Consider the following 115,343-nt stretch of genomic DNA (forward strand, 5'->3'; position numbering starts at 1 on the left):
CAGCACTTTATTTTAAAGAAACTTTGGGTGAGCATCAGCATTTAATCCGTTACTTAGAAGGACGCAACCCACTTGCCGAGCAATTCCAGTTTGCACAGCTAAGAGGTGCTGAAGCATTGATTCCTTTTGTTGCCAAAGAGAATGATGTATTTATTCAGAGTAATGGTAAGGATTGGGAAGTAACAGTGCCTAAGGGACAATACTTCGCAATGGGTGATAACCGTGATCAAAGTGCAGATAGTCGTTTTTGGGGCTTTGTACCTGAAGCGAATCTAACAGGTCGTGCTTTTTATGTATGGATGCATAAAGAACCTGGTTTTAATCTTCCAAGTTTCAACCGAAATGGTAAGATTGACTAATAAAAATATATAGGAAATAGACAGATGCGTAAATCTCAACAAGGGACTTCGTATATTGCAATTTTATTTGGGGTGGTTTTATTTGCAGTTGCTGTGAAAGCAGCAATTGCGATTTGGCCAGCGTACTGGGATGACAAACTGATTAATACTCAGATTGAGGGGCTATTAAAAGATAGTCCTGCAAATATTACACCGAGTAAGTTTGAATCTCAGATGGATCAACGTTTTGATATGAACGGGATTCGTGATCTACATTTTAAAGATATTGCGCAAGTGACTTATAAAGACGATCTTGTGGTGATGAAGAAGTATGAAATCCGTAAGCCTTTCATGCTGAATATCAGTTTAGTGATGACCTTTGAGAAGACTTTTGACCAAAAATCTGCAAAACAAGCTCAATGATACACGGCTGCAAGGGCGAATAGGTCACCAGTTTAAACAGTTTGAATTGTTAAAACTGGCTTTGACCCATCGCTCGGTCAGCCATAAACATAATTATGAACGCCTAGAATTTCTAGGCGATGCATTATTAGGGATGATCGTTGCAAATTATTTATACAATGCCTATCCCCTGGAAAATGAAGGTCGCTTAACACGTATGCGTGCGACGTTGGTTCGACAGGAGGCATTGGGGAAAATTGCAAATGACTTGCAATTAAGTCGGTCATTAATTTTAAGCACAGGCGAGTTAAAATCTGGTGGACATCACCGTGAATCGATTTTGGCTGATACCGTTGAAGCAATCATTGGTGCTATTTATTTAGACAGTAATGATCTCAACTTGCTAGAGCGCATTGTGTTAAAATGGTATGAACCATATCTTGATCATATCGAACCGACAGATCAACTGAAAGACCCGAAATCACGTTTGCAAGAGTATTTACAAGCACGTAAAAAACCTCTCCCAGTTTACGAGGTTGTAGATATTCAGGGTGATGCCCCGAATCAACATTTCAAAGTGGAATGTGATGTAGCGGGATTGCCAAAAATTATAGGCGAGGGCTCAAGTCGTCGTTTTGCCGAACAAACGGCAGCGGCAGAGATTTTAAAATTATTGGAGCAATAACCTGATGTCTCATTCAGAAGAAAATAAGCCAGAAGCAACTGAACAGCAAGATGGCAATAATGTAGTTGATCAATTTTTTAGTTCTCAAGGAACCACAATTCCTTCAGATTTCAAAAGCGGTTTTGTTGCAATCGTTGGCCGTCCAAACGTGGGCAAGTCAACTTTGATGAACCACATCTTGGGTCAAAAACTATCGATTACTTCACGTAAGCCACAAACCACACGTCATAAGATCGTGGGGATTGATTCACGTGAGAAATCGCAGGCTGTATTCGTAGATACCCCTGGGATGCATAAAAAAGAAGTACGCGCCATCAATAAGATGATGAACCGTGCTGCACATTCAGCATTGCGTGATGTGAATCTAGTTTTATTTGTGGTTGATGCACAAAAGTGGACTCAAAACGATGAATTGGTTTTGGAAAAACTTAAAAATGCAGATATGCCTGTGATCCTAGTGATCAATAAACTAGATACTTTTGAAAATAAAAATGAAGCTTTACCGCTGATTCGAGAGCGTGCCAAGTTAATGAATTTTGCTGAAATTGTTCCAGTTTCAGCATTGCGCGGTGCAAACCTAGATCATTTGCGTGACACGATTGAAAAATATCTGCCGTATCAACCACCTTTATATTCATTAGATCAGATAACCGATCGTTCTGAGCGTTTCCTTGCGAGTGAAATCATTCGTGAGAAAATCATGCGTCAGTTGGGTGAAGAGCTTCCGTATGATTTAACTGTTCAGATTGAATCATTTAAAACAGAAGAAGCAACTGTAAATGAAAAAACAGGTCGCTTAAAGCCACCATGTACTTATATTGATGCAACGATTTTTGTGGAGCGCCAAGGTCAAAAGGCGATTGTGATTGGTGACAAAGGTGCGAAGCTGAAAAGTATTGGTATGGATGCACGTGCAGACATGGAAAAAATGTTTGAGCAAAAAATCATGCTAACACTTTGGGTGAAAGTCAAAGGTGGTTGGTCTGATGATGAGCGTGCATTGAAAAGCTTGGGTTATAGCGATATTTAACTGTCTTGCAATATGGATAGAGGTATGAAAACAACAATCCGTGTACTCGCAATTGTGACGTGTGTTTTTATGTTGCAGGGCTGTATTCATAAGCTTGTGACTGTACCTGTGAAAGTTGCTTATAAGACCACCAAAGGTGTTGTTAAAGGAACGGCTGCGGTTGTTGGTGCAGTCATTCCTGATGGCGATGATGATGAAAAGGATGAGAAAAAGAAGGACTAGTATCGTTCTATGATGCGTAATGAAGTCCTACATGGCTATTTGATTCATCATCGTAAATATCGCGAGAAAAGCCATATTGTGCATTTATATACACAAGAATATGGTCGAGTGGATGGGATTCTAAGACAAATCCCACCACCTCAATATCAGCCAATTCGTCTACAAGCGACAGGCAAATCAGAACTTAAAAATTTCACTAAACTCGAAATTCTGAATCAACCTGTGTTTTTTCATGGGGATGCTTTTTTTGCTGGCTTTTATTTAAATGAAATTCTATTGCGCTTATGTCCATTAGAAGAAGCCATGCCGCAAACCTTTGAACAATATCAATTGATATTATTACAATTGCAACAACTCGCCTCACATGAGCAAGCGGCATTATTTCTGAGACAAATTTTACGTCAATTTGAACATGCTTTACTGCAAGAGCTGGGTTATGCAATTGACTTTTCAATTGACGCTAATCAACAAGAAGTTCAAGCACTTCAGCATTATTTGTTTCAGCTGAATGATGGTTTTTTACCAGTCACGCAAGCCTCACGTTCAACTCTTTCAGGCACGTTAATTGGCTCAATGAAAGGTTATGAAGATGGACAGGATTTTTCTCCCGAACAGTTGCAATTATTAGGTAAACTATACCGTCAAATGATTAGCTCTTTGCTGGGTGATCGACCGCTGAAAAGCCGTCAACTCTGGATTCAAAATACGCAAACTTGATCTTCTCGATGCATTAATGGTGCAAATAGAAAGATAAACAATAGGATATTTTTATGGCTGCAATCTTAGGTGTAAACATTGATCATGTTGCAACGTTAAGACAAGCACGTGGTACAACTTACCCTGATCCAGTTCAGGCTGCTTTGGTCTGTGAACAAGCGGGTGCAGAGGGGATTACTTTGCATTTGCGTGAAGATCGCCGCCATATACAAGATGATGATGTGCGTCGTATGCGTCCATTGTTGAAAACACGAATGAATTTGGAATTGGCGGTAACTGATGAAATGGTTGCGTTTGCTAAAGAGGTTCAACCTCAGCATGTTTGTTTTGTACCTGAGCGTCGTCAAGAAGTGACCACGGAAGGTGGATTGGATGTGGTTGGGCATTTTGAAAAAGTCAAAGCTGCTACTGAAGCGCTGAAAGCAATTGGCAGTGATGTATCTCTGTTTATTGATGCAGATTTAGCCCAAATTGATGCAGCGGTGGCGTGTGGTGCACCAACGATTGAGATTCATACAGGTGCATATGCTGATGCTGAAACTGATGCGCAACAGCAAGCTGAATTAGCCCGTATTATCAAAGGTGCTGAATATGCCGCGGCAAAAGGTTTGGTTGTGAACGCTGGGCATGGTTTGAATCTAGATAATGTTGCAGCGATTGCAGCAATTCCACAAATTCATGAATTAAACATCGGGCATTCAATTATTGCCGATAGCGTATTCGTGGGTTTGGCTCAAGCAGTAACAGATATGAAAGCAGCAATTCAGGCTGCTGCGAGATAAGTTGATGAGTAGCGTAAATTATGATGAGTTAATGCAACCTGTAATCGAGTTTTTAGGTTGTACGACTCCTCAGGCATGGTTGGATGAAGCTATTAATAATCTGGACATCTTAATGCAAGATCATGCCAACTGTGAGAAAAAAGCGGCGAGTACCGCCATGAACTTAATGTTTCGCTATAGTTTCTTTACGGACCTACAAGTGAAATTGGCGCAATTGGTACGTGAAGAAATGCTGCATTATGAGCAGGTTTTGGAGTTCATGAACAAACGCGGCCAAGAGTGGAAGGGTTTGAGTGCAGGGCGCTATGCAGGTGGATTACGTAAAGAAATCCGTACCTATGAGCCTGAGGCTCTGATTGATGTGATGATTATTGGTGCATTTGTCGAAGCACGCTCGTGTGAACGTTTTTATGCGCTAGCACCGATTGTAGACGATGAGCTGGGGCGTTACTACCGCTACTTGCTTAAGTCTGAATCTCGTCATTTTGAGGACTATCTGGCTTTAGCGTTGGATGTTGCAAAAACAGCGAAACTCAAAGATCCAGAAGAAACTATCCAGCAACGCATTGAGCATATTCGTGAAGTGGAAAAAAATCTGATCTTAAGTCCAGATGATACGTTTCGCTTTCATAGTGGTGTGCCAGCAAAAGTTACTGCGTAATTGAGATTGCTTTTCATAAAAAGACTTCTATATTTTAGAGGTCTTTTTTATTAGGTTCGGTTTTGGCAACAATAAAAAAAGCCCCGATCAATGATCAGGGCTTTTTAGAATCTTGGCTCTCCCACCTGGGCTCGAACCAGGGACCTGCGGATTAACAGTCCGTCGCTCTACCGACTGAGCTATGGGAGAATAGTAGATTGGCTCTCCAACCTGGGCTCGAACCAGGGACCTGCGGATTAACAGTCCGTCGCTCTACCGACTGAGCTATTGGAGAATCTGATGCGCATTTTAGGCATGAAAAGCAGATGCGTCAACAATAATAGTAAATAAAATTAATCGTTTGCTTGATTAATAATCTTTTTGGTACATAGATAAGAAAATCTGTACAAAAAATACTTAATTTACTTAAAAATTAATCAGTTATTGTGCAGATCCTTAAATTTAGCAAGTGCCTCAATTCGATACTGAATCAGCATTTCACCAATTTCAGGACCAGTCACATGTTCAGGTAAATCCTGTGCACGAATATTTCTGACAATTTGCATTGCATCTAACATGAATTGTGCTTGTGGATATGGGCGTTGCTCTAAGCCTAAACGACCTTTAGCATCACACTCACAAGCTTGTACAAAGGCTTGTACCTTTTCTGGACGGCGAAGTACATCTAAGCGTTGCAAAAGGCGCCATAGAGTGCCAGGTTTTAGATTTTTCACTTGATGGCATTTTAAATGCTCTTTGCAAACGATCAATGCCAGACTTTTTAAATGTGTAGGTACTTTTAAACGATCACAGAGATCTGTCACAGGCTTTATACCACGTTCTTCATGCATGATATGGCGTGGCAGTTCATCTACAGGGGTGAGTGCCTTGCCAAGATCATGCACAAGCACAGCAAAACGCACATCAAGCGCATATTTAGCTAAACAGGCTTGTTTGAGTGCCATGAGGGTGTGAATACCACAATCAATCTCAGGATGATATTCAGGGCGTTGTGGGACACCAAATAGCGCATCAATCTCAGGAAATAAGATTTTTAAGGCATCACATTCTTTAAGTGTTTCAAAGTAAACATCTGCATGATCTTCTAGCAATGCACGAGAGGTCTCTTTCCAGACGCGTTCAGGAGTTAATGCATCAAGCTCACCTGATTGGGCAATTTTTTGCATTAATTGTAGTGTTTCATCTGCTATTTTAAAGCCGTAGCTTGCATAACGAGCTGCAAAACGAGCTACACGGAGTACGCGTAGAGGGTCTTCGGTAAATGCATCAGATACATGGCGTAGAATTTTTTGATCTAAATCTTGTTGCCCACCATAGGGGTCATAAACAGTACCTGCATCATCCATCGCCATTGCATTAATGGTTAAATCACGACGAATCAGATCTTCTTCTAATTTCACTGTGGTATCGGTAAAAAATTGAAAACCGTGATAACCGACACCAGATTTACGCTCTGTACGAGCAAGTGCGTACTCTTCTTTTGTTTTTGGATGTAAAAATACAGGAAAATCTTTACCAACAGGTTGATAACCTTCAGCCAATAGTTGCTCGGGCGTTGCTCCAACCACCACATAATCTTTTTCGTGATAGGGATGGCCGAGTAAATGATCTCGAACTGCACCGCCTACTAAATAAACTTGCATGAAAAAACCTCTATTCTTCACACAATCATGCTACAGAATAGAGGTTTTCTCAAGCGTTAAGCGAAGCTTTTCAATAAAAGCAGGGCTTGAGTGAACTTAGTTTTGACCTTGCTGAATTTCGGCAACCGTTAATGCTGTCATATTCACCAAACGACGAGTTGTCGCTGTAGGTGTAAGAATATGAACAGGTTTTGCAGCACCCAATAAAATAGGACCTATGGTCACATTATTACCAGAAGTTGCTTTTAACAAATTGAATGAAATATTGGCTGAATCTAGGTTCGGCATAATCAACAAGTTAGCTGAACCTTTGAAGCGTGAGTTCGGGAATGCAAAATGACGAATATTTTCATCTAATGCTGCATCACCATGCATTTCACCCTCAACTTCTAACTCAGGTGCCTGTTCTGAAAGTAGACGATAAACTTCGCGCATTTTTTGAGCGCTTGCATCCGTTTGGTCGCTACCGAAGCTTGAGTGAGAAAGCAGAGCCACGCGTGGTGTAATACCGAAACGGCGCACTTCTTCAGCCGCTAAAATGGTCATTTCAGCCAGTTGAGCCGCTGTTGGATTGGTATTTACATAAGTATCAGCAATAAATAAATTGCGATCTTCAAGCATCAATGCATTTAGCGTAAAGAACGTGCTGCGACCTTCTTTTAAGCCAATTACGTTTTTGACGAAATCTAAGTGAATGTCATAGCTTGAGTAAGTACCACACAACATACCATCAGCTTTGCCAAATTTAACCAACATTGCCGCGATAAGTGTAGAACGGCGACGTGCTTCACGTTGCGCATATTCAACCGTCACACCTTTGCGTTGCATGATTTGATGGTATTCTTTCCAAAAATCATCGTACGAAGGATTCTTCTCCTGATCGACGATTTCAATGTTCACACCATGTTGCAAGCGTAAACCTAACTTTCTGATATTGTCTTCAATCACGGCAGTACGACCAATCAGAATTGGTTTCGCTAAGCCTTCATCTACCACAATCTGAACAGCACGTAATACACGTTGATCTTCACCTTCAGCATACGCGATACGTTTTGGATCTGTTTTCGCTTGTGAGAAGATTGGTTTCATCAAGAATGCTGAGTTATAAACAAACTCAGAAAGACGTTGACGATATGCAGAAAAATCCTCAATCGGGCGTGTTGCTACGCCAGAGTCCATTGCAGCTTTCGCTACGGCAGGCGCGATTTCTAAAATCAAACGTTGATCAAGTGGGCGAGGGATTAAATAGTCACGACCAAATGAAGCTGATTTTTCACCATAGGTTGCAGCATCTGCTTCAACATGTGCCATGCGTGCAATTGCATGTACACAAGCAATCTTCATTTCTTCATTAATGGTGGTCGCACCAACATCCAATGCACCACGGAAGATGTAAGGGAAGCAAAGTGCGTTGTTCACTTGGTTTGGATAGTCTGAACGTCCTGTTGCCATGATTGCATCTGGACGAACTTCGTGTGCATGTTCAGGTAAAATCTCAGGATCTGGGTTTGCAAGTGCAAAAATAATTGGATTTTCAGCCATTTCCTTAACCATTTCTTTGGTTAAGATACCTGCTGCTGAAAGACCCAAGAACATGTCTGCGCCAGCCATCACTTCATGCAATTGTGTTGCTTGAATGTCTTGCACATAACGTTTTTTCGATTCATCCAATCCTTCACGTGAAGTAGTGAGTAGACCACGTGAGTCAGCAACAACGATATTGGCTTTATTGACACCTAAAGCACAAAGTAAGTCTAAGCATGAAAGTGCTGCTGCACCTGCACCAGACGCTACAATTTTAATTTCATCAATTTTTTTATTCACCAGTTGCAAGGCATTGAGCAATGCTGAACCGACGATAATACTGGTCCCATGTTGGTCATCATGGAACACAGGAATTTTCATACGTTCGCGAAGTTTCTTCTCGATGTAGAAACATTCTGGTGCTTTGATATCTTCTAAGTTGATGCCACCAAAAGTCGGCTCTAGTGCAGCAACGATATCAACGATCTTGTCTGGATCATTTTCATCAATTTCGATATCAAATACATCAACACCAGCGAACTTTTTGAACAGAACGCCTTTACCTTCCATCACGGGTTTAGACGCGAGTGGACCAATATTTCCCAAACCAAGCACGGCTGTACCATTACTCACGACAGCAACCAGATTACCGCGCGCTGTATATTTTGCAGCGGCAGAAGGGTCACGTTCGATTTCCAAACATGGCGCAGCAACACCAGGTGAGTAGGCAAGCGCTAAATCTCGTTGGTTAACGAGCTGCTTGCTAGGTGTCACACTGATTTTTCCTGGGGTTGGAAATTCATGGTAATACAAAGCGGCTTGTTTTAAAGATTGATCGTCCATCTGAGTCTCATTTGTTCCGATAATAATCAGACATCTAGCTGTCTAATTACGATATTAAGATAAGTGCACAAGAATATAGCACTAGTTCATGCTTTCGCACAGTCAAAAAAGCTTATTTTCACTGAACCACATGCATATTGACAGTTGCTATTCAGTGAAAAATAAACAGTAAAAAAGGTTAAAATTCACGTTTAAATGGAATATCTTGCGGTTGACTGCTGCTTTTGTTTTTGCAGGTATTCTGTTGCATGAGTTGATGTCAGCGGTTGTGAAAATAAGTAACCCTGTAATATGTCGCAATTTTGTCGTTTTAAATACTCATATTGCTGTTCTGTCTCAACACCTTCAGCCACAACTTTTAAGCCAATGGTTTTGCCCATGGCAATCATGGCATTAACGATCGCATCTTGTTTTGCATTACCAATTTTCGAGATAAAAGCACGATCAATTTTTAAAATGTCAATTGGATATTCGGTGAGGTAAGCAAGAGAAGAGTAGCCTGTACCGAAGTCATCCAGTGCGATCGAAATCTGGCGTTCTTTAATGGCATTCAACACCGTTTTGACACTGTCGGTATTTTCGATAAAGGCAGATTCAGTAATTTCCAATTCCAGATTTTTGCCTGAGATCTCGTAAGTATTTAATACAGCATCAATATCATGCAACAGTTGGCCGCGTAAAATTTGCTGTGCCACGATGTTGACTGCGATATTGATATTGTTAAAACCAAGTTTTTGCCATGTTTGCAGTTGCTTTGCCGCTTCATGCAAAACTAGTTGTCCAATATCAGAAATCAGGCTGGTACTTTCCGCTAAAGGAATGAAAATGTTTGGCATGATCAGCCCCTTGGTTGGATGCTTCCAACGGATTAGGGCTTCAAAACCATTAATTTGATGATTATGCGCATTAATCTTTGGCTGATAGTATACAACTAGCTCGTTATTCTGAATGGCTTTTCTCAGATCGAGCTCTAAATCTGTATATTTGGCAACAAAATTTGCTCTTTCATTGGAATAGTAGCGAATGGTATTCCCACCTAAGCGTTTGGCCTCAGTCAGTGCTTGTTCAGCATGAGTATTTAAGTTGTCAACTTGGCGTCCATGTTCTGGATATATAGCGACACCAATCGAAATACTGACGAAGTATTCTTGATCTGCAAGGTAAAATGGTTTGCTAAAGGCTTCAACGATATTATTGCACAGTTGATGAATCGGTGGATGTAGTGGCGAAATTTCATAGATAATCGCAAAATCATCAGCGCTTAAGTGTGCGACCAATAAGGCATCAATATTACTAATGCGCAGACGTTGTGCCACTTGTTTCAACAGCTCATTACCTGCTTGATTGCTAATAATTTCATTCAGGGCACGGAAACGGTCTATATTTAAACGAATGACAGCTAAATGTTGGATCGATGCTTCATTGACTAAATACTGGTGCAATTGCTGCTGATAATAAAACCGGTTGGGTAGATCGGTAAGCGTATCGTAATTGGTCAGATAAGAAAGGCGTTGCTCTTGATGTTTACGTTCGGTTTGATCTGAAACAATCCCAATATAATTGATAACACGCTCTTGTTCATCTTTCACAGCATTGATATGAATCCATAAAAAACAAGATTTTTCAGAACTATAGGTTTCTTGAAATTCACCTTCATATTCCTGTTCTTCACGTAGGGTATCGAGAATCGATAAATGAAAATTATGATGATGTTGCTTATTTTGCTTGGTAATTTCAAATAACTGTTTATCGATGATGGCCTGTTTATCCATTCCTGTCAGCTGTTCATATTTAGGATTGACTTCAACATAGTTAAAGTTTTCATCTAAAATAAAAATACCTTCTGAGGCTTGCTCAAATACGCTGGCAGCAAGTTTTAAGCGCTCTTGATCTTTCTTTTCCTGATTAATATCGCGATGGATACCTACCATGCGTAAAGGGGTGTCATCTTTTGGATCTCTTAAAATTACCTGTCCAACATCGTGAATCCAAGTCCATTCACCATTATGGCGTTTAATTCTAAATGTTTCTTCGTAACGTTTGGTTTGACCACATAAATGATTATATAAGGTATTTTTTACTCGTTCGATATCATCAGGATGAATGATTTTATGCAACAGAGTGTAATGGTTTTCAGAATGGCGGGTAACGGCCTGACTATGTGCATTGGTCACACCAACGGTATGATTTTCAAGATTCCAGTCCCAAGGGCGGATACCAGCAGTTTCGTGAGCAAAGCTTAAGTTTTGACGATGCTCTTCTAAGCTTTCATTCATTTGTGTGAGATCAAACGTACGCTCACGAACTTTTTGTTCCAACAGGTGGTTGTTGAATTGTAGTTGCGCTTCAATATCTTTGGACTTATTTACTTCGCGTTGTAGTTGCTGACACAGTTCTTCAGTCCATTGGTTATGCTGCTCAGCCACGTCAATCAGTTGTTTATTTTTATCTAAAACCAAGGCCAAGCGTTTATGAATTTTATAGGTCACTTGCGCGCAGAGTACGGTGGCAAAAAATGAGGAATAATAAGCCAGATAGAACAGGGTATGGTCGTGGTCTCGATGCAAAAGCTGTGAGATGATTAAGGGGGCAATACTTGGGATAAAAAATAAGAAAAAGTAGCGAATATGTTGGGTTAAAAACGTCAGTGCAATGATATGGGAAGCAGTGAGCAATAAAGCCGTGAGGGTTAGCACATGCGACCCAATCAAATGCGGGATATCGACTGACAAATAATGATTGATGACAATGGTATTTACCCCAATCAGCAAGCCAGTAAAGAAACAGATCAGTTGGAAAATGATATTGGTCTGGTTGCTATAACGAACTGAGGAATAACGTTTTAATAAGAAATGACAAATACAGGTAAAACTGAACAAAAGGATGAGGGTGATACTCATCCATGTTGTAAAAATGTTGGATTCAAAAGAGTAAAAAATACCAAATAGCGCATAATCTAACAGACAAATACAAAATACGCTTAAGACGAATAAACGTACGTGATTTGGATAATCAATTTGGTCTGTATAGATAAACTGTGGCAAATTTTTGTCCTGAACCCCTAACATACAAAGAATAATCCTTTTAATTTTTTATCTATATTCACAGTCTTTGTTTTTTTGTAAACAGACGGAGCTTAATTTAAATTAGCGCTAAACATCACAGAAAGCAATGCCAAGTACTTAGCTCAATGAGAAGTGATAATTTAAAATTGACAAGGCAACGACAGGAGCGGTTTCAGTTCTTAAAACACGATCACCAATGCACCAGTTTTTAAATTGATGTTGATTAGCCAAGTGAATCTCAGCTTCACTCAAGCCACCTTCTGGGCCAATCAATAGTGCAATATCTGGTGAACTGTCGAGTAAGACATTGTCTTGGTCTTTGTTTGGAGCCAGTACAAAGCGCGAATGTGGTAATTCGGAATTCAGCCATTCAGTTAAGCTGATTGGTGGCAAAACTTGAGGAACACGGTTCATGCCACATTGCTCACAAGCGGCTATGGCGACTGATTGCCAATGATCTATTTTCTTCTGATCACGATCGTACTTTAAACGCATTTCACAACGTTCACTGGTGAGCAGTTGAATGCTCGCCACTCCCAATTCAGTGGCTTTCTGAATCGCATAATCCATGCGATCACCTTTACTCATCACCTGACCCAACACAACACGGAATGGTGCGGTACGATCGGCTGGATCAAACTGGTCTACAGAAACAAAGGCATTTTTCTTGTTGATTTCTATCAGGGTAACGACATATTCACCACCTTTTCCATTGAAAAAGATGGCTTGTTCTTGCTCTTTTGCACGCAGTACACGGACCCAATGGTGAAATACCGATTCAGTTAATTCAATGGTATTGCCAGTGTTTAATTCAGTTTCGATATAAAAACGATTCATGCTTGGGTCGTGCTCGTACAAATTAGTTTAAACCAAGATCGACAACAAGTTGTCGAGTCGGTTCGGTTTGGTTCATTGAATAAAAGTGTAGGGTAGGTGCACCACCAACAATCAAGCGTTCGCAAAGTTTTACAATCACTTCGTGACCAAATGCTTTGATACTTGCACTGTCATCGCCATACGCTGCGAGTTGCTTACGGATCCAACGTGGAATTTCTGCACCTGTACCATCTGCAAAGCGGATCAAGTTGCTTGCATTGGTGATCGGCATAATACCTGGTGCAACTGGAATATTCACGCCAGCTTTGGCAATGCGCTCAATAAAGTAGAAATAAGCATCTGGATTGAAGAAAAATTGAGTAATGCCTGCATTCGCGCCTGCATTTACTTTTTCAACAAAACGTTGAATGTCACCATCAAAAGTCTCAGCTTGAGGATGCATTTCAGGATATGCGGCAACTTCAATGTGGAAGTGATCGCCTGAATGCTCACGAATAAAGCGGACTAAGTCCTGTGCATAAGGCAGCTCACCTAGGCCGACCTGACCTGAAGGCAAATCGCCACGTAAAGCGACAATACGATCAATCCCTTGAGATTTATATAAATCTAAGAGTTCAGCAATACGTGCTTTGTCATCACCAATACATGAGAGGTGAGGCGCAACTGGTGTACCTTTGCCGTTAAAGTCACTAATCGCAGCTAAAGTACGTTCACGTGTCGAACCACCCGCACCATAGGTAATCGAGAAAAATTCTGGATTTAATAATTGTAATTCTTGATGAACAAGTTTTAATTTTTCCGCGCCCGCATCTGTTTTAGGTGGGAAAAATTCAAAAGAAATAGGAACACGCTTTGTCATTTCAAATCCTTTTTAAAATCGCTTGGAAATTTTAGAAAAAAGGGCAGTCCGTAAAACGTCTGCCCTGATTTTCTTAATATTTATAAGCGTCAGATTTGAACGGACCTTCAACAGGAACGCCAAGGTAATCTGCTTGTACTTGCGTTAATTGGGTTAATACACCGCCAAAACCAAGAACCATTGCAGCAGCTACTTCCTCATCTAATTTCTTAGGAAGTACTTCTACACGAATTGCAGCTTGTTTTTGCTCAGCAGGTAAGTCAGCAAATTTTTCAGCAAATAAATGCATTTGACCTAAGACTTGGTTTGCAAATGAACCATCCATCACACGTGAAGGGTGACCTGTTGCATTACCTAAGTTCACTAAGCGACCTTCAGAAAGAAGAATTAAGTAGTTGTTTTCATCTTCTGAACGATACACTTGGTGGACTTGAGGCTTCACTTCAACCCACTTATAACCACGGAGGTATGCAGTGTCGATTTCTGTATCGAAGTGACCGATGTTACACACTACAGCACCCGCTTTTAAGCTATCTAACATTGCAGAGTCACACACATGGTAGTTACCAGTTGTGGTCACAACAAGATCAGTATTGCCCAATAAGTCTTGGTTAATGTCTTCTTTTTTGCCAGTTTGTACGCCATTTTTATATGGAGATACAACTTCATATCCATCCATACATGCTTGCATTGCACAAATTGGATCAACTTCAGTTACACGAACGATCATGCCTTCTTGACGTAAAGACTGCGCAGAACCTTTACCTACGTCACCATAACCGATTACAAGTGCACGACGACCAGAAAGTAACATGTCAGTCGCACGTTTGATGGCATCGTTTAATGAGTGACGGCAACCGTATTTATTGTCATTTTTTGATTTCGTGATTGAATCATTCACGTTGATCGCTGGTACTTTAAGCGAACCATCTTTCCACATTTCTAATAGGCGTTGTACACCTGTAGTAGTTTCTTCAGTAATACCGTGGATACGCTCTAAAAGTGCAGGGTATTTGTCATGAACAAGTGCAGTTAAGTCGCCGCCATCGTCCAAGATCATGTTGGCATCCCAAGGCTGACCATTGACATTGATCTGCTGCTCTAAACACCATACATATTCTTCTTCAGTTTCACCTTTCCAAGCGAATACAGGAACACCGCTTGCAGCAATGGCAGCAGCAGCATGGTCTTGAGTAGAGAAGATGTTGCAAGAGGTCCAACGTACTTCTGCGCCAAGCTCAACCAATGTTTCAATAAGAACAGCTGTTTGGATTGTCATGTGAATACAACCCAAAATTTTAGCACCAGCAAGTGGTTTAGCAGCTGAATAACGCTTACGTAAGCCGATCAAAGCTGGCATTTCTGCTTCAGCAAGTTTGATCTCTTTACGACCGTAGTCAGCAAGGGAAATATCAGCAACTTTATAATCTGTAAATGAAGCATTCACCGCGTTCATCAGGATCTCCTAGAAAAAATAGTATGGATCATTCTGTTCGCGGATGCCGTTGTTGGTTAAAACGAATGTCTAACCGATCGTCGAGCCTGGCAAATTGATCTTTAGTGCCGATCAATTGTCGCAGCATCCCTCGACTGGGCATAATGATACTTGGAAATTGAGTTGGTTCCAATGAAAATTTGTACGAAATGGTTAGAAAATGAGGGATTAAATAGAAGGGGAGAAATGTTTAAATATTGATTCTTAGCAATCAGGATTCCAAATCCCTTTGAAACCCTGAACGATCAGAAAATTTGTCATTATGCTTTTAAATGATCTTCGAATTCTTCGCCAAGCTGCATTGCTAAAGCATTACCAGATAAGTCACATGTGACTAGACCATATTCTTTTTTAAAGCTGAATGTAAAACCACGGTTATCTGTCAGATTTTTAACTGAATAGCCTAATTTTTCTAACCAAATACGGAAAGCCAATACGTTTTTTGCTTTAACAACTCTGTTTTTCATGACAGATCTCCTTGTGAACATGTAAATATTAATAAGGGTCGGTTAAATTTTTTTAAAGGGGGATTGCATAGATTTATTTTTCCACATGTAAGTAATGTAAATTTAGCGTAATTTTTATAGAGAGAAACTTATCTGCTGTTTGTTTATATTTTTGATTTTGTTTGATTATTTAATTCTGATATTTTAAAAAATAAACTCCTTTTTTTTATAAATGGCGCAGGATAAATGTAAAAAATAATTTCATTTTCCACTTTTAACAAAAATGGAAAATGAATCGTTTAAATTTAATGCGTTTATTTAGAACTGGTCTTTCAAACTGCGGATACGTGCAAAATCTTCAGCACTTTCTGTACGTAAAAAGGGGTTGGTTTCAAGTTCTAATTCAATGGTACTTGGCAGGGTGATTTGATCTGCTGCTCTTAGAGCTTTGACCTGCTCTAACCGCTGCTGTAATGCCATATTGTCTGGTTCAACGGTGAGGGCAAATTCTGCATTGGCAAGGGTATATTCATGCGTGCAATATACTTTAGTTTGAATAGGTAAGGCAGCCAGTCGATTTAAAGAGTGATACATTTGTTCGGCAGTGCCTTCAAACAATCGACCACAGCCCATTGCAAATAAGGTGTCACCACTAAACAGCGTCTCTAGTTTTTCAATGAAATAAGTAATATGCCCTAGGGTGTGACCTGGCGTCGCAATAATTTCAACGTTTAGATCATTGAAATGAAAGTGATCATCATTTTGTAATGGGTTGGAGATCAGGGAAATTTTACTCAATTCATCGCGTGGACCGTAGACCATTATATTCTGATCGGCGAGTAAACCTTCAACTCCACCTGTATGATCTTTATGCCAATGGGTCAACCAAATTTGCTTCAGTTGCAATTGGTGTTGCTGGCAAAACTCAATGACTAAGCTGGCTTCTGTTGGATCGATCGCAACAACTTCTTGTGTATCTGTATCTTCCAATAACCAAATATAGTTTTTTAAGGCATTTTTTACGTCAATTGCATGAATCTTATAATGCATAGCCGAATCCTAAATCTTTGTTTCATGTGGTTATTGCGGATTGGGTACTCATAGTGAGTGCCTGTTTCTAGTGTAAGTGTAAATGCAATCTAGTGCAAAAGTCGTGTTGATTAGGAGCGCGGCTTAATGACTTTTTAGGGCATATTTTGACAGCAAAGTTCAGTCGATATCTTTATCGTTGACAAGTACCATATTTTCAATGAAGATGAAGTGAATATTAGATAAGTTAATGATTTATATTCATCTTTATTTATATAGAAACACTTAATTAAAGCTAAACAATATCAATAATTAGATTTAATAAGAGAAATACAGATTCTTTGCAATGGGTGATAAGTGATAAATCAGAAGAATAAGAGAGGGAATTATGTCTGAAATGATCGATCATGAAGTGGTCATTATTTTTAAAAAATATTTATATCCACTCTCTGCCAAGCTTACTGAAATGTTGAATGAGCATTTTAGCCATCAAACTGAAAGACGGGGCTGTGGCTATACGCAAGCGACACGTGTTATTGCGGAGTTTATTTCTCAAGTTCGAGATCCAGTTGGGTTTCAGGATTTACGCATTTTTGAAGAATATGAAACCAAAGCTTTACGTAATATTCTTAATCAAAGCTCATCTTATGGCTTAGAGTTAGAGACGTGGCGAAATTTAGATATCAATTTAGACGTTCAAAAGTGCTTGCAGCGTTTAAATCCAGAAGAGAGCTTTGCGCAGAGCTTACAGCAGCAAGTCGATTTTCAAGCCACACTCAGAAACATTCATCAATATACCCAACTCGAAGAAAGCAAATTGATTTGCCAGTTACTGACTGACATTATCCTGCCTCAAGATGCAAGAAGTCTTGAAATGATTGAGTGTCAGGCCTTAGAGGAAAAACCTAAAGTCGGTTCTTGTCCGATGGCTGAGAAATTCTTTTTGCGTATTGCACATCATCGTTTATTAAGGCAGGGCGAAATCAATATTTTTGTCGATACACAGCAGCAACCAATCATGATGGAAAAACTGAACATGGGGGATAATCATTCCTGTATCAGTCTGGTGCCTTTGATGATGAATGGGGTGCGTTTACCTGCGGGTAGTTTATTTTCAGCCAGTTATGACATTGAGCAACTCGCTAAGCATAAAAATAAGCAATATAAAGGCTACGTGATTCCAAGTGCTGAGATGAATGGCTTTTGGTTTTTACGCTTGACCACTTTGGCCGTGTCTCCTGAAAATCGTGCACGTGCCTTTGGTTATCATTTTAAACAACAGATCGATAATGGATTATTTAGACCTGATACAACCGAATTGAGCCAACTCATGGATATTGCCCAAGATCAAATTTATGTAGGACATCCATGCTAAAAGCTTGTTACTCTCCACGCTATTATGCGCAAACGCATACCAATAGTATGGAAAAACTGACTGCTGTCGCGGATGTGTTACGTGCTCAGCAGATGGTTGAACTGATAGACCCTGGTAGTATTGATGTTGAACTGTTAAAGAAATTACACAATCCACAGTATGTTGAAGCATTTTTGTCAGGACAGTCTGCATTTGCAACGATACAAGGGTTTAAGCCGTGGAATGAACAGCTTCGTGATGCAATTCTGGCAGTACAGGCAGGGCAATTGGTCGGGGCGGAAATTGCCTTGAAAGAAGGTATTGCTGCCAATATTGCCCAAGGCTTTCATCATGCCAGTTATGAATCCGGTGCTGCCTATTGTACGTTCAATGGCTTGGCCTTGGTGGCAAAGCAATATCCAGAAAAACGGATCTTTGTTTTGGATTGTGATCAGCATGGCGGTGATGGGACTGCGATTTTCACCAATCGTATGACTAATTTGCTGAACTTTGGGATTTTTGGCATTCGTTTCGGTTGTAAGGCTGGTGATCGCAGTCTGACGCGTTATATTCATCCCAAACAAGGCAATTTTGATTTATATCGTGAGGCGATTTTTGAAGCTTTTCAATATGCCTCCCGTTGGGAGACGGATCTGATGATTTATCAGGCGGGGATGGACTGCCATCAGCATGATAAATATGGTTCAAAGTGGTTTAGCACTGAATTGTTATTCGAGCGTGATCGCATTGTCTTTGAAATGGCCAAGAAAATGAAAATCCCAATGTTGTTTGTGTTGGCAGGTGGCTATCAAGTACTGGATGATTTGGTACCTTTGCATGTAAATACCTTTAAGGCAGCGAATGAAATCTATTTTCCCTAGTAAAAGAGCAAGACATAAAAAAACGCTCAATTGAGCGTTTTTTATGAAGCAGTTGATTAGCGTAATTTAGCCAACCAATCGCCTAGCATTTGCACGAACTGCACCAGTAGCAATAACACGATCACGGTTAAAATCACCACACTGGTGTCAAAACGTTGGTAACCATAAGAAATCGCCAAGTCACCAATACCACCCGCACCAACAGCACCCGCCATCGCTGTCGCACCGATGAGCGAGATCGTACCTGTGGTTAAATTCAGAATCAGAGAGCTACGTGCTTCAGGGATAATAAATTTAAAGATAATTTGCCAAGGCGAAGCACCCATTGCCTGAGCGGATTCGACAATGCCTTCATTCACTTCAAGTAACGAAGTTTCAATTAAACGACCTAAATATGGGCCGACATAAATGGTTAAGGGTACAATCGCTGCCCATGTTCCAATTGATGTACCTACCAATATTTTGGTTAATGGGATCACAGCAATTAAAAGGATAATGAAGGGAAGGGAGCGTAAGGCATTTACAATCGGATTGAGAAAATAATAAATCGCACGATTTTGTAAGATACCACCTGTACGGGTAACCACTAAGGTAATGCCTTGGATTAAGCCCCAAATGCAGCCAAATAGCAAAGAGAAGAACACCATTTGAAAGGTTTCTTGTAGCGCTGTAACAAACTGGTCAATTGAAAGCGAGCTATGCCAAAATGGTGCTGTGACTTGAGTCAGCCATTGTACAATTAAATCTCTCATTGGCTAACCACTCCAGACTGTTCAACTTTCACACCTTGAAGCTCAAGGAACTTTACCGTTTCTTGGATCATAAGCGGGTCGCCCAGCAGTTGGATAAACATTTGTCCAATCACTGTGCCATTAATTTCGGTCATGTTGGCAAATAGGATATTTAAACTGATATCAAACTGCTTAATCGCTGCCTGAATCACAGTTTCTTGTGCCGATGTACCCAAAAACTGCAGGCTATAAATACTATTATGGTGTTTGTGCTCAAGATTATTCAGAATATTGATCGGCAACTGCTGTTGCAAAACGGTTTGAATAAAGGTTTTAGTGGTTGGGTGTTGAGGCTGACTAAAAATATCTAATGTTGGGCCTGTTTCAATCACATGACCGGCTTCCATCACCGCAACATAATCACAAACGGATTCAATCACATCCATTTCATGGGTCACCATCACAATGGTGATATTTTGTTCTTGGTTAATCTTTTTTAATAAAGCCAAAACTGATTTGGTGGTTTGTGGATCAAGTGCTGAGGTGGCTTCATCGCAGAGTAAGATCTTTGGATGATTTGCCAATGCACGAGCAATCCCGACACGTTGTTTTTGCCCGCCTGAAAGTTCGTCAGGGTAGGCATCTTTTTTATGTTTTAAATCAATAAAATCTAAGAGTTCAACTAGTCGTTTTTCACGCTCAGCTTTGCTATGACCTAATAGCTTAAGTGGCATTTCAATATTTTCAGACACAGTTTTGGTTTGAAGTAAATTGAAGTGCTGAAAGATCATGCCGATATTTGCACGTTCTTGACGAAGTGTGCGTGCATCCATTGCAGTAAAGTCTTTTTGATTAATGATGACTTGTCCCTGAGTTGGGCGCTCAAGTAAATTAATCAAACGGATAAGTGTACTTTTACCTGCACCACTATAGCCGATAATGCCAAAGATACTACCGTCAGGGATCTCTAAATTGATCTGATCCAACGCATTGATCGTTTGACCTTTCAACTGATAGTGTTTCGAAATGTTTTTAAATTGGATCATGTTCGTCAATACTATGGCAGAAAAGAAAAAACAGGCAAAATCACTTTGCCTGTTTTATTTGAGGGTATTATATTACGAATTCGCTTCAGTGAGGTAGCTCGTTGGTTTGTTTACGTCAACTTTAGTACCTGCAAAATGTTCTTGAACATATTGCTTGACTGCTTCAGTGTGGTAAAGCGCGCCAACCTTTTGTAACACAGGATCATCTTTACGAGATTCAGCCGTTGCCAAAACGTTTACATTTAACTTGGTACTTTGGTCGATTGGCTCATAGAAAACCGCATCTTTAAGTACGTTTAAACCGCCTTCCATCGCAAGTGTATTACCCAATAAAATCGCATCAACTTCGTCTTTAACACGAACTGCCGTTGCCATTTGAATTGGTTTGATCACGATTTTCTTGCTGTTTTCGATAATGTCAGCAGGGGTGCCTTTCACAGGATCAAAGTCAGCTTTTAACTTGATCAAGCCAGCACTTTGTAAAAGTAATAAAGCACGTGATTCGTTTGCACCATCATTTGGAATGGCAATAGTTGCACCTTCAGCAAACTCTTCAACCTTTTTCACTTTACTTGAGTAGATCCCCATAGGCTCTAAATAAGTGGTTGAAACAGGTGCAATCTTGTCTTTATTTGCAGCATTGAATGCAACAAGGTAAGCATAAGATTGGAATGCATTCAAATCGACTTCTTTATTTGCTGCAGCGGTATTCATTGCAACATAATCAGTGAAGTTTTTAATTTCAAGTTTAACGCCAGCAGCTTTGGTTTCAGGCAAAGTTGCAATATAACGCCAGATATCAGCATCTGAACCAGTAGAAGCAATTACAACAGTTTGTAATGCAGCAGCATCACCTTTTTGTTCGGTCGATGCAGTATCAGGTTGTTTACTGCATGCCGCAAGTAATACAACAGATACACTTAAAAAAAGACTAATCAGCTTTTTCATGTATAAATCCTAATCGGAATAATGTCGAGAAAATCAGCATTTCTCTAGCATTAATGATTGCAATAGGTTTGTATGTTGTAAATTGGCATCGGCCTCAAACAATCATGTCAATTATTCTTGAAGTTTGAACTAGAGTCCTTTCCACAACACTAGAAAAATGAATGAATATTCATGTGCCCACTCTGTATGCCAGAAATGAAAAAAAATGAATAACACACCCTATTTTCTAATCAAATTTGGATTTAGCTGCAATTTGTTTTGTTAGATTAAATATTCTAATCATTTGAAAATAATGAAAAAGAATATGAAGTTAACATAAAAACAACATCTAAAATTGCGGCAATCATATCAACAATTGAGTATGGGTTATAGGGGGAAGGATTGTACTATTGCGTATAAGAGACTGATTATTTGAAGAAAATTATGTTCCAAGTAAATATAAATGGATGATAGTTTTATGAATTTTTCAAAATATATAAAAATATGCATCAATTAAATAATAAATATATATTTTTCTGAATTTTATATTTAAATAATGAATATAGAAGTTGAATTTATGCTATTTAAGGAATAAAAAAGCCTTCCGAAGAAGGCTTTTTGATGTGAAGTCGCTTATTCAGCTTTTTCACGTGCAATAGCACGGTAACCGATATCACTACGGTATTGCATCCCCGTAAATGTGACTTGGCCACAAACTTCTAAGGCATTGATTTGTGCTTCAAGCACAGTATCACCCAATGCAGTCACACAAAGTACGCGACCACCAGCAGTAATGACATGACCATCTGCGCTCATTGCCGTGCCTGCATGGAAAATCTTGGTGTCTTCTGGAGATTGACCAAGACCTGAAATCACGTCACCTTTACGAACTGTTTCAGGATACCCGCCAGCGGCAAGCACGATGCCGATAGATTTGCGCTCATCCCATTCAGCTTCGCTTGGTAAGTTACCTGCAATACCTGCTTCCACTAAATCCACCAAAGATGATTTTAAGCGCATCATGATTGGTTGAGTTTCAGGATCGCCAAAGCGGCAGTTGAACTCGATCACACGTGGTTGACCTTGCTCATCAATCATCAAGCCAGCATATAAGAAGCCAGTATAAACATGACCATCTGCTGCCATACCATCAACAGTCGGGCGCATCACTTCATTCATGACACGTTCAAATACTTCGGCAGTTACCACAGGAGCAGGAGAGTAAGCACCCATACCACCCGTGTTTGGACCTTGATCACCTTCGAAGATACGTTTATGGTCTTGTGAAGTTGCCATTGGCAAGATGTTATTACCATCAATCATACAGATAAAGCTGGCTTCTTCACCCGCTAGGAACTGTTCGATGACAACACGTGAACCAGCATCGCCAAACTTATTACCTGCAAGCATATCGTCAATTGCAGCAAAAGCTTCTTCGTTGCTCATTGCAACGATTACACCTTTACCAGCAGCTAGACCATCTGCTTTGATCACGATGGGCGCACCGTGGTGTTCAATATAGGCTTTAGCAGCATCAACTTCTGTAAATACATCATAAAAAGCTGTTGGGATGTTATGACGTTTTAAGAAGTGCTTGGCAAATGCTTTAGAGCCTTCAAGCTGCGCAGCGTACTGGGTTGGTCCCCAGATTTTTAGACCTGCTTCACGTGCAGCATCCACCACACCATTCACTAATGGCGCTTCTGGACCCACAATGACCAGAGCAACATCATTTGCCTTAGCAAATTCAATAATGGCTGGATTGTCTAAAATATCGAGCTCAATATTTTTACACTTGTCTTCTGTTGCTGTCCCTGCATTACCCGGTGCAACGAATACTTGAGTGACTTTTGCATCTTGTGCGATTTTCCATGCAAGTGCATGTTCACGGCCACCGCTACCCAAAACTAAAATATTCATTATTAAGTTATTTCCTTTTTCCGTATTTAAGAATATACCTGTTCAGAATAAAAAAGTCCCCCAGAATCTCCCTCAAACCCCGCTTTGAGAAAGAGGGATACATGCTTTTTAGTTTGAGTGAAAAAGTAAGTCCCCCTTCTTATAAAGGGGGATTTAGGGGGATTTGCGTTAGAGACTCAAATCATTTAATGACGGAAGTGACGCATACCTGTGAATACCATAGCGATGCCAGCTTCATCAGCCGCAGCAATGGTTTCTTCATCGCGCATAGAACCACCCGGTTGGATAATGCACTTGATACCAGCTTTGGCCGCATTATCAATACCGTCACGGAATGGGAAGAATGCATCAGAGGCCATGACTGCGCCTTCAACGATTAAGCCAGCATGTTCAGCTTTAATTGCTGCAATACGTGCTGAGTTGACGCGGCTCATTTGACCTGCACCTACACCAATGGTTTGACGGTTTTTGGCATAGACAATTGCATTTGATTTCACATATTTTGCAACTTTCCATGCAAAAATAAGGTCATCAATTTCTTGCTCAGTTGGTGCGCGTTTGGTCACAACTTTAAGATCATCTTTGGTGATCATGCCTAAGTCTTGGTCTTGAACCAATAAGCCGCCATTCACGCGCTTATAGTCAAGTTGTGCTGCACGAGCATCGATTGCTGGAAGCTCACCGCACACGAGCACACGGACATTCTTTTTCGCGCCAGTGATTTCAAGTACACCATCCGCGATGCTCGGTGCAATAATCACTTCAACGAATTGACGATCTACAATCGCTTGCGCAGTTGCTGTATCTAATTCGCGGTTGAATGCAATGATGCCACCGAAGGCAGATTCAGGATCGGTTGCATACGCAAGATCATAAGCAGCTTTAATGCCATCAAGTGAAACCGCAACACCACATGGGTTGGCATGTTTAACGATGACACAGGCAGGTTTTGCAAATGATTTCACGCATTCAAGTGCTGCATCGGTATCCGCAATATTGTTATAAGATAATTCTTTACCTTGTAATTGCTTCGCAGTTGAAACCGACGCTTCTTTTGCGTTTGCTTCAACATAGAAAGCTGCGTTTTGATGAGGGTTTTCACCATAACGTAAATCTTGTGCTTTATTCAGTTGGGTATTGAAAGTACGCGGGAATAAATCAGCCTCGCCTTCAGTTTTACCAACACGTGCGCCTAAATAAGATGCAATCATGCCATCGTATTGTGCAGTGTGCTCATATGCTTTTACAGCTAAGTCGAAACGTGTTTCATAAGACAAGCTACCATTGGCTTTTAATTCAGCCACAACGGTATCGTAGTCAGATGCATTTACAATAATACCCACAGAGGCATGGTTCTTTGCAGCGGCACGAACCATCGTCGGACCACCGATGTCGATATTCTCGATTGCATCTGCAAGTGAACAGTTTGGTTTTGCTACTGTTGCTGCAAATGGATACAGGTTTACAATCACCAGATCAATCGGATCGATGTTGTGTTCTTGCATCACTGCTTCGTCCAGACCACGACGAGCTAAGATGCCTCCATGAATTTTTGGGTGTAGTGTTTTTACACGACCATCCATCATTTCAGGAAAACCTGTATGTTCAGAAACTTCTACTACGGCGATATTGTTGTCTTTAAGCAACTTATATGTACCGCCCGTAGATAAAATTTCTACCCCTAGAGCTGCAAGATTTTGAGCAAATTCAACGATTCCAGTTTTGTCTGAAACAGAGATTAAAGCACGTTTGATAGTCATGATTTTAGTCAACAGTTTGAAGTCTACAGATTAAAAATAAAAGGCAAAAAAAATGCCCACGAGAACGTGAGCATTTTATCAATTATTCACTCATTAAACCGTGAGCTTTTAATTTTTTGCGTAAAGTTCCGCGGTTAAGGCCTAAAATCTCAGCAGCACGTGTTTGATTACCGCGAGTATATTCTAAGACCACAGATAAAAGAGGTTTCTCCATTTCTGCTAAAACCATGTCATAAACTTGAGATGGTTGCTCACCTTGCAATTGTGCAAAATAATGACGAACTGCGCGATCTACATGGATGCGAAGAGCGACATCAGATTGAGCCGTAAAAATAGGAGATTTGCTATTCATGCGTGTTAATCCGAAAAATCAAAATATCACTTGGGTAAAGTGATATAAATGTGGTCTAAAATTAGTGAGTCCTGTTTTAGATCCTAAAACAGTGACTCTAAAACAAAAGGACTATTAGCTTGCCACAAATCCTCGAGTTGTGTAAAAAATAAGCGTAACAATAGTTAAATATTTGTTACCGCCTACTTTTAAAAACAAAAAAACCAACAATGCGCTTATTGGATAGAAGCACAGTTCGTTTAACGATTTTATTGTCTATAAATTACGAGGAGTAAGTGGGTCAAGCATTCGTGGCGCGTATCATACCACTGTCAGCGAAAAAGTGAGCAAATTAACTGCACTTTTTTTTGTTTTTTTGTCACTTTTTTGAGCTTTTAGGGCTGTACAAATTCTAAACTATAGTCATTGAAGCTATTTTTGCTTTTTGGAAGGGTAAATTCGAAGCGAAATGGGCTGTTCGATGGAATGCGTTGAATAGTTTTTAAGCTGTCCACTAAATAGTCTTGTGGTTTTAACATAACGTTAAACACCGCATCATCATTTTGTTTGAGTACCACCTTAATAGAAGGAAGCATGACACTATTCTCGTGATGATTCAGAAGCACACCTGAAAAGACAGTCGCGTCTTTTTCTCCACGTTTAATTTTTACTTTCTCAAAACTGAGATATTTGTATTGGTCATTACTGGTTTTACACGAAAAAATGCCACAAGCATAATTAAAGATCTGATTTAGAGCAGGGCTTTCATGCATCAGTTTCGGGTTGAACCACAAAATTTGAAAAGCAAACACTAGAATCAAAGCAATGTTGCCAAGTCCCCAAAGTGTGTAATACAACCAACCATGTTGTTTATCATTATTCTCATGGTCAATTTGTAAGGCATCTTCGGAAAGATTTAAATTGGGTAGGGCAGTAACTGGTTCGGTATTGAAATAATTAAGGTTATTGAGATAGGTCAATAAATCAATATTTGAATTTTCAATTTTTTGATCGAAGATACTCAAAATTTGCATTTGTTTTTCTGCAAATGAGCTATCTGGTTGAATCGAAGAAAAAAGTGAGCGATTGATCGGTGTCGGAAGCGACTCACTTTCAGATTCTAATAAATTGGTTAATGCGTTAAAGTTAATGACGCATTTGGGGCAACAAACCATACCCTGTGCAACACTGAGTTGTGAAAGGGTCACTTTGTACACAGTTGAACATTTAGGGCAGCGGGTTTGTTTTTCACTCATAAGGAACAATATTCTCAAATTGTTGTTTTACGTTTTCCTGAAATGCGACACCAGTTTTCTTCACGCTTTTCGATCTCTAATATATCAAAAAACTGTGAGTAAACACTAGAAACATCAGCAACTTGCTCTTCGATTACACCAGCAAGTGCGAACTCACCCTCATTTTTTAATAAAGTTGAGAATTCAGGCGCAAGCGCCATTAAAGGTGCCGCTAAAATATTTGCGACAAGGACGTCTGCTTGTTGTGATTTAAATTCTTGATCAAACTCTTCTGGTAATCCTACATAAAGACGATCCAGTACACCATTTAATTCTGCGTTTTGTTTTGTAGCGAGAACGGCTTGTGGGTCAATATCTGTCGCATATACCTTTTTAGCACCAAGTAATAGGGCTGCAACACCTAAAATACCTGAACCACAACCATAGTCGATCACGATCTTATCTTTTACATCTGTTTTACCTAACCATTGTAAGCATAAGAAGGTACTTGCATGGTTGCCTGTACCAAAAGCTAGACCTGGATCAAGCTTAATATTGGTTGCATCGGCTTCAGGTGGTTCTAACCATTCTGGTACGATCCAGTATTTTTCACCAATTTGAATCGGTTCGTAATAATCCATCCAAGCGCGTTCCCAAACTTGGTTTTCCAAGTATTCATGGCGCATAGGAACATCTGGAAGTTGTACTTTTAAGAATGCTTCTAGTGTATCTACATCAATTGGGTCATCTTCTTCTTGTTGGTAAATACCGGTTACGATGACTTTATTCCAAAGTGGTGTTTCCCCTGGTAATGGCTCAAGTAAGGCTTGATCTTCTGCATCATCTAAAGTGACACTTACCGCACCTAAGGATAGGAGTAATGTTTCGGTCAGTTCAACTTGATTTTGATCAACAGTAATATGAATTTGTAGCCAGTTCACAGGAAAACCTAAATAAATGTATTTGTGCTTATTGTAATAGATTAGTGCTTGTTAAAGGGATTATAAAATAGACAGATTACAATTTTAAGATGAAATATCCTACGCTAATCGTATCTATTCTATTGTTTTTATATAAAGAAGGTCATGTTAGACCTTCTTTATCGTATTAATATTTAAGGTGCTGTTTGTTCAACATCAGGTACAGCAGGTGGTGCTGGAGCTACAGGAGGCGCCTCAATCGGTGCACTACTCACTGGTCTAGGCGCTGATTGGGTTTCAGATATGCGACTTTGCGTATCTGCCGCAGTATTTGACGCCGGTGTAGGTGGCTGAAAGGCTAATTTGCCAGCTTCATCTGCTTGACAAGCCCCATTGAAAACAACGCCTTTATATGCAAATGAAACCGGATCACCTTGCTTTTTGCCTTTACAAGCCTGCTGATATTTTTTGGTTTGTTGATCCTGCGTTGTTTTGGTATTTGCATGTGCAGCTACGCTAAAACATAGGCCACAAATAAGAGATGAAAATAAAAGCTTTGTGTTCATATCATTTTCCTAAAGTATTTGTTATGCACTTTTTAGGATAAGAAACTGAACAGATAAAACAGTGGTGTTCCAGTTAATAGTGATGAATCGCTGTGTGAGCTATAAGAGAAAAATGCAACACAAGGTTTCTTTTTGTATATTCTGTAGTCAGAACAGAGGCTTGGAATCGCCAAGAATATTGATGGTTTTTGCCAATTTAATGGAAAACTCCTGTATAATGCTCTGTCATTTTTTGAATACACATTTACCACTATGCACTATCCTAAAGTTTACGACGTTATCGTAATTGGCGGCGGTCACGCTGGTACGGAAGCAGCACTTGCTGCGGCACGTATGGGAAGACAAACATTATTGTTAACGCATAATATTGAGACTTTGGGGCAGATGAGCTGTAACCCAGCGATTGGTGGTATTGGTAAATCACATCTTGTCCGCGAGATCGACGCACTCGGTGGTGCAATGGCACTTGCTGCGGATAAAGGTGGTATTCAATTCCGTATTCTGAATTCTCGTAAAGGTGCGGCTGTGCGTGCAACACGTGCGCAAGCGGACCGTGTACGTTATAAAGCCGCAATTCGCGATACTTTAGAAAATCAAGCGAATCTGGATATTTTCCAGCAAGCGGCAGACGACTTGATTGTTGAAGGCGATACCGTTAAAGGTGTTGTGACCCAAATGGGCATCCGTTTTGATGCTAAAACAGTGGTCCTCACAACAGGTACATTCTTGGGTGGTGTGATTCACGTTGGTCTACAAAATTCAAGTGGTGGTCGGGCAGGTGATCCACCATCGATTGCATTGGCTCATCGTTTGCGTGAGCTTAAATTGCCAGTTGGTCGTTTAAAAACAGGCACACCACCACGTATTGATGCACGCACAGTTGATTTTTCTGTCATGACACCACAACCTGGTGATTTCCCATCACCAGTGATGTCATTTATGGGTGACGCGTCGATGCACCCTGAACAAGTGAACTGTTATATCACGCATACCAGTGAAAAAACCCATGAAATTATTCGTGGTGGCTTAGATCGTTCACCAATGTATACCGGTGTGATCGAAGGTGTCGGTCCGCGTTATTGCCCATCGATTGAAGACAAAATTCATCGTTTTGCTGATAAAGATTCACATCAAGTTTTCTTGGAGCCAGAAGGTTTAGATACACATGAGTTGTATCCAAATGGTATCTCGACTTCTTTACCTTTCGATGTGCAGTTCAATTTAGTGCGTTCAATTCGTGGTATGGAAAATGCGCATATCTTGCGTCCAGGTTATGCGATTGAATATGACTATTTCAATCCACAAGCATTGAAATTCACGCTTGAAACGAAAGCAATTCAAAACTTGTACTTTGCTGGTCAGATCAATGGTACGACAGGTTATGAGGAAGCTGGTGCACAAGGCTTACTTGCTGGTTTGAATGCTGCTCGCCGTGCGTGGGAACAAGAAGAATGGACACCAAAACGTGATCAAGCCTATATGGGCGTATTGGTTGATGACCTGATTACATTGGGTACCAAAGAACCGTATCGTATGTTTACTTCACGTGCGGAATACCGTTTGATGTTACGTGAAGACAATGCGGATCAGCGTTTAACTTCAATTGGTCGTGAACTTGGTCTTGTTGATGATGAGCGTTGGGCTGCATATAGCGAAAAAATGGAAGCAGTTGAGCGTGAAACCTCTCGCTTACAACATTTATGGGCTGCGCCAAACAACCCAATGGGTAAAAAATTCGTTGAAATGACGGGCGCTGATCTCAGTAAAGAATGTAGTGCGATTGATTTGTTGAAACGCCCAAATATCAACTTTGCTCAAATTGCTGAATTAACGGGTTCAGAAGTATCTGAACATGTGGGTGAGCAAATTGAAATTGCGGTGAAATATGAAGGCTATATTAATCGTCAGCATGAAGATGTTGCACAATTAAAGCGTCTTGAAGAAACCAGAATTCCAACTGATTTTGAATATGATGGTATTTCAGGTTTGTCGCGTGAAATTACCTTGAAGTTGAAAACAGTTCGTCCTGAAACCTTAGCACAGGCAAGCCGTATCCCTGGAGTAACACCAGCAGCAGTACAATTGTTGATGATTACGATCCGTAAAAACAATATGGCGAAGAAGTCAGCGTAATTATTGCTGTTTCAATCAAAATTGATGTGAAAAACACCCTTTTTAACAAGGGTGTTTTTTCTTGTGTATCGTCCGATAGACGATATTTGATCGTAGGAGATAGGTGAATGAACAATTGGATAATTTTATTCATTGCTATTACTGCGGAAGTGATCGCAACCTCTGCCTTAAAAAGCAGTGAAGGTTTTACCAAACCTGTTGCTTCTATCGTAGTTGTAGTTGGCTACGTAGTTGCATTTTATTGTTTGTCTTTAACCTTAAAGACAATTCCTGTAGGCGTTGCTTATGCGATTTGGTCTGGTGTTGGAATTGTGTTGATTACCACCGTGGCTTGGTTTGTATTTGACCAAAAGCTGGATGTCTGGGGGATCATTGGGATTGTCTTGATCATGAGTGGTGTACTGATCCTTAATTTACTGTCTAAAACCAGCTCACATTAACTTTCCAATAATAAAAAACCGAGTCATGCATAACTCGGTTTGATTTAATATTCTACTGCAGTGTATTTATAACGCTACCTCAATCCCTTGTTTTAAATTCTGTTGATCAAATTGTGTATTGGCATCAATTTGAGCATAGGCTTTCGGTAATAACCGACGTGCTATGCGATTCACTCTTTTTTCCAACCACTTCGGCATGTTGATCGCCAATGGATTGGTTTCCGTGACCGATACATTGGTCATGACTCGCGTTCCCATAATGTAATCAAACCATGGCTTGGTCACACACCAGTTCGCATTTTGGTTACTGGTCATGTGATGGTCATAATGCCAAGGAATCCGTTTTTTAGCGAACTCTGGATCTAGGTGTGATTTGGCATGTACTTTCCAATAATTCCAAATGCCATAGTACAAGCCCGCGGTAAAGAACGGTGCAATCGGTAGAAAAATGGTGGATGCAGCTGCTAAGCCGATGAGTGCCGATTTTTCATTGTACATCTCAGAATTTTTAAACATCGACTCCGCATAGCCTTCATCATGAAAGCCATTTAAGCGAGCACGTTTGTGATGCGCAATATGGGTAAAGAACGGACTGTTTCTATTTTTGCTTGGAAATTCGTGTAACCAGACTTTGTGGAAATACCACTCCATACCATTTGCGACAAAGACGCCTACTGGAAAACCGATCATGCTTGGATTACCTCGTTTAACATAGATCGGATTTTAAAAAGAGAAGAGTAAAAAGTTTTGACTGATCTGACAGTTTTAAGCTGCCTATCCAATCAATTTAAGTTTGTTTACGTTGTCGATATGCACTTGGGGTCTCACCAGTCCAGCGTTTAAATGCCCTTGAAAATGCTGAGGGCTCAGAAAACCCTGTGAGATAAACAATTTGATCAATACTTTCCTGTGTCTGTGAGAGTAAACGACGCGCAAGACGTTCACGATAATGCGCAATAACCTTTTCATAGCTGGTATTTAACAATTGTAGATCTGCTCTTAAGCTACGAGTGCTACGTCCCAAATACTCAGCAATGATGTTTTGATCAAACTCTCCAGACTCTAATAAACCACTGGCCAAGATTTTTTCGATTTCGTTTATAAGTTGGTGTTTGTTTAATAGCTCAAGTTGTGATGCAGCATGATGTTCATGTACTTTTAATAATTCAGGTTCATGAGCAGCAGAGGGTGTCGTCAATTGTGCTGAATCAAAGCAAATGTAACCATTATCTTGACCGAATTTGACAGGACACCCCCATATTTTCTGGTATTCCTGTTGATCTGCTCCGTCTAGATACGGCAAACCGATTTCAAGTGGTGAAAATGTTTCATCACTAATATATTTAAAGAAATTGAGTAGAATGCCGATTGCGCATTCTAGATAATGTCGAACAGGATGATTTAGACCTGAAATATAAGTAGTATTATCTTCTTTGATTTTTAATTCAAAAGACATGGCGTCAGTGAGTAAGGCCTGATATCGAATGGTTCGTTTGAGGCCTTCCCCAAATGTTGCACTACTCAGAAAAAGATATTCAATCACTTGTCCGCGAAAGGGTGGGACATTGTGACCAACATGTAAACCAATATCGGGATCATCACTAATTTGTTGTGCGGCTTGCCAAAAGCGTTGCTGTGTGGCGTTGTCACGACGTACGAATTTATCAGGTGGCTGATCAGGTAAATGAACACGGGCAAATATGGCAGCGGCATCTAAATTCATTTTTTGCATGGTTTGATAAACCATCCATAAAAAGATGCCTGCATCACTGGTTTTTTTTGAAGTCATAAAACAAGGTAAGTACGAGTTTTAAAACAATATACGCTGTTATTTTTAAGATAGAAATGGATTGCAACTAAATCAAAAAGGGGAAAGGTACTTATACGCTGATAAGTACCTTGATCAAAAGGCTTATTCAGTCACTTCAACGGTCACGCTGTATGTATAAGATTGAGCGATCGGTTGTTTGGTGTTGTCGGTATTCGCTTCAGGATAAGCAGTGGTAATGAGATAAATACCTGCTTCATTGAATTTCACTTCAACTTCACCTTTGGCGTCAGTTTTGACATGCGGTTGATCACGTTTTGCATTGGGTTGGTAACTGCTGGCACCTTTAAACACATCAACTTCTAAATTTGGAACAGGTTTACCATCCATGAGCACCTGTGCTTTAAAGGATTCGCCAGCATATAGCTCGTTTGGATGGGTGATAAATTTGAATTCAAAACCTTTATTGGTCACTGTAGGTACAGCACTTGGTTTACCCTTAGTGATAAAACTTTCAGCAATATAAGTGTTGATGGTTTGAGCCGTTTTTGCATTTGCAGGAATTTGGTCTTCAGCAATAAAACGAGGTGGTTGATTTGCTGGTGTTTGAGGTGCTTTTTGCTCTGCATTATTACCTTGTGGCGGCATCGGGTTTGCATTCGCAGGGCGTTGAGGGCGAACACGTAACCAACGACCATCAATCAATGCATATTTCGTTGGGTTGCCAGTCGCATTTTGCGTGCGAAGGCGATAGGTGCCATCCGTGGTTAAATTGACTTCAGCGATATTGAATTTTTTTAATTCTGCTGCTGCTTTAATGATCTCAGTTTTTCCTTCTGGCGTCGTAACCTGATAATCTGTTTTAAAGTTACGGCTTGGAACAAAGAATTTTTCTACAGTGATTCCACTTTGAAAGCTGACGTTATCTGCTTTGCTGTCGAATACTTCTGGCAATAAAAAAGGGCTTGCTGTGTGAGCAAAACTGAATGTTGGTAGTGCAGAAAATAAGGCAACAGTAAGCAGATGGCGCATGAAGAATTCCTTAAAAGAGAAATAAACAAAAATGCAAAAGAATTGCTACAATCTACTTGATAACGAGTATCAGTTGCAATATTATTTCGATAAATTTTTAATCGTTTTTAAGCCATTAGACATCTAAAGATGAACACGTTATTTTTCTCCCTATGTGTATCTCAAATGAATGTAATGTTTTTGATTTTATTGAAAATAAAATGATTTCACTTTCATGTTCTTTTGGCTGTAATTCAAGCGTGAGACCAAGCCATTTGCTTTTATAAAGTGCATGTTTTGGCTTAGGTAAATCTGAGAAAAGGAACCTTAACGATGTCATCAACGCAACAAGTTTTTCGTCCAATTCACATCATATTTCGTTTATCACCGTTGATGGCAGCAATTGCTGTATTTATGTCGCCAATTACCGTAGCACAGGCCAATGAAAGCAGTGTTAAAGATTCTCAGATATTACAGGCTCCAATTCAGACGCCAAGCTATAGTTTTCATCAAGATCATATTTTAGGAACTTCTTTAGATGTTGTTGTAACCACTGCACATCAAAAAGATGCAGAAAAGGCATTACAGGCAATTCAGAACGAAGTAGCACGATTGGACAAGATTTTATCGGTGTGGCGTGATGACAGCGAAATCAGTCAACTCAATCGTGAACAACAGATTGTGGCTTCCCCTGAGCTGTATGAAGTGATTGCTGCTTGTGAGCAGTGGCGCAGTGCAACCTGTGGAGGTTTTGATGCACGTTTAGGTCAGCTTATTCAGCTTTGGGAAAACAGCAATCACGTGCAAAGCCTGGATGATCAAACCCAAGAAGCTTTATTACGCCAGTTAAAGACACAGAGTATTGAGTTAAATCCAAAAACCAAACAGATTAAGCTTGATTCAGCTGTCAAAATTGCACCAGATGCATACGCAAAAGGCTATGTAATTGATCGTGCCCTGATTGCCGCTAAACAAGCCGTGCCGCATTTACAGGGGATTTTGATCGATATTGGTGGTGATATGCGAGTGTGGGGTCAATCACCACAACAAGCGGGCTGGAAAATTGGTATTCAAGATCCGAATGAACGCTTTGATAATACAGCACCAACACTAGTTTTAAATATTAAAGATCAAGCTGTTGCTTTTAGTGGTCAAGGTTACCGTTCATTGGCGGGTCAATCGCATTTGCTCAATCCGCAAACAGGTATGCCAATTCAAACCGTTGAGCAATGTGTCGTCGTTGGGCAGTGTGCTGCAGATGCAGATGCTTTGGCAACGGCTTTAACTGCAATGTCGCCTTATGAAGGCATGCAGCTGATTGAACAATTGGTTGGTTTTGAAGCCCAGTTGGTTGCGAGTGATGGCAGCAGTTATCAAAGTTCAGGTTGGTCTACGCTTTTAGATGCCAATCAGCCTGCGATCATGCGACATGTGGCTGCAAATGGTGCAGCAACGGCTTGGCCTAAAGGTTATCAGGCTCAAATTGAAGTGAATATTCCAAAACTTGCTGTCGATAATTATCGTGCACCTTATGTGTCCGTTTGGGTGACTGACAGCGATAAAAAATTAGTTCGCACGCTTGCAGTTTGGGGCAAAGATGAGAAGTGGCTGAACTCAAATTATGTATGGTGGCGTCGTTATGGCCGCCAAATGCCAAATTTAGATGCAGTGGCTAAGCCATCACGTCAACCAGGACAGTATCGTTTGGCTTGGGATGGTAAAGATGAAGCAGGCAAAGCTGTGGATGCAGGTAAATATTTAATTCATATTGAAACCTCTCGCGAGCATGGCGATCATTCTTATCAAAGCTTTGAGTTAGAGGTTGGCCCTAAGCCTGTAACAAAAACACTTCCTGCACAGGCCGAGATTGGTACGCTGAAATTAAACTTCCAACGTGGTGCTTAATTACAAGCCCTACTTATTTACGAGGCTTATCTCTTGTATCAACGTCGTGATTTTTACCGCCATGCACGCTATGTGCATGGCTGGCTCTCTGCATTTGCTTTCATCGCACTGATTTTTTTTGCTGCAACTGGGCTATTTCTGAATAATCCTGATTGGTTTAAATCATCTAATGATGAGCAAATAACGAAAATTACGTTGCCACCAGCCTTTGTGAGTGCAATTCAGAAACAAGAAAATCCAAGTCAGGTGATTCTGGATTTTGTTCGTGACAAGCATTCATTGATTGGGCGCTATAAAAGTAGTGAAGTGATGGATGGGGAGGTGATGATTCGTTTGGAGAGTCCAGCAGGTTCAACAGATCTTTGGGTACTGATGGATCAAGGTGAAGTTGAAATTACCCAAAAACCAGCAACCACTGTGTCTTTATTGAATGATTTGCATCGTGGTAAGAATGTCGGTGCAACATGGCATTGGTTAATTGATATCAGTGCGATCATCATCATTTTATTGTCCCTCGCTGGCTATATTTTATTTCTCACTATTAAAACCCGCTTAATTACGCATTTGCTGCTCACAGCAGGCAGTCTAGCGGCAATTATTTTACTCATTTGGTTTGCCATTTAAGGTGACATCATGACTCAGGCTGTGCTGATGGTTATTGCTATATTGGCAATATTATTGAGTCTGCATCTTTTTGTCATTGCGTGGCTATATTTGCAGCAAAGAAATTCAAAATCATCGCTACAATCGCATCCCTCTTATTTGGTGGTCTATGCCAGTCAGTCTGGACATGCTGAAATCTGGGCGAGGCATACCGCTGAACAATTACGTTTAGTTGATGATCAGATTGTGGTTAGGAATATTCAAGATCTGAGTATTAATGATTTAACTGAACAACAGCGAATTTTATGGGTGGTCAGTACCTATGGTGAAGGGGATGCACCTGATAGTGCACAATCCTTTGTGAATAAAGCTTTTACTCAAGGCTTAGATTTATCCCATTTATCTTTTGCAATATTGGCATTGGGAGACCGACGCTATGCTAACTTTTGTCAGTTCGGGCAGCGATTAGAACAATGGTTAGTTCAACAACAGGCACAAGCTCTATTTGATACAGTTTTGGTAGACCAGCTGAATAGCCGTGATTTGGAACAATGGTTGAGTAGTTTAGAGCAACTGACCTCGATGCAATTCAGTGATTTAACCCATTCTGAGCAGATGCTGCAATTAAAGTTTGCACATCGGCAGTGTTTAAATAAAGGCAGTATTGGCGAACCTATTTATAAAGTTCAATTGATTGGTGATGAAGATTTGGTCTGGTCATCAGGTGATATTTTAGAGATCCAATGCGAAAACAATCTGGATGATATTGAGGCGTTTTTGCAATCTCAACAACAACAGATTACTTCTGAGTTGACCACTCAATTAAACACCCTGAATTTAAGAAAATTGCCAACCAAAGCAGAGCAATCTTTTGAGCAGTGGATGGCACAATTTGAGTACTTACCCAAACGTGAATATTCCATTGCAAGCTTGGCTGAAAATGGTTTTATCGAGTTAGTTGTCAGGCAGCAACATACGGAAACAGGTCTGGGTTTAGGTTCTGGCTGGCTGACACAAGGCTTGCAGCAAGACCAAATTTTACAGGCTCATATTCGTCATAATCCAAGTTTCCATTTGCCGTATGATGCAAGGCCTTTGATCTTGATTGGAAATGGTACGGGGATTGCGGGTTTACTGGCACATTTACGCCAGAGAGAGCATTGGGGTTATAAGCAAAACTGGTTGATTTTTGGTGAAAGACAGCAGCAATTTGATCATCTTTATCAGACGGAAATTCACTATTGGCAGCAACATGGTTTTCTCGATCAAGTCGATTATGCATTTTCGCGTGACCAAGCTGAGAAAATCTATGTACAAGACTGTTTAAAAGCTCAATCCGCTCGATTACAGACTTGGGTTGCACAGGGTGCAGCAATTTATGTCTGTGGTAGCCTCAAGGGAATGGCGGGTGGCGTTGATCAGGCATTAAAAGAGGTTTTAGGGCTTGATTTGGTGGAGCAACTCAAACAGGAACAACGCTACCAGCGAGATGTTTATTAATCGGATTCAGCTAAAACCAGTGCTTTAATTTTGCTGGCTTTTTCAAAGTGATCCAGTCGATGTTCCATGATCCACCATTCAGCAGCCTCCATGAGAAGTTCAGGATTATCATTTTTATTGGCGAAGAAAGCATAAAATGAAAGTCCTACATTGCTGCCTTTTTTGGCGATTTTTTCATTGCAGACATGGATGATTTTTGCTTTTAATTCGGTTTTCATCTTGTTTTAAGTAGCTAATTAGAATTGGGTGCAGATCATAGCACCCTAAACATACGCGAGTGCCATCATTTAGTTTTAATATTTGTTTTTGAAATTAAAAAAGTCAGCTTGAGATAAGCTGACTCTTGATGCTTCAATCATTTAAAAGCGTTAGAAAATTAGAATTTTTTCTCAAGGCTAAACTGTAATGAAGGAATACTTTCATTGGTTCTCGCCTGATATAAGCTGCCATCCGTTTGGTTGGTAAGGCGCTCTTTATAGTTGGTACTCAAAATGTTATTTAGATTAAGACTCGCTGCCCAACCATGTGTAAAGCGTTTAGTTGCACTTAAATCTAAACTAAAACGCTCATTGGTGGTGCGATCATAAGGTTGGCCATCTAAAGCACGGGTAAATTCAGGTGTGTAACTGACGTTTATACTGGTCGATAGTTGCCAAGGCTTGTAACTATAAGACATACCAGCACTGGCATTATAAGGGGCAACATCACTGACCAAACGTTCATTATGTTGTCCATCTTCAATCTTGGCACGAATCGTTGACACTTGCCCGTTGAGCATAAATGCATGTCCAGCTTCTGTTTGTTTGAGTGCGTAGCGTCCTGAGAATTCAACACCATAAGTGGTCGCTTGATCTTGGTTTTGTGGACGTTCTACATAACGTGAGCCTTCAAGTGCAATGACTTTTTCAATGTAGTCTTTAATTTCGCGATGATACGCTGTAACACTCACTCCACCACTCGCAGAGTCATAGGCGAGGGTCGATTCAGCAGCACGGATTTTTTCAGGCTTTAGGTTTGGATTACCACCGCGATCAGGATTATTCAAGCTCCCAGCATCACTATCTGTAGAGACAGTCACATTCGGAATCAGCCGATCGGTATTCGGGCTCTTAAAAGCTTGGCTCAAGTTGGTTTGAATTGACCATTGCTCAGTCAGGTCAAAGCGATAGGCCAAAACAGGACTTAAATGTTGATCTTGATAATCAACCAAGCCTGAACGATTCAGCCATTCCTGACGCGCACCTAAAGTCACTGTTTGGCGGTCTGTAAAACGCCAGCTACCCTCACCATAAACAGCATAGCGTTGTTCATCGAGGCTTTTGCTCACATTGCTATCGAGTTCGTTGCTGCGGGTATCAAAACCAAATTTAATTTGACGGTCTTTATCTAATTTACGAACGCCATCATAGGCAAGACCGTACTCATTTACTGTTTCATCGGTATAAATTGTATTTTGTGGCGAGCGCGTGAGCTGGGTTTCCGTTTGACGTTCGACAGATAGGCGGATTTTATCACTCAGGTCTTTGTCCTTACGCTCATAACGCGTATTTAAGCGAATACTATCGTTCTTATCATCTTGAGTTTGATTGGTTGAATAACCATCCATTTTGATATTGCGATAGAACAATTCTGCAATCAACTTTTGCTGATCATCGAGATCGTATTGCAAACGTGGTGAAAACATTTGCATGGTGCGGTTGGTGGTACGAAGTTGTTCGCGTGTTCCTGTTGCGGTTTCAGTTTTGGTAATCGAAGTATTATCCATCCACATTTGATTGGCTGAAATGCTATATGACCACTGGTTTTCACGACCATCTGCTTGAATGTTGATTTGCTTGCGTTCAGATTGTTGTTCACCACTATCACGTAAGCCATAGCCAAGTTTCACTGAGCCATTTAAACGGGTATCCAGAGGTTCTTTTAAAATAATATTGATCACCGCTGATGATGCAACAGAAGCTTGAGCAACACTCGGTTGTTTGACCACTTCAATACGTTCAATCATTTCAGGGCTAATGGTGTCAATGACTGACATACCACCGCGTGGGCCACCTTGCACAGGCTCGCCATTGACTAAAAATGTTGGCGCACCACCACCACGGAAACGCATGCCTGAAGCACCACCACCACCGCGTGGGCCTTGGCCAAAAGCAGGGATTTGAAAGCCAGCAGCACGTCGTAAAGCATCCATCACAGACTGGTCGCCATATTGCAGCATTTCTTCTTGGGTAATGATGGTTTTAGGGACAGCACTAATATCATCATCTTTTGCTTTTTTTGGTTCGGCTGAAGCCTTGAATGAAAGGGTAGGTAAAACCTGGGGACTTGACTCGGATACTGTGGGTGCGGAACTCTCAGTAACGGGTTCGGCAGCAAACATTGAAGCACTTATACTGAGTAAGGCTGAACTAAGCACACTCAGTTTTCCACAATAAACAGCATATTTCATCCTAGACCCCCAAAAAATGATCAAATTATTTTCTGTGTAGCCTAATGTACAATTGTGTAGAAAAATGGAATTTAGTGCCGATAACTCAAAGATTTAAAAATATTTTTATCATCAATAAGCTTGATAGGGAAAATAGCCAAAATTCTATATGAGCAATAAGTAAACTTAAAATTCAAAAAATAGTGCAAAAGTAGGTGAAAATGAGAATGATTTTTATTAAAATTGTAGCGTTTTTTTATTTTTAATATTTTTTTAATTTTTGTCTGAGTTTTTTTGAGAAATTTTATGAGTTCTTTACCTTCAAATATGCATCACAAGCCTATTTTTAAAGTTAGCTTGTTAACCATGATGCTATTGCAAGCACAGTATGCATTTGCCAATGAGACAGTTGCACCAACGGCAGTGATGCCAACCATTAAAATTGAAGCGATGAGTGAGCTTGATCCGATCAAAAGTTATATTGATTATGATCAGGCAAGTGTGACACGTAATGGCCTTAAGAAAAAAGATATTCCACAGACTGTCGATACCATTGATGTGCAAAAATACAAAATCTATGGCGCAAATGATTTAAGTGTCATGCTACAAGGCACGCCAGGTGTATCCACAAATTACGATACACGTGGTGATGGAATTTCACTTCGTGGTTTTAAAGCGGATGAAGGGGATATCTATCGTGATGGTGTTCGTGAAAGTGGGCAATTACGTCGTAGTACTGCGAATGTGGAGCGTATTGAGATTTTAAAAGGACCTGCTTCTGTACTTTATGGTCGTGGTGCTGGCGGTGGTGTGATCAATATGGTTACCAAATTTGCCAATTTTGACTCTAAAAGTTCAGTTGGAGTCTATGCTGGTTCATATGAAAACATCGGGGGGACCTTAGATTTTAATCAGGTTCTAACAGATAATTGGGCTATTCGTCTAACTGGTGAAAAAGCTGATACCAATAGCTTTCGCTCAGGTATTGGTTCACAAATTGAAATGATTTCTCCAAGTGTGACCTATCGTAGTGATGATGAGAAGTTGCTTTGGACGACGCAATATACCTATGACAGATTAGATCGTACACCTGATCGTGGTCCGTCATATGAAAATTTACCAAAGGGTGTTTCTATTAAAAATGCTTTTGCGCGTAGCTCTGATTTTATTGAAGATGAATTACAAACAATTCGTACTGATGTGAAATACGAGTTTGCACCAGATTGGAAATTCCATTGGGCTGCGAGTTATCGCCAAGCATATCAAAACTTTGATAATTTCTTTGGTGGAACCTATTGCGATAATAATTTGACTTTAGAAAGTAAGCCTGCGAAATGTGATTGGAATGGCTACCTCCGTCAAAGCTATGCTTGGCAAGAGACCATGAATAAAACTGTAATGAATACTTTTGATATTACTGGTAAATTCAAAACGGGGTCATTTGAACATAACATCATGGTAGGCAGTGATTGGACGCATGAAGATAGAGATCCAAAATTGGGGAACTATTCGAGCGGTCAATATGCAGGTAAATATTACGGATATATTAACCCGCACAACCCTAATGATAATTATGCTTCTCCGTTATTCAGTCAGACGGTTGGTCGGACACCAATGACGTCTTATAGTCAACATAATGCAGAAAATAAAGCTATTTTTATTCAAGACTTAGTAAGTTTAACTCCAACCATTAAAATGATGCTTGGAGCACGATACGATCAATTTGAGTTTAAAACACATAATATGATGACCGATAAGAAGCAGTCATATGATGGTGAAACGTTTAGCCCGAATATGGGATTTGTGTGGCAGCCTATTGAGAGCCAAAGTTTTTATGCCTCTTATAGCAAGAGCTTTGCGCCATATGGTGGCCGAGGAATGATTAGTATTGATCCAACTCAAAGCCCTGGTGTTTACGATGCTGAACCACAATACAATGAACAGTATGAAATTGGGGTTAAAAGTGATTGGTTGAATGATAGATTAAATACTCAATTCTCAATTTATGATATTACAAAAAACAATATTCGTTATCGTCCTGATGAAGTTAAGCATCCTGAACAATGGGCCGTTGGTCAACAACAGCGTTCAAAAGGGTTAGAGTTTAGCTTTATTGGCCGAGTGATGGATAATTTATTTGTTCGTGGTGGCTATGGTTATACGGATGCTAAATGGAATAAGGACGTTCGTAGCAATGTTCCTGAAGCATCTCGTTTGAAAGACAATCAGTTGGCAAAGGTATCTGAGAATACGGGTAATCTATTTGTTCGTTATTTACCAACTGAAAAAGTTTATGGAGAGCTTGGTGCAACATATGTTGGATCTTTCTATACAAATGATGCGAACACAGCGAAAATTGAAGGTTGGACACGTTTAGATGCCGCTATTGGTTATAAAGATGAACGTTGGGGAGCAACAGTTGCTGTAAACAACATCACCGATAAAGAATACTGGAGAGATCCGTCTATGCCAGGTACACCACGCAACTTCTTGGTGCGTTTGAACTATCAGTTCTAATCCCAAAAAAACATCAATGTAAAGATGAGCACTTTTGCTAAGGCAAAAGTGCTTTTTGTTTTTTACATCATGAAAATGAAAAAATTTTTAATTTTAAAGATATAGTTTTAATCTATCTTATTGAATTATATAAAATGGCATTGCTAAAAAAACTGGAATATTCTAATATTTGATTGAGTGAAAATTAAGCAAAAACTTATTAGAATAACTGTATAATTGTGATGTGGTTATCATTTGTGATTTTAATATGCGTTTTTGTTCTCCTTTTCAGTCTTTTTTGTTAGCATTAAAGAAAACTTTATAATAGAGATAATAATAATGAAGATTAAAATTGCGATCGCTTTGGTTTTCTCTGTATTTATTTTGGGTTATGTCGCCTATGTCGATGCCCAAACTAAGAAACGCCAAGAGCTCATGAAAATTGTTCAAGATGCCGAAAACAGCTTGAATACGATACAGCATAACCAACATACGCATTTATCCTCTTATCAGCGTAATCAGTAGTTTTGTGTGGTGCTAAAAGGTCATTGCTGATTCAATCGTCTGAGATTGATCGTGAAATACGCTTTTTTTGTATTGTGATACTCAAGTTTTGAGTAGAATCTGTTAAAATATTTACCATTAAATAAAAAGCTGCATCTTGATATGCGGCTTTTTACGTTTTGATATCGGAATCGAATTTATACATATCTTCTGTGTAACAAGTGCAAAGCTGGCATATAGATTGCTTTTAGCCTTGTATACATTTTTGTGTACATTCAAAAAAGATTGCAAACACAAACGTATAGATTTCACATTCTACGATCTTAGATTTCAACAGGTGCTATGTTATGACAACGCCTAATGCTTCGGCTGGTTTGTTGGAACGCTTATTTAAGTTGAGCGAAAACAAAACCAACTTTAGAACGGAAGTTCTAGCAGGTGTAACTACATTCTTGACGATGTGTTACATCATCATTGTAAACCCACTCATTCTTTCTGAAACTGGCATGGATCATGGTGCCGTGTTTGTTGCGACCTGTTTGGCTGCGGCAATTGGGTGTTTGGTCATGGGGATTATTGCGAACTACCCAATCGCACTGGCACCTGGTATGGGCTTAAATGCTTATTTTACCTATTCCGTTTGTTTAGGCATGGGCGTGCCTTGGCAAACTGCTCTAGCCGCAGTTTTTGTGTCAGGTTTGGTATTCCTTGCGATTAGCTTCTTTAAAATTCGTGAAGCGATTGTCAATGCGATTCCAATGTCACTGAAATTCGCAATTGGTGGCGGTATTGGTTTATTCCTAGCCCTAATTGCACTGAAAAATGCAGGCATTATTGTTGATAATCCAGCGACTTTGGTGGGTCTGGGCGATATCAAGCAACCAACGGTATTGTTGGCACTGTTCGGCTTTTTAATGATTGTGGTTTTGCATCAGTTTAAAGTGCGTGGTGCGATCATTCTCAGTATTTTAGTTGTAACTGCAATTGCAACCGCAATGGGCTTAAATGAGTTTAAGGGCGTTGTTGGTCAAGTTCCTTCTCTAGCACCTACCTTTATGCAAATGGACTTTGAAGGTCTATTTACCGCTAGTATGGTTGGGGTCATTTTTGTCTTCTTTATTGTCGATTTATTTGACAGTACAGGTACGCTGGTGGGTGTGTCGCATCGTGCAGGTTTACTTCAAGATGGTAAATTGCCACGTTTGAAAAAAGCATTATTTGCAGATTCAACAGCAATTGTCGCAGGCGCCGCTTTAGGTACATCGTCTACAACGCCTTATATTGAGTCAGCTTCTGGTGTTGCGGCTGGTGGACGTACGGGTTTAACTGCGGTTGTTGTTGCATTCCTATTCATTGGTTGCTTGTTTTTGGCGCCATTGGCTCAATCTGTTCCAGGTTTCGCGACAGCACCTGCATTGTTATTCATTGGTGTGTTGATGATCCAAGGGATCACACATATCGATTGGGATGACATTACAGAAGCCGTTCCTGCATTTTTAACCATCGTGTTTATGCCATTTACCTATTCAATTGCAGATGGTATCGCGATGGGCTTTATCAGCTATGCATTGGTTAAATTACTGACAGGAAAAGCAAAGACAGTTCCTTATATGGTCTGGATTATTGCGGCACTGTGGGTATTCAAGTTTGTTGCATTTGGCGGCTAAGCAAATTCTTTTATCATTTTCTTCTTGAGCTGTATGTGTTTGCAGCTCATTGTGAAGAGAGCCTAAAAGGGCGTTATTTCGATAACACCCTTTTTTCTTTAGACGTGGAGTTAATATGAATCAAATCGAGCTGATTCGTGCTTTACCCAAAGCCGAATTGCATGTGCATATTGAAGGGACTTTTGAACCAGAACTGATGTTTGCTATTGCACAGCGTAATCAGATTCAGATTCCTTATCAATCGGTTGAAGAAGTGAAGCAAGCCTATAACTTTCATAATCTTCAATCTTTTTTAGATATTTATTATGCAGGCGCAAATGTGCTTGTGCTTGAACAAGATTTCTATGATCTTGCTTGGGCATATTTTGAAAAGTGTGCTGAAGATCGTGTGGTACATACCGAAATGTTCTTCGATCCACAAACGCATACTGAACGTGGGGTTGAATTTGCAACCGTGCTTGCTGGTTTAAAACGTGCTTGTAAAGATGCACAAGAAAAGTTGGGAATTAGTTCTCAGTTGATTATGTGTTTCTTGCGCCATTTAAGCGAAGAGAAAGCATTTGAAACGCTTGAACAAGCATTGCCATTCAAAGATGACATTATTGCGATCGGTTTAGACTCAAGTGAAGTTGGGCATCCTCCAGCGAAATTTGAGCGTGTATTTGCTAAAGCCCGTGAAGCTGGCTTCTTGATCGTGGCACATGCGGGTGAAGAAGGTCCACCAGAGTATATCTGGGAAGCTTTAGACTTGTTAAAAGTAAACCGTATTGATCATGGTGTGCGTTCTGAAGAAGATGAAAGCTTAATGGCGCGCTTAATCGCTGAGAAAATGCCTTTAACAGTTTGTCCTTTAAGTAACTTAAAGCTTTGTGTTGTAAAAGACATGGCTGAGCACAACATTCGACGTTTGTTGCAACAGGGCGTACATGTCACTGTGAACTCAGATGATCCTTCATATTTCGGTGGTTATATGAATGATAACTTCGTTGCAATTCAGCAAGCGTTGGATTTAAGCAATGATGAATTAAAGCAATTGGCAATTAATTCTTTTGAAGCTTCATTCATTTCGGATGAAGAAAAGCAAAAGTGGATTGCAGAAGTGAAAAAGATCTAAATAAAAAAAACCGCGTAAAGCGGTTTTTTTTCTGTCTTAAGGTTTATTTAGGCTGGCGTAACATACTGAGTAAGACATTATCTTTGTCAATTAGGTGATGTTTGATGGCAGCCAAAGCATGCCCTGCAACGAGGAGACCTGCAAACCATGACAAGTAAATATGTAAAGGTTTAACGATAGCCAATAATTCAGGATTATCTTGTACTAAACGTGGAATTTCAAATAAGTATAAAATAGGAGCAGGATGTCCAGCACTCCAGCTAAATAGACAGCCTGTGATTGGTAGTGCTAGCAGCATGAGGTAGAGGAATAAATGCCCGACATGTGCCAACATTTTCATTGTTGGTGACATGGTATTTGGTAATTCAGGTGCAGGGTGGGTGTAGCGCCAAAAAATACGGATAACGACTAAGAAGATAATGGTGGTTGCTATATTTTTATGTAGGGTAATGACTGTTCCTTTGAAACTCCCATCGGCATCGTAGCTGAGAAAATTGCCACTATAAAAACCGATAAGCCAAGCAATGATAAAAATAGCAGCCATGAGCCAATGTAAAACTTGCGCAGTGCGTGTGTAATATTGTGCTGAGGTTGACATCGCAACATCCTAGCTGTGATATGAGTTCTTTGATTTTAGATAGCACTTTTTCCTGCTCATACAGTGTAAATGTAACGGAGCGTTTTACGAGTGGAACGTTGTAGTGCTTATAAATCATTTATCATTGTTATATTATGTAAAGATAGCACAGGGTCATATCATAAAACGTGTCATTTAGGCACAATACGCCTGCCAAAATTTAGATACGGAATAGAAATCATGAAAAAGTTGGTACTTATTGTTGCTCCTGTTGTTTTAGCTTTAACAGGCTGTGTTACTCCAGATGGAAATAACTCAGTGGGTACAACTTCACAGCAGTTAGGTATGGCTGCGTTAAAAGTTGCTGTAAATGCCAAATGTATTAATGAGATTAATACACTACCAGCATGGAAAACTGCGACACGCGTAATGACCGCAGAACAGCGTGAAAATATTCAAACTGAAGTGTGTGGCTGTGTCAGTGAAAAAGCGCCAAACAGCGTAACCGCAGTTGAATTAGCGACAGCAGCGATTGATCCGACAGCGCGTGCGACGATTGTAACTCAAGTGGTTTCTCAAACTGTAAATGCTTGTGTGGCTGAAACTTTCAAGAAAGTAGGTTAATAAGATAAGGCTGAGTCATCGGCCTTTAGAGATTTTTTTATGAGAGTTGCTGGTGTAGATGAGGCAGGGCGAGGACCATTGGTGGGTTCCGTTGTTGCTGCCGCAGTCATTTTAGATCCGAATAACCCGATTGAGGGTTTAAATGATTCTAAAAAGTTAACCGAAAAAAAACGGGAAAAGCTGTTCTTGGAGATTCAAGAAAAAGCTTTAGCTTGGTCAATTGCTGAAGCAACCCATGCTGAAATTGATGAATTTAATATTTTACAAGCAACATTTATTGCAATGCGTCGTGCAGTAGAAGGGTTGGCAACTTCTCCAGCAAAAGTAATCGTGGATGGTAATCAGATTCCTAAAGGTATTACGATTCCATGTGAAGCGATTGTGGGTGGGGATGCTAGCCATGCAGAAATTAGTGCGGCCAGTATTTTGGCTAAGGTGACGCGTGACCGTCAAATGCATGAGTTAGATCAGCAATATCCTGATTATGGCTTTGCCAAACACAAAGGTTATCCAACTAAAGCACATTTTGAAGCGATTGCTGCTCATGGTGTCATTGACCAACACCGTCGTAGTTATGCACCTGTCAAGAAGGCATTAGGGCTGTAAAAACAATTAAAGCGACTAATTTTAGTCGCTTTAATCATTCGAGAAGAATGCGGCATATTAACGATTGAAGTTATTATGTTGAGAAAAATCATTATTCTCTTCTTCATAAGAATGTTGGTAATCTTGATCAAGATGTTGCAGATGCTCATGCATGGCACGTTCATGTTGGATACGTTGGTAAATTTCCTCACGATGCACAGAAACTTCTTTTGGAGCATTTACACCAATACGCACCTGATTGCCTTTTACGCCAAGCACAGTAACACTGACTTGATCCCCAATCATTAATGTTTCTCCGACACGACGGGTCAGAATCAGCATGTTTATCTCCTTGCTAGACGCTTAAACTTGCGACAGGGAATTCATTGTTTGAAAGCACAGCCTAATATACAGAAAACTCTAACAGAAATATGTAAAAAACATTTTTTTTCGTAAGTTCTGTGAGAGTCTTTTTAAAAACCTCAAGGCTAATATAACAGAGCCACTATAAGAAAAACTATAGTGGCTCTGTTTTTTTTCTTATTTACTTGCGAGTAAATATGTTTAAGCAGCTATTAATTAAGCGCGTGCACTGCTTTCGCCGTGTTCACGATCTAGGCCAAAAGCTGTATGTAAACAACGAACTGCCAACTCTAAATAGTTTTCTTCGATGATTACCGAAACTTTGATTTCTGATGTAGAAATCATGAGAATATTAATGCTTTCTTCAGCTAATGCAGTGAACATTTTGCTCGCTACACCTGCATGAGAGCGCATACCAACACCAACGATAGACACTTTTACGATGTCATCACGTGTCACAACTTCACAACCATCAATGCTGTTTGCAGTTTGCTCTAAAATCGCTTTTGCTTTTGCCAAGTCATTACGATTTACAGTAAAAGTAAAATCGGTTGTGCCGTCTTCTTCAACATTTTGGATAATCATATCCACTTCGATGTTGGCATTACTGATCGGAGACAAGATTTTAGAGGCGATACCTGGCTCGTCAGGAACACCTAAAATAGTGAGTTTTGCTTCGTCACGGTTAAATGCAATACCTGCGATGATTGGTTGTTCCATATCGTCTTCCGCCTCAGTCGTAATTAGTGTGCCTACGTTTTGTTTGAAATCTTCATCAAATGCGCCATCATTATCGTTATCAAAGCTCGATAATACACGTAATGGCACTTGATATTTGCCTGCGAATTCAACAGAGCGAATTTGTAAAACTTTCGAACCTAAAGATGCCATTTCTAGCATTTCTTCAAAAGAAATACGGTCAACTTTCTTCGCTTTAGGCGCTACACGAGGATCGGTGGTATAAACACCATCTACATCGGTATAAATTTGGCATTCATCGGCTTTTAGTGCTGCTGCAAGCGCAACGCCTGAAGTATCAGAACCACCACGACCTAGAGTGGTGATATTGCCATTGGCATCATAACCTTGGAAACCAGCGACAACGATGACACGGCCCGCATCTAAATCAGCGGTCATTACATCAGTATCAATTGATTCAATACGTGCTTTGGTAAACGCGCTGTCAGTTTTAATACCAACTTGACGACCTGTATATGATTTAGCTTCTACACCAATTGAATTCAGTGCCATCGCTAACATGGAAATCGTTACTTGTTCACCCGTTGACACCATTTGATCTAATTCACGTGGGTCAGGGGTGCTGGTAATGGCTTTGGCAAGCGCAAGTAAGCGGTTAGTTTCACCACTCATTGCTGATACAACCACGACCACCTTGTGGCCATGATCATGCCAACGCTTGACACGATGAGCAACATTTAAAATGCGCTCAGGAGTACCCATAGAGGTACCGCCATATTTTTGAACGATTAATGCCATAGTTGTTCCATATAAGCCATGACCCTGAGAGGCATCAGGGTCAGTTACACAAAAGTGAAGTCTTTATTACTGCTCAAGCCAAGCAGGTAATGCTGCAATGACTTGATCAAACTTCTCGTTAAGTGGCGCGCCACCTTGTGCTAAGTCAGGTTTACCACCACCTTTACCACCAAGCTCTTGAGCCAAGTGTTTGATGATGTCACCTGCTTTTAGAGTTGCAGCGTATTGTTTAGCGACGGAAGCGATTAAACTCACTTTATCACCTTCAACACCAGCTAAAATAATGACTGCATCTTCTAATTTTGATTTTACGCTGTCATGAAGATTGCGTAATGATTTGGCATCTAAACCTTTTACCGATGTGATAAGCGTTTGACGACCTGCAATTTCTTTCACTTGATCTAAAAGTTCAGCCGCTTGGAAGCTGGCTAATTTTTGATTCAATTGTTCGATTTGCTTTTGTAGGCTAGAAGCAGTTTCAACAATTGCTTCAACTTTCTCTACAGTTTGGTCTTTTTGCGCTTTCAACAAACCGTTGATGATTTGGATATCTGTTTCTGCTTTTTGAACTACTTCAAGCGCTTTGCTGCCAGTCACGGCTTCAATACGACGAACACCCGCAGCAACACCACCTTCAGAAGTGATTTTAAATAGACCAATATCACCCGTACGCTTAACGTGAATACCGCCACAAAGTTCGATAGAGAAGTTTTTCTCTTCAATAATAGAACCCATAGACAGTACGCGAACTTCTTCGCCATACTTCTCACCGAACAGCATCATTGCGCCTTTGGCTTTCGCTGATTCAATATCAAGTAATTCAGTTGTTACAGGGCTATTGGCAATGACTTCGGCATTGACTAAACGTTCAATCTGTTGCAATTGTTCAAATGACACAGGTTGGTCATTGGCAAAGTCAAAACGTAAAATATCGCTTGCAACCAAAGAACCTTTTTGTTGTACATGCTCACCCAGAATTTGACGTAAAGCCGCATGTAGAAGGTGAGTCGCTGAGTGATTACGCGCTGTTGCTGCACGAATGTCTGCTTTAACGGTAGCTTCAACATTCTGAGCTGCTTTTAGGCTACCCATGGTCACGATACCCTGATGGACAAAAGCACCGCCAGATTTTTTAGTATCTTGTACCTCGAAGATACCTGTATCGTTTTTGAAGATACCTGTATCACCGATTTGACCACCGCTTTCTGCATAGAAAGGAGTTTGGTTCAATACGATAAGCGCTTCGTCACCTTCGTTGATTTCATCAACTTGCACGCCATCTTTATAGATTGCAACAATTTGACCTTGGCCTTGAGTTGCATCATAACCGTCAAATTGGGTTTCGCCTTCAACTTTCACAATGCTGTTGTAGTCAACTGCGAATTTACCTGCATCACGTGCGCGTTGGCGTTGTGCTGCCATTTCAACTTCGAAGCCAGCTTCGTCAATCGTGAGATCACGTTCACGTGCGATATCAGCAGTTAAATCTGTTGGGAAGCCGTAAGTATCGTAAAGTTTAAATACGGTTTCACCAGCAATCACATTGCCTTTCAGTTGCGCTAATTCACCTTCTAACAACTTCAAGCCTTGCTCAAGTGTTTTAGCGAATTGCTCTTCTTCTTTAAGCAGTTGTGCTTCGATGCGTGCTTGTTGAGCTGCAAGTTCAGGATATGCTTCACCCATGACTTCAATCAGTGGCTGTAACATCTTATAGAAGAATGAACCTGTTGCACCTAGCTTGTTACCATGACGTACGGCACGACGAATGATACGACGTAACACATAACCACGGCCTTCATTTGAAGGATTTACACCGTCAGCAATCAAGAATGAACATGAACGTGCATGGTCAGCAATGACTTTTAATGATGCTGGATATTCAACTGGTTTATTTTGTGCTTTCGCTTCAGCTTCAATTGCAGTGGTATCTAAACCAATGATTTCAGCGGCTGCTTTTAATAAGTGCTGGAACAAGTCAATTTCATAGTTTGAATTAACGTGTTGTAAAACAGCAGAGATACGTTCCAAGCCCATACCTGTATCAACAGAAGGCGCTGGAAGAGGGTGCATAACACCATCAGCAGTACGGTTGAACTGCATGAAAACGTTGTTCCAGATTTCGATGAAACGGTCGCCATCTTCTTCTGGTGTACCTGGCAAACCACCCCAAATGTGGTCACCGTGGTCAAAGAAAATTTCAGAACATGGACCACAAGGACCTGTATCACCCATTGCCCAGAAGTTATCTGATGCGTATTTTCCGCCTTTGTTATCACCGATACGGATAATACGATCCGCGTCTAAGCCGATTTCTTTATTCCAGATCTCAAACGCTTCATCATCAGTATGATAAACCGTCGCATATAAACGATCTTTCGGGAGGGCTAACCATTGTTCGCTAGTTAAGAAATCCCAAGCAAATTTCAACGCATCACGTTTGAAATAATCACCAAAGGAGAAGTTGCCTAACATTTCAAAGAAAGTGTGGTGGCGCGCGGTATAACCGACGTTATCGAGGTCGTTGTGTTTACCACCGGCACGAACACATTTTTGTGATGAAACAGCACGGACATAGTCGCGTTTTTCTAAACCTAAGAAACAATCTTTAAACTGGTTCATACCAGCATTGGTAAACAGCAAAGTTGGGTCGTTGGCAGGAACGAGAGAACTCGAAGCAACACGTGTATGGCCTTGCGATTCGAAATAACGCAAAAAGGCTTCACGGATTTCAGCTGATGTCATAAAGCGAGTACTCACAACCAAGACACTCCATAATTTTGAATTTGGCTATATGCAACAAAGTCCGTTGTTTTTGATGTTCTACAATCGAACCCATTGCGTGGCATAGATTTTAAAGGTGCTAAATTATAACGGAAAATACGCCCCTCACCAACGATTTTACAAGCAATATCATATAAAACTGTGTTTAAGCTAAAAATCTATATTCAACGATGCGCCTGATGTTTTACCATATAGCATAGAAAAGATGATGTTTTTATGAATAAGGACCCTACATGCAACGTATCGCTATCAATGGATTTGGTCGAATTGGTCGAAATGTATTACGTGCATGGTTTGAAAGTCCAAAACAGTTTCAGTTTGAAATCGTTGCCATCAATGACATTGCAGATGTGCAAACTTTGGTGCATTTGTTTAAGTACGATACGACACATGGTCGTTTTGCAGGTCAAGTTGAAATTCAAATTGAAAATCAACATATTTTTTTGAATATCCAGTCCAATCAACGTCAGTTAAAACTACAGGTTTTTAAGCAGGCTCAGCCAGAATTATTGCCTTGGGCCGATTTACACATTGATGTGGTGCTTGAATGTACGGGGCTATTCCGTTCACGTGCCGATGCCACACGTCATGTTGAGGCAGGTGCGAAGCGTGTGATTATTGGTGCTGCGCCTTTTGATTCTGTCGATGCAGCGATTGTCTATGGCGTCAATCACAATGACGTAAAGGCTACAGATCAAATCATCTCCAGTGTCTCATGTACCACACAGGCCTTAGTGCCGTTGGTCAAAATTATTGATGATGCCTTTGGTATTGATACCGCATTAATGACAGAAATTCATGCGGTCACAGCAGATCAATCGGTTTTGGACCATGCGCATCGGGATTTACGTCGTGCACGAGCGTCTGGGCAAAATATTATTCCAACCACATCGAGTGCCTTGGGTGCGTTAAAACAAGTCATGCCAAAAATGGAAGATCGTATTGATGGTTATTCGATTCGCGTACCAACCATAAATGTTGCAGCAATTGATCTTACTTTTGTCTCGCATTCACCAATTACTGTACATAAAGTCAATGAAGTATTAACGAAGGCAGCTCAGTACGATTATGCGCAAATCATGCAAGTGACAGATGAAGACCTTGTTTCAAGTGACTTTAATCATTCACCTTATTCGCTCATTGTAGATTTAACTCAAACCATGGTAGTGGGGCATCAAGCAAAAGTTTTTGCGTGGTATGATAATGAATGGGGATATGCAAATCGTTTACTGGATTTGTGCGAATCTTTTTGTGATTAATTTTTTAATAAAATATAAAAAATAATTTGGAGCAGCGAATGACATTGATAGTGATTTGGGGTTTTCTCATCGTTTTATTGGTAGCGGTTGTTTTTTTATTCTGGTTTCAGTTTAAAAATGTAGACGTACAAAACCAAGATGTTCAAGTTTTGCAACTTGAAGAAAAAGTTGTGCATCTAGAATTACATCTGAAAAAGAGTTTAGAAATCATGCAAGATCTTGCCAAGAAGATGCATGTACAACAAGAAGTTTTGGATCGGACTGTGGCAAATATCGCTGCTTTAGAAAAGCAAAATGTTGAAATGGTAAATTTGCTAGAAATTGTAGTAAAGGGCGGAAAAGGAACTTAATAAATATTAAGTTAATTTCTGGGAATCTTTTATAAAAAATCAGATTCACGATAAGTTCGAGGTATTGAATGAGCCCAGAATTTGATGAATTGGTGGTTCGTCTCATCACCGAGGAGGATTGGAAAATCCTTAAAACCGTTCGTTTAGAGTCGCTGCTTGATAGTCCAGACGTTTTCGCTGTTAATTATGCCACTGCGGAGAAATATAGTGAGTCTGAATGGCGTGACCGCGCCTCACAAAATTTTCAAAATCAATATATTTTAGCAATTAAAGGGAATCGGGCAATTGGGATTGTTGGCGCAACTCAAAACGCTGTACATGAATTTAATGTGATCGCGATGTGGGTTAACCCTATGTTTCGTGGTCGTGGTATAGCCGATCTTCTGATTTCTGCAATTAAGAATTTAGCAATTTCTAAAGGTCATTCTAGGATTGTATTAAGCGTATCTCCAGAAAATGAGCGAGCAGTCTGTTTATATGCTAGGCACGATTTTGTGTTTATACCTGAATGGGAGTCTTTAGCCCTGAGTTCAGGTGAAAGAAATCAAAAAATGGAATGTGTGTTTTTTTAATAAAGGCTAAGCACAAGACCTTCAGGCGTTTCATTTATTTCGGATAATCGCTGCTTAAAAGGCTCGTAATTTCGGAACCGGAGTCTTACATGTAACGCCCAGGCAATCAATGCTATAAAAAATCAAACTTGATCAATTGCAAGCAGGGCGATAGTTCAGATGTTGCGCAGTTCTTTGAAGTAAGAACATGGGTATATACGAGTAATGAGTAGTTTCAATCTATTGAATATACTCGTTAATTTTTCCTATTTGATTGAGTCAGTTGGTTCTTAAATCCGAAAGAATTATTCAAATTCGAAGGTGCATCACAGAAATCTTCGTGCTACACTACGCTGAATCGGGCATTCACCCGATTTTTTTATGTGGTTGCTTTTTGTGTGGATGCTTCCACATTGAACAGATTTTAGGTTTGGAACATGGCCATTTCAGAGACATGGTTGCTCCCTGACGGGGTAGCAGATGTATTGCCAGAACAAGCGCAAGTTGTTGAAACCTTGCGTCGAGAAGCTTTAGATTTCCTCGCAGTTCGAGGTTATCAATTGGTGTATACGCCATTTATTGAATACATCGAATCGCTCTCGCTACTTTCAGAATCTAATCAAGATTTAGATTTAGTTACCTTCAAAGTTATTGATCAACTTTCTGGCCGTTTACTCGGTGTGCGTGCGGATATGACGCCGCAAGTTGCGCGTATAGATGCTCATGTTCGACCAATTGAAGGTGTCGCACGTTATTGCTATGCAGGTTCAGTCTTGCATACCAAACCACAGAATTTCAATGCAACCCGTGCACCTTTGCAGTTAGGTGCAGAGTTGTATGGTCATGACAGCATCGAAGCAGATGTTGAAATGATCAACGTTATGTTGGCGTTAATTGAGCATACTCATACTTTAGAGGGCGCTCATTTAGATTTAGGTCATGTTGGTTTATTCCGTAGTCTGGTTAAACGCGCTGGCTTAAATAAAAATACTGAAAGTGAACTTTCTGACTTATATCAGCGTAAAGCTTTCCCAGAGTTAGAAGAGTTCACTCAAGATTTAGCGATGGGTGCGGATTTTTATGCTTTAGGTCGTTATGCAAGTGACCTCGATGCACTAGAAACGCATTTAAGCCAAGATATTTTAAATGATGCAGATTTCAAAAATGCATTAGAAGCATTGAAATCTACATTGGTGAAAATCCAATCACGTTGGTCTGGCCTGAATATTGGCATCGACGTGGTCGAGTTGCGTAGTTATCACTACCATACTGGTTTGATGTACGCCATTTATGCACCGAATCGTGCCGCGCCACTGGCTCAAGGTGGTCGTTATGATGGTATTGGTGAGCATTTTGGACGTGCGCGTCCAGCAACTGGATTTAGTTGTGATTTATATGCTTTAGGCGCGACACAGTTTGTAGAAATTGAAACTGTGGTTGCACCGAAAGGCAATGATCAAGATTTATTAAATGCAATTGCAGATGTACGTGACAAAGGTTCACGTGTGGTGCAGTTGTTGGGTAATGATGATTTAAGCTCAGTGCCTTATGCGACCCATCAGTTGGTGTCTCAAAACGGGCAGTGGGTGATTGAAAAAATTTAATTGCCAAGTTTAAGACTTGGTTTCCAATTTTAACAGCATGATGTAATGAGGCTATTATGGGCAAAAATGTTGTGGTACTTGGTACCCAATGGGGCGACGAAGGCAAAGGTAAAATCGTCGACCTGCTCACAGATCAAGCGGCTGCGGTAGTTCGCTACCAAGGCGGACACAACGCAGGTCATACGCTTGTGGTAGGTGGTAAGAAGACTGTATTACACCTCATTCCATCAGGTATTTTACGTGAAAACGTATTGTGCTTAATCGGGAATGGTGTTGTTCTTTCTCCTGAAGCCTTGATTAAAGAAATGGCGATTTTGGAACAAGAAGGCGTACCTGTTAAAGAGCGTTTACGTATTTCTCCAAACTGCCCACTTATTTTGCCAAACCACATTGCGCTTGACCAAGCACGTGAGAAAAAACGTGGTAACGCGAAAATTGGTACAACTGGTCGCGGTATTGGCCCAGCTTACGAAGACAAAGTTGCACGTCGTGCTGTACGCGTAGCAGACTTGATTCGTGGTGGTGCTTTGCTTGAAGAAAAACTTAAGGAAATGCTTGAGCTGCATAACTTCCAGCTTACTCAATTCTATGGCGTTGAAGAAGTTAAGTTTGAAGATGTGCTTGCACTTTGTGATGCATGGCGCGAAGTTCTTGGTCCATTAGTGATTGATGTAACAACAGTGTTACATAATTACCGCAAAGAAGGTAAGGCAATCATGTTCGAAGGTGCGCAAGGTTCATTGCTTGACATCGATCATGGTACCTATCCATTTGTAACCAGCTCAAATACAACTGCTGGTGGCGTAAGCTCTGGTTCAGGTATGGGTCCATTGCATTTAGACTATGTATTGGGTATTACCAAAGCATATACAACACGTGTAGGTGCAGGTCCGTTCCCAACTGAGTTGCATTACGATGCAGCAACAGATACAGGTGATGCGATTGGTCGTCACTTAGGTACAGTTGGTCATGAGTTTGGTGCGTCTACTGGCCGTCAACGTCGTTGTGGTTGGTTTGATGCTGAGATTTTACGTCGTTCGGTTGATGTGAACTCATTATCGGGTATTTGCTTAACTAAACTTGATGTATTAGATGGTTTGGAAGAAGTAAAAATCTGTGTGGGTTATGAAGATGTAGATTCTGGCTGTGCAGGTTCTTCTGATGCGATTTCATTCGAAAGCTTGAAACCGATCTATGAAACAATGCCGGGTTGGAGCGAGTCTACTGTTGGTTTGACTCAAATTGACCAACTTCCTGCAAATGCATTGGCGTATGTACGTCGTATTGAAACTTTAATTGGTTGCCCAATTGATATCGTTTCAACAGGCCCTGACCGTGCAGAAACAATCGTATTACGTCATCCATTTTCAGCATAAGCTGAATCGATGACAAAAAAGCTCTCATGAATTTGAGAGCTTTTTTTATGGGAAATATTTAGGGAGAAGCAGTTTAAATGACTTTAAAACTGATTGCTGAAGACTATATCCAGCCAGAGAAAATTGATGAGGTGTTAGCGCTTTATCAAGAGCTGGTAGAGAAAACCAAAGCTGAAGTCGGATGTATTGCCTATGATCTTTATCATGACCATAAACAGAAAGGGCATTTTGTTTTTATTGAAGAATGGGTTGATCGTGAAGCACTGGATTTACATGTACAGTCAGAGCATTTCCAACGATTAGTGCCTCAGATTGATCAATATCAAATACAGGCTGGGCGTTTTACGCATCTACATCGCTTCGAAGTTTTATTATCTGATAAAGAAGATGGATAAGTTGATCTTGACTCAAAGATCAGCGATAGCAAAAAATTAGATTTTGATTCCAATCTTTGTTATTTCACAGTCTAAAAAATCCTCGTTATAGTGATTCTACGTTCAGACAAAGAGGGTTTAACCATGACTAAAAAGAGAATCCGCTACAATGGCTATGAATTAGCGTGCCGATGTTAATTTAAATCAAAGCGCTTAAAAAGGTACAAACCAATTTTGATCAAGGCGGGGAGAGAGGTTGGTTTGAACATTTAAATAATAAAAATAATACTGAGTGTTGGATAATAAGATTTATAAAAAATCGAAGAGAACCGAAAGGTTCTCTTTTTTATTCGGCTTGCTCTTCAATCTCTTTCACAGCGTTATAAACGGCAGCGGGTTCAATATTCAGCATTTTTTTACCAAAACTTCTGAGCCACCACACCAGTTGAGAGGTGAATGGGACTGTTGCAGAGACTTCGACAATATTCTCTTCTAGATGTTGAATGATTTGATCTTTACTTAGCTGGCTTTCGTAGAAACTCTTGGCTGTACTCTCGGTCATGGTGAGTTTTAAATGAACTTGTTCAGTTGGTTTGCTGTAGTCAACACGGAAGCCCAAAGCACCTGACTCGATATAATTATCAATTTCAAAGTTCACAGGGTGCAAAGCACGACTTTCTAATACAGTTGCTGCTTTAAAGCGGTGCAATGCGAAGGTTTGTACTTCAGTTTTATCGTTTCGGGTACAGATTAAATAAATCACTGCACCTTTTTGAACCAAAGCCAGTGGATTGAGGATGTAGGTCTTATCTTCGCCTTGATGGGTGCGGGCGCGATAAATACATTCGATCTGTTTGTCTTGTAATAAACCTTCATAAATCGCTTGTTGCGCATGTTTGTCGACGATAGGTGGAATCAATGGTTGTGTCGCTGGCACGATACGGACGCGATTAATCCACTGTCGAACGTTATTCTGTGTCGATAGGCTCCGTTTGGCCAGATCAAACCAAGGTGTCATTTCTTCTAATAAACTTGGTGGAAGCAAGTGACGTAAATGCTCTTCGACCATCATAAACGTAACTGCTTGCGAGCTGGTCATGTGGGGCAAACTTTGAATAGGTGCATCTGAACGCCAACGCCAGCCTTGCGGTACGGTCTTATTGCTCTCGATTGGGAAGCGCTGAGCAATTTGGTTTAAATCACGCTGAATGGTACGCAGACTGATATCAATGCCTTCACGTTCTAATATTTCTTGTAATTCGCGGGTGCCCATCCATTTCCCAGTCGAAAGGCGGGATAAGATTTGCCATTGGCGATAAAGGCTATTGGATGTTTCTTTTTCTTGTATGGATGACATAAGCGAAATACGTAATTCAATGGTCTAAAGCAGACACAATAAAAAAACTATACTTAATTATCAAGTCCATCCTATCTAGATTACGTATTTACGACTGAAATGCCCCTAGTTTTGCTTAAATATTCTAAGTCTGGTTGAAAATTGATCATTTTGTATAAGTGGCATTGAAATTGCTTCCTTTAGATATAAATAAATGATGAGACGAGGTTTCTATGTCAGAACAAGAACACAACCTACATATCAGCACAGATTATTATGCACCAGAACCCAATCCAGTGGCGTCCGTTGATACCTCTACATTTATTTCACAGCTCAATGTGACCACCAATTTATTTGAGCAACTTAAATCACAATTTTTCAATGAAATGTTAGATGACAAAAGCTTTAATGGTGAAGCGTCCAAAAAAATTGAACAATGGTTGAGTATTCGTAGTCTAGATGATTTAAAAACACTAGAAGTACAAGCAAAACAGCATTTCCTTTATCAAGGCATTACTTTTAATGTTTACGGTGATCAGGAGGGTGCTGAGCGTACCATTCCTTACGATTTGATACCGCGTGTGATTGAAAAGAAGCAATGGGAAAAGATCGCAGCGGGCTGCGCACAACGAGTCAAAGCATTAAATTTATTTCTAGATGATATTTATCATGGACAGCATATTTTAAAAGAAGGTTTGATTCCTGCAGAACAAGTGATTGCGCACGAAGCGTTCCAGCCGCATATGTTAAAGCACCAGTTGAAAGGCAAGGTTTATTCACAAATTAGTGGTATTGATATCATTCGTGACGGGCAAGGCGATTTCTTTGTGTTGGAAGATAACCTGCGAACCCCTTCAGGCGTATCTTATATGCTGGAAAGCCGCAAAATCAGCCAGAAATTGATGCCAGATCTGTGTAGCAGTAATAATTTACAGGGGATTGAGCAATATCCAAGTCTGTTAAGAGCAATTCTCGAAGAAAATGCTTATGTTGATCAGCCATTAATTGTGGTGCTTACACCTGGGCGCTTTAACAGTGCTTATTATGAACATTCATTTTTAGCGCGTGAAATGGATGTGCCACTGGTGACCAGCCGAGATTTGTATGTAGAAGATGATAAGGTTTTCGTCAAAACTATTCGTGGCCGCCAGCAGGTAGACGTCATCTATCGCCGTGTTGATGATGAATTCTTAGATCCACTCAGTTTTAGACCTGACAGCACGTTGGGTGTACCTGGATTGATGTCTGCATATTTACAGCACAATGTTGTGATTGCCAATGCGCCTGGCACAGGTGTAGCAGATGACAAGTCGATTTATCCTTATGTCGATCAGATGATTCAGTTCTATTTAGGTGAAGCACCTATTTTGAATAATGTGCCAACTTATCAGTGTCGAGAAGCGGAACAGCTGGATTATGTGCTTAGTAATTTAGAAAAATTAGTGGTGAAAGAAGCACAAGGCTCAGGTGGTTATGGCATGTTGATTGGTCCTCAAGCAGATCAACAGCAGATTGATTGTTTCAGACAGAAACTGATTGAGACGCCACATTTATATATTGCACAACCGACTTTGGCACTTTCCGTCGCTCCGACCATGACTGCGGAAGGGGTTGCTGAGCGACATATTGATTTAAGACCTTTTGTACTCAGCTCACCTTATCGCACCGAAATTGTGCCGGGTGGCTTAACACGTGTTGCCATGCAAGCAGGTTCTTTAGTGGTGAACTCTTCTCAAGGTGGTGGAATTAAAGATACATGGGTGGTTGAAACATTACGTTCCTGAACTATATCCACAGCCTGAAGATGATAACAACGCGGGCTGTGTGACTGAATATTAAGAAAAGGGAGGAGATTTATGCTTTTACTTAGCTCAAGCGCTCAACATATTTATTGGTTAGGACGTTATTTATTCCGTATTGGTTATGTGGCGGGACACTTACTCTTTGTTGATGATCAACAGGCATCAGAATTTGCACAGGCACTTTGTTTACATATTGATGATGCAGAAAACTTGAATCAATTTATGTTAGATCGGCAGCAGCCTTATTCTTTATTGAGTCAGCTTGAGATTGCGCGGGACAATATTCAGGAGCTTAGGGGGTTATTAACAGCGCAGGCCTATGCTGAGCTCAATTTTTTGATCAAAAATGTGGCAGTAGACGGGCTCGCGATTCAAGAAGTGGTACAAAGCTGTTGCAATATTTTAAAAACAGAGCAAGAAGATATTTTTCTATTTTTTCATATTGGGCAATGCGTTGAGAAAATAGATACCTATTTTAGGTTTCAACACAATACACATGCGGTGTTCGATTCGATTGATCCAACCATTGAGCGGTTATTTCAAATGGGATGGCAGGATTTGCAACCATGTTGGGAAGACTTAAAAGATCAGCCTTATTTAAATCAGTTTTATGCATTTACCTATAAATTGGAAAATCAATTTGAGGCATCCTCATGAAACTCATGGTGAATCACCAAACGCATTATCGCTATACCGAACTTGCACGGAACAGTGTTCAATCCATCAAAATGATGCCGCAAAGTTCACGGCATCAGAGTGTTGAGAATTGGCATATCAGTGTACCAGGGCAGTATTCGTGTCAGCGTGATGCATTTAACAATTTATGGATTACCGCAACACAACGTCATGATTATCGTTATCTGACCATCATGGCGCAAGGTGTGGTGGATTTGCATGCGACGGAGTTAGGCTATGTTGAAACCGATGTTTCATCATTGCTGTTTTTACAACGTACAGCAATGACCTGTTGTGACCTGACCATGACAGATTTTGCACAATCAATTGTTACGGTAAAAGATCGTCAACATTTAATTGTTTTATCTGAAAAAATCTTACAGCAAGTCCCATATCAACCTGAAAGCACCTCGGTTACGACCTCAGCTATTGATGCTTTTTATGCGGGTCAGGGGGTTTGCCAAGACCACGCACATATATTAATTGCCATGTGCCGTGCGTTACAATTACCAGCACGTTACGTTTCGGGCTATATCTACGATGAAAATCAGCCACACCTCGCCAGTCATGCATGGGCAGAGGTTTTTGTGGATAATGAGTGGTATTGTTTCGATGTAAGTAACCAGATATTTACACCCCAAAATCATATATACGTTGCAGTTGGACGTGATTATTTAGATGTGGCACCTGTTCGAGGTATTCGTGAGCAAGGTGGGGTGGAAAGTATGATGTCTGTGGTGCAGGTTTTGGCATGTTGAAGGTAAAGAGAGAAAGATGACCTATTGTTGCGCATTAAGATTAGAGCAGGGTTTGGTATTGATTAGTGATACCCGAACCAATGCAGGGGTCGATCATATTTCTGTATTTCGTAAGTTGCATACCTTTGGTGTTGAAGGTGAACGTTTTATTGCTTTGCAAACAGCGGGTAATTTGGCGACGACTCAAGCCGTGATTGGGCATTTGCAGAATGCTTTGGCTTTGCACCAAGAGCCGAATTTGTATAGTGCCAATACCATGTTTGAAGTGGCTGAGTTGGTTGGAAAAACTTTACGTAAAGTGCTTGAAGACATTACCAGTGATACTCAAGAACAGATGAATTATTCATGTAGTATCTTGGTTGGCGGTCAGATTAAAGGCGAAGAAATGCAGCTTTATAATGTTTACCCACAAGGGAACTTTATTTGTGCAACCACCGATACACCGTATTTTCAAATTGGTGAAAGTAAGTACGGTAAACCTATTTTAGATCGTGCTTTACACTACGACACGCCGCTAGATGATGCATTACGTTGCTCGTTGATTTCTTTTGATTCGACTTTACGTTCTAATGTTTCAGTGGGTTTACCTTTAGATGCGTTGGTTTACCATAAAGACAGTTTTACTATTCCTGAAGGTAAACGTATTGGTGAGGATGACCCGTATTTTACGCAGATTAGTCGGCAGTGGTCCGAGACGCTGCGCCGTGGTTTACAAGAATTACCAAAGCCAACAACAGATTATGGTTTATAGCCTGTCTTAGCCCCCCATAAGCGAATATATGGATGCTTTAGGGGGATGTAACTAAGCTGTTGCTATATTTTTGCTGAGAATGCGATCTAACGACAACATACTTGGTCGAGATGTGATAAGGATGGCCAGAATAAACATGTACAGCAGATCATGCACATAAAAGAACCAACTGAGCCAGCTAATCGGATCTAAGCCATTTGGAATCGTATGAATTCCGACTGTGTATAGTGCTGTCAGGCAAATCATAAACAAGAAAATACTGCTGATCTGAGTAAATAACCCCAAAATCAGAAATAAACCTGCAAGCATTTCAGTCGCTGAAACAAAAGTACTCATGATTGCTGGAAATGGAATGCCTGCATCGATGATTGTTTCCAGCATAATCAGTTTATTTTTTTCAACGAAAAGTTTATTGAAGCCTGTAGTAAAGAAAAAAATACCGATCGAAATTCGGATCACAAAGAGCACGAATTGTTGGATCGGCATTTTATACAGCGGATTATCGTAAATCAGTTTTAACATGTGAGGCTTAAATTATTAAAACTGTATTAGAGATAAAACCCAAAAGTTGATCAAGTATTGTTTAGTTACCTAACTGTCGCACGGGCCGTTGGGTGAGGCGGCAAAGTAGTTCATAGCCAATCGTTCCATTGGCAGCCGCGACCTCATCCACTAAACGATGTTGACCCCAAAGTTCAACTTTTGTGCCGATTTCAGCGTTAACATGACTGATATCAATGGCTATCATGTCCATGCTGACACGACCGACTACAGGAACGAGTTGTTGATCAATGGCAACAAAATTTTGCTTCACAAAAGCACGTGGATAACCATCGCCATAGCCAATCGAAACAATGGCAATCTGTGACGTACATGACGCTGAGTAGGTCGAACCATAACCGACAAATTCACCTTGTTGAATCTGATTGAGTGCGATGATTTCGGCACTAAAGGTCATGACAGGCTTTAGATCGAGCTCATGTACATTTTTATCAGCAAATGGGGATGCACCGTAAAGCATGATACCTGGACGAACAAAATCAAAATGCAATTCAGGGTATTTATAAATTGCAGCAGAATTACAGCAAGACACCAAGATCGGTTCACAGGCTTGTTTGACCTGTAAGAATTGCTGCTTTTGTTGCTCATTTAAAGGGTGGTCAACATCAGCATTGGCAAAATGCATGGCAAGTACACAGGTAAAACCTTCTGCTTTTAAGCGTTGAATGATATCGATGATTTCATCGACTTTGAAACCTAAACGGTTCATGCCACTATTTAGTTTGACCCAAACCTTTAAGCCCAACGCATTATAAGCAGCTTTATGTTGAATTAACCATTCGACTTGTTGGCTGTGATGAACGATACATTCAAGTTTCTGTTCGATAACCTGTTGCATCTCATCTTCAGAAAACACGCCTTCAATGAGCGTAATCGGCTGAGTGTATCCCAGTTGCCTGATCTCCAAAGCTTCTTCCAGACAGGCGACACCAAAAGCGTCCGTGGCCTCAAGGGCGGCTAAACAGTTTTTAACTCCATGTCCATAGGCATTGGCTTTGACCATACTGACGATTTTTGAATGTGGAGCAAGTTGTTTAACACGGTTTAAATTATATTGCAGTGCTGCACTGTCAATATAAACTGTTGCTTGGCGCACCCTGATTTCTCCTTTGGGTCGACTAGGAAACGAGATAATGCAATTTGGATCGCGAAGGGTTTATTCCTCATCCTCATATTGAGCATAGAACTCAGGCGAGAGGTTACTAAAACGGGTGTATTGGCCTTCGAAGGCAAGACGAACGCTACCAATTGGACCGTTACGCTGTTTACCGATGATAATCTCAGCAGTACCTGCTTCTTTAGATTCTTTGTTATAGACTTCATCACGGTAAATGAACATGATCAAGTCGGCATCCTGCTCGATCGCACCCGATTCACGCAAGTCTGACATTACAGGCCGTTTGTTTGGTCGGTTCTCCAAACTACGGTTCAACTGAGACAGTGCAATCACAGGACATTGCATTTCTTTGGCCAAAGCTTTCAAGCTTCGCGAAATTTCCGAGATCTCGCCGACACGGTTATCGCCCATACCCGGGACTTTCATCAGCTGTAAATAGTCGACCATGATACAGCCGATCTTACCATCATGCATTTTAGCCACACGACGTGCACGTGCACGAAGTTCGGTAGGTGGCAGGGCAGATGAATCATCGATATAAAGATGCATTTCTTGTAGCTGAAGAATGGTCCCAGTGACTTTGGTCCATTCATCGGCATCCAGATTACCCGAACGTAAATGCCCCTGATGGACTTTACCCATTGCTGAGATCAAACGCATCGCAATCGAGTCTGCTGGCATCTCCATCGAGAATACGAGAGCAGGTAAGCGGTTATATTGCAGTACACTTTCAACCAAGTTCATAGCGAACGTAGTTTTACCCATCGATGGACGTGCTGCAACAATAATCAAATCTCCGGCTTGCATCCCTGATGTTTTATTATCAAGCTCTAAGAAGCCTGTGGTTAAACCAGTAATGTTGCCATCTAATTTAGACAGCTCATCTAGCTTGGTAATCACATCTGCAGTCACTGAGCTGATTGATTTAGGACCTGAATCTTTTTTATTGTTATTGTGCTGTTCTGCCAAAGAGAAAATACTGGTTTCTGCTAAATCAAGAATTTCGCTGACTGGACGACCTTTGGTGTCATAAGCATTTTGTAAAATATCACTGCTGATTTTGATCATGTTACGCAGAGTTGAGAACTCCTTGATTTTATTTGCATAAATTTCAAGGTTGTAGAAGCTTGATGGAGAGTCTGCCATCAATTGCATCAGATATTCTTCACCACCAATTGCATCTAACAGGTTTTGTTTGAGCAACCAGTCATTGACCAAAACAGCATCATACGGTGAGTTTTCCTGTGCCAGTTTTTCAATGGCACGATAAATATATTTGTGACGTGTCGCATAAAAATCATTTTCTTTGAGTAAGTCACTGACTTGTTCAAATGATTCTGCAACCGTCATTAACGCTGCCAATACCGCTTGCTCAATTGCAAGGTTATGCGGTGGAGTGCGAAATTCTTTTAGTTGACCTGAGTCACTCACTTTACTCTCTGTATTTGGAGAATTTTTTGTAAAATTGGCATTCGCCTGTGACATAACAAGACCTAATAAAAAGATGAAACCAAACCGAGTGACTATCTTAATCCAAATGGAGGTCATCGGGACAATTTAATTCAGTGAAAATTGTGTAAGTGGTGAAAAAGTGTGGTTTGAATGCTAGAGCCGATTGGATGCACCCCATTGGCACATCATGTCTAAAAGTGGAATTAATGATAGCCCTCGTTCAGATAAACTGTATTCGACTTTGGGTGGGATTTGTGGATATTCCTTGCGAATAATTAGTTGATCTTTTTCCATTTCTTTCAAGGTTAAGCTTAAGGTTTTGAATGAGATGTTACCGATTGAACGTTTTAATTCATTGAATCGCATGATGGATTTATGTTGATAAAGCCAATACATGATAATCATTTTATATTTTCCATTGATCAGGGACAGTGTATATCCAAAATCTGTTTGTTCTAAGTCAATATGGGGTGGTGCACAAATTTCCATAGCATTCTTCTAACACTAACTTTTAGTCTAGTATATAACCATAATGACCGTACTTATATTCTTGAAAGCATACTTTTATAATCAATTCCATGCCGATTACTGAACGACTTAAATGTCTGATGGGATGATTTGAAATGAAAAAAACGCTCGTGATTATTGCTCATCCTGATATTCATAATTCTGTTATTAACAAACGCTGGATTGAGGAATTAGCTCAATATCCAGATGAATTCACCATCCATGAACTTTATCAAAATTATCCCGACGGTCATATTGATGTGGCAAGAGAACAAGCATTGGTTGAAGCACATCAAAATTTGGTCTTTCAATTTCCGATTTATTGGTTTAATTGCCCACCATTATTAAAACAATGGTTGGATGATGTACTGACCTATGGTTGGGCTTATGGCTCCGCAGGTCATCAATTAAAAGACAAGAAAATAACGCTTGCGGTCTCAGCGGGGATCAAAGAGAAAGACTATTCAACTGATGGACGATATCAATTTAGTTTAAAAGAATTGTGTTTACCATTTGAATTGACAGCCCGTTATATAAAGGCGGATTACCAACCAATGTATGCTTTTTATGGAATGGATACCAATCCGGAAGAAGGAGAGGTTCAACCTACTGGGAATGAAATCAATCAGAGTGCAGTGAATTATGTGAAATATTTATTAGAGATGCATTAACTGCATTTTCAATAAATAGGGTGATTTAAGAAAAAAAATAATAGACATAAAAAAAAGAGCATGTAAAACATGCTCTTTTTTTTTGCAGAAATTACTCAGATACGATAGTAACGAGAACTTCAGCAACAACATCATGGTGCAATTGGATTGCGATGTTGAATTCACCAGTGTGACGAAGCGCACCGTTTGGTAAACGAACTTCTGCACGGTCTACAACAAGACCAGCATTAGTTAAAGCATCAGCGATGTCACGAGTACCGATTGAACCGAAGAGTTTACCTTCGTCACCAGCTTTAGCAGTGATCACGATGTTAACTTCGTTCAATTGTTCAGCACGTGCGTTCGCAGCAGCTAATACTTCAGCTTCTTGCTTCTCAAGTTCAGCACGACGAGCTTCAAAAGCAGCAGTGTTTGCTTCTGTTGCAGCTACAGCTTTACCTTGAGGGATCAAGAAGTTACGACCGTAACCAGCTTTAACTGATACTTTGTCGCCTAATTTACCAAGGTTTTTAATGCGTTGTAATAAGATAACGTCCACAGCTCACCTCACTTACTTATGGTTGTCAGTGTACGGAATCAAAGACAAATAGCGAGCTTGTTTAATAGCTAACGCTAATTGACGTTGATAACGAGCTTTAGTACCTGTAATACGGCTAGGAACAATCTTGCCGTTTTCAGTGATGTACTGTTTTAATGTGTCGATATCTTTGTAGTCGATGTACGCAACATTCTCAGCTGTAAAGCGGCAGAACTTGCGACGACGGTAAAAACGTGCCATTGATGTTCTCCTTATTCAGCTTCTTGAATTGCTTGTTGTGCTTCTTCACGTTGAGCTTTACGCGCACGTTTTTCTTCAGCACTCTTAGCAAGTAAAGATTCTTCAGTGATTGCGTTTTCACGACGGATGATGATGTTACGAATAATTGCATCGTTATAACGGAACAATTCTTCTAATTCATCAAGAGTCGTTTGACCACATTCAACATTCATAAGAATGTAGTGTGCTTTGTGAATTTTGTTAATCGGGTAAGCCAATTGGCGGCGGCCCCAATCTTCTAAACGGTGAATTTGACCTTCAGCTTCTTTGATCTGAGAGATATAGCGTTCAACCATACCTACAACTTGATCGCTTTGGTCTGGATGTACCAATAGTACGATTTCGTAGTGACGCATTGTCAGCTCCTTACGGTTTAAGCAGCCCCTAATTAAAAAAATTAGAAGCAAGGAGTCATAGCTTTAAAAGCTATGTCGCAAATTGCGAAGCGGGGATTATATGCAAATTGACGCTATAAAGCAAATTTGCCATAGTCTTTGGATTGTATTTTTCAAATAAAAAAGGGAAACAACAATGGAACCACAATTTATAAAGACTGTTGCTTTAATTGAATCGATTTTGCAGTTGAATACAGAGGAGGCATATTCGGAAGTTTTTGAGCAATATGATGGTGATATTTACCAAATCTTAATGATCGTCGATTGGCGTGAGGAGGATGAAGCGATTGTTGAATATTGTGAAAATATTTTGCAAACGGGAAGTTTAGTTGCAGAGATACAAAATGCAGATAATCCACAAGGGTTTATGATTACCCTTTATTATCGAGATAAAGCTTTGATCATTCCTTATCAAGGTGAGGGTACAGATCGAGATACGACTTTAAAAGCACTCAATCAGATTTTGCAGCCAGATTATGAAATCCGTTTTTGTGTGGCTTCTGATGGGGCTGATACCTTGGAGTTTATCCCGTTACCAAAAAGTTTATGGCAAAACTTAGATCAAAAATATCCACATAATATTGATCAATTTTTTAGACGTTTTGAGCCAGACAGTACTTTCTTTGGTTAGGCGAAAGTCAACAAAGAATTTTCTTATTTTAAAGAAGCAAAAAATTGCTTTGAAGATCTATTTATGATGTTTCATTTAGGCAATAAAGAACTAAATGTTTTTATTGCACGAAATGATAAAAATTGGGAGAGCATAAAAAGATAGAGCATTCTCTATCTTTTTAAAAAATAGGGAAGAATGGTGCAGGGCTTTTAAAGGTGAAGCTAAAGCTTAAACTGATAACAGTAATGAGGATTACTGAGAAAAGGAAAAAGCGTTTGGCCCAAAGTTGATCATCTTTGGCCTTGAATCCTAAAATAGCAATGTAGAACCAGTAAATGCAAAGTATGTTGCAGATGACCAAGAAAATGATATTGGTGTATCCATATACATATAAAGCATTCATCGCTAGAGTAAATAAAACCACATAAATCAGTGATTCAATTTTTGTTCTAAGGATTGAGCGGGCTACAGGTAAAATAGGAACGCCTGCATTTTTGTAGTCGTCAAAACGATAAATTGCGATCGCCCATGAATGTGGCATTTGCCATAAAGCATATGCAACAAAGATCAATAGCGCCGCCATATCGAACTGATGACTTACAGCCACATAACCAATAACAGGTGGACTCGCTCCAGAAATACTACCAATCACGGTTTGATGGATTGTGGTGCGTTTGCTCCACAAACTATAAAAACCGACATAGACCACGAAACCAATCACAGCAAACAAGAATGCATAAGCATTGACATAGAACCAGAGAATGCTAAAGCCAATCACACCTAAAACCAATGCATAACACATGGCAACAGTAGGGGAAATGGTCTTTGTCACAAGCGCGCGGTTCATGGTGCGTTGCATTTTTTGATCGATGTCTTGATCAATTACGTTATTGACTACACAGCCAGAAGCAACCACTAAAGTTGTTCCGAGAAGGGTGAGTAATAATAAGAGGCAGTCTATAGAGCCTTGGGCGGCTAAGAAGAAGCCGCCCAAGGTGGTAATAAAATTACCGAAGAGAATTCCTGGTTTAGTCAGGAATAAGTACTTTTTCCACATGACAATCAGTTTAGATCATCATGTTGTAGTGTAGGTAATTCATAATCCACACAGAGCCGACTAAGAGTACAGCGATACATAAAATTGTGTAGATAAATGCAATAAGGTTCCAACGTTGGTCAGATGATGTGTTCATGTGCAAGAAATACACAAGTTGTACAAGTACCTGAGCAACAGCAGTAATTGCAATTACTGTAACTAAAATGCCACGACTAAAACCGCCAGCCATCACCATCCCGAAAGGGATGATGGTGAGGATGACAGAAAGGATAAATCCAATCGTGTATTGTTTAAAGTTACCGTGTGACGCGCCTGCAGCATTATGGTCATGACTACTCATTAGAGAACTCCCAGTAAGTAAACGACGCTGAATACACAGATCCAAACGATGTCAAGGAAGTGCCAGAACAAGCTTAAGCAAGCAAGACGACGTGTATTCGGTAAGGTCAAACCATTCTTTTTGATTTGGTAGATTAATACCAACATCCACACTAAACCTGAAGTTACGTGGATACCGTGTGTACCAACCAAAGTAAAGAATGCAGATAAGAATGCACTGTGAGTTGGACCATGGCCTTCGTGTACAAGGTGATGGAACTCATAGATTTCCATTCCAATGAACGATGCACCAAAAAGGAATGTAACAAATAACCAAGTGATCACTTGATTTACATTCTTTTTATAAGATGCAAGTACAGCAAAACCAAATGTTACCGATGAAATCAATAAGGCAAATGTTTCAGTTAACACGAAGCCTAATGAGTCATGGAACAGGTCATATGCACTTGGAGTTCCTGGTGGAATATGACTGCTTAATACAGCGAACGCAATGAAGAGTGATCCGAAAAGAATCAAGTCACTCATCAAGTATGTCCAGAAACCAAAGACCGTTAAGTCTGTATCATCATGTTCATGATGACCATCGTGGCCGTGGTTGTCGTGATGAAGTACTTCAGCCATTTCCTTAGTCCTTCTTCAAGTGTTTTTCAAGTAAAGCATAGCGTTCGTTTTCAATACGCTCAACTTCAGCAGCAGGAACGTAGTAATCAACATTCTTAGTGAATGAGCTTACGATCAAGCTAACAACAGCTGAAACGAATGAAACAACAACGAGCCACCAAATATGCCAGATGAGTGCAAAGCCAAGAATTGTAATGAACATTGCAATGACAAAACCAGCAGCACGATCAGTCGGCATGTGGATGTCTTCATATTTAGTATTACGTGCGTATGCTACACCATTTTCTTTGTCAGTCCAGAAACGGTCTACACCGCTAGCATCTGGTTCATGCGCAAAGTTATAGAACGGAGCAGGAGATGACGTTGCCCATTCAAGGGTACGGCTATCCCATGGATCGCCTGTATGGTCCATGTTGTCCTTACGTTGTAAGAAACCAACGATGATTTGCATTAAGAAACATGCAATACCGATCGCGATAAGAACAGCACCAAACAATGCAATTGCCAAGTATGGATCCCACTCAGGGTTGTCATATGTATTCAAACGACGCGTCATACCCATGAAACCAAGGATATAAAGTGGCATGAATGCAAAATAGAAACCGATGAACCAGAACCAGAACGCAGCTTTACCCCATGCTTCGTTGAGCTTCCAACCAAACATTTTCGGCCAGTAGAAGATGATGCCGGCAAACATACCAAACACCACACCACCGATAATTACGTTATGGAAGTGAGCGATCAAGAATAATGAGTTGTGTACAAGGAAGTCCGCAGGTGGAACAGCCATAAGTACACCAGTTAAACCACCGATACCGAATGTTACAAGGAAGCCAAGCGTCCATAACATAGGTGTTGTATAGGTGATGCGACCTTTATACATTGTGAATAACCAAGAGAAGATTTTCACACCTGTAGGAATCGCAATAACCATGGTCATGATACCGAAGAACGCATTCACGTTCGCACCAGCACCCATGGTGAAGAAGTGGTGAAGCCATACAACGAATGCAAGTACAGTAATCGCAATCGTCGCATACACCATAGACTTATAACCGAACAACGCTTTACGAGAGAAGGTTGCAACGATTTCTGAGTATAAACCAAATGCTGGTAATACCAAGATATATACTTCAGGGTGACCCCATGTCCAGATCAAGTTCACATAAAGCATTGGGCTACCGCCAAGCTCATTTGTGAAGAAATGGAAGCCGAAGTAACGGTCTAAAGTAAGCATTGCAAGCGTACCTGTTAATACAGGGAATGATGCAATGATTAATACAGCCGTACAAAGTGAAGTCCACGTGAAAATTGGCATATCCATTAATTTCATGCCAGGTGCACGCATTTTGATGATGGTAACAAAGAAGTTAACACCAGATAAAAGCGTACCTAGACCAGAAACCTGAAGTGCCCAGATATAGTAGTCAACACCCACACCAGGAGAATATTGAATGCCAGATAGAGGAGGGTAAGCCATCCAACCAGTCGCAGCAAATTCACCTAATACAAGTGAAAGCATCATTAAACCAGCAGCACCAGCGAATAACCAGAAGCTTAAAGAGTTTAATAATGGGAAAGCAACGTCACGAGCACCAATCTGTAAAGGTACAGAGATGTTCATCATACCTACAACGAGACCCATTGCTACGAAGAAGATCATGATTACACCGTGTGCGGTGAAAATCTGGTCATAGTGGTCAGGGTGTAAGTAACCTTCGCCGCCGCCTTTCGCGAGGAAAAGTTGTAGACGCATCATGATCGCATCGGCGAAACCACGCAACAGCATGACTACAGATACGATGATATACATGATACCAATCTTTTTATGGTCTACAGTGATAAACCATTCGTTCCACAAATATCCCCATTTCTTGAAATAGGTGATACCGCCCAATACAGCAATTGCACCAAGTGCCATAAAGACCATGGTGACAAGTACAAGGGGTTCAGTTGGGATAGAATCCCACCCTAATTTACCAAAAATCATATCCATGTCTTATTCCCCTTGAGCAGCGTGTTCTGCTGCAGCATGAGTTTCTGCTGTTGCATCATGTCCAGCAGAATGGTCAGCACCGTGATAGTTACTCATGTAGTGGTTGATGATTGTTTCAAACAATTTTGGCTCAACTGATGAGTAATAAGTCACTGGGTGTGGCTTAGTCGGGAACGGTTTCATCGCTTCAGCTTTAGCAAGTGCTTCTTCATCACCAGCAGCTTTAGCACGATTCACTAAATGCTCGATCTGGTGTTTAGAACGATCACCATCTTTAAGTGTTGCTAACTCAGCTTGGTCAAGTGTGCCTTTTTGAATTGCTTCAGGGTTGATACTTGTACCATTGCCAGCTTTCACTGCTTCTACCCATTGTGCAAATTCTGGCTCAGTCACGCTATGTGCTTTAAAGCGCATTTGTGAGAAACCGTAACCTGAATAGTTTGCTGAGAAACCACGGAAGATACCTGGTTCGTCTGCTAATAGGTGAAGGTGAGTCTGCATACCAGCCATTGCATAGATCTGGCCGCCTAACTGTGGAATGAAGAATGAGTTCATTGTGAAGTTAGAAGTGATCTTAAAGCTTATTGGTGTTTGTTCTGGGAAGCGTACTTCGTTTACCGTTGCAATGTTTTGCTCAGGATAGATAAAAATCCATTTGAACTGTTCAGCGACAGCTTGAATAGTCAATGGTGCTTTATCTGATTCTAACGGACGGTAAGGGTCGTACTTGTGGGAACCCCACCAAGTTAACCAAGCTAAAATACCAATAATAATGACAGGTACACCCCATACAACGATCTCAATTGTCGTTGAGTGTGCCCAAGTAGGTTTATAGTCTGCATCTTTATTCGATGCGCGATATTTCCAACCAAACCATAATGCCATAACGATTGATGGAATCACCACCAATAGCATTAAATAGATCGCAGTCATCATCAGGTTACTTTGACCTTGACCAACTGGACCTTTATTGTTTAGAAGTACCATATCACCACCGCACCCAGTCAAGAGCGCAGCCATCGTTGATAAAGACAATACAGCTAAAATCGTTTGTCTCATTTTACAACCTCGGTGAAGAGTCCCATTCCCTAATTAAAATTATGGGATAGCGATTAAAGTGTCGCGTGATTGATAAGGATTGGTTAAAAAATGCTTAGCAATCACGCGACACCGCAACGTTGTTGGGCATTATGCCTTATATTGAAAAACTAAGCTACTCATAAAGTCGTGTGAAATACTTGTTTTAAAACCCGATTTATTTTGTAGGGATTGTTATTTGCATCTGTGCTTTTTATATAGATATCAGCTTAATACATAAAAAAAGAGGAATAAATCCTCTTTTGTTTATCGATTTGTGATTACTGCTTAATGACCTTGGTTTTTGCCAATTTATCGTGCAAAGTTTGTCTTTTTTTCCCAAAAGCAAACAAAGATTCCAAAACAGAAATCAATGGAACCGTAATTATATTTAAAATAATAAAAACAATGCTTCTCAACCAAAAGCCCCGAACTGTACTGACTGGTTCAGACGTTTCAGCATCGACGATTTTGATTTTGGTTAATTTCTTGCCAATACTCTGACCTGATTTTCCAATCAAAAAAGCTTGTATCATAAGCATGATAATAATATAGGCACACATTGCCATCCACGCATGGGAGGGAACAATCGTCAATATTTCTTCCTGAACTTTTTGAGCTAAAGCAATGTCTGATGAACGATCTGCCATGAGCTGGAATAGCTGTTCATTGAGTTGGGTGAACTTTTGTGCTTGTTCAGGCGTAAAAAAGCTTGTAAGAATAAATGTTGCAGGGAGCCATAAAAATATATCAATCACTTTTGCAAAAAAACGCGAAGGAATAGAAGCCAAGTCCGATGCTTTTCGCTCAACTTTGATTGTGTAAGTTGGTTCGTTCGTTTCAGTTTTAATTTGAGAACTAAAAGGAGAGTAACCTACAGGTTCGTAGACAAGTTTACCTTGTGTCAATTCGCCAAGTGTTTTCCATTCGGCCATGCCTTCGTGCCAAGCCAAATCTGTCAATAAAACTTGTTGACTGGCAAGCATTTGGTTCACTTGTTCTAAATTATAAGGTCCTGCTTGTTGATTGTTACGAGCCAAGTAAATTTGCATAATTTTAAAATCTCAATTACAGAAGATGAAAAAAGACCCTACGAAAGAGGGTCTTTTTCTAAAAAAGACTAGGCTTTCTTGATTTGCTCTTCAGCAAGGAAGAACCAAGTATCAAGTACTGAGTCAGGATTAAGTGACACAGATTCAATACCCTGTTCCATGAGCCATTTGGCAAGGTCAGGGTGATCCGAAGGACCTTGACCACAAATACCAACGTATTTTCCTGCTTTACGGCAAGCATGAATTGCCATAGAAAGGAGCGCTTTAACTGCTGGATCACGCTCATCGAATAAGTGAGATACGATACCAGAGTCACGGTCAAGACCAAGTGTTAATTGTGTTAAGTCATTTGAACCGATAGAGAAACCATCAAAGTGCTCAAGGAATTGTTCAGCCAATAATGCATTGGTTGGTAATTCACACATCATGATGATCTTAAGACCATTCTCACCACGTTTTAAGCCATTTTGAGCAAGCAATTCAATCACACGTTTTGCTTCAGAAACGGTACGAACGAATGGAATCATGATTTGGATATTGGTTAAGCCCATTTCATCGCGTGCTTTTTTCAAGGCACGGCATTCAAGCTCAAAGCAGTCGCGGAAGTTGTCAGAAACATAACGACTTGCGCCACGGAAGCCCAACATTGGGTTCTCTTCTTCAGGCTCATATAACTTACCACCAATCAAGTTTGCATATTCATTTGATTTGAAGTCAGACATACGAACAATCACTGGCTTTTCTGCAAATGCAGCAGCGAGTGTTGAAATGCCTTCAACCAACTTTTCAACATAGAATTCGATTGGAGAAGAGTAGCCAGAAGTACGCGCCATAACTGCAGCACGTGTTTCGCGAGGTAAGCTATCAATATTTAATAATGCTTTTGGATGCACACCGATCATACGGTTAATGATGAACTCAAGACGTGCAAGGCCGATACCTTCATTCGGGATTTGAGCGAAGTCAAATGCACGGTCAGGGTTACCAACGTTCATCATGATTTTGAACGGTAGTGATGGCATTGAATTAATCGAATTACGTTGTACTTCGAAATCTAATGCGCCTTCATAGATGAAGCCAGTATCACCTTCAGCACATGAAACTGTTACTTCTTGACCATCAGAAAGCACTTCAGTTGCGTTACCACAACCCACGATTGCTGGAACACCTAATTCACGTGCAATAATTGCTGCGTGACAGGTACGACCACCACGGTTGGTTACAATTGCAGCGGCACGCTTCATCACTGGTTCCCAATCTGGGTCAGTCATGTCAGATACAAGCACATCACCGTCTTGAACCTTGTCCATTTCTTTAATTGAAGTCACAACACGTACTTTACCAGAACCAATACGTTGACCGATTGAGCGACCTTCACAGATAACTGTACCGCGTTGCTTTAATAGGTAGCGTTCCATTGTGCCAACATTCTGACGGCTTTTTACCGTTTCAGGACGTGCTTGAACGATATAGATTTGACCATCATCGCCATCTTTTGCCCATTCGATGTCCATCGGTGAGCCATAATGTTGTTCGATAATTAACGCTTGTTTCGCCAATTCATGTAATTCGTGATCATTCAATGCAAATTGTTGACGTTCTTGTTTTTCAACATCAACGACGACCACTGATTTACCTGCTGCACCTTCTTCACCATAAATCATTTTCTGGTGTTTAGAGCCAAGGTTGCGACGTAATACAGAATGTCTACCCGCATTTAAAAGCGGTTTAGATAAATAGAATTCATCTGGGTTGACTGCACCTTGTACAACCATTTCACCCAAACCGTATGATGCAGTAATAAACACCACATCACGGAAACCAGATTCTGTATCAAGTGTAAACATGACACCCGCAGCACCAGTTTCTGAACGAACCATACGTTGTACACCAGCAGAAAGGGCAACAACACTATGTTCAAAACCTTGGTGTACACGATAAGCAATTGCGCGGTCGTTATAAAGAGAAGCAAAAACTTCTTTGATCGCGATCAGGATATTGTCAATACCGCGAATGTTGAGGAAAGTTTCTTGTTGACCTGCGAAAGACGCATCTGGTAAATCTTCAGCCGTAGCAGAAGAACGTACCGCAACAGCAATGTCTGGGTTGCCGTTTGAAAGTGCTGCAAATGCCTCACGAATTTCTTGTTCTAATGTCGCAGTAAGCGGAGTATCAACAATCCATTTACGGATTTTTGCACCAGTTTCAGCAAGTGCAATTACATCATCAACGTTAAGCTGTAAAAGTTCAGCTTGAATACGAGCGTTTAAGCCGCTTTGATCCAAGAACTCACGATAGGCAGCAGCAGTAGTTGCAAATCCACCAGGTACCGATACACCAGCATTGGATAAATGGCTGATCATTTCACCCAAAGATGAGTTTTTCCCACCTACGAGTTCGACATCGTGTTTTCCTAATTTTTCCAGACCGATTACGCGCGCTTCCAAAGTATTTACTCCACTTTTTTTGCAGTATGAATGACCATCATTGGTATGAAATTATACAAAAGTGCTTAGATTTAGTATTTTACTAAGCGACAGTCATGTTAGATGAGTTTACTATAAAGATTATAGAGCACTAAGACAAATGTTTAAGGAGAATTTTGATGCCCGTAAGTAAAGAAATTAAACGGAGCGTTTTTTTTATTTCAGATGGTACCGCAATTACCGCAGAAACCCTTGGACATTCACTACTTGCGCAATTTCCAAACGTCGATTTTGACATCCATATTATACCGTATATTACCACTGAAGAAGCGGCCATGAATGTGGCTGTAGAGATCAATGCATGTCAAAGTCGTGATGGTTCTTTACCGCTGGTTTTTGATACTTTGGTTGATCCGCATGTCCGTGAAATTATCAATACTGCCAAGGCGGTCAACTTAGACGTTTTTGAGGGCCTGATTAGTAAATTAGAACAAGAATTGGGTACGCCACCGACGACCTTGGTTGGGCAAACTCATGCTGTTACCGATTCGGAATATTATAAAGCGCGTATCGATGCAGTACATTTTGCATTGGATAACGATGATGGTGCAAGAACGCGCCATTATGATAAAGCTGATATTATTTTAATTGGTGTGTCCCGTTCAGGCAAAACACCGACCTCGATTTATTTGTCATTACAGTTTGGTATTCGTGTAGCGAATTATCCTTTGACTGAAGAAGACCTAGATGACAACCGGTTGCCAAAAGTTTTGCGTGAACATAAAAACAAGTTGTTTGGTTTGATGATTGATGCTGAACGTTTGGTGGCCATTCGTAATGAACGTAAGGCCAATAGTCGCTATTCAAGTTTTAGTCAGTGTCAAATGGAGTTACGTGCTATTGAAGGGATTTATATCTCGGAAGGGATTAAATACCTCAATGTCACTGAAATGTCGATTGAAGAAATCTCAACACGGGTTTTGCAAATGACAGGCTTGAAACGTCGCATTGGTTGATCGTTTGAGACGGCCTAAATTTAGGTGAATTAGGTCGTCTTTAATGTACCGATAATTTGAAATTTTATGGTGACTGGTTGAATAGAAATCATTAACTAATAATAAACAATTGATATTCAATGACAAACTTGGCTTAACTCATCAGTACTTGAATTGATGATAATTTTCCCACATTTCTGCTATAATATTGTGATTTAAATCTCACTTTTTATTTTTGGTGGTCTATGACTTTTATTGCAACTGAATATCTTGATAAAAAGAGTTCTGTTTGGAACAGAAGTCTGTGAATCTCGCATTTCCATTTCACTCTAACCATCACGTGAGTGAAGTTCAGCAAAACGTTTATAATAGTATCCCGAGTTTGGTCTGGCTGCTTTCAGAGCAGGGTGATGCTTATTTCTTCAATAGTATCAGCCAAGAATATATTGGTTTTAATAATTTAGAACATTTTGCGAAAAATTGGGTAGATTTAATCTATCTTGATGATATTTCACTTTTTCAGAGTGAATGGGAGCAAGCATTTTCTTGCCAGTCTCCTTTTCAGTTGGAATGTCGCTTAAAACATCGATCGGGTGCGTATCGGTGGTTTTTGTTATCGGCAAAATTTTTGGAAGCTGAAGCTGAAGCTGAAGGTGAAGGTGAAGGCTATTGGTTTATCAATAGTGTTGATATCCACGAAACAAAACAATATCAGCAGAACTTAGTACAGTGTATTAATGCACAAACCAATATGCTGGATAATAGTATTGACTGTATAAAATTATTAGAAGCTGATGGCTCATTATTACATGTTAATAAAACGGGCTGTATTGCACTGAATATTCCAGAACACCATCAACGATTTGGAATGAAATGGGCGGAACTTTTACCTTCAGAGATTCGTTCGAAAGCAACGTATGCATTGAAAACGGCACTTAAAGGGAAAACGGCTCGCTTTCGTGGAATGAGTGGAGATGGCGCTGAACGGCAGTACTGGGATAATTTGCTGACGCCTATTTTAAATGACCAAGGTCAGATTGTGCAGGTTCTGTGTTTATCTCGTGATGTGACCACACAACGACAGACCGAAATACAGCTACGTCTTTCAAGTGAGTTAGACGAGTTAACGGGACTCTATAATCGTCGTTTCTTCAAACAGCAGCTAAGACGCTCATTATATCGACATAAAAAAGTTGGAAAACTTGTCGGGTTAATGTTGCTGGATCTCGATTATTTCAAACATATCAATGATACCCTTGGACATGCAGCAGGGGATCATTTACTTCGGGTTTTATCTAAGCGTATCGAGAATATTTTACCAGACAATACATTTGTGGCGCGTTTGGGTGGTGATGAGTTTGCTGTTGTAGTGAATGGCATTAATACTGAAGTAGAGCTTGAAAAAGTGGCTATGGATGTGAGTCGGCAGTTAGAGGCTCCAATTACTTATGCGGGTAATTTGATTAATGGCAGTATGAGTATCGGTTGTGCAATTTATCCGCGAGATGCTAAAGATTCAGCGAATTTAATGAAATGTGCGGATACAGCACTCAATGATTTAAAGGCAACTGGGCGTGGCGGATTTCGTATGTTTAATCAACAGATGCAAGTCGCAGCGCAAAATATTGCCATTCAATTAAATCAGGCACGTCATATTATTCGTGATGATTTGATCGTTCCGTTCTATCAGCCAAAGGTTCGCTTAACGGATACTAAAGTTGTAGGTTTTGAAGCATTATTACGCTGGCAAACGGAAGATAAACACATTCATTCACCGAATAATATCGAGCAGGCTTTTCAAGACTATCTCCTCGCCACAAAAATTAGTGATGCGATGCAGAATAAAGTTTTTAAAGATATCGCCATGTGGATTGAACAAGGGCTGGAAGTCGTTCCAGTATCAATCAATGCAGCACCTGTAGAGTTTCTCAAAGATAATTATGCCGAGCGTTTATTGCAGCGTTTGAATTTATATAAAATCCCATATCATTTGGTTGAAATAGAAATTACCGAGCACATTCTGGATGATCGTGGCTCAGATTATGTGGTTCGGGCATTAAATTTATTAAAACAACATGGTGTTAAAATTTCACTCGATGATTTTGGGACGGGCCACTCTTCTTTAACTCGTCTACGTGATTATCCAGTCGATTGTTTAAAAATTGACTGTGATTTTATTCGTCAAATGAATGAAGATGATGCAATTCTTGCCATCGTCCAAGCGATCATTGCTTTAGGACCTAAGCTGTCCTTGGATATTGTTGCTGAAGGCATTGAGAACACTGAGCAGTTAGAAGCGTTGAAATTGTCTGCTTGTTCAATTGGGCAGGGCTACTTATTTAGTCCTGCTGTGGATGTAGAACAAGCGACAGCAATGCTTCAACGTGGGTCTCAGTTGATTTAAATTTCACCATATAAAGAACAAAGACAAGGCTTAGTAAAATAAGCCTTGTCTCATTAATAAGCTAGGTTATTAGTGGGTTTTAATATCCATCAATAAACTAAAGTTTTCTAAACGTTTTTGCGTATCGTAAATATCACAGGTAAAAATAAATTCATCGACATCGTATTGTGCCGAAATTTTATTTAAGCCTGCTTTAACCGTTTCTTGAGAACCAATTTGTGCCATAGCATAAAAATTCTGAATTGCCACTTGTTCAGCACTCGATGCTAGACCTTCAGTTGAATCAATCGGTGGTTTAAGCTTTAAGCTATGACCGCGGATCAGATTCAAAATACGCTGATATGAACTGGTTGCTAGATATTGAGCTTCCTCATCTGTTGCAGCAACGACTGTTGGGACACCCATTGAAACATAAGGTTTATCGAGGTATTCCGAAGCTTGGAAGTTATCACGATAGATTTCGATGGCTTGACCTAACATTCGTGGTGCAAAATGCGAAGCAAAAGAATAAGGCAGTCCAAGTTTTGCGGCCAATTGCGCGCTGAATAAACTTGAACCGAGTAACCACACTGGCACATGAGTATTTTGACCAGGTGTAGCGATAATTCTCTGATTCGGTTGTGGAGCTTTGAAATATTGTAAAATTTCCATCACATCTTGAGGGAATTGATCTTCAGTTTCCTGACGGCCGCGACGTAAGGCACGCATTGTCATTTGATCTGTACCAGGCGCACGACCCAGACCGAGTTCAAAACGATTTGGGTAGAGTGTGGCTAACGTTCCAAACTGTTCTGCAACCACCAATGGTGCATGGTTTGGTAGCATGATACCGCCTGAGCCTAAACGGATTTTTTGCGTATTTGCAGCAATAAATCCTAATAAAACAGCTGTCGCTGAACTGGCAATTCCATCCATATTATGATGTTCAGCTAACCAAAAACGCTCATAACCTAACTTTTCCGCATGCTGAGCCAGTTCTAATGCATGACGGAGAGAAAACTCGATACTCTTGTCATCTCGAACAGGAGCAAGTTCGAGGATAGAGAATTTTATATCTTGTAGTGATTTCATTATGCGGTCTCAAAACAATATATCGAAATAATACGATATAAGTTTGATTTTGTATATCGTTTTAGTTCGATATATTGTAGTTTTGATCAAACAAAAAAAGCGCCCGAAGGCGCTAAAGGGGTAAAACGTTTTGATCTGATTAACGGTGTTTGTACCAACCACGATGTCGACCATTGTCATGGCGGTAGCTTTCACGAGAATTGTAATAGCGACGGTCATCATAAGAACGACGGTTATCGTAACGGCGGTCATAACGACGATCATCGTAACGTCGATCAGCATCGCGGTCCTGACCTACTTTTTGACCTAAAGCGGCACCACCTGCTGCACCGAGTGCTGCACCAATATAACCACCATTGCTTCCGCCCATATTCCGGCCAACGGTATAACCACCCACACCACCTAAACCACCACCAATGGCCGCTTCGGTACGGTCACGTCGATTACTCGATGCGGCTGCACCACCAGCACCACCAATTGCAGAGCCGATCATTGCACCAGTGTCACCGCCAAGTTGTTTACCTAAGGCAGTACCAACCACACTTCCTAGGGCAGAGGTTGCTGCTACACGCGTTGTATTATCTGCATGTGCAACAGTCATCATTGAAGACGCTGCTAAGATAACGCTACATAACCACATATTCGATTTCATGGTGAAACTCCTTATCCATTCTTTTGGACAATATTCTTTTTGCTTGTGACAAATGTAACAAGACTTGTGAGTGAAAATATGGAGTGCAATATCTAGATTGAGAGTGTTTGACGATGGTTTTGTTGGTGTTCTATAACAAATGAAGGGATTGTGAATAAATTATAAAAATAAAGAATGAATAGGCAACGAGCAACAGCCATCGTTGTAATCGAGTACAATGGGCGCAGTTTCGCTTAGGATTTATTTATGCTGCTGGAAAAAATTTTGCAATCACAAGGCTTTGGTTCACGTAAGTATTGTCAGCAGTTAATTAAAAATGGTTCTGTTCAGATTGAAAATCAGGTCTGTGATAATCCGAAGCAGAATTTCAATACCGATCAACTGGTCTTTCAGGTATTTGGTGAAGAATATCAATATCGAGAGCATGTCTATATTGTTTTAAATAAACCGCAAGGTTATGAATGTTCGCATCAGGCGACACATCACAAAAGTGTATTTAGTCTTTTTCCTGAAATTCTGCTACATCGCGGAATTCAATGTGTGGGTCGTCTAGATCAAGATACCACAGGTCTATTATTGCTGACCGATGATGGACAATATTTACAGGCATTAACACACCCCCGTAAACATGTACCCAAAGTTTATCATGTGACGACCGCAGATCCTGTTACAGCTGAACAGCAACATGGTTTGGAGCAAGGCGTCGAACTGCGTAATGAGAAAGGTATCTATGCCGCCACAGATGTACGATTAATCTCGGAACATCAAATTGCAATGACCATTCACCAAGGCGTTTACCACCAAGTAAAACGTATGCTGGCAGCTGTTGGAAATAAAGTCGAAGCCTTACATCGTCACCAAGTGGGTTTGCTTGAACTTCCTGAGTTGGAAGAAGGTGAATGGATCTATTTAACTCCACCGCAAAAACAGTTAAGTCAGAACATGGCTCTTGATGAATAATTACTTTAAAAAACAATGAAAGGTTTTGAACTCACTGTCTTGGATAAAGCCCATTTGCTCATATAGGCGGTGAGATTGATAATTATTTTTTTGTGTTTCTAAGCTGATACGTTGTGCATTTTCATGTCGTGCAAATAAGATTGCGGTATCAATCAGCTGTTTTGCTGCACCTTGTTTTCGGTAAGAGGGGGTGACATAGACATCATCGAGGATATAGTAGGTTTCACAAGCGACAGAAGAAAAGGCAAGGTAGAGCAATACAAAGCCCGTAAATACATCATCTTTAACATGAATAAAAATGACACTATCTTTATTGTCGAAGCGATGTTTTAAAAATTGATACGATTGATCAATATTTGAGGATGCACCGTAAAACTGACGGTATTCGTCAAACAAGACAGCAAGTTGATGAAGATCTTCCTTTGTTGCTCGCTTAACAATCATTCCTGTCCATCCTTACACTTGTTAATTTTATTAGGACTGTCAGGATAGCGAAAAAAATTCAGCTTAAAAAATAAAAACTTGTTTATAAATGCAACATTGTTAAGTTTTGTCACTTTCACCAAGTAGTGCATTCAACTCTTCAAATAAATCTTCATGATCATCTTCAATTTCAACCGATGATGGATTTTCAGTACTTGCTGCGGCTCTAGATTTACGCAATTTGAGTAACTGCTCCATGTTGATGTTTTGATTTTCAATTGTAAAAGGAATCGACTTGGTCAATACCACTTGTTTAAAGAAAAGACGAACGGCTTGAGCAGGGGAGATACCCAGCTGTTTAAACACGGCAAAAGCTTGCTTCTTTTCCTGTGAATCGAGGCGAACCTGATAAACTTCTGTTTTTCGCATGAAGAATGAGACCAAATATTTTTAGTTATCGTCATGTATTTTAAACCATTGCAATGTAATTTCAATATTTTTGAAGTGAAAAAATAGAATTTTTGTCATTACGGTGTATTTACAATGTGAGTTCAAGCTTGGAGCTAAACCGCATTTCTTGATTTAAAATCGGATCAATAAAGCAAATTTCTTTAGCCAATAGCTGTAATGGCTTGCCAAAATCATCCTCAGCTTTATGCTCAATATGTGGATAAAAAGAATCGTTAAGTATTGGAATATTAAGATAATTTAAGTGTACGCGTAATTGGTGCTGCTTTCCTGTTTTGGGACTAAGTTTATATTTGGCATGCTGCTGATCATGTATTAACAGTTCAATTAAAGTCTCAGTATTATTAGGTTTTTCAGCATTAATTTGCATCGTATAAAAAGGCTGACCTTTTTCTAAATGTAGCTGCAAAATTTGCGGAAAATCCAGTTCAGGTCGATATTTTGCAATTGCATGATAGATTTTTTGCACTTTTCTTTCGGCAAAAAGTTGTTGGTAGATGCCTCTAGATGCTGCTTTTTTACAGAATAAAACCACACCTGCTGTTTCTCGATCAAGTCGATGGATGGGGGTGAGATCTTCGTAACCAGTTTGCTTTTTCAGTCTGACCAAGAGGGTTTCTTGTACGTATTGCCCCGTTGGTGTCATGGTCAAAAAGTGCGGTTTATCGACGACAAGTAAATCATCATTTTCAAATAGGATTTCATGTTGAAATGGCACATGTACTTCATGCGCAAGAAAGCGATAATAAAAAATATGAGTATTCGGGGTATAGCGGCTTTCTAATCTGAGCTTGGTGCCATCTGCTGCATAAATCAGTTCATCTGCAAAACGCTGTTGCCATTCGCTAATTTGGATATGTGGAAAATGTTGGCAAAGGTATTCAAAAATTGTAGGTATGGAAACATCGTCGGGTAAAAATACCTTACTGGCACTGACGCCATTCATCAGCGGAGGAGAGAAAATAGGTGTAGTAGAGTTAATCATAATTACTAAAGTAGTTGAACTTATGTGGATTGCTGGATTGGATATATATTGTGTTTATTTTTTATCTCGCTATAACACTCAGCGCAGACAATAGCCATATTATTAAAATTACGAAATAGATCCGTCATACCATTTTCTTGGGTAAAAACATATTCACACGCCAAACACCATCCTTGTGGATTTGTAGGTGTTGAAATGTTTTCAATAAAGCCTAACGGTTGATTGTTGTTATTATTGTGAAGCACATGTCCACACACTACAGCAGCATAATTTTGACCATGACATTCGCAATTTATAAATAAAGATTCGGCAGACATTTTAATCCTTAATACTGAAATAGTAATTGCATTAAAAAGAATCAACTTCTTTCTATGGATTAGGCTTTAAAGCAGGGCAATGTTATCATAGCTGCCATCCCAATTATGTTTTATTTGCCATGTCGTATTCAGTGAAATTTACTTTAAATCATGAACAAGACACTCAGCGTTTTGCACATATCCTTTCTGAACAGGTACGCTCTGGCATTATTTATTTAATTGGTGATTTAGGTGCTGGAAAAACCACTTTTACCCGTTATTTCTTACAGCATCTAGGACATCAAGGTTCAGTAAAAAGTCCAACCTATACCTTGGTTGAGCCTTATTCAATCCAAGGTAAAGAAATTTTCCACTTCGATTTATATCGTCTAGATGATCCTTATGAATTAGAGCTGATGGGTATTCGTGATTATTTAGAAACGCCCGATGCTTTATTTTTGTTTGAATGGCCATCGAAAGGTGGGGATGAAATTCCAAAACCTAATGTGGTGATTGATATTCAAAAATCGGATGATGAGTTGACGCGGTTTGTCACCTTAACCACTGAATCCGAATCTTTATCTCAAATTTTGCAGGAACAATTGAATGGCGCATGATTCAACTCGTCGTATTCATACCCTTGATGCTGCCTTAGCCAACCAGATTGCTGCGGGTGAGGTAATTGAACGTCCATCATCTGTGGTCAAAGAATTATTAGAAAACTCAATTGATGCGGGCGCAACGGAGCTGATTATTCGAGTTGCGCAGGGTGGTTCTACGCTGATTGAAATCATTGATAACGGTAATGGTATTCATGCAGAAGATTTACCTTTAGCGGTCATGCGTCATGCCACCAGCAAAATTCAAACTGCTGATGACTTACATGCGATTGTTAGTCTAGGATTCCGTGGAGAGGCTTTAGCGTCAATTGCAGCCGTGTCAAGGTTAACGCTGACCAGTAGCCAAGATGAGCTTGGCATCGGCTATCAAGTTGAAGTGAATGGTACGGCTTTTGATCATCAACAAATTCAGGCGGTCGCTGCACAAAAAGGTACACACATTCGTGTACAGGATTTATTTTTTAATGTGCCTGCACGTCGTAAATTCTTAAAAAAACCAACAACTGAATTTAATCATATTGAAGAAATTGTTCGCCGTCTGGCTTTAACCCATTTCGATATTCGTTTTGTACTAGAGCATAATGATAATATTCGTTTAAACCTACCTGTCGCTGACAGTGGTGAATTACGCTATCAACGTGTGCAGCAATTATTGGGTCAACAATTTATCCAAAATGCGTATTGGATCGATTCAGACAGTATTAATATGCGTTTATCTGGCTGGTTGGGGCATCCTTCTGATGCGCGTGCGCAAGCTGACATGCAATATGTGTATGTGAATGGTCGTATTGTCAAAGATAAAACCATTTCACATGCGTTGCGTATGGCCTATGACGGAATTTTGCATGGGCATCAACATTCATCCTATTTGTTATTTTTAGAAGTTGATCCTGAAAATATTGATGTCAATGTACATCCAACCAAACATGAAATTCGCTTTTTAAACCAGCGTGAAGTGCATGAGTTTGTGCGTCATTATGCCAAAGCAACGCTTTCACAATTTCAGACAGCAACCGCTGACCTTGCCCAAGCCATGAAAACAGATGAGGCGACAACCGAGCATTTTAATTATCAGCCACAGCCAAAATACCAAGAACAATTCAATTTACATCGTGCGACCGTAGAAGTAGAACCTCAATCAAATCAAACGACTGAAGTATCAACGGATTTGTTGACAGAGTTTAATCAAAGTCGTCCACAAGCTGTGCAATACAGCTCATCGCAAGTACAGCAGCCTCGATATAATGGTTCTGCACAACTGAATAATGCATTAAAAAGTTATTTAGCGCCTTTACGTGATGAGCAAATGCCCTCAGCCACCTTTGATAAAGGGGAGACACCAGATGATCAAGCTCCATCTCGTGTAGATGAGTTTCCATTAGGGATTGCGATCGCACAACTGCATGGGATTTATATTCTGGCGCAAAATACCGAAGGCCTGATTATTGTGGATATGCATGCGGCACATGAACGTATCTTGCTGCAACAAATGAAATCGGCTTGGGATAAACCTGAATTTTGGACGTCTCAGCAGTTATTGATTCCAAAAATTGTATCTATTACACGCATGCAAGCGACACGTATCGAAGATTTACAATCACAATTGCAACGGCTTGGTCTAGAAGTTGATCAATATGGTGATGATCAAGTGATTGTGCGTGGTGTCCCCGCGATTTTGCATAAAGCTGATTTTAGCAACCTCATTCCGGAACTGCTAAATGATCTTGACCCAAATGATGAAGCGAGAGGTTTATTGCAAAAACGTGATGAATTGCTCGCTGGAATGGCTTGCCATGGCGCTGTGCGTGCGCATCGCCAGTTAAGTTTATCGGAAATGAATGCTTTATTACGTCAAATGGAACAAACCGAGTTTGCCAGCCAATGTAATCATGGGCGCCCAACTTGGCGTGCGTTTCCACTCCATCAACTAGATAAATTATTTGCTCGAGGAGAGTAGTTTTACATGTCAAATCAATTGCCCGTCATCAATTTAATGGGGCCTACCGCAAGCGGTAAAACAGCATTGGCATGTGAACTCTATGAGCGTGGAAATTACGAACTGATTTCAGTCGATTCAGCTTTAGTTTATAAAGATATGGATATTGGTACAGCGAAACCAACCAAAGCAGAGCAGCAGCAATACCCACATCATTTGATTGATATTATTACACCTTTAGAGGTGTACTCGGCAGCACAATTTGTTGAAGATGTTTGCCCATTGATTGATGATATGCATGCGCGTGGCAAAACCCCAATTTTGGTAGGTGGAACCATGTTGTACTTCAAAGCCTTACTTGAAGGTCTGGCAAGTAATTTACCCAATGCCGATCAAACGATACGTGATGCCATTATTCACAAAGCTGAACAGCAGGGCTGGCAATCCGTCTATGAAGAGTTGGTTGAGGTGGATCCTGTTGCAGGAGAAAAGTTTAAAGTATCGGATAAGCAGCGGATTATTCGTGCGCTTGAAGTGTTTCGAATCACGGGTGAACCGATAACAAAACTACAAGCTGAACAACCTAAAAATCAACCATATCGTTACATATTTCATAACTACGCATTAATGCCAGATCGTTTAGAATTACATCAACGCATTGAGCAAAGATTGAGCAAAATGTGGGATATTGGTTTTTTGAATGAAGTAGAGGAATTGATTAAAAAATACGATTTAAATGATGATTTACCGTCTATGCGGTCTGTTGGTTATCGTCAAGCTTTAGATTTTTTACTAAAAAGTGACTTAAGTCTCAAAAATAAAGTAGAAATGGAGAACAAAGCCCTTTTTGCGACTAGGCAATTAGCCAAACGTCAATACACATGGTTACGTTCTTTGCAAGAAATACACGATTTTAAAACTTACGTGACGATAAAGCAGGCGAAAGAAGACTTGCGAAACTTCTTTGGATAAAGCAAAATTCGCAGGCTGTCTTTTTATAATTTTTAGTTGAAAAATAAAGATAGTTTTTTTGCGCTGATTTAAAAATTTTTTGGAGTTAAAAATGTCTAAAGGTCAAACTTTACAAGATCCGTTCTTAAATTCTCTCCGTAAAGAACGTATTCCAGTTTCTATTTTCCTTGTAAACGGTATCAAATTGCAGGGTCATATTGAGTCATTTGACCAATATGTTGTTTTGTTGAAAAACACTGTAAGTCAAATGGTTTATAAACACGCGATTTCTACAGTTGTTCCTGCACGTAACCCACGTCCTGCTGGTGCTCAAGGTACTGCTGGTGGCTTCCCTGCGCAAGGCGCAACTGGTGGCTTCGGTGGTCAAGGCGCTGCTGGTGGCTTCGGTGGTCAAGGCGGTGGCTTCGGTGGTCAAGGTGGCTTCGGTGGTCAAGGCGGCTTCGGTGGTCAAGGTGGCGGCTTCGGTGGTCAAGGTGGCGGCTTCGGTGGTCAAGGTGGCTTCGGTGGTCAAGGTGGCTTCGGTGGTCAAGGTGGCTTCGGTCATCAAGGTGGCTTCGATAGCGAAACTAAATTTGAAGATGGTCAAGAAGACGAAAACAATCGTTAATTGATTGATGATCTTTAAGAAAATGCCAGTCTCACGCTAGACTGGCATTTTTTTGTCTATTAGAAAGCTAGAATAAATACTATGGAAATGATTGTTGCTGCGGCATGTTGTAGTGTATTGGTCTCGATTTTGCTGAAATACTTGAAGGCAAAGGGATTTGATGTTTTTCAAATGATTGCGTGGAATTATTTGAGCGCAAGCCTTTTATGTTTTTATTGGTTTAAAACCGATATTACTCATATTTCTTTAAATCATACCCCTTGGTGGTTAATTCTGATTTTAGCAGTGTTATTACCTAGCATATTTTTATGCTTGGCGAAGTCTTTACAATTTGCAGGAATCCTGAAAACGGAAATTGCTCAGCGGCTTGCAGTCATACTGTCGTTATTAGCTGCCTATTTTATTTTTGGGGAGCAATTTAGCCAATTAAAATTAATTGGTGTAGTACTGGGTGTCATTGCAATTTTAGCGATTATTATCGGACAGGCCACAGAGCAGGCAAGTAAAGGCATGAATTTAAAATCAGCCTTGTTTTTGTTTAGCGTATGGGCGGGTTATGCTGCTGTAGATATATTACTGAAATATAGTAGTAGTTTAGGTTTACAGTTTGCAGTCACACTGAATTTAACGTTTATTGCCGCTTTTATTTTATCCATTGGCTATATCGCAATTACTCAACCAAATTGGCAGCCTAAAAATATTTTTACAGGCTTATTTTTAGGTGTACTGAATTTTGCCAATATTGCCTTATATGTCAAAGCACATATGATTTTTAAAGAAACGCCTGCCATTGTTTTTGCTGGTATGAATATTCTTGTCGTGGTACTTGGTGTTCTCAGTGGTGTTGTATTATTTAAAGAACGCTTAAAAGCCTATACCTGGATTGGATTGATTTGTGGTGTGGTTGCAGTCCTGTGTTTAGCCAAAGCAATGATGTAAAGCGATTTGGTTAAATTTGATGGAAGTAAAATTATGACTGGTAAGAGACTAAGTAAAGAAGAGCGTAGACAACAATTGTTGCAGGTGGCCCGTTCAATTATTCGAACTCAGGGTGTAGAAGCCTTAACTCTGGGATATTTAGCAGAGCAGGCTGGTATTACCAAGCCAATTGCATATCGACATTTTATTGACCGCGAAGGGTTACTGATTTCGATTTATCAGGAGTTTGATGATAAACAGACTGCAGAACTTAATCGGTCTCTAGCCACCGAAGCAAAAACCTTACAGCAAACCATTCATATTTTTTGTGAAGCTTATTTAAGTTGTTTTATTTCCACTGGTCCAGAGGTTGGATTGGTGATCGCTGCTTTGTCTGGTAGTGATATCTTGCAAAACTATTTTCAGCAATGTCAGCAAAAATTCACAGAAATTTTTAAACATAGCATGCATCCATTTATTCAATTGGATGGAAAAGAGGGTGAAGCGATCGTGATCGCGATCATGGGCTTGATTGAAATGGTATCGACAGCAGCAAGTAAAAATCAAATTGATGCACTGACTGCACAGCATGTGATGGAAAATTCACTTTTAGTTATTTTACAAGATTATTCAGCATCCTAAATACAGACATCAAAAAACTGAGTTGACAGCATAAGTTACTATTGGTAACTTGTGAGAATCATCTATTCGGAATGAATCTATGTCTAATTTAAATAAACCTCAGCACGCTTTGATTGTCATAACGCATCCAGATACCCAATCACTTTCTCATCAGATTGCACAGCATATTTCTCATGATTTAACGGAAAAGGGAATTTCAGTAGAAATTGCCGATTTATATAAAGAAGGTTTTCAAGCTGCGATGACGCTTTCTGATATTGAAGCTTATCGTGGTCGCCAAGCTTTGGATGCCGATGTTCAATTTGAACAAGCGCGTTTTGATCGTGCAGATATGGTTTATTTTATTTTTCCTGTGTATTGGTGGTCAGTTCCTGCTGTCTTAAAAGGGTGGTTTGAACGTGTATTTAGTCAGGACTGGGCCTACAAATACGATGAACAGGGGAATTTATCGGGTATTTTAAAAAATATTCCAGTCAAACTGATTGGGACCGCAGCAGGGATGCAATCTGGATACGATCGGCACGGTTATACACAAGCGATTCACAAACAAATCGTGGAAGGTATTTTTGCCTATTGTGGGATTGATGATGTCCAAACATCAATGCTGTTTAAAGCAGATTTTACTAAGGTCGATGATCTGAAAGTTTTCTTTGAAGAATTAGACCAGACTGTTTTAAATCAATTTCAAATCAATATGAATGCGTAATGCTAAGCCCTAATAATAAAGTCATAGGTTATTATTAGGGCGTTCATTTAATAAATGCGCTTATAGACGAGTAAAAACCACTTCATCAGGTAGTCTTGATTTTGGCAGTTTGGCATTGAAATCACTGTCACTACGATAACCGAGTGCAACAATTACAGAGGCTTTTAAGCCTTTTTCAGCTAATCCAAATTCTTTATTAATGAGTTCTCTATCAAATCCTTCCATAGGTGTTGCATCGATTCCTTCTAGGCCCGCAGCAAAAAGCAGTTGTCCAAGTGCTAGGTAAGTCTGGTTTTCCATCCATGCAGGAAGATTTTTAAGTTCATTACGATAAAACTCAACATAACCAGAACGGGTATCACGTTGTCCTTGTTTGGCAGTTTCATCTTTAAAACGACCACTGGCATCATCTTGCTGTAATAATTGCTCTAGGTATTCCGCAGAAATATCAGTACGTGTACAAAATACCAAGGTGTGTGAAGAATTTAGAACTTTAGCGGCGTTATAAACATAATTGCCTGTCAATGCCGATGCAATACGCTGCTTTGCTTGATCAGATTCTGCAACCAAGAAGTGCCAAGGTTGAATATTTACTGAAGAAGGGCTGAAACGTAAAATTTCGAGTAGTTTTTCAAACTGTGCTTGAGGAATTTTTTTCTCTGCATCATAAGCTTTTGTGGCATAACGTGTTTTTGCTGTTGCTAAAGTATCCATCCGTCATTAACTCATTTTAAAATTTAATTTATTTTACTTGATCTAAATTTCACGAAAAGTAGCTAAATGTGATTTCTATATAGATTTAAGTCGTATATGAGCTTTATCAGAGCGACTAAAGCTCAAGGGGATAAACGACTGAAGGTTTAGCGAAGTGCAAACAAATGTTTTATAAAAATATTCAGAAATGAAGAAATAGATTAGTACGGCTATTAAAAAATGATCAATAGAACCACTGTTTAAAATCTAATTGATAATTTTCTTGCTTATTCAGCTCTAAAATCCAAGCTGAATCTGCTCGCCAATCTCCTAAAACAATACGTTTTTTATTAAGGACATGGTGAATTTCTGGACGATGGGTGTGACCGTGAATTAAATAATCAACGTGTTCGATTACGGATTCTACCGCTTGAGCATTCACATCCATGATGTCATAGCTTTTCAGTTGTTTGGTTTCGCTACTTTTTTTTCGGAAACCATTGGCAAGTTTCTGTCTGAAACTAAGAGGAGTCCTTTTTATCAGCCCTAATAGCACAGGATTTCGAATCACTTTACGGAAGCGTTGGTAGGCAACATCATCAGTACAGAGTGCATCGCCATGTTCTAGTCGGAAGGTATGCTGCTGAATATTTAAGGTATAAACGTCAGGTAATAAAATCCCATCGAATTGCTTTAAGAATTTTTGACCTAAGGCAAAGTCACGATTGCCCACTTGGAAATAAACTTGGTTGTTCGCTGCGGTGAATTTTTGCAAAGCATTGACAATTTCATCTAACCACGGAGCAGTGTAATCATCACCAATCCACGCATTAAACCAATCACCCAAAATATAGAGTTGCGTGTTTTTATCTTGATATTGTTTCAATAAAGCCAAAAACCCTCGAACGAGTCGAGGGTGATCAGGTGACAAATGTAGATCTGAGATAAACAGGTAGGTCACACTTTTATCCTATTTTATAATCCCTCCCAACCTCCCTTTACAAAGGGAGAAGTTTCCCCTCTTTTAAAAGAGGGGTTAGGGGAGATTCTTATTCAGAGATAATTTTAGCAGATTCGATGACAACGTTCTCTAAAGGAACGTCTGCGTGATAACCACGGTTACCAGTACGCACGCCTTTGATTGCTTCTACAATATCAAGACCTTCAACAACTTTACCAAATACTGCATAACCCCAGCCTTGTGCTGTTTTACCAGTGTGGTTTAAGAAAGAGTTGTTTTTAACATTGATAAAGAATTGAGCAGATGCAGAGTGCGGAGCTTGAGTACGCGCCATTGCAATTGTGCCTTCATCGTTGCTTAAGCCGTTGTCAGCTTCGTTTTCGATTGAATCACGAGTTGCTTTTTCTTTGAAGTTTTCGTCCATGCCACCGCCTTGGATCATAAAACCATCAATCACGCGGTGGAAAATTACGCCGTCATAGAAACCGTCACGTACATATTCTAAGAAATTTGCAACCGTTTTTGGTGCTTTTTCAGCGTTAAGCTCAAGAACAATACGACCTTTGTTGGTGTTTAATTCGACTTGAGGAAAACTCATTACATTAATCTCCTAAACATGGGCAAATTGACCATGGGTTTTTGGTTGAGAGAAGCATAAGCAAACTGTAAACTACAAGGCAAGTAAAAAACGTTAAAATCTTTCAGAAAAAGCAAAGATTGCGTTTTTATTTCCCATTTTTAACTGTAAGAAGTGATTTACACCCTATGAAGCCAAATGATGTTGTTTCTGAACTGCCAAAGACCCCGACGCCGAATACCCATGCCTCTGTCGATGCCGCGCAGCAAGAACAACAGGCAGGCTTAGATTTTGTTCGTCAAGTGATTACTGATGATCTTAAAGAAGGGCGTACCCAAAAAGTAGTAACACGTTTCCCACCTGAGCCAAATGGTTATCTGCATATTGGTCATGTCAAAGCAATTTGTTTGAACTTTGGTATTGCTGAAGAATTTGATGGTCTATGTAATTTACGTTTTGACGATACCAACCCAGATGCCGAAGAACAAGAATATGTTGATGGTATTGCCAACGATGTGAAGTGGTTAGGTTTTAACTGGAATGGCGAGCCGCGTTACGCCTCTGGTTATTTTGATCAACTATATGCATGGGCTGTTCAGTTGATTGAACAAGGTGATGCTTATGTTGATTTGCAAACCCCAGAAGAAATCAAGCTGAACCGTGGTAATTTCGTTGAACCTGGAAAAAATTCACCATACCGTGATGCAACCGTTGCTGAGAACTTGGCACGTTTTGAACAAATGCGTAATGGTGAAATTCAGGAAGGCGGTGCTGTACTTCGTGCCAAAATTGATATGGCAAGCCCGAACGTGCATATGCGTGATCCGATTCTTTATCGCGTATTGCATTCAGAGCATCACCAAACAGGTGATAAATGGAAAATGTATCCAATGTATGACTATGCTCATCCATTATCAGATGCAATCGAAGGTATTACGCACTCGTTATGTACCTTAGAATTCCAAGATCACCGTCCATTCTATGACTGGATTGTGGAGAAGGTGCATTCGCAAGCTGTACCGCGTCAGTATGAGTCTTCACGTTTAAACATTGATTATACGATTACGTCTAAACGTAAATTACGTAAATTGGTTGAAGGCAATCATGTGCATGGCTGGGATGATCCACGTATGCCAACAGTTGTGGGGATGCGTCGTCGTGGCTTTACTGCAGAAGGCCTACGTGATTTCTGTAAACGTGTTGGTGTATCAAAAACTGACGGTATTGTGGATGTGGCAATGCTTGAGTTCTGTATTCGTCAGTCTTTGGAAAATGCCGCAGCGCGTGGTATGGCAGTATTGAACCCATTAAAAGTAACGTTGACCAATTTACCTGAAGAATTAGATTTAACTCATGCACGTCATCCAAATGTTGATATGGGTGAGCGCGTTATTCCGTTAACACGTGAAATTTATATTGATCGTAAGGATTTTGAAGAGGTTGCACCAAAAGGCTTTAAACGTTTGATTCCAGAAGGTGAAGTGCGTTTACGCCATGCTTATGTGATCAAGTGTGATGAAGTCATTAAAGATGCCAATGGTGAAGTGGTTGAGCTTAAATGTTCAATCGATCCTGAAACTTTAGGTAAAAACCCAGAAGGGCGTAAAGTGAAAGGTGTAATTCATTGGGTATCAGCAAGCAAAGGTGTACCTGCGGAAGTTCGTATTTACGATCGTCTGTTTACGGAAGCTGCACCAGATGCGGATGATGATTTCTTGGCAAATTTGAATCCTGAATCTTTGAAAGTGGTACAAGCTGTGATTGAGCCTGCTTTAGCACAAGCGCAGCCAGAAGATCGTTTCCAGTTTGAACGTGAAGGTTATTTTGTTGCAGATCAATATGATCATAAGGCGGATAAGCCTGTGTTTAACCGTATTCTGGATTTAAAAGATAGCTTCAAAGCAGACAAGAAGTAAAGTTGAAGTAAATTCTCCTCACTGCGTGTTTGGAGAATTGGATTTAGACTGAAAAAAAGCCCAATTAAAAAATTGGGCTTTTTTCTTGAGACTCAAAAAGAATGAGGTTTTAAACATTCAGATTGTCTAAGAAAGTTTGAATTACCAGTCGGCACTGCTGCTCTAACTGTGCTGCATAAGCCTGATTATCTTGACGTAATTGAGGAATGGATAAACCTGCATGGCGTATTTCACAGGTATGCCCAATGAGCCATTTCTCAAAACTTTGCTCAGCGATTTCAAGATGGAACTGCAAGGCCAAGATATTATTTCCCACAGAAAAAGCTTGGTTTGGATAGATCGCTGAACTTGCCAATAGCGTGCTATTTTCAGGTAAGTCAAAGGTATCGCCATGCCAGTGCAAGACTTCAACGTTTTCTAATGCTGCTAAGGGATTCGTCTCAACCACTTTAATGTCTAATTTGCTCCAACCAATCTCTTTTTGGTGTCCAGCATAGACTTTTGCACCGAGTGCGAGTGCAATGAGCTGTGCACCCAAACAAATTCCAATGGTGGGTTTATTGGCTTTTAAGCGCTGTTTTAGCCCGGCAATTTCATCCTCTAAAAACGGATAGTCCTCGGTTTCATAAACACCGATTGGTCCACCGAGAATCACTGTTAAGCCATCATAATGAAGAGCGGGGCTCAGATCATCAACACCCGCTTCAAAATAACGGACGCGAAAACCTAATTGATAAAAAATATCTTCTAATGAACCTAAATCTTCAAAAGCGAGATGTTGAATGGCATAAACGGTTTTCATGTGAGCAGCGAGGGTCATGGCTGAATATCAATCCATAGAAAAACTGTAGCTATCTTAAATCATTTATCCGTCTGCTGTCTTGCGCTTCAAACTTGAATAGAACAGAGAAAAGTACTTCTCTGTTCATATGTTTTTTAAAAAAATAATTCAGGCTGTTGGCTTTCTTCGAGGGTTTGATGCAGATGTTCATCCTTCAAATCGATACCAGAAAGCCCCAATCATTTGGAGTTATGCATTAACGCCAATAAGTGTTGTATGGCAACTGGAATACTTAATCTTGTGGGACAAATATTGGAAATACAGTTAGGTTGTGAATCTAGGCAACTGCTATGTGTAGTAGAGTTTCGTACTGTCAGGCGAACTGAGATAAAAATGTCCAGCGATTGGCATAAGCAACATATGGGTCTAAAAAAATTCAGCTATTTCATTGCCCAAAGTAAGGCAGCTTCTAATGGCAATACGAGCATCAGTAAATTGTTTTAGAGTTTCCCATCGATCTTGATGGGGACTGGCTGGATATTGAATATTGTTGGAAAGCTTTCTGAGATTCTCTTAAATGTATTAATAATCTGGACAATTGACTGGGCATTTGCTCTGCCCAATGAATCTCATTCTGCATAAAAATATGCTCAGTAAGTACTAAGACAACTGAGCATTGGGATAGTCATAGTAAAGTTATCTGGGTTATTTGTTTTTTTCAGATAGCCATGCAAAAAGTTGTTGATAAACCTGCTCGCGTACAGGTGGTGCAGACAGCACAAGGTCATGCAAACCGTTTTGAATAGATAGGGTTTGTACATCACCTTTCATTTTTTTTGCATTCTGAGTCATATCATTGACATCCAGAATCACATCACTCTGTTGGGCATCAATGCCCCATTTTTTAGGGAATTTGGATTGATGTGAATGCATGATTAAGGTAGGCACATTTAAGGTCACACCTTGATGGATTTCTTTTTGTGCTTCGTGAATCGCTGTGACAAAACAGAGGTGTACAAAAGGCATGGTTTTTGGTTTCCAATCCAGATTGAAATCCCATTCGCCGTAAAAATCTTTATGCAAGCTAGGGGTGTACCATGGATTTAAGCCACTTGGGAATTTAGCATTGGGCAAGCGTTTACCCACTTCACTGAGTAAGGGAATTCCGACTTTTTTCTCAATGACACTTTTATAGAAATCATAAAATGGACTGTTGTTCCAGACCGCTTTAATTAAACGATGGTCAGGATAATGTGCAGCATATAAAGTTGCAATTAAACCGCCTGTAGAATGTCCTGCTAATACAACCTGATTGTGATTTTCTTGACCGATGATTTCGAGTGCTTTACTGATTTCAGCATCATATTCGCGTAAATCTAAAACGTAGTAGAGTTTTTGATGAGGGAGTTTTGAACGACCATATTTTCTAAGGTCAAGTGCGTAAAAATCGTAACCATGCTGATTAAATTGTTCAGCCATTTCTTTTTGAAAAAAATAGTCTGCAAAACCATGAATATATAAAACTGCTTTTCTAGTCGCTTCAACGGCCTTCTTGCGAACTAAAGTTGCAACAACTTTTCCATCATAATCATCAGCGAAATTTAACGTTAGTTGTTGATAATCTTCACCAAGTATATCTGTTTGATATTCATAAAGATTTGAAGTAGTCATTTTTATAGATCAAGTCTGAATTCATTAACAAACACATTAAATGAAAACCTTCGGATGTCAATGTAATTATACGACACCTAGCGTTCGCAATTTGGATTTGCGTTTTTATTTTTGACAAAAAATCGTTAAGCTATGCGTTGTTGTTTTTGACTGAAGAAATTATGAAACAAGAGACTGCACTCAAGTTACTCAAGGCTGGGGAAAATGTTTTTTTAACGGGCTCAGCAGGTGCAGGAAAAACCTATACGCTTAATCAGTACATTCATTATCTCAAAGCACGTAAAGTGCCTGTGGCGATCACTGCATCCACAGGGATTGCGGCGACGCATATGAATGGCATGACCATCCATACTTGGGCCGGGATCGGGATTAAAGACCGCCTAAGTGATGATGATCTGAAACGGATGAAAGAGCGTAAATATTTAAAAGAGCATTTAGAAAATGCCCAAGTCTTGATTATTGATGAAATTTCAATGCTGCATGCCAAGCAATTGAATTTGGTTAATCAGGTATTGAAATACTTTAAAGAAAGTGATGAAGCCTTTGGCGGCATTCAAGTCATTGTTGCGGGAGATTTCTTCCAGTTACCACCAGTTGGTAAAAAAGATGAAAGCAACCGTGATAAATTTTGTTTTATGTCAGAGGCTTGGGTCGAAGCTAAATTCCGTGTCTGTTATTTGACAGAACAGCATCGTCAGGATGATGAAATCCTCAATCAGATTCTCAATGCAATCCGTGCACAGAATATTCAGACGAATCATCTCACTGCATTACAACAATCGCGTCAGCACGATATTGGTGAGACCTTTACCCGTTTATATACGCACAATATGGATGTCGATAATATTAATTATCAGCATCTGAATGAAATTGATAATGAAAGCCATCAATTCAATGCAGTGGTTGATGGCAATGAAAAGCTGATGGAAACCTTAAAATCTTCGGTGCGAGCGCCTGAAGAACTGACCTTGAAAAAAAATGCCAAAGTCATGTTTGTTAAAAACAACTTTGATATGGGCTATATCAATGGCAGTTTGGGTGAAGTCATTGGCTTTGAAGAAGATGATAAGCAGGGCATTCTGCCTAAAGTGAAGTTGACTGATGGCACAACATTTTTAGTCGAACCTGAAACGTGGTCGATTGAAAATGAAGCGGGTAAGGCGATTGCCAGTTTCCAACAAATTCCGTTACGTTTGGCATGGGCAATTACCATTCATAAAAGCCAAGGTATGACCTTGGAGGCAGCTGAGATTAATCTTAGCCATACTTTTGAGAAAGGTCAGGGTTATGTGGCTTTATCACGTTTAAAATCACTGACAGGGCTCAAGCTACTTGGTTTTAATGATCAGGCGCTTGAACTGGATAGTCTAGCAATCAAAGCAGATCGCCGTTTTCAGGAGTTGTCCACTGAAGCGGAAGCCAACTTTGAAAATATTGATTTAAGCACACAGCATAATGCCTTTATTCGGCATTGTGGTGGCACACTGAATGCCACTGAAATCGCCCGTAATGAAAAGAAAATCGCCAAAGGTGCAAAACAGAATTATGCCGCAGCGACCTTGGATGAAACCCGTACTTTATTTGAAGAAGGCTATGAAATTGAAGATATTGCACATGAGCGTGGTTTAACACCTGCAACGATCATCAATCATCTGGCGCGTTTACATAAAGAGCAGGGTTTGGATATTTCGGTCGCCAGTCCGGGTGATGAAGTGATTGAAGAAGTGCGGAAAATTTATAAGCGTTTGCATAAACGTAAAAATCCTGAACATTTTACTGATGACGGTTCGATTAAATTGCGTCCCATCGTGGAAGCCACCAGTCCGCGAATGGCCTATGATCAAGTCCGTTTAGCATTATTATTTATAGAATAGGAATCATAAAAATGCCGCATTTAATTGCAAACTATTCGGCTAATTTAACTGGGTTAGACCCACATCAATTATTAAAGGATGCGAATATCGCGTTAGTTGAAACGGAATTATTTGTCGCACATGATATTAAATCTCGTGCATTTAAGGATGAGGTATTTTTAATTGGTTTGAATGAAACAGAAGAAGCCTATATTCATTTAAAACTGTATTTATTGAGTGGCAGGACGCAGGAGCAAAAACAAGCCGTTGGTACGGCATTGTTGCAGCGATTGGAGCAAAAAAGCTATATCCAGTCTGAGCTCAGCTATCCGATTCAGCTTTGTGTAGAAGTGATTGATATGCCGAAAGAGGATTATTTTAAAGCGACTATTAAAGATTAAATAAGTAGGGGGCGGAGTCATATAAGCGAGCAGGTATCAACCTAAACAGGCAATGATTTGTAGCTAATGAGTGTTTATTAAACACACTCCGTAAAGACCGACTTTATAGTTTAACTGTTGTTTGTCTGCATGAATTTCTTCATTTTCATATGAGGTTAAACAAGGACGTACAACAATGAAAAAAGCACTGCTTCTCTTGAGTTCAATGGGTGTCTTGGCAAATACGCCAGTCTGGGCAGCCGATTTCAGTATCGGGGACCCGAAAACACAATCGGGTGAACTGAAATTGACAGGCGCAATCCGTACCCGCTATATCCATAAAGACTATATTGTCGAAGCCAATGAAGGCTCTAAGAACGATGACTGGCGACTGGCTGATATCAAAGCGGTACTCAGTTATGAAAACCCAGACTGGATTGCATCGATGGATGTGCGTTGCTACCAGTACGATCGTTTATGTGATGCACTATTTTTAAAAGATGCTTGGGCAGGCTATAAATTCTCGGATCAGCAACGGTTGACAGTCGGTTTACAATCGGTTGATTTCGGCTTTGGACGACTCTGGGGCAATAGTTATTATGAAACTTTGCTGAATACCGTTGGGCTGGAAGACATTCAAAACCTTGGGGTGAAATACCAGTTTAAGGATAATCTGTATAACTTCATTCTCGGTTTTTACCCGACTGATGGAGGCAACTACAAAGGTACCTCCAATGATTCCAGTCGTTATAGCGGTAACTTTGTGCGGGCAGACGATTTGACTCAAGGTACCGATATTGATGAAAAGAACATGTGGGTGACGCGCTTATCTCGAAAGTTTGAGCTAGATCAATCGCAGAATTTCTCGACTGAAATTGGTGGGTCATATTGGTATTCAGAACTGGAAAATCATCGAACCAATAAAGATGGGCATCGTAGTACATGGAACATTTTTAGCACCACCAATTATCAGGCATGGCAATGGTTGTTCTTGGCAGGAGAGCAGGATATTAAAAATGCAGATGATCTTTTGCCAAAAAGTTCAACCATTGGCGCATTTGACTATCCTTATCAGGTCGCCAACAAAGGCAAATACATGGCCAATGAAATCAACTATACCTTTGCCAAGCCATTTCATCAGTTAGAAAATATTAAACCTTATGTGTCATATAGCCGTTTTTATAAAGACGAGTCGGGATACAAGGATTCTGATCGCCTAATTGCAGGCTTATATTTTAACTATAAAAAAGTCGGTATACAGGGCGAATATATCTGGAGTCGCAATGACCCAATGACGGGCAGTGGTGCAGATGGTCTGGCGCAAGGTGACAGCAATCAATGGAATAAATTGTTCTATTTATCGTTGGGTTATTATTTCTAAACTCAGCGTTTAAAATGAGCCAGTCTGTTTACGATAGACTGGCTTTTTCCTTTAGGCAGTTCTTAAGATCAGTGCCCCGATTAAAATAATACACGAGGAGATAATCCGTACTGCATTGATGCGTTCTTTTAGAATAAAAATTGAAATCAGCGTAGCAAATAAAATCGAGGTTTCACGTAATGCGGCCACAACGGCAACGGGTGCAAGCGTCATCGCCCACAGTGCCAAACCATAAGAGAAAAAAGAACCGATTCCACCGATTAAACCTAAGTGCCAATTATGTCGAAAATATGCACCCATCTGATGATATTGCATTTTCAGGGCAAAGATAAAAAAGATCAGTCCTGAAAGCACGAAACTCCATAAAATATAGGCAATTGCCGATCCTGCAAGACGAACACCATGCCCATCCAGCAAGGTATAACCTGCAATCAGCACGGCATTGAGTAAGGCCAGGCCAATGCCTTTGCGTCCCGTTTTGGATGCAGCCAGAATCATCGATAAAATGCCGACGGAAATGGTGATGATGCCTAGCCATGCATTGAATTGTAATTGTTCGTGCAGTAACAAGGTACCTAAAACGGCCACAATCATTGGTGCTGTACCACGCATTAAGGGATAGGTCAGGCCCATATCGGCAACGCGATAGATTTTTGCCACCATGCCAAAATACAGAATTTGTATTGCCGTTGAAGCCAGAATATAAGGCCAACTCTCGCGATGTGGCATCGGGAAAAAGGGCAACAATATCGCAGCTAAAACGGCAGCGGATGCAGTGACCAGTACCGTGGTTAAAAACTTATTTGTCCCCGCTTTTACAATGGCATTCCATGTGGCATGACATGTCGCTGCAAGTAAAATAAGGCCAAATATTGCCGTGCTCATAAGCTGCCTGTTAATTCATGATCTTGCTAATGTGCATGATGTGGTTGAAAAAAGGAAGCAGGCAGCTTAGCGCGATTATAGAAATACTTTCTCAGTATTTGGATTGATCGGTTCAATCGGTTGTATCAACTGACCACGGTTTAGGTTCTGGATGTGCTGTAAACGGTTGATTAGTTCATTTTGAATAAACAGGATACAAGTCTGTAATTTAGATGAGCTTTTTAAACGTGAAGGATAGACCGCCCATACATCGGCGTCTTGCCAGTATTCATGCAAAATATGCTGTAACTGACCGCTAATCAATTCATCTGCCACATCCCAAATCGAACGTAAGATAATGCCACGCCCTTCAATCGCCAATTGATGAATAATTTCGCCATTATTGGAAATGAAGCGTGGTGTGACGTGTACCGACCGATCTTCCGAAGGATGACGTAATTTCCATAATACCGAGGATTGGTCACGTTCACTAATGGTCAGGCAATCGTGGTTGCGTAAATCTTCCAGACTTTCAGGCATGCCTTGTTGTAACAAATAGCTAGGTGCAGCACAGAAAATCCTGAAATTAGACAGCAGTTTTTTGGCAATCATATTCGGGGCAATTTCATTACCAATGCGGATATCCAAATCAATACTGTGTTGAATCAGGTCTTTGGTGTTGTCGATGGTATCAAACTGAATTTCCAGTTTTGGGTACATGGTCATCAATTTAGACAGAATTGGCGCAACATGTTTACGGCCAAAACCGAAGCTACTGACAATGTCGAGATGACCTGTGGGCGTGCTTAAGGGGTTATTGACCAGCTCACTGATTTCATCAAATTCATCCAGAATATTGGAGACTCGATCCAGAATCAGTTTGCCATCTTCGGTCAAACTGACATGGCGGGTACTGCGATGGAACAGTTTACAGTTCAGATTGGTTTCTAAAATATTGATACGTTTACTGATAAATGCAGGTGAAGCACCCAGCTCCTCAGCTGAATCGACAAAACTCTTGCGTTTGGCGACTGTGCAAAAAACCTTTAAATCCGATAGGTTAGGTAGATTATTCACGATCCGTGTCCATTGGGGTGATAGTTTTCTTATTGATCATTGTTGCCGAAAACAGCATGTTTACAGCTAAGGATATTAACCAAAGGTGTAAGGGAGCGTTATGGCAAAAAAGTATAAAGTTGCCACGATTGCGGGTGATGGGATTGGTTTAGAAGTTCTACCAGAAGGGATTAAGGTTGTAAAGGCAGCAGCAGACAAATATGGCATTCAACTTCAAATGGATAGCTTCGATTGGGCCAGCTGTGATTACTACCTTGAACACGGCAAAATGATGCCAGAAAACTGGTTTGAAGTCTTGCAGCAATATGATGCAATTTTCTTTGGTGCAGTGGGTTGGCCTGAAAAGGTGCCTGATCACATTTCACTGTGGGGATCATTACTCCAGTTCCGACGTCGTTTTGATCAGTATGTGAATTTACGCCCTGTTCGGTTAATGCCTGGGGTGAAATGCCCACTGGCAGGCAAACAACCGGGTGATATCGATTTTTATGTGGTGCGTGAAAACAGTGAAGGTGAGTATTCTGCGATTGGTGGTAAAGCCTTTGAAGGCACTGACCGTGAGTTTGTCTTGCAGGAAGCAGTGTTTACTCGTCATGGTGTCGATCGCATCTTAAAATATGCCTTTGAATTTGCCGATCAGCGTGAGGCTAAAAAAATCACGGCTGCAACTAAATCCAATGGTATTGCAGTCAGCATGCCGTACTGGGATGAACGTGTCGATGAAATGGCAAAACACTATCCACAGATCAAGGCAGATAAACAGCATGTCGATATTTTAGCGGCACGTTTTGTTCTTCAGCCTGAGCGTTTTGATGTGGTGGTGGCATCGAATTTATTTGGTGACATCTTGTCTGATTTAGGCCCTGCATGTACAGGCACCATTGGTTTGGCTGCTTCGGCCAACCTCAACCCTGAACGTAAGTTCCCGTCATTGTTTGAACCTGTGCATGGTTCAGCACCCGATATTTACGGACAGCAAATTGCCAATCCGATTGCAGCGATTTGGTCAGGTGCCATGATGCTGGATTTCTTGGCAGATGGAGATGAACAAGTCATTCAGGCAGGGCAGGAAATCATGCAAGCGATTGAGCATGTGTTGGTGCATGGCCCTAAAACGCCTGATGTCGGTGGAACTGCTAAGACCTATGAAGTGGGAGATGCGATTGCATCCTGCGTGACTGAGCAAAAAATGGATTTATTCGCGATGGAGTAAGTACCTCTTAGGGAATAGTCACTATCCGAGATGGATTGAATAGATATGGATAATCAAATTACAAAGCCTTATACAGATAAGACGCTTGCGATCACCAGTCTTGCCGTTGTATTTACATCGGTGGCTGGGTTGGCAATCTACTCATCTGAATCAATACAACTGGCTGCAAAATGGATGCAGTGGACCACGTCGGTGTTTACCACGCCAGTCCTGTTATTTGCTTTTTTATCAATTATTTTTACCTTCGGTTTGGCCTTTAGTAAATACGGCAAAATCAAGCTTGGTGAAGGTAAGCCTCAATACAGCACTATGTCATGGATTTTCATGTTCATTTTGTCGGGGATTGGATCATCTACCTTGTACTGGGGATTTCTAGACTGGGCCTATTACTACCAAACTCCGGGGTTGAATTTAGTCCCTGAATCGGCGGAAGCCCTTAAATACAGCGTGGCTTATTCTTTCTTTCACTCAGGTTTAAGTGCATGGTCGATCTATGCTTTGGCATCGATTTCACTGTGCTATAGCTATCATGTCAGAAAGAATAAAGGGCTGAGCTTAGCCTCAATGGTAGAAGCCGTCACTGGCTTTAAAGCGACAGGACCCGTTGGACGTGTGGTCGACCTGATGTTCTTGCTGTGTATGTTTGGTGCTTTAACCATTTCACTGGTTTTGACTGCGGTCACCTTTACCAACATTCTGTCGCAGCTGACGGGTATTCCGAATACCTTCATGACCAAAGTCATCATTATTTTAGCGGTATCCATCCTATTCGCACTGAGCTCTTATGTCGGTATGGATAAAGGCATGCAACGTTTGAGTCATATGGTGTGTTTGGGCGTGGTGCTGTTTGCGATCTATGTGCTGTGCTTTGGACCAACCCAATTCATTATGAATAATTCATTGATGAGTTTTGGCCTGATGGCGACTAACTTTGTCGATATGAGTCTGTTTACCGATCCGATGGGAGATGGAAAGTTCACCCGTGAATGGACCGTGTTCTACTGGTTATGGTGGATTTCTTATGCACCAGGTGTGGCGTTATTTGTAACTCGTGTCTCCAAAGGACGCACCATTAAAGAAGTGATTCTTGCCATGGTCATCGGTGGTAGTGTTGGTTTATGGTTCATCTTTGGGGTATTTGAAAATTACAGCGTTCACAGCTTTATTCACGGCATAGTCAATGTTCCACAAATCTTGAGCCAGCAAGGTGGTGAAGTGGCAATTGGTCAACTGTTGGGCTTATTGCCAGCAGGCAAGCTGATGATGTGGTTGTTCCTTGGCATTATGGTGATTTTCCTTGCAGCACATATGGATGCGGTGGGATATGCGGTTTCTGCAACCTGTACCCGTGGTTTAAGTGAAGGGCAAGATCCATCTCCGAATGCGCGCTTGTTTTGGTGTCTGATGTTAACCCTGGTACCGATTGCGATGATTTTCTCTAAGGCACCTTTAGACACCATGAAAACTGCCACCATTGTGACTGCCTTACCGTTTATTGTGATTATTCTGGTACAGACCTATGGCTTGGTGAAATGGTTGATTGAGGATTATTCCAAAGTGCCATCGCATTTGATTGAACAGAGCAGTTTTAGTGACTTGGAAGCGCTTGAGCATACTGACCCAAATCAACAGATGCAGATTGATATTGCGGCAACCGCACTGGCACATAAAAGCAGTCAAAAGGAATTGTTATGACAGCACAGCCGAACATGCGCTATGAGTTAAGCGAAGAAATGCAAAGTCTGGTGTATTGGAGCAGCATTTATTCAGCAGCGGATAACGATATTGATTCAATTCGTGCAGCCTATGATGCGATGTGCCTGCATTACACCTTGCCACGCGATGGCACGGTGAATATTGAAGATAAAACCATTACGCATGCGACTCATCCAGTCAATGTTCGGTTGTATTCACCATTGGGCCAAGTACCAGAGGAAGGTTGGCCTTGTGTGTTGTATCTGCATGGTGGCGGCTGGATGGTGGGGAATTTGGACTCACATGAATTTATCACCCGCTATTTATGTCGTGATCTGAATGTTGCGGTACTGAGTGTCGATTATCGTTTGGTGCCAGAACATCATTTTCCAGCCGCTTATCAAGACTGTGAAATGGTCTATCACTGGCTCCGCGCGCATGGAGCAGACTGGGACATTGATTCAACGCAGATTGTATTAGCTGGCGACAGTGCAGGAGGCAATTTAGCTGCGGCATTGGCGGTTCAGTTACAACATACAGGCGTGCAGGCATGTGGTTTGGCTTTGATCTATCCATGTTTGGGCAGCAGTTTTGATACCGCATCTTGCCAGCAGCATGCAGATGCACCGTTACTGACACTCGAGGAAATGCATTATTACTTAAACGAATATGCACCGAATGCAAGCGATTGGCAGGACACACGTTTAGCACCACTTTTGGCAGAAGATTTCAGTGATATGCCACACAGCTTTGTTGCGGTGGCGGAATATGATCCGCTGTGTGATGACGGACGTATTTTTGTGGACAAGTTAAAGCAAGCCAATGTTGCAGCTGAGTTTTATCTCGGCAAAGGATTACTGCATGGCAGTTTACGTTTAGTACGGGACTGTCCTGTAGTACAGGATTTATATCAGCACATGCTGAATTCGTTAAAGCAAATGTTCAAGTGATTTGAACATCAGCCAATTTTGATAAAACGGTCGTTAGGACAAAACAGTTTAATGGAGTAAAACCATGAATGCAGTTGAAAAATTACCAGAAGATTTCTGTTCAAACCCAGATGTGGCATGGACGTTTCCAAAAGTGTTCTATACCTCATCTCAGGTGTTTGAGCGCGAAAAAGAAGAAATTTTTGCGAAAAGCTGGATTTGCGTAGCACATGGCAGTGAAGTTGCCCAAGCCAATGACTATATTACCCGTAAGGTGATTGGTGAAAATATCATCGTAATTCGCGGTAAAGACAGCGTATTGCGTGCATTCTATAATGTCTGTCCGCATCGTGGTCATGAGCTGTTAAGCGGCAGTGGTAAAGCCAAAAACGTGATTACCTGTCCGTATCATGCATGGACATTCAAGCTGGATGGTAGTTTGGCACTGGCACGTAACTGTGATCATGTTGAGTCTTTTGACAAGCAAAACTCCAGCATGGTGCCATTAAAAGTTGAAGAATATGGCGGTTTTGTCTTTATCAATATGGATGAAAATGCCACTTGTGTTGAAGATCAGTTGCCTGAATTTGCACAAAAACTGAATGAAGCTTGTGCGGTAATAAAAGACTTGAAACTGGCTGCACGTTTCGTCACGGAAACACCTGCCAACTGGAAAGTGATCGTGGATAACTATTTAGAATGTTATCACTGTGGCCCAGCGCATCCTGGTTTTGCTGATTCTGTTCAGGTGGATAAATATTGGCATACCACGCATCAAAATTGGACGCTGCAATATGGTTATGCACGTTCTTCAGAGAAGTCATTCAAGCTTGATCCATCTGTAAAAGATCCGACCTTTAGTGGTTTCTGGACTTGGCCTTGCACCATGTTTAACGTACCACCGGGTGCAAATTTCATGACCGTGATCTATGAGTTCCCAATGGATGCGGAAACCACTTTACAGCACTATGACATTTTCTTCACCAATGAAGAATTGACCCAAGATCAGAAAGACCTAATTGAATGGTATCGCAATGTCTTCCGCCCTGAAGACCTCGAGCTGGTTGAAAGTGTACAACGTGGTTTAAAATCACGGGGTTATCGTGGTCAAGGGCGTATCATGACCGACAAGCAACGTTCGGGAATCAGTGAACATGGTATCGCTTATTTCCAGAATCTTGTTGCGCAACACCATCAATAATTTTGTCTCAGGTATTAGATAAGGGAAGTGTGGCAAACGATAAGGTCACACTTCGCTTCAATCGATAGGAACATGACATGTCAAGTTTGCAAGCAAGTCCGTTATTTCAACAACACGGATTGATCAATGGTCAATGGGTGAGTGCACAGTCCGATATCACCATTCCTGTCACCAACCCTGCGACAGGTGAGGAAATTGGTGTCATTCCGAATATGGGTGCAGCAGAAGCCACCGAAGCAGTCGAAGTGGCGTATCAGGCTTTAGCAGCGTGGAAAGGATTAACCGCACAAAAACGTGCAGACCTGTTATTGGCGTGGTATCAACTGGTTTTGAGTCATGCTGATGAGCTGGCACGGATCATGACCATTGAGCAGGGTAAACCCTTAGCCGAAGCTTTGGGTGAAGTGAAATATGCAGCTTCATTTATTCAATGGTTTGCTGAAGAAGGCAAACGTGTGTATGGCGATGTGATTCCAACCACCAATAGCCAGCAGCGTTTTATTATCACCAAAGAACCTGTGGGTGTAGTTGCAGCAATTACGCCGTGGAACTTCCCGATTGCCATGATTACCCGTAAAGCAGCACCTGCGTTGGCTGCGGGCTGCACCATCGTGATCAAACCTGCTAATGAAACCCCATATTGTGCACTTGCGATTGCCAAGCTGGCTGAAATGGCTGGCATCCCAGCGGGCGTCATTAATGTGGTGACAGGTAAATCGCAAGACATTGGTTCAGTATTTACCAGTCATGAAAAAGTTAAAAAACTGACCTTTACCGGTTCTACACCTGTTGGTCGTTTATTGATGCAGCAATGTTCAGGCACCATTAAAAAGTTGGCTCTAGAACTGGGTGGTAATGCACCACTCATTGTTTTTGATGATGCCGATCTGGATAAAGCGGTACAAGGCGCAATCTTTGCCAAGTTCCGTAATGCAGGGCAAACCTGTGTTTGCGCCAATCGAATCTATGTACATGACAAGGTTTATCAGGCCTTTACCGAGAAATTTGTGCAAGAAGTACAGAAATTCAAAATCGGCAATGGTTTAGAACCGAATGTACAGATCGGGCCGTTAATCAATGACAAAGCGGTTTTGAAAGCAAAACAGTTGATTGATGATGCTTGTGGCAAGGGTGCCCAAGTGGCGTGTGGTGGTCAACAGCACTCACTGGGTCAGACCTTTTTTGAACCAACGGTTTTGACAGATGTATCGCCTGATATGGACATTGTTCAGGAAGAAATTTTTGGACCCGTTGCGCCATTAATCCGTTTTACCGAGGAAGCGGATGTGGTGGCACAAGCTAACGATACCATTTTTGGTTTAGCCGCTTATGTGTATAGCGAAAACATTTCACGGATTTGGCGTGTCGCTGAACAGTTGGAATATGGCATGGTCGGGATGAACTCAACCGCTATTTCCAATGAAGTGGTGCCATTTGGTGGTGTGAAACAATCGGGTGTGGGGCGTGAAGGTTCTAAATACGGTTTAGAAGAGTTCATGACCATTAAATATATGTGTTTAGGAATCTAGGGACACTGTGGATTGGGCTGTTTTCGAGGACAGCCCAATCCACAATATGCGCTTAAAATTAGAAAATGCTGAGATGAGCAGCATGTGGTAAAGAGGATTTAGACATGGCTAGTCATTATGAAATGTTTGCATCAGTGGTCACACGCGTAGAGCAACTGACTCCACTGATCAAACGATTTACATTTAAACGTCAGGACGGACAAAATTTCCCTCAATTTAATGGTGGCAGTCATATCATTGTGAAAATGAATGATCAGCTATCCAATGCCTATTCACTGATGAGCTGTGCTCAAGATCTATCGACGTACCAAGTGTGTGTCCGTAAAGATATTGAAGGTAAAGGTGGTTCAGTCTTTATGCATGATCAGTGCAATGAAGGCTGTGAGATTCTGATTTCTGAACCGAAGAATTTGTTTCCATTGGCGGCAGATGGCGAGAAACATATTCTGATTGCGGGTGGTATCGGCATCACCCCGTTTGTGCCGCAAATGGATGAGTTGGCTGCACGTGGTGCAGACTATGAATTGCATTATGCCTATCGTTCGCCAGAGCATGCAGCACTGTTGGAAGAACTCAAACAAAAACATGGCGAACATATCTTTAGCTATATTGACTCAGATGGAAAATGTCTGGATCTGGACCAACTGATTGGAGCTCAACCGAAAGGCACGCATGTCTATGTATGTGGGCCTAAGCCAATGATTGATGCAGTGATTGATCGTTGTAATTACCATCGTTACCGCGATGAATATATTCACTGGGAACAGTTTGCTTCAACTGTACCTGAAGAGGGTGAGGCATTTACGGTGGTGTTGGCAAAATCCAATCTGCAAGTTGAGGTTCAAGGCAATCAAACCATTTTACAAGCGATTGAACTGCTTAATATTGATGTGGAATGTTTATGTCGTGAAGGCGTATGTGGTACTTGTGAAACCACAATTCTGGAAGGTGAAGCAGAGCATTTTGACCAATATCTCAGTGATGATGAAAAAGCATCACAGCAGTCGATGATGATTTGTGTATCGCGTGCCAAAGGTAGAAAATTGGTACTCGATCTTTAATATTAAGCGTTGATTTTCACATAATAAAAAAGCAGCCTAAGCTGCTTTTTTATTGATATCAAACATTGATTCAGATTTATTTTTTCCCTTTCTTGGTTTTTAGATATTCCTGATAGGATTCCTCGGCAAAGCGTCTTAAGGAATCTCCAATTGCGGCATATTGGTATTCATTCAGGTTGGCCAATGAAGCACGGGCAGAAGGGTGCTGTACCCCAAAGCCTGAACCTGGTAAGAGCACTACGCCTGTTTCATCCGCTACACGGAATAGGAGTTCGGTTGGGTTCTTGTTTTTCATCACCCAATCGGCAAAATCATCCCCATACAGTGTTCGAGAAGTATTTTCCAAGTTGACCAAGGTATAGTAATCGACTGAGTTTGGATCAGCAGGAACTTCAACCCCTAACTGTCGGTACAGTGCAGCATCACGCTCACGTACCACAGATTTAACCGCCTTCTTATAGTTCTGTTGCGAATCCATCATATTGAACAGGGCAAACAGTACCATTTGCACTTGTTGTGGTGTAGAAAGACCAGCCGTGTGATTTAGTGCCACATTACGGCTATCCGCGACCAGACGATCAATGAATTTAATCTTGGCTGGATCGGTGGTTAATGAAGAATAACGTTCTTCCAATTCCTTCTTGTCTTTTTTAGAGAGTGCCGCCAGCTTTTGATCTAGAATATTATTGTTGGAGAGGGCAATCACCCCGAGTCTCCAACCTGTAGCCCCAAAATATTTCGAGAATGAATAGACCAAGATGGTATTGTCTGGGCAGATTGCAAACAGTGATTTGAAATTATCCGCAAAAGTACCGTACACATCATCGGTCAGAATAATCAGGTCAGGTCGTTTTTTAACGATATCAGCCAAAATTGCCAAGCCTTCATCGCTGAGTTTTACCGAAGGTGGGTTACTTGGATTCACCAAGAAGAAGGCTTTAATCGATGGGTCTTCCAATTTCCGTAATTCAGATTCTGGATATTGCCAGTCAAGCTTCGGATCAGCTTCGATCAGGACTTCTTCAAGCTGATAGTCATTCAGTTTAGGAATTTCCAAATACGGTGTGAAAATGGGTGCACCAATCGCGATACGATCGCCATTGGCAATAATTTTATTCTCTTTTAAAGAGTTAAAAATATAGGCCATTGCTGCCGTTCCACCTTCGACCGCAAACAAGTCTAAACCTTCTTTAGGCATCCCTTGGACGCCCATTTCACGCAGGATATATTCTTTGATAATCGATTCGCTAATGCGTAGCATGCGGTCTGGAACGGGGTAGTTACAGCCTAAAATTCCCTCGACCATCTCCAGTAAAAAAGCATCTGGATCTAAACCAAGCTGATCTCTGACATAGGAAATGGCTTTACCTAGAAATACCACGCCAGGTTTATCCCGATTGTGCATAATGAAGTTATCGAAACGTGATTGCAGACCGACAGGGCGAGGGAAGCCCCCTAGGCCTTCTGGCATGTAAGAGAAAGAGAACTCTGATTCTGTTGTTGAAAACAGCCCCAATTGGAAGAATGCTCGACGTGGAACCGTGGCTAAAAAGTTCGGATTTCCGCGCCCTGCATTGAGCATCATCCTGTCTGTTTTGCTTTGAGCAAGCTCAATTAAATTGTCTTTTAGTTCGAATGGGCTAAGTTTTGAGTATTTAGAGTAATCAACGTTCCCCATGGGAAGTCTCCTTAATTATAGTGACGGCAATAAAATTTTGAATATGGATGTTAAGCAAGGCCAACAATCAGTGGACCAAGTAAGGTTAAGAATACATTTGCCAAGGCATAAGTAATTGCGAAAGGCACGGTTGGAATCGAATTTCCGGCCTTATCTAAAATTGCACCAAAGGCAGGGTTGGCGCTACGGGAACCAGATAAGGCACCTGCCATAACGGCAACGTTGTCATAACGCAGTACATAACGTGCGAAAAGCATGGACAGAATTAGTGGTATCAGTGTGACCACGACACCAATCATAAATAGGGATAGACCACTGTCTTTAATCGTTTGAATGGCTTGTAAACCAGATTGCAAACCAACCGCAGCAACGAATCCTGCAAGACCTAAATCTTTAAGCAGTTGGGAGGCGGCTAAAGGCATGTTGCCATGGACTTGATTACGGCTGCGTAACCAACCAAACAGAAGACCTGACAGTAATGCACCACCACCTGCACCGAGTGTCAGAGGAACATCACCGATACGTACCACAAACAAGCCGATCAATAAACCGACGACCAAGCCTGCGCCGTGGAAAATCCAATCGGTCTTTAAGCTTTCTGGCAGTGCTGTGCCTGCTTCTTTGACTAAACGATCAAGATCACTTTTAGTCCCATAAACGGTGATGACGTCCCCTTGATGTAAAATAGTGTCATCACTCAACGTTTGGGTTTCATCGTTGCGTTTAATTGCAAGCACGTAAATACCATGCTTTAAATAAGCTGGGGTGTTGGCTTTGATATCGCCTAAACTACGATTGATATATTTGGAATTTCTTAGGATGACATCTGTCGTATCCATAATCATTTCCATACCTTGTGAGGATTGTAACTCCGTGCCGATCTGTTCTGAAACAGCAACCACACTGGCACGACGGCCTACAAGCAATATCACATCATCGGTTTGTAGAGTCAGTTCTGGTGCAACATCAATAAATTGATCTTTGCGCTTTAAGCGTTCGATGGTGATACTGGTTTGCTTGGCTTCAAGCTCGGCAACAGTTTGCCCATTAGCTTGTTTAACTTTATAAATACGCCCTACAATTTCAGGCATTGCAAGCTCTTGCCCCGGTGCTAATTCAAAAGCACCCTTGAGACGTTCTGACTGGGCTTTTAATGCATCATCATGAATTTCTTTACCCATAAATTTGGGCAGGATGTTCACACAAACAATAATGGCACCCAACGAACCGAAAATATAAGTCACGGCATATCCGATCGCGACATTGGCCTGTAGTTTTTGAATCTCAGCCAATGGTAGGTCGAGTCTGGAAATCGCATCCCCCGCAGTACCTATAATTGCAGATTGGGTCATACCACCTGCTGCCAGTCCTGCGGCTAAACCTTTGTCTAAGTGGAATAACTTTGCCATGACCAATACAGTAATTAAACCACTGACTGCCATGAAT

Annotated in this window: 109 protein-coding genes and 2 tRNA genes (2 of these 111 running past the window's edge); 53 read left to right on the forward strand and 58 right to left on the reverse strand. The window is 40.6% G+C overall.

The window, feature by feature from the left end:
• The 8 genes in view from lepB to NDN11_RS06245 are tightly spaced (at most 53 nt apart) and all read left to right on the forward strand, a layout consistent with a single transcriptional unit that may run on beyond the window.
• Positions 1-359 carry the end of a signal peptidase I gene (gene lepB / locus NDN11_RS06210; protein WP_251111102.1) on the forward strand. It extends 505 nt beyond the left edge of the window, so the window shows 359 of its 864 coding nt (coding positions 506-864); the start codon falls outside the window, past its left edge; its stop codon occupies positions 357-359.
• A 24-nt stretch (positions 360-383) separates the two neighbouring features.
• Positions 384-761 (forward strand): DUF4845 domain-containing protein, encoded by a 378-nt coding sequence (locus tag NDN11_RS06215; RefSeq protein WP_251111103.1) that lies wholly within the window; start codon positions 384-386, stop codon positions 759-761.
• Positions 730-1,425, forward strand: a complete 696-nt coding sequence (rnc, locus tag NDN11_RS06220) for a ribonuclease III (RefSeq protein WP_167248270.1) — start codon at positions 730-732, stop codon at positions 1,423-1,425. The genes NDN11_RS06215 and rnc overlap by 32 nt, the downstream gene beginning before the upstream one ends.
• Positions 1,426-1,429: 4 nt before the next feature.
• Complete coding sequence (era, locus tag NDN11_RS06225) at positions 1,430-2,455, forward strand: GTPase Era (protein ID WP_167248271.1); 1,026 nt, start codon at positions 1,430-1,432, stop codon at positions 2,453-2,455.
• Between the two features lie 24 nt (positions 2,456-2,479).
• Positions 2,480-2,677, forward strand: coding sequence for an NF038104 family lipoprotein (locus tag NDN11_RS06230; RefSeq protein WP_167248272.1), 198 nt, complete (start codon positions 2,480-2,482; stop codon positions 2,675-2,677).
• 9 nt (positions 2,678-2,686) lie between these two features.
• Positions 2,687-3,394, forward strand: coding sequence for a DNA repair protein RecO (recO, locus tag NDN11_RS06235; protein WP_251111104.1), 708 nt, complete (start codon positions 2,687-2,689; stop codon positions 3,392-3,394).
• A gap of 53 nt (positions 3,395-3,447) precedes the next feature.
• On the forward strand, positions 3,448-4,176 hold the full coding sequence (gene pdxJ, locus NDN11_RS06240; RefSeq protein WP_251111105.1) for a pyridoxine 5'-phosphate synthase: 729 nt from the start codon (positions 3,448-3,450) through the stop codon (positions 4,174-4,176).
• A 4-nt stretch (positions 4,177-4,180) separates the two neighbouring features.
• A complete protein-coding gene (locus NDN11_RS06245) occupies positions 4,181-4,837 on the forward strand; it encodes a MiaE family protein (RefSeq protein ID WP_251111106.1) in 657 nt (218 codons plus the stop codon).
• Between the two features lie 113 nt (positions 4,838-4,950).
• Here the strand turns inward: NDN11_RS06245 and NDN11_RS06250 are convergent.
• The 10 genes from NDN11_RS06250 to gloB all read right to left on the reverse strand — a co-directional run bounded on the left by NDN11_RS06250 (position 4,951) and on the right by gloB (position 16,599).
• Positions 4,951-5,026, reverse strand: a tRNA-Asn gene (locus NDN11_RS06250).
• Between the two features lie 9 nt (positions 5,027-5,035).
• Positions 5,036-5,111, reverse strand: a tRNA-Asn gene (locus tag NDN11_RS06255).
• Between the two features lie 142 nt (positions 5,112-5,253).
• Positions 5,254-6,480, reverse strand: a complete 1,227-nt coding sequence (locus NDN11_RS06260) for a multifunctional CCA addition/repair protein (protein WP_167248277.1) — start codon at positions 6,478-6,480, stop codon at positions 5,254-5,256.
• Positions 6,481-6,576: 96 nt separating this feature from the next.
• Entirely contained in the window at positions 6,577-8,847 is a 2,271-nt protein-coding gene (locus NDN11_RS06265) for an NADP-dependent malic enzyme (RefSeq protein ID WP_167248278.1), read from the reverse strand.
• A 191-nt stretch (positions 8,848-9,038) separates the two neighbouring features.
• Positions 9,039-11,915, reverse strand: coding sequence for a bifunctional diguanylate cyclase/phosphodiesterase (locus NDN11_RS06270; RefSeq protein WP_251111107.1), 2,877 nt, complete (start codon positions 11,913-11,915; stop codon positions 9,039-9,041).
• 114 nt (positions 11,916-12,029) lie between these two features.
• Positions 12,030-12,749: a 16S rRNA (uracil(1498)-N(3))-methyltransferase gene (locus NDN11_RS06275; RefSeq protein ID WP_251111108.1), complete on the reverse strand. Its 720-nt coding sequence runs from the start codon at positions 12,747-12,749 to the stop codon at positions 12,030-12,032.
• Between the two features lie 22 nt (positions 12,750-12,771).
• Positions 12,772-13,608 (reverse strand): methylenetetrahydrofolate reductase [NAD(P)H], encoded by an 837-nt coding sequence (gene metF, locus NDN11_RS06280; RefSeq protein ID WP_251111109.1) that lies wholly within the window; start codon positions 13,606-13,608, stop codon positions 12,772-12,774.
• Positions 13,609-13,681: 73 nt separating this feature from the next.
• Entirely contained in the window at positions 13,682-15,064 is a 1,383-nt protein-coding gene (ahcY, locus tag NDN11_RS06285; protein WP_005189859.1) for an adenosylhomocysteinase, read from the reverse strand.
• 299 nt (positions 15,065-15,363) lie between these two features.
• Positions 15,364-15,570, reverse strand: a complete 207-nt coding sequence (locus tag NDN11_RS06290; protein WP_004654498.1) for a hypothetical protein — start codon at positions 15,568-15,570, stop codon at positions 15,364-15,366.
• Positions 15,571-15,867: 297 nt separating this feature from the next.
• Positions 15,868-16,599: a hydroxyacylglutathione hydrolase gene (gene gloB / locus NDN11_RS06295; protein ID WP_167248283.1), complete on the reverse strand. Its 732-nt coding sequence runs from the start codon at positions 16,597-16,599 to the stop codon at positions 15,868-15,870.
• A 367-nt stretch (positions 16,600-16,966) separates the two neighbouring features.
• On the opposite strand from gloB, the gene NDN11_RS06300 reads away from it, so the two are divergent.
• Complete coding sequence (locus tag NDN11_RS06300) at positions 16,967-17,953, forward strand: hypothetical protein (RefSeq protein ID WP_251111110.1); 987 nt, start codon at positions 16,967-16,969, stop codon at positions 17,951-17,953.
• The gene (locus NDN11_RS06305) at positions 17,947-18,813 is read left to right on the forward strand and encodes an arginase family protein (protein WP_251111111.1); all 867 of its coding nucleotides are present in this window, start codon (positions 17,947-17,949) and stop codon (positions 18,811-18,813) included. Before NDN11_RS06300 ends, NDN11_RS06305 begins: the two co-directional genes overlap by 7 nt.
• Before the next feature lie 56 nt (positions 18,814-18,869).
• On the opposite strand, the gene NDN11_RS06310 is transcribed toward NDN11_RS06305, so the two are convergent.
• The 9 genes from NDN11_RS06310 to NDN11_RS06350 form a co-directional block, all read right to left on the reverse strand.
• Positions 18,870-19,565, reverse strand: coding sequence for a methionine ABC transporter permease (locus tag NDN11_RS06310; protein WP_167248287.1), 696 nt, complete (start codon positions 19,563-19,565; stop codon positions 18,870-18,872).
• Entirely contained in the window at positions 19,562-20,590 is a 1,029-nt protein-coding gene (locus NDN11_RS06315) for a methionine ABC transporter ATP-binding protein (protein WP_167248288.1), read from the reverse strand. Before NDN11_RS06315 ends, NDN11_RS06310 begins: the two co-directional genes overlap by 4 nt.
• A gap of 72 nt (positions 20,591-20,662) precedes the next feature.
• Positions 20,663-21,538: a MetQ/NlpA family ABC transporter substrate-binding protein gene (locus NDN11_RS06320; protein ID WP_167248289.1), complete on the reverse strand. Its 876-nt coding sequence runs from the start codon at positions 21,536-21,538 to the stop codon at positions 20,663-20,665.
• A gap of 612 nt (positions 21,539-22,150) precedes the next feature.
• Positions 22,151-23,437 (reverse strand): phosphoribosylamine--glycine ligase, encoded by a 1,287-nt coding sequence (gene purD, locus NDN11_RS06325; RefSeq protein ID WP_251111112.1) that lies wholly within the window; start codon positions 23,435-23,437, stop codon positions 22,151-22,153.
• A 185-nt stretch (positions 23,438-23,622) separates the two neighbouring features.
• On the reverse strand, positions 23,623-25,197 hold the full coding sequence (gene purH / locus NDN11_RS06330; RefSeq protein ID WP_251111113.1) for a bifunctional phosphoribosylaminoimidazolecarboxamide formyltransferase/IMP cyclohydrolase: 1,575 nt from the start codon (positions 25,195-25,197) through the stop codon (positions 23,623-23,625).
• An 82-nt stretch (positions 25,198-25,279) separates the two neighbouring features.
• Positions 25,280-25,549, reverse strand: coding sequence for a DNA-binding transcriptional regulator Fis (fis, locus tag NDN11_RS06335; protein WP_001086304.1), 270 nt, complete (start codon positions 25,547-25,549; stop codon positions 25,280-25,282).
• Between the two features lie 374 nt (positions 25,550-25,923).
• Positions 25,924-26,784, reverse strand: coding sequence for a DUF3426 domain-containing protein (locus NDN11_RS06340; protein ID WP_251111114.1), 861 nt, complete (start codon positions 26,782-26,784; stop codon positions 25,924-25,926).
• 14 nt (positions 26,785-26,798) lie between these two features.
• Complete coding sequence (prmA, locus tag NDN11_RS06345; RefSeq protein ID WP_167248293.1) at positions 26,799-27,704, reverse strand: 50S ribosomal protein L11 methyltransferase; 906 nt, start codon at positions 27,702-27,704, stop codon at positions 26,799-26,801.
• A 173-nt stretch (positions 27,705-27,877) separates the two neighbouring features.
• Positions 27,878-28,249 (reverse strand): hypothetical protein, encoded by a 372-nt coding sequence (locus tag NDN11_RS06350; protein WP_251111115.1) that lies wholly within the window; start codon positions 28,247-28,249, stop codon positions 27,878-27,880.
• 252 nt (positions 28,250-28,501) lie between these two features.
• Between NDN11_RS06350 and mnmG the strand changes: the two genes are divergently transcribed.
• Positions 28,502-30,382, forward strand: coding sequence for a tRNA uridine-5-carboxymethylaminomethyl(34) synthesis enzyme MnmG (gene mnmG, locus NDN11_RS06355; RefSeq protein WP_251111116.1), 1,881 nt, complete (start codon positions 28,502-28,504; stop codon positions 30,380-30,382).
• A gap of 107 nt (positions 30,383-30,489) precedes the next feature.
• Entirely contained in the window at positions 30,490-30,822 is a 333-nt protein-coding gene (locus NDN11_RS06360; RefSeq protein ID WP_167248296.1) for a DMT family transporter, read from the forward strand.
• A 66-nt stretch (positions 30,823-30,888) separates the two neighbouring features.
• Here NDN11_RS06360 and NDN11_RS06365 read toward each other — a convergent pair whose 3' ends face one another.
• The 3 genes from NDN11_RS06365 to NDN11_RS06375 form a co-directional block, all read right to left on the reverse strand.
• Positions 30,889-31,512, reverse strand: a complete 624-nt coding sequence (locus NDN11_RS06365; RefSeq protein ID WP_251111117.1) for a sterol desaturase family protein — start codon at positions 31,510-31,512, stop codon at positions 30,889-30,891.
• 97 nt (positions 31,513-31,609) lie between these two features.
• Entirely contained in the window at positions 31,610-32,611 is a 1,002-nt protein-coding gene (locus tag NDN11_RS06370; protein ID WP_251111118.1) for an AraC family transcriptional regulator, read from the reverse strand.
• Positions 32,612-32,734: 123 nt separating this feature from the next.
• Positions 32,735-33,622 (reverse strand): DUF4198 domain-containing protein, encoded by an 888-nt coding sequence (locus NDN11_RS06375; protein WP_251111119.1) that lies wholly within the window; start codon positions 33,620-33,622, stop codon positions 32,735-32,737.
• Positions 33,623-33,934: 312 nt separating this feature from the next.
• Here NDN11_RS06375 and NDN11_RS06380 point away from each other — a divergent pair, with 312 nt between their 5' ends.
• The 3 genes from NDN11_RS06380 to NDN11_RS06390 are packed head-to-tail and all read left to right on the forward strand — an operon-like array spanning position 33,935 to position 37,609.
• Positions 33,935-35,506 (forward strand): DUF2271 domain-containing protein, encoded by a 1,572-nt coding sequence (locus tag NDN11_RS06380; protein ID WP_251111120.1) that lies wholly within the window; start codon positions 33,935-33,937, stop codon positions 35,504-35,506.
• A 33-nt stretch (positions 35,507-35,539) separates the two neighbouring features.
• Positions 35,540-36,130, forward strand: a complete 591-nt coding sequence (locus tag NDN11_RS06385; RefSeq protein ID WP_251111121.1) for a PepSY-associated TM helix domain-containing protein — start codon at positions 35,540-35,542, stop codon at positions 36,128-36,130.
• A 9-nt stretch (positions 36,131-36,139) separates the two neighbouring features.
• Positions 36,140-37,609 carry a sulfite reductase subunit alpha gene (locus tag NDN11_RS06390; protein WP_251111122.1) on the forward strand — a complete coding sequence of 490 codons (1,470 nt, stop codon included), beginning with the start codon at positions 36,140-36,142 and terminating at the stop codon, positions 37,607-37,609.
• Here the strand turns inward: NDN11_RS06390 and NDN11_RS06395 are convergent.
• Entirely contained in the window at positions 37,606-37,827 is a 222-nt protein-coding gene (locus NDN11_RS06395; RefSeq protein WP_251111123.1) for a DUF6500 family protein, read from the reverse strand. The two genes, NDN11_RS06390 and NDN11_RS06395, sit on opposite strands and share 4 nt — an antisense overlap.
• 158 nt (positions 37,828-37,985) lie before the next feature.
• Positions 37,986-40,058, reverse strand: a complete 2,073-nt coding sequence (locus NDN11_RS06400; RefSeq protein ID WP_251111124.1) for a TonB-dependent receptor plug domain-containing protein — start codon at positions 40,056-40,058, stop codon at positions 37,986-37,988.
• Between the two features lie 285 nt (positions 40,059-40,343).
• Between NDN11_RS06400 and NDN11_RS06405 the strand changes: the two genes are divergently transcribed.
• From NDN11_RS06405 to NDN11_RS06420, 4 genes are all read left to right on the forward strand, one after another.
• On the forward strand, positions 40,344-42,554 hold the full coding sequence (locus tag NDN11_RS06405; protein ID WP_251111125.1) for a TonB-dependent receptor: 2,211 nt from the start codon (positions 40,344-40,346) through the stop codon (positions 42,552-42,554).
• Between the two features lie 318 nt (positions 42,555-42,872).
• The gene (locus NDN11_RS06410; RefSeq protein WP_167248307.1) at positions 42,873-43,058 is read left to right on the forward strand and encodes a hypothetical protein; all 186 of its coding nucleotides are present in this window, start codon (positions 42,873-42,875) and stop codon (positions 43,056-43,058) included.
• A 326-nt stretch (positions 43,059-43,384) separates the two neighbouring features.
• Complete coding sequence (locus tag NDN11_RS06415) at positions 43,385-44,704, forward strand: NCS2 family permease (RefSeq protein ID WP_004805960.1); 1,320 nt, start codon at positions 43,385-43,387, stop codon at positions 44,702-44,704.
• A gap of 115 nt (positions 44,705-44,819) precedes the next feature.
• A complete protein-coding gene (locus NDN11_RS06420) occupies positions 44,820-45,818 on the forward strand; it encodes an adenosine deaminase (RefSeq protein ID WP_251111126.1) in 999 nt (332 codons plus the stop codon).
• A 43-nt stretch (positions 45,819-45,861) separates the two neighbouring features.
• On the opposite strand, the gene NDN11_RS06425 is transcribed toward NDN11_RS06420, so the two are convergent.
• Positions 45,862-46,416, reverse strand: coding sequence for a cytochrome b (locus NDN11_RS06425; protein ID WP_251111127.1), 555 nt, complete (start codon positions 46,414-46,416; stop codon positions 45,862-45,864).
• 219 nt (positions 46,417-46,635) lie between these two features.
• Between NDN11_RS06425 and NDN11_RS06430 the strand changes: the two genes are divergently transcribed.
• Entirely contained in the window at positions 46,636-47,019 is a 384-nt protein-coding gene (locus NDN11_RS06430; protein WP_167248310.1) for a hypothetical protein, read from the forward strand.
• 39 nt (positions 47,020-47,058) lie between these two features.
• Complete coding sequence (gene rnhB / locus NDN11_RS06435) at positions 47,059-47,625, forward strand: ribonuclease HII (protein ID WP_251111128.1); 567 nt, start codon at positions 47,059-47,061, stop codon at positions 47,623-47,625.
• Between the two features lie 57 nt (positions 47,626-47,682).
• Here rnhB and csrA read toward each other — a convergent pair whose 3' ends face one another.
• The 3 genes from csrA to alaS all read right to left on the reverse strand — a co-directional run bounded on the left by csrA (position 47,683) and on the right by alaS (position 52,221).
• Positions 47,683-47,946: a carbon storage regulator CsrA gene (gene csrA / locus NDN11_RS06440; RefSeq protein WP_004805969.1), complete on the reverse strand. Its 264-nt coding sequence runs from the start codon at positions 47,944-47,946 to the stop codon at positions 47,683-47,685.
• Between the two features lie 237 nt (positions 47,947-48,183).
• Positions 48,184-49,464, reverse strand: a complete 1,281-nt coding sequence (locus tag NDN11_RS06445; protein WP_167248312.1) for an aspartate kinase — start codon at positions 49,462-49,464, stop codon at positions 48,184-48,186.
• Between the two features lie 66 nt (positions 49,465-49,530).
• Entirely contained in the window at positions 49,531-52,221 is a 2,691-nt protein-coding gene (gene alaS / locus NDN11_RS06450) for an alanine--tRNA ligase (protein ID WP_251111129.1), read from the reverse strand.
• 257 nt (positions 52,222-52,478) lie between these two features.
• On the opposite strand from alaS, the gene NDN11_RS06455 reads away from it, so the two are divergent.
• The 6 genes from NDN11_RS06455 (at position 52,479) to NDN11_RS06480 (ending at position 57,780) form a co-directional block, all read left to right on the forward strand.
• A complete protein-coding gene (locus tag NDN11_RS06455; protein ID WP_251111130.1) occupies positions 52,479-53,504 on the forward strand; it encodes a type I glyceraldehyde-3-phosphate dehydrogenase in 1,026 nt (341 codons plus the stop codon).
• Between the two features lie 38 nt (positions 53,505-53,542).
• The gene (locus NDN11_RS06460) at positions 53,543-53,854 is read left to right on the forward strand and encodes a hypothetical protein (RefSeq protein ID WP_251111131.1); all 312 of its coding nucleotides are present in this window, start codon (positions 53,543-53,545) and stop codon (positions 53,852-53,854) included.
• A 68-nt stretch (positions 53,855-53,922) separates the two neighbouring features.
• Positions 53,923-54,426 (forward strand): GNAT family N-acetyltransferase, encoded by a 504-nt coding sequence (locus NDN11_RS06465; RefSeq protein WP_251111132.1) that lies wholly within the window; start codon positions 53,923-53,925, stop codon positions 54,424-54,426.
• Between the two features lie 416 nt (positions 54,427-54,842).
• Positions 54,843-56,009: an ATP phosphoribosyltransferase regulatory subunit gene (locus tag NDN11_RS06470; protein WP_251111133.1), complete on the forward strand. Its 1,167-nt coding sequence runs from the start codon at positions 54,843-54,845 to the stop codon at positions 56,007-56,009.
• 56 nt (positions 56,010-56,065) lie between these two features.
• Positions 56,066-57,385, forward strand: coding sequence for an adenylosuccinate synthase (locus NDN11_RS06475; protein ID WP_251111134.1), 1,320 nt, complete (start codon positions 56,066-56,068; stop codon positions 57,383-57,385).
• A 77-nt stretch (positions 57,386-57,462) separates the two neighbouring features.
• The gene (locus tag NDN11_RS06480) at positions 57,463-57,780 is read left to right on the forward strand and encodes a putative quinol monooxygenase (protein ID WP_167248317.1); all 318 of its coding nucleotides are present in this window, start codon (positions 57,463-57,465) and stop codon (positions 57,778-57,780) included.
• Positions 57,781-58,105: 325 nt separating this feature from the next.
• On the opposite strand, the gene NDN11_RS06485 is transcribed toward NDN11_RS06480, so the two are convergent.
• Positions 58,106-59,116 (reverse strand): helix-turn-helix transcriptional regulator, encoded by a 1,011-nt coding sequence (locus NDN11_RS06485; protein ID WP_251111135.1) that lies wholly within the window; start codon positions 59,114-59,116, stop codon positions 58,106-58,108.
• A 212-nt stretch (positions 59,117-59,328) separates the two neighbouring features.
• On the opposite strand from NDN11_RS06485, the gene NDN11_RS06490 reads away from it, so the two are divergent.
• From NDN11_RS06490 to NDN11_RS06505, 4 genes are all read left to right on the forward strand, one after another.
• Positions 59,329-60,879 carry a circularly permuted type 2 ATP-grasp protein gene (locus NDN11_RS06490; protein ID WP_167248319.1) on the forward strand — a complete coding sequence of 517 codons (1,551 nt, stop codon included), beginning with the start codon at positions 59,329-59,331 and terminating at the stop codon, positions 60,877-60,879.
• Between the two features lie 72 nt (positions 60,880-60,951).
• Positions 60,952-61,554 carry an alpha-E domain-containing protein gene (locus NDN11_RS06495; protein ID WP_251111136.1) on the forward strand — a complete coding sequence of 201 codons (603 nt, stop codon included), beginning with the start codon at positions 60,952-60,954 and terminating at the stop codon, positions 61,552-61,554.
• Entirely contained in the window at positions 61,551-62,330 is a 780-nt protein-coding gene (locus tag NDN11_RS06500; protein WP_251111137.1) for a transglutaminase family protein, read from the forward strand. Before NDN11_RS06495 ends, NDN11_RS06500 begins: the two co-directional genes overlap by 4 nt.
• A 16-nt stretch (positions 62,331-62,346) precedes the next feature.
• Complete coding sequence (locus NDN11_RS06505) at positions 62,347-63,081, forward strand: proteasome-type protease (protein WP_251111138.1); 735 nt, start codon at positions 62,347-62,349, stop codon at positions 63,079-63,081.
• Positions 63,082-63,132: 51 nt separating this feature from the next.
• Here NDN11_RS06505 and NDN11_RS06510 read toward each other — a convergent pair whose 3' ends face one another.
• The 4 genes from NDN11_RS06510 to NDN11_RS06525 form a co-directional block, all read right to left on the reverse strand.
• Entirely contained in the window at positions 63,133-63,603 is a 471-nt protein-coding gene (locus tag NDN11_RS06510) for a DoxX family protein (RefSeq protein WP_167248323.1), read from the reverse strand.
• Positions 63,604-63,664: 61 nt separating this feature from the next.
• Entirely contained in the window at positions 63,665-64,738 is a 1,074-nt protein-coding gene (gene alr / locus NDN11_RS06515; RefSeq protein ID WP_251111139.1) for an alanine racemase, read from the reverse strand.
• Positions 64,739-64,798: 60 nt separating this feature from the next.
• A complete protein-coding gene (gene dnaB, locus NDN11_RS06520; RefSeq protein WP_005204716.1) occupies positions 64,799-66,244 on the reverse strand; it encodes a replicative DNA helicase in 1,446 nt (481 codons plus the stop codon).
• A gap of 120 nt (positions 66,245-66,364) precedes the next feature.
• Entirely contained in the window at positions 66,365-66,700 is a 336-nt protein-coding gene (locus tag NDN11_RS06525) for a winged helix-turn-helix transcriptional regulator (protein WP_167248325.1), read from the reverse strand.
• A 134-nt stretch (positions 66,701-66,834) separates the two neighbouring features.
• On the opposite strand from NDN11_RS06525, the gene NDN11_RS06530 reads away from it, so the two are divergent.
• On the forward strand, positions 66,835-67,389 hold the full coding sequence (locus NDN11_RS06530; protein WP_251111140.1) for an NAD(P)H-dependent oxidoreductase: 555 nt from the start codon (positions 66,835-66,837) through the stop codon (positions 67,387-67,389).
• Between the two features lie 91 nt (positions 67,390-67,480).
• On the opposite strand, the gene rplI is transcribed toward NDN11_RS06530, so the two are convergent.
• The 3 genes from rplI to rpsF are packed head-to-tail and all read right to left on the reverse strand — an operon-like array spanning position 67,481 to position 68,562.
• On the reverse strand, positions 67,481-67,927 hold the full coding sequence (gene rplI, locus NDN11_RS06535; RefSeq protein ID WP_004654410.1) for a 50S ribosomal protein L9: 447 nt from the start codon (positions 67,925-67,927) through the stop codon (positions 67,481-67,483).
• 12 nt (positions 67,928-67,939) lie between these two features.
• On the reverse strand, positions 67,940-68,167 hold the full coding sequence (gene rpsR, locus NDN11_RS06540; protein ID WP_000090661.1) for a 30S ribosomal protein S18: 228 nt from the start codon (positions 68,165-68,167) through the stop codon (positions 67,940-67,942).
• An 11-nt stretch (positions 68,168-68,178) separates the two neighbouring features.
• Complete coding sequence (gene rpsF, locus NDN11_RS06545; protein WP_167248327.1) at positions 68,179-68,562, reverse strand: 30S ribosomal protein S6; 384 nt, start codon at positions 68,560-68,562, stop codon at positions 68,179-68,181.
• Between the two features lie 175 nt (positions 68,563-68,737).
• On the opposite strand from rpsF, the gene NDN11_RS06550 reads away from it, so the two are divergent.
• Positions 68,738-69,232, forward strand: a complete 495-nt coding sequence (locus NDN11_RS06550; protein WP_251111141.1) for a hypothetical protein — start codon at positions 68,738-68,740, stop codon at positions 69,230-69,232.
• 160 nt (positions 69,233-69,392) lie between these two features.
• On the opposite strand, the gene cyoE is transcribed toward NDN11_RS06550, so the two are convergent.
• The 7 genes from cyoE to ppsA form a co-directional block, all read right to left on the reverse strand.
• On the reverse strand, positions 69,393-70,271 hold the full coding sequence (gene cyoE / locus NDN11_RS06555) for a heme o synthase (RefSeq protein WP_251111142.1): 879 nt from the start codon (positions 70,269-70,271) through the stop codon (positions 69,393-69,395).
• A gap of 10 nt (positions 70,272-70,281) precedes the next feature.
• Positions 70,282-70,611, reverse strand: a complete 330-nt coding sequence (locus NDN11_RS06560; RefSeq protein WP_004806013.1) for a cytochrome o ubiquinol oxidase subunit IV — start codon at positions 70,609-70,611, stop codon at positions 70,282-70,284.
• The gene (cyoC, locus tag NDN11_RS06565) at positions 70,611-71,231 is read right to left on the reverse strand and encodes a cytochrome o ubiquinol oxidase subunit III (RefSeq protein WP_004806016.1); all 621 of its coding nucleotides are present in this window, start codon (positions 71,229-71,231) and stop codon (positions 70,611-70,613) included. The genes NDN11_RS06560 and cyoC overlap by 1 nt, the downstream gene beginning before the upstream one ends.
• A gap of 4 nt (positions 71,232-71,235) precedes the next feature.
• The gene (gene cyoB / locus NDN11_RS06570; RefSeq protein WP_167248330.1) at positions 71,236-73,227 is read right to left on the reverse strand and encodes a cytochrome o ubiquinol oxidase subunit I; all 1,992 of its coding nucleotides are present in this window, start codon (positions 73,225-73,227) and stop codon (positions 71,236-71,238) included.
• A 3-nt stretch (positions 73,228-73,230) separates the two neighbouring features.
• Positions 73,231-74,286 carry a ubiquinol oxidase subunit II gene (gene cyoA / locus NDN11_RS06575; protein WP_167248331.1) on the reverse strand — a complete coding sequence of 352 codons (1,056 nt, stop codon included), beginning with the start codon at positions 74,284-74,286 and terminating at the stop codon, positions 73,231-73,233.
• Positions 74,287-74,585: 299 nt separating this feature from the next.
• Positions 74,586-75,356 carry an RDD family protein gene (locus tag NDN11_RS06580; RefSeq protein WP_251111143.1) on the reverse strand — a complete coding sequence of 257 codons (771 nt, stop codon included), beginning with the start codon at positions 75,354-75,356 and terminating at the stop codon, positions 74,586-74,588.
• Positions 75,357-75,424: 68 nt separating this feature from the next.
• On the reverse strand, positions 75,425-77,803 hold the full coding sequence (gene ppsA, locus NDN11_RS06585; protein WP_167248333.1) for a phosphoenolpyruvate synthase: 2,379 nt from the start codon (positions 77,801-77,803) through the stop codon (positions 75,425-75,427).
• A 158-nt stretch (positions 77,804-77,961) separates the two neighbouring features.
• On the opposite strand from ppsA, the gene ppsR reads away from it, so the two are divergent.
• Positions 77,962-78,798 (forward strand): posphoenolpyruvate synthetase regulatory kinase/phosphorylase PpsR, encoded by an 837-nt coding sequence (gene ppsR, locus NDN11_RS06590; RefSeq protein WP_004806023.1) that lies wholly within the window; start codon positions 77,962-77,964, stop codon positions 78,796-78,798.
• Between the two features lie 283 nt (positions 78,799-79,081).
• Complete coding sequence (locus NDN11_RS06595; RefSeq protein WP_251111501.1) at positions 79,082-81,181, forward strand: sensor domain-containing protein; 2,100 nt, start codon at positions 79,082-79,084, stop codon at positions 81,179-81,181.
• 69 nt (positions 81,182-81,250) lie between these two features.
• Here NDN11_RS06595 and NDN11_RS06600 read toward each other — a convergent pair whose 3' ends face one another.
• Positions 81,251-82,252 (reverse strand): LLM class flavin-dependent oxidoreductase, encoded by a 1,002-nt coding sequence (locus NDN11_RS06600; protein ID WP_251111144.1) that lies wholly within the window; start codon positions 82,250-82,252, stop codon positions 81,251-81,253.
• A gap of 139 nt (positions 82,253-82,391) precedes the next feature.
• Entirely contained in the window at positions 82,392-82,904 is a 513-nt protein-coding gene (locus NDN11_RS06605; RefSeq protein ID WP_005204696.1) for a glycine zipper 2TM domain-containing protein, read from the reverse strand.
• A 246-nt stretch (positions 82,905-83,150) separates the two neighbouring features.
• On the opposite strand from NDN11_RS06605, the gene NDN11_RS06610 reads away from it, so the two are divergent.
• A complete protein-coding gene (locus NDN11_RS06610; protein ID WP_167248336.1) occupies positions 83,151-83,864 on the forward strand; it encodes a pseudouridine synthase in 714 nt (237 codons plus the stop codon).
• Here NDN11_RS06610 and NDN11_RS06615 read toward each other — a convergent pair whose 3' ends face one another.
• From NDN11_RS06615 to NDN11_RS06630, 4 genes are all read right to left on the reverse strand, one after another.
• Positions 83,865-84,308, reverse strand: coding sequence for a GNAT family N-acetyltransferase (locus NDN11_RS06615; RefSeq protein ID WP_167248337.1), 444 nt, complete (start codon positions 84,306-84,308; stop codon positions 83,865-83,867).
• Between the two features lie 99 nt (positions 84,309-84,407).
• On the reverse strand, positions 84,408-84,716 hold the full coding sequence (locus tag NDN11_RS06620) for a type II toxin-antitoxin system RelB/DinJ family antitoxin (RefSeq protein WP_167248338.1): 309 nt from the start codon (positions 84,714-84,716) through the stop codon (positions 84,408-84,410).
• A gap of 109 nt (positions 84,717-84,825) precedes the next feature.
• Positions 84,826-85,740, reverse strand: a complete 915-nt coding sequence (locus NDN11_RS06625) for a pseudouridine synthase (RefSeq protein ID WP_251111145.1) — start codon at positions 85,738-85,740, stop codon at positions 84,826-84,828.
• 20 nt (positions 85,741-85,760) lie between these two features.
• A complete protein-coding gene (locus NDN11_RS06630) occupies positions 85,761-86,057 on the reverse strand; it encodes a hypothetical protein (protein WP_016164162.1) in 297 nt (98 codons plus the stop codon).
• A 119-nt stretch (positions 86,058-86,176) separates the two neighbouring features.
• Here NDN11_RS06630 and tsaE point away from each other — a divergent pair, with 119 nt between their 5' ends.
• The 7 genes from tsaE (at position 86,177) to NDN11_RS06665 (ending at position 92,437) form a co-directional block, all read left to right on the forward strand.
• Complete coding sequence (gene tsaE / locus NDN11_RS06635; protein ID WP_251111146.1) at positions 86,177-86,653, forward strand: tRNA (adenosine(37)-N6)-threonylcarbamoyltransferase complex ATPase subunit type 1 TsaE; 477 nt, start codon at positions 86,177-86,179, stop codon at positions 86,651-86,653.
• Positions 86,643-88,613, forward strand: a complete 1,971-nt coding sequence (gene mutL / locus NDN11_RS06640) for a DNA mismatch repair endonuclease MutL (RefSeq protein WP_251111147.1) — start codon at positions 86,643-86,645, stop codon at positions 88,611-88,613. The genes tsaE and mutL overlap by 11 nt, the downstream gene beginning before the upstream one ends.
• 6 nt (positions 88,614-88,619) lie before the next feature.
• The gene (gene miaA / locus NDN11_RS06645; protein ID WP_251111148.1) at positions 88,620-89,564 is read left to right on the forward strand and encodes a tRNA (adenosine(37)-N6)-dimethylallyltransferase MiaA; all 945 of its coding nucleotides are present in this window, start codon (positions 88,620-88,622) and stop codon (positions 89,562-89,564) included.
• A gap of 91 nt (positions 89,565-89,655) precedes the next feature.
• Complete coding sequence (gene hfq, locus NDN11_RS06650) at positions 89,656-90,171, forward strand: RNA chaperone Hfq (RefSeq protein WP_251111149.1); 516 nt, start codon at positions 89,656-89,658, stop codon at positions 90,169-90,171.
• Between the two features lie 81 nt (positions 90,172-90,252).
• The gene (locus tag NDN11_RS06655; protein ID WP_167248344.1) at positions 90,253-91,110 is read left to right on the forward strand and encodes an EamA family transporter; all 858 of its coding nucleotides are present in this window, start codon (positions 90,253-90,255) and stop codon (positions 91,108-91,110) included.
• Between the two features lie 33 nt (positions 91,111-91,143).
• Positions 91,144-91,731 carry a TetR/AcrR family transcriptional regulator gene (locus tag NDN11_RS06660; RefSeq protein WP_251111150.1) on the forward strand — a complete coding sequence of 196 codons (588 nt, stop codon included), beginning with the start codon at positions 91,144-91,146 and terminating at the stop codon, positions 91,729-91,731.
• Positions 91,732-91,810: 79 nt separating this feature from the next.
• On the forward strand, positions 91,811-92,437 hold the full coding sequence (locus NDN11_RS06665) for an NAD(P)H-dependent oxidoreductase (protein ID WP_251111151.1): 627 nt from the start codon (positions 91,811-91,813) through the stop codon (positions 92,435-92,437).
• Positions 92,438-92,497: 60 nt separating this feature from the next.
• Here the strand turns inward: NDN11_RS06665 and nfsB are convergent, their stop codons facing one another.
• The 3 genes from nfsB to NDN11_RS06680 form a co-directional block, all read right to left on the reverse strand.
• Positions 92,498-93,151, reverse strand: a complete 654-nt coding sequence (gene nfsB / locus NDN11_RS06670; protein ID WP_251111152.1) for an oxygen-insensitive NAD(P)H nitroreductase — start codon at positions 93,149-93,151, stop codon at positions 92,498-92,500.
• Positions 93,152-93,374: 223 nt separating this feature from the next.
• Positions 93,375-94,091 carry a UDP-2,3-diacylglucosamine diphosphatase gene (locus NDN11_RS06675; RefSeq protein WP_251111153.1) on the reverse strand — a complete coding sequence of 239 codons (717 nt, stop codon included), beginning with the start codon at positions 94,089-94,091 and terminating at the stop codon, positions 93,375-93,377.
• 88 nt (positions 94,092-94,179) lie between these two features.
• Positions 94,180-94,689 carry a peptidylprolyl isomerase gene (locus NDN11_RS06680; protein WP_004661403.1) on the reverse strand — a complete coding sequence of 170 codons (510 nt, stop codon included), beginning with the start codon at positions 94,687-94,689 and terminating at the stop codon, positions 94,180-94,182.
• Between the two features lie 167 nt (positions 94,690-94,856).
• On the opposite strand from NDN11_RS06680, the gene NDN11_RS06685 reads away from it, so the two are divergent.
• Positions 94,857-96,584: a glutamine--tRNA ligase/YqeY domain fusion protein gene (locus NDN11_RS06685; protein ID WP_251111154.1), complete on the forward strand. Its 1,728-nt coding sequence runs from the start codon at positions 94,857-94,859 to the stop codon at positions 96,582-96,584.
• A gap of 109 nt (positions 96,585-96,693) precedes the next feature.
• Here the strand turns inward: NDN11_RS06685 and NDN11_RS06690 are convergent, their stop codons facing one another.
• Both NDN11_RS06690 and NDN11_RS06695 read right to left on the reverse strand, forming a co-directional pair.
• On the reverse strand, positions 96,694-97,404 hold the full coding sequence (locus NDN11_RS06690; protein ID WP_251111155.1) for a glutamine amidotransferase: 711 nt from the start codon (positions 97,402-97,404) through the stop codon (positions 96,694-96,696).
• Between the two features lie 666 nt (positions 97,405-98,070).
• Complete coding sequence (locus NDN11_RS06695) at positions 98,071-99,036, reverse strand: alpha/beta hydrolase (RefSeq protein WP_251111156.1); 966 nt, start codon at positions 99,034-99,036, stop codon at positions 98,071-98,073.
• Positions 99,037-99,197: 161 nt separating this feature from the next.
• On the opposite strand from NDN11_RS06695, the gene NDN11_RS06700 reads away from it, so the two are divergent.
• From NDN11_RS06700 to NDN11_RS06710, 3 genes are all read left to right on the forward strand, one after another.
• Complete coding sequence (locus NDN11_RS06700) at positions 99,198-100,910, forward strand: DEAD/DEAH box helicase (RefSeq protein ID WP_251111157.1); 1,713 nt, start codon at positions 99,198-99,200, stop codon at positions 100,908-100,910.
• Positions 100,911-100,921: 11 nt separating this feature from the next.
• A complete protein-coding gene (locus NDN11_RS06705) occupies positions 100,922-101,290 on the forward strand; it encodes a 5-carboxymethyl-2-hydroxymuconate Delta-isomerase (RefSeq protein ID WP_251111158.1) in 369 nt (122 codons plus the stop codon).
• A 175-nt stretch (positions 101,291-101,465) separates the two neighbouring features.
• On the forward strand, positions 101,466-102,650 hold the full coding sequence (locus NDN11_RS06710; RefSeq protein ID WP_251111159.1) for a porin: 1,185 nt from the start codon (positions 101,466-101,468) through the stop codon (positions 102,648-102,650).
• A gap of 51 nt (positions 102,651-102,701) precedes the next feature.
• On the opposite strand, the gene NDN11_RS06715 is transcribed toward NDN11_RS06710, so the two are convergent.
• Complete coding sequence (locus NDN11_RS06715) at positions 102,702-103,535, reverse strand: DMT family transporter (RefSeq protein WP_251111160.1); 834 nt, start codon at positions 103,533-103,535, stop codon at positions 102,702-102,704.
• A gap of 75 nt (positions 103,536-103,610) precedes the next feature.
• The gene (locus NDN11_RS06720; RefSeq protein ID WP_251111161.1) at positions 103,611-104,591 is read right to left on the reverse strand and encodes a LysR family transcriptional regulator; all 981 of its coding nucleotides are present in this window, start codon (positions 104,589-104,591) and stop codon (positions 103,611-103,613) included.
• Between the two features lie 100 nt (positions 104,592-104,691).
• On the opposite strand from NDN11_RS06720, the gene NDN11_RS06725 reads away from it, so the two are divergent.
• The 6 genes from NDN11_RS06725 (at position 104,692) to cntB (ending at position 112,219) form a co-directional block, all read left to right on the forward strand.
• Complete coding sequence (locus tag NDN11_RS06725) at positions 104,692-105,804, forward strand: tartrate dehydrogenase (protein ID WP_251111162.1); 1,113 nt, start codon at positions 104,692-104,694, stop codon at positions 105,802-105,804.
• 39 nt (positions 105,805-105,843) lie between these two features.
• A complete protein-coding gene (locus tag NDN11_RS06730) occupies positions 105,844-107,499 on the forward strand; it encodes a BCCT family transporter (protein ID WP_251111502.1) in 1,656 nt (551 codons plus the stop codon).
• The gene (locus NDN11_RS06735; RefSeq protein WP_251111163.1) at positions 107,496-108,449 is read left to right on the forward strand and encodes an alpha/beta hydrolase; all 954 of its coding nucleotides are present in this window, start codon (positions 107,496-107,498) and stop codon (positions 108,447-108,449) included. Before NDN11_RS06730 ends, NDN11_RS06735 begins: the two co-directional genes overlap by 4 nt.
• Positions 108,450-108,513: 64 nt before the next feature.
• Entirely contained in the window at positions 108,514-109,629 is a 1,116-nt protein-coding gene (cntA, locus tag NDN11_RS06740; protein ID WP_005204619.1) for a carnitine monooxygenase subunit alpha, read from the forward strand.
• Positions 109,630-109,706: 77 nt separating this feature from the next.
• On the forward strand, positions 109,707-111,158 hold the full coding sequence (locus NDN11_RS06745; RefSeq protein ID WP_251111164.1) for an NAD-dependent succinate-semialdehyde dehydrogenase: 1,452 nt from the start codon (positions 109,707-109,709) through the stop codon (positions 111,156-111,158).
• Positions 111,159-111,262: 104 nt separating this feature from the next.
• Complete coding sequence (cntB, locus tag NDN11_RS06750) at positions 111,263-112,219, forward strand: carnitine monooxygenase, reductase subunit CntB (protein WP_251111165.1); 957 nt, start codon at positions 111,263-111,265, stop codon at positions 112,217-112,219.
• A gap of 76 nt (positions 112,220-112,295) precedes the next feature.
• Here cntB and NDN11_RS06755 read toward each other — a convergent pair whose 3' ends face one another.
• Both NDN11_RS06755 and aspT read right to left on the reverse strand, forming a co-directional pair.
• A complete protein-coding gene (locus NDN11_RS06755; protein WP_167248362.1) occupies positions 112,296-113,897 on the reverse strand; it encodes a bifunctional aspartate transaminase/aspartate 4-decarboxylase in 1,602 nt (533 codons plus the stop codon).
• Positions 113,898-113,947: 50 nt separating this feature from the next.
• On the reverse strand, positions 113,948-115,343 hold the 3' portion of the coding sequence (aspT, locus tag NDN11_RS06760) for an aspartate-alanine antiporter (RefSeq protein WP_251111166.1). The gene runs 290 nt beyond the window's last position; only the last 1,396 of its 1,686 coding nucleotides appear in the window; the start codon falls outside the window, past its right edge; it ends in the stop codon at positions 113,948-113,950.

The sequence above is a fragment of the Acinetobacter sp. C26M genome (assembly GCF_023702675.1).
In the GTDB taxonomy this organism is placed as follows: domain Bacteria; phylum Pseudomonadota; class Gammaproteobacteria; order Pseudomonadales; family Moraxellaceae; genus Acinetobacter.

Bases quoted from the DNA above. Each gene is read 5' to 3' on its own strand.
- NDN11_RS06680 (WP_004661403.1), bottom strand. From the start codon at position 94,689: ATGAGTTTTCCTCAAGTCGAATTAAACACCAACAAAGGTCGTATTGTT.
- miaA (WP_251111148.1), top strand. From the start codon at position 88,620: ATGTCAAATCAATTGCCCGTCATCAATTTAATGGGGCCTACCGCAAGC.
- NDN11_RS06525 (WP_167248325.1), bottom strand. From the start codon at position 66,700: ATGGAAATTTGTGCACCACCCCATATTGACTTAGAACAAACAGATTTT.
- NDN11_RS06305 (WP_251111111.1), top strand. From the start codon at position 17,947: ATGCTAAAAGCTTGTTACTCTCCACGCTATTATGCGCAAACGCATACC.
- NDN11_RS06475 (WP_251111134.1), top strand. From the start codon at position 56,066: ATGGGCAAAAATGTTGTGGTACTTGGTACCCAATGGGGCGACGAAGGC.
- NDN11_RS06665 (WP_251111151.1), top strand. From the start codon at position 91,811: ATGTCTAATTTAAATAAACCTCAGCACGCTTTGATTGTCATAACGCAT.
- NDN11_RS06375 (WP_251111119.1), bottom strand. From the start codon at position 33,622: ATGCGCCATCTGCTTACTGTTGCCTTATTTTCTGCACTACCAACATTC.
- cyoC (WP_004806016.1), bottom strand. From the start codon at position 71,231: ATGGCTGAAGTACTTCATCACGACAACCACGGCCACGATGGTCATCAT.
- ahcY (WP_005189859.1), bottom strand. From the start codon at position 15,064: ATGAACGCGGTGAATGCTTCATTTACAGATTATAAAGTTGCTGATATT.
- pdxJ (WP_251111105.1), top strand. From the start codon at position 3,448: ATGGCTGCAATCTTAGGTGTAAACATTGATCATGTTGCAACGTTAAGA.
- NDN11_RS06695 (WP_251111156.1), bottom strand. From the start codon at position 99,036: ATGACTACTTCAAATCTTTATGAATATCAAACAGATATACTTGGTGAA.
- NDN11_RS06480 (WP_167248317.1), top strand. From the start codon at position 57,463: ATGACTTTAAAACTGATTGCTGAAGACTATATCCAGCCAGAGAAAATT.
- NDN11_RS06610 (WP_167248336.1), top strand. From the start codon at position 83,151: ATGCTGCTGGAAAAAATTTTGCAATCACAAGGCTTTGGTTCACGTAAG.
- NDN11_RS06505 (WP_251111138.1), top strand. From the start codon at position 62,347: ATGACCTATTGTTGCGCATTAAGATTAGAGCAGGGTTTGGTATTGATT.
- NDN11_RS06275 (WP_251111108.1), bottom strand. From the start codon at position 12,749: ATGAATCGTTTTTATATCGAAACTGAATTAAACACTGGCAATACCATT.
- metF (WP_251111109.1), bottom strand. From the start codon at position 13,608: ATGACAAAGCGTGTTCCTATTTCTTTTGAATTTTTCCCACCTAAAACA.
- purH (WP_251111113.1), bottom strand. From the start codon at position 25,197: ATGACTATCAAACGTGCTTTAATCTCTGTTTCAGACAAAACTGGAATC.
- tsaE (WP_251111146.1), top strand. From the start codon at position 86,177: ATGTCGTATTCAGTGAAATTTACTTTAAATCATGAACAAGACACTCAG.
- purD (WP_251111112.1), bottom strand. From the start codon at position 23,437: ATGAATATTTTAGTTTTGGGTAGCGGTGGCCGTGAACATGCACTTGCA.
- cyoE (WP_251111142.1), bottom strand. From the start codon at position 70,271: ATGTGGAAAAAGTACTTATTCCTGACTAAACCAGGAATTCTCTTCGGT.
- NDN11_RS06605 (WP_005204696.1), bottom strand. From the start codon at position 82,904: ATGAAATCGAATATGTGGTTATGTAGCGTTATCTTAGCAGCGTCTTCA.
- NDN11_RS06445 (WP_167248312.1), bottom strand. From the start codon at position 49,464: ATGGCATTAATCGTTCAAAAATATGGCGGTACCTCTATGGGTACTCCT.
- NDN11_RS06370 (WP_251111118.1), bottom strand. From the start codon at position 32,611: ATGACTTCAAAAAAAACCAGTGATGCAGGCATCTTTTTATGGATGGTT.
- NDN11_RS06395 (WP_251111123.1), bottom strand. From the start codon at position 37,827: ATGAAAACCGAATTAAAAGCAAAAATCATCCATGTCTGCAATGAAAAA.
- NDN11_RS06470 (WP_251111133.1), top strand. From the start codon at position 54,843: ATGGCCATTTCAGAGACATGGTTGCTCCCTGACGGGGTAGCAGATGTA.
- nfsB (WP_251111152.1), bottom strand. From the start codon at position 93,151: ATGGATACTTTAGCAACAGCAAAAACACGTTATGCCACAAAAGCTTAT.
- NDN11_RS06550 (WP_251111141.1), top strand. From the start codon at position 68,738: ATGGAACCACAATTTATAAAGACTGTTGCTTTAATTGAATCGATTTTG.
- mutL (WP_251111147.1), top strand. From the start codon at position 86,643: ATGGCGCATGATTCAACTCGTCGTATTCATACCCTTGATGCTGCCTTA.
- NDN11_RS06685 (WP_251111154.1), top strand. From the start codon at position 94,857: ATGAAGCCAAATGATGTTGTTTCTGAACTGCCAAAGACCCCGACGCCG.
- NDN11_RS06425 (WP_251111127.1), bottom strand. From the start codon at position 46,416: ATGTCAACCTCAGCACAATATTACACACGCACTGCGCAAGTTTTACAT.
- NDN11_RS06290 (WP_004654498.1), bottom strand. From the start codon at position 15,570: ATGAAAAACAGAGTTGTTAAAGCAAAAAACGTATTGGCTTTCCGTATT.
- NDN11_RS06560 (WP_004806013.1), bottom strand. From the start codon at position 70,611: ATGAGTAGTCATGACCATAATGCTGCAGGCGCGTCACACGGTAACTTT.
- NDN11_RS06310 (WP_167248287.1), bottom strand. From the start codon at position 19,565: ATGAGAGATTTAATTGTACAATGGCTGACTCAAGTCACAGCACCATTT.
- NDN11_RS06715 (WP_251111160.1), bottom strand. From the start codon at position 103,535: ATGAGCACGGCAATATTTGGCCTTATTTTACTTGCAGCGACATGTCAT.
- NDN11_RS06320 (WP_167248289.1), bottom strand. From the start codon at position 21,538: ATGAAAAAGCTGATTAGTCTTTTTTTAAGTGTATCTGTTGTATTACTT.
- NDN11_RS06710 (WP_251111159.1), top strand. From the start codon at position 101,466: ATGAAAAAAGCACTGCTTCTCTTGAGTTCAATGGGTGTCTTGGCAAAT.
- NDN11_RS06600 (WP_251111144.1), bottom strand. From the start codon at position 82,252: ATGAAATCACTACAAGATATAAAATTCTCTATCCTCGAACTTGCTCCT.
- NDN11_RS06490 (WP_167248319.1), top strand. From the start codon at position 59,329: ATGTCAGAACAAGAACACAACCTACATATCAGCACAGATTATTATGCA.
- NDN11_RS06455 (WP_251111130.1), top strand. From the start codon at position 52,479: ATGCAACGTATCGCTATCAATGGATTTGGTCGAATTGGTCGAAATGTA.
- NDN11_RS06755 (WP_167248362.1), bottom strand. From the start codon at position 113,897: ATGGGGAACGTTGATTACTCTAAATACTCAAAACTTAGCCCATTCGAA.
- hfq (WP_251111149.1), top strand. From the start codon at position 89,656: ATGTCTAAAGGTCAAACTTTACAAGATCCGTTCTTAAATTCTCTCCGT.
- NDN11_RS06485 (WP_251111135.1), bottom strand. From the start codon at position 59,116: ATGTCATCCATACAAGAAAAAGAAACATCCAATAGCCTTTATCGCCAA.
- NDN11_RS06745 (WP_251111164.1), top strand. From the start codon at position 109,707: ATGTCAAGTTTGCAAGCAAGTCCGTTATTTCAACAACACGGATTGATC.
- NDN11_RS06615 (WP_167248337.1), bottom strand. From the start codon at position 84,308: ATGATTGTTAAGCGAGCAACAAAGGAAGATCTTCATCAACTTGCTGTC.
- dnaB (WP_005204716.1), bottom strand. From the start codon at position 66,244: ATGTCACAGGCGAATGCCAATTTTACAAAAAATTCTCCAAATACAGAG.
- rpsR (WP_000090661.1), bottom strand. From the start codon at position 68,167: ATGGCACGTTTTTACCGTCGTCGCAAGTTCTGCCGCTTTACAGCTGAG.
- NDN11_RS06260 (WP_167248277.1), bottom strand. From the start codon at position 6,480: ATGCAAGTTTATTTAGTAGGCGGTGCAGTTCGAGATCATTTACTCGGC.
- NDN11_RS06245 (WP_251111106.1), top strand. From the start codon at position 4,181: ATGAGTAGCGTAAATTATGATGAGTTAATGCAACCTGTAATCGAGTTT.
- NDN11_RS06495 (WP_251111136.1), top strand. From the start codon at position 60,952: ATGCTTTTACTTAGCTCAAGCGCTCAACATATTTATTGGTTAGGACGT.
- cyoA (WP_167248331.1), bottom strand. From the start codon at position 74,286: ATGAGACAAACGATTTTAGCTGTATTGTCTTTATCAACGATGGCTGCG.
- NDN11_RS06690 (WP_251111155.1), bottom strand. From the start codon at position 97,404: ATGACCCTCGCTGCTCACATGAAAACCGTTTATGCCATTCAACATCTC.
- NDN11_RS06725 (WP_251111162.1), top strand. From the start codon at position 104,692: ATGGCAAAAAAGTATAAAGTTGCCACGATTGCGGGTGATGGGATTGGT.
- NDN11_RS06510 (WP_167248323.1), bottom strand. From the start codon at position 63,603: ATGTTAAAACTGATTTACGATAATCCGCTGTATAAAATGCCGATCCAA.
- mnmG (WP_251111116.1), top strand. From the start codon at position 28,502: ATGCACTATCCTAAAGTTTACGACGTTATCGTAATTGGCGGCGGTCAC.
- NDN11_RS06390 (WP_251111122.1), top strand. From the start codon at position 36,140: ATGACTCAGGCTGTGCTGATGGTTATTGCTATATTGGCAATATTATTG.
- fis (WP_001086304.1), bottom strand. From the start codon at position 25,549: ATGAATAGCAAATCTCCTATTTTTACGGCTCAATCTGATGTCGCTCTT.
- gloB (WP_167248283.1), bottom strand. From the start codon at position 16,599: ATGCATTATAAGATTCATGCAATTGACGTAAAAAATGCCTTAAAAAAC.
- NDN11_RS06655 (WP_167248344.1), top strand. From the start codon at position 90,253: ATGGAAATGATTGTTGCTGCGGCATGTTGTAGTGTATTGGTCTCGATT.
- NDN11_RS06700 (WP_251111157.1), top strand. From the start codon at position 99,198: ATGAAACAAGAGACTGCACTCAAGTTACTCAAGGCTGGGGAAAATGTT.
- NDN11_RS06500 (WP_251111137.1), top strand. From the start codon at position 61,551: ATGAAACTCATGGTGAATCACCAAACGCATTATCGCTATACCGAACTT.
- rnhB (WP_251111128.1), top strand. From the start codon at position 47,059: ATGAGAGTTGCTGGTGTAGATGAGGCAGGGCGAGGACCATTGGTGGGT.
- NDN11_RS06315 (WP_167248288.1), bottom strand. From the start codon at position 20,590: ATGATCCAATTTAAAAACATTTCGAAACACTATCAGTTGAAAGGTCAA.
- NDN11_RS06415 (WP_004805960.1), top strand. From the start codon at position 43,385: ATGACAACGCCTAATGCTTCGGCTGGTTTGTTGGAACGCTTATTTAAG.
- NDN11_RS06270 (WP_251111107.1), bottom strand. From the start codon at position 11,915: ATGTTAGGGGTTCAGGACAAAAATTTGCCACAGTTTATCTATACAGAC.
- NDN11_RS06230 (WP_167248272.1), top strand. From the start codon at position 2,480: ATGAAAACAACAATCCGTGTACTCGCAATTGTGACGTGTGTTTTTATG.
- cntA (WP_005204619.1), top strand. From the start codon at position 108,514: ATGAATGCAGTTGAAAAATTACCAGAAGATTTCTGTTCAAACCCAGAT.
- NDN11_RS06580 (WP_251111143.1), bottom strand. From the start codon at position 75,356: ATGCAAATTTACTTGGCTCGTAACAATCAACAAGCAGGACCTTATAAT.
- NDN11_RS06360 (WP_167248296.1), top strand. From the start codon at position 30,490: ATGAACAATTGGATAATTTTATTCATTGCTATTACTGCGGAAGTGATC.
- NDN11_RS06340 (WP_251111114.1), bottom strand. From the start codon at position 26,784: ATGAGTGAAAAACAAACCCGCTGCCCTAAATGTTCAACTGTGTACAAA.
- NDN11_RS06350 (WP_251111115.1), bottom strand. From the start codon at position 28,249: ATGAACACAAAGCTTTTATTTTCATCTCTTATTTGTGGCCTATGTTTT.
- NDN11_RS06365 (WP_251111117.1), bottom strand. From the start codon at position 31,512: ATGATCGGTTTTCCAGTAGGCGTCTTTGTCGCAAATGGTATGGAGTGG.
- NDN11_RS06620 (WP_167248338.1), bottom strand. From the start codon at position 84,716: ATGCGAAAAACAGAAGTTTATCAGGTTCGCCTCGATTCACAGGAAAAG.
- NDN11_RS06430 (WP_167248310.1), top strand. From the start codon at position 46,636: ATGAAAAAGTTGGTACTTATTGTTGCTCCTGTTGTTTTAGCTTTAACA.
- recO (WP_251111104.1), top strand. From the start codon at position 2,687: ATGATGCGTAATGAAGTCCTACATGGCTATTTGATTCATCATCGTAAA.
- NDN11_RS06735 (WP_251111163.1), top strand. From the start codon at position 107,496: ATGACAGCACAGCCGAACATGCGCTATGAGTTAAGCGAAGAAATGCAA.
- era (WP_167248271.1), top strand. From the start codon at position 1,430: ATGTCTCATTCAGAAGAAAATAAGCCAGAAGCAACTGAACAGCAAGAT.
- NDN11_RS06300 (WP_251111110.1), top strand. From the start codon at position 16,967: ATGTCTGAAATGATCGATCATGAAGTGGTCATTATTTTTAAAAAATAT.
- NDN11_RS06380 (WP_251111120.1), top strand. From the start codon at position 33,935: ATGTCATCAACGCAACAAGTTTTTCGTCCAATTCACATCATATTTCGT.
- NDN11_RS06410 (WP_167248307.1), top strand. From the start codon at position 42,873: ATGAAGATTAAAATTGCGATCGCTTTGGTTTTCTCTGTATTTATTTTG.
- NDN11_RS06460 (WP_251111131.1), top strand. From the start codon at position 53,543: ATGACATTGATAGTGATTTGGGGTTTTCTCATCGTTTTATTGGTAGCG.
- NDN11_RS06400 (WP_251111124.1), bottom strand. From the start codon at position 40,058: ATGAAATATGCTGTTTATTGTGGAAAACTGAGTGTGCTTAGTTCAGCC.
- NDN11_RS06630 (WP_016164162.1), bottom strand. From the start codon at position 86,057: ATGTCTGCCGAATCTTTATTTATAAATTGCGAATGTCATGGTCAAAAT.
- ppsR (WP_004806023.1), top strand. From the start codon at position 77,962: ATGCCCGTAAGTAAAGAAATTAAACGGAGCGTTTTTTTTATTTCAGAT.
- rpsF (WP_167248327.1), bottom strand. From the start codon at position 68,562: ATGCGTCACTACGAAATCGTACTATTGGTACATCCAGACCAAAGCGAT.
- NDN11_RS06625 (WP_251111145.1), bottom strand. From the start codon at position 85,740: ATGATTAACTCTACTACACCTATTTTCTCTCCTCCGCTGATGAATGGC.
- NDN11_RS06465 (WP_251111132.1), top strand. From the start codon at position 53,923: ATGAGCCCAGAATTTGATGAATTGGTGGTTCGTCTCATCACCGAGGAG.
- NDN11_RS06420 (WP_251111126.1), top strand. From the start codon at position 44,820: ATGAATCAAATCGAGCTGATTCGTGCTTTACCCAAAGCCGAATTGCAT.
- NDN11_RS06405 (WP_251111125.1), top strand. From the start codon at position 40,344: ATGAGTTCTTTACCTTCAAATATGCATCACAAGCCTATTTTTAAAGTT.
- csrA (WP_004805969.1), bottom strand. From the start codon at position 47,946: ATGCTGATTCTGACCCGTCGTGTCGGAGAAACATTAATGATTGGGGAT.
- NDN11_RS06265 (WP_167248278.1), bottom strand. From the start codon at position 8,847: ATGGACGATCAATCTTTAAAACAAGCCGCTTTGTATTACCATGAATTT.
- NDN11_RS06215 (WP_251111103.1), top strand. From the start codon at position 384: ATGCGTAAATCTCAACAAGGGACTTCGTATATTGCAATTTTATTTGGG.
- cyoB (WP_167248330.1), bottom strand. From the start codon at position 73,227: ATGGATATGATTTTTGGTAAATTAGGGTGGGATTCTATCCCAACTGAA.
- NDN11_RS06705 (WP_251111158.1), top strand. From the start codon at position 100,922: ATGCCGCATTTAATTGCAAACTATTCGGCTAATTTAACTGGGTTAGAC.
- NDN11_RS06660 (WP_251111150.1), top strand. From the start codon at position 91,144: ATGACTGGTAAGAGACTAAGTAAAGAAGAGCGTAGACAACAATTGTTG.
- NDN11_RS06530 (WP_251111140.1), top strand. From the start codon at position 66,835: ATGAAAAAAACGCTCGTGATTATTGCTCATCCTGATATTCATAATTCT.
- cntB (WP_251111165.1), top strand. From the start codon at position 111,263: ATGGCTAGTCATTATGAAATGTTTGCATCAGTGGTCACACGCGTAGAG.